This window comes from Microbispora sitophila, from assembly GCF_014892245.1.
In the GTDB taxonomy this organism is placed as follows: Bacteria; Actinomycetota; Actinomycetes; order Streptosporangiales; family Streptosporangiaceae; genus Microbispora; species Microbispora siamensis.
In genome coordinates this window covers 282,454-392,970 of the sequence record NZ_JADBGC010000007.1, presented here as the reverse complement: position 1 = coordinate 392,970, position 110,517 = coordinate 282,454, and the positions used below count along the sequence as shown (strand labels likewise).

Annotated in this window: 101 protein-coding genes and 1 tRNA gene (1 of these 102 only partly in view); 42 read left to right on the top strand and 60 right to left on the bottom strand. The window is 70.9% G+C overall.

What is annotated here, in order from left to right; all coding sequences use genetic code 11:
* Positions 1–698, top strand: a 698-nt coding sequence (locus tag IL992_RS15890; protein ID WP_226872977.1) for a lectin, incomplete at its 5' end; no start/stop codon positions are given.
* Between the two features lie 317 nt (positions 699–1,015).
* Here IL992_RS15890 and IL992_RS48370 read toward each other — a convergent pair.
* A complete protein-coding gene (locus IL992_RS48370) occupies positions 1,016–3,184 on the bottom strand; it encodes a helicase-associated domain-containing protein (protein ID WP_193204093.1) in 2,169 nt (722 codons plus the stop codon).
* A gap of 470 nt (positions 3,185–3,654) precedes the next feature.
* Between IL992_RS48370 and IL992_RS15880 the strand changes: the two genes are divergently transcribed.
* Both IL992_RS15880 and IL992_RS15875 read left to right on the top strand, forming a co-directional pair.
* Entirely contained in the window at positions 3,655–4,398 is a 744-nt protein-coding gene (locus IL992_RS15880) for an SMP-30/gluconolactonase/LRE family protein (protein WP_193204092.1), read from the top strand.
* A gap of 286 nt (positions 4,399–4,684) precedes the next feature.
* Entirely contained in the window at positions 4,685–5,152 is a 468-nt protein-coding gene (locus IL992_RS15875; protein WP_193204091.1) for a hypothetical protein, read from the top strand.
* Between the two features lie 12 nt (positions 5,153–5,164).
* On the opposite strand, the gene IL992_RS15870 is transcribed toward IL992_RS15875, so the two are convergent.
* From IL992_RS15870 to topA, 7 genes are all read right to left on the bottom strand, one after another.
* On the bottom strand, positions 5,165–6,016 hold the full coding sequence (locus tag IL992_RS15870) for a PSP1 domain-containing protein (RefSeq protein WP_193204138.1): 852 nt from the start codon (positions 6,014–6,016) through the stop codon (positions 5,165–5,167).
* A 179-nt stretch (positions 6,017–6,195) separates the two neighbouring features.
* Entirely contained in the window at positions 6,196–7,758 is a 1,563-nt protein-coding gene (locus IL992_RS15865) for a hypothetical protein (RefSeq protein ID WP_193204090.1), read from the bottom strand.
* A complete protein-coding gene (locus IL992_RS15860) occupies positions 7,755–8,267 on the bottom strand; it encodes a SigE family RNA polymerase sigma factor (protein ID WP_319018578.1) in 513 nt (170 codons plus the stop codon). The genes IL992_RS15865 and IL992_RS15860 overlap by 4 nt, the downstream gene beginning before the upstream one ends.
* Positions 8,268–8,352: 85 nt before the next feature.
* The gene (locus IL992_RS15855) at positions 8,353–9,525 is read right to left on the bottom strand and encodes a DNA polymerase III subunit delta' (RefSeq protein WP_193204088.1); all 1,173 of its coding nucleotides are present in this window, start codon (positions 9,523–9,525) and stop codon (positions 8,353–8,355) included.
* A gap of 6 nt (positions 9,526–9,531) precedes the next feature.
* Positions 9,532–11,595 carry a dTMP kinase gene (gene tmk / locus IL992_RS15850; RefSeq protein ID WP_193204087.1) on the bottom strand — a complete coding sequence of 688 codons (2,064 nt, stop codon included), beginning with the start codon at positions 11,593–11,595 and terminating at the stop codon, positions 9,532–9,534.
* Positions 11,596–11,751: 156 nt separating this feature from the next.
* Complete coding sequence (locus IL992_RS47635) at positions 11,752–13,074, bottom strand: metallophosphoesterase (RefSeq protein ID WP_319018577.1); 1,323 nt, start codon at positions 13,072–13,074, stop codon at positions 11,752–11,754.
* Positions 13,075–13,231: 157 nt separating this feature from the next.
* Positions 13,232–15,910 carry a type I DNA topoisomerase gene (gene topA, locus IL992_RS15840; RefSeq protein ID WP_319018576.1) on the bottom strand — a complete coding sequence of 893 codons (2,679 nt, stop codon included), beginning with the start codon at positions 15,908–15,910 and terminating at the stop codon, positions 13,232–13,234.
* A 263-nt stretch (positions 15,911–16,173) separates the two neighbouring features.
* Between topA and IL992_RS15835 the strand changes: the two genes are divergently transcribed.
* Entirely contained in the window at positions 16,174–16,365 is a 192-nt protein-coding gene (locus IL992_RS15835) for a DUF5703 family protein (RefSeq protein WP_220499497.1), read from the top strand.
* A gap of 337 nt (positions 16,366–16,702) precedes the next feature.
* Here the strand turns inward: IL992_RS15835 and IL992_RS47630 are convergent, their stop codons facing one another.
* The 3 genes from IL992_RS47630 to IL992_RS15820 form a co-directional block, all read right to left on the bottom strand.
* Positions 16,703–18,817, bottom strand: coding sequence for a chaplin family protein (locus IL992_RS47630; protein WP_193204085.1), 2,115 nt, complete (start codon positions 18,815–18,817; stop codon positions 16,703–16,705).
* 203 nt (positions 18,818–19,020) lie between these two features.
* A complete protein-coding gene (locus IL992_RS15825) occupies positions 19,021–19,647 on the bottom strand; it encodes a hypothetical protein (protein ID WP_193204084.1) in 627 nt (208 codons plus the stop codon).
* Between the two features lie 110 nt (positions 19,648–19,757).
* On the bottom strand, positions 19,758–21,053 hold the full coding sequence (locus IL992_RS15820; RefSeq protein ID WP_193204083.1) for a M20/M25/M40 family metallo-hydrolase: 1,296 nt from the start codon (positions 21,051–21,053) through the stop codon (positions 19,758–19,760).
* A gap of 209 nt (positions 21,054–21,262) precedes the next feature.
* Between IL992_RS15820 and IL992_RS15815 the strand changes: the two genes are divergently transcribed.
* Positions 21,263–21,348, top strand: a tRNA-Leu gene (locus tag IL992_RS15815).
* Positions 21,349–21,628: 280 nt separating this feature from the next.
* On the opposite strand, the gene IL992_RS15810 is transcribed toward IL992_RS15815, so the two are convergent.
* From IL992_RS15810 to IL992_RS15795, 4 genes are read right to left on the bottom strand one after another with little or no spacing between them, the layout of a single operon-like run.
* Positions 21,629–22,897, bottom strand: coding sequence for a Gfo/Idh/MocA family protein (locus IL992_RS15810; RefSeq protein WP_193204082.1), 1,269 nt, complete (start codon positions 22,895–22,897; stop codon positions 21,629–21,631).
* An 11-nt stretch (positions 22,898–22,908) separates the two neighbouring features.
* Entirely contained in the window at positions 22,909–23,715 is an 807-nt protein-coding gene (locus IL992_RS15805; protein ID WP_193204081.1) for a carbohydrate ABC transporter permease, read from the bottom strand.
* A gap of 1 nt (position 23,716) precedes the next feature.
* A complete protein-coding gene (locus IL992_RS15800; RefSeq protein ID WP_193204080.1) occupies positions 23,717–24,640 on the bottom strand; it encodes a carbohydrate ABC transporter permease in 924 nt (307 codons plus the stop codon).
* Positions 24,633–25,829: an extracellular solute-binding protein gene (locus IL992_RS15795; protein WP_193204079.1), complete on the bottom strand. Its 1,197-nt coding sequence runs from the start codon at positions 25,827–25,829 to the stop codon at positions 24,633–24,635. Before IL992_RS15795 ends, IL992_RS15800 begins: the two co-directional genes overlap by 8 nt.
* Positions 25,830–26,066: 237 nt before the next feature.
* Between IL992_RS15795 and IL992_RS15790 the strand changes: the two genes are divergently transcribed.
* A complete protein-coding gene (locus IL992_RS15790; protein ID WP_193204078.1) occupies positions 26,067–27,218 on the top strand; it encodes an ROK family transcriptional regulator in 1,152 nt (383 codons plus the stop codon).
* 96 nt (positions 27,219–27,314) lie between these two features.
* Here IL992_RS15790 and IL992_RS15785 read toward each other — a convergent pair whose 3' ends face one another.
* Entirely contained in the window at positions 27,315–30,131 is a 2,817-nt protein-coding gene (locus tag IL992_RS15785; protein ID WP_193204077.1) for a discoidin domain-containing protein, read from the bottom strand.
* A gap of 238 nt (positions 30,132–30,369) precedes the next feature.
* Between IL992_RS15785 and IL992_RS15780 the strand changes: the two genes are divergently transcribed.
* Positions 30,370–31,527, top strand: a complete 1,158-nt coding sequence (locus tag IL992_RS15780; RefSeq protein WP_319018575.1) for an ROK family transcriptional regulator — start codon at positions 30,370–30,372, stop codon at positions 31,525–31,527.
* Positions 31,528–31,561: 34 nt separating this feature from the next.
* Here IL992_RS15780 and IL992_RS15775 read toward each other — a convergent pair whose 3' ends face one another.
* Complete coding sequence (locus tag IL992_RS15775; RefSeq protein WP_319018574.1) at positions 31,562–32,254, bottom strand: cysteate racemase; 693 nt, start codon at positions 32,252–32,254, stop codon at positions 31,562–31,564.
* Positions 32,255–32,449: 195 nt separating this feature from the next.
* On the opposite strand from IL992_RS15775, the gene IL992_RS15770 reads away from it, so the two are divergent.
* Positions 32,450–33,490 (top strand): Lrp/AsnC family transcriptional regulator, encoded by a 1,041-nt coding sequence (locus IL992_RS15770; RefSeq protein WP_319018573.1) that lies wholly within the window; start codon positions 32,450–32,452, stop codon positions 33,488–33,490.
* A gap of 4 nt (positions 33,491–33,494) precedes the next feature.
* On the opposite strand, the gene IL992_RS15765 is transcribed toward IL992_RS15770, so the two are convergent.
* Positions 33,495–34,718 (bottom strand): amidase, encoded by a 1,224-nt coding sequence (locus tag IL992_RS15765; protein ID WP_193204076.1) that lies wholly within the window; start codon positions 34,716–34,718, stop codon positions 33,495–33,497.
* A 197-nt stretch (positions 34,719–34,915) separates the two neighbouring features.
* Positions 34,916–35,791 carry a LysR family transcriptional regulator gene (locus IL992_RS15760; RefSeq protein WP_193204075.1) on the bottom strand — a complete coding sequence of 292 codons (876 nt, stop codon included), beginning with the start codon at positions 35,789–35,791 and terminating at the stop codon, positions 34,916–34,918.
* A gap of 111 nt (positions 35,792–35,902) precedes the next feature.
* On the opposite strand from IL992_RS15760, the gene IL992_RS15755 reads away from it, so the two are divergent.
* From IL992_RS15755 to IL992_RS15740, 4 genes are read left to right on the top strand one after another with little or no spacing between them, the layout of a single operon-like run.
* Positions 35,903–37,471 (top strand): amidohydrolase, encoded by a 1,569-nt coding sequence (locus IL992_RS15755; RefSeq protein WP_193204074.1) that lies wholly within the window; start codon positions 35,903–35,905, stop codon positions 37,469–37,471.
* A 14-nt stretch (positions 37,472–37,485) separates the two neighbouring features.
* A complete protein-coding gene (locus IL992_RS15750; RefSeq protein WP_193204073.1) occupies positions 37,486–38,448 on the top strand; it encodes an ABC transporter substrate-binding protein in 963 nt (320 codons plus the stop codon).
* Position 38,449: 1 nt separating this feature from the next.
* Positions 38,450–39,358 (top strand): amino acid ABC transporter permease, encoded by a 909-nt coding sequence (locus IL992_RS15745; RefSeq protein WP_319018572.1) that lies wholly within the window; start codon positions 38,450–38,452, stop codon positions 39,356–39,358.
* Between the two features lie 8 nt (positions 39,359–39,366).
* Positions 39,367–40,155 carry an amino acid ABC transporter ATP-binding protein gene (locus IL992_RS15740; RefSeq protein WP_193204133.1) on the top strand — a complete coding sequence of 263 codons (789 nt, stop codon included), beginning with the start codon at positions 39,367–39,369 and terminating at the stop codon, positions 40,153–40,155.
* Between the two features lie 59 nt (positions 40,156–40,214).
* Here the strand turns inward: IL992_RS15740 and IL992_RS15735 are convergent, their stop codons facing one another.
* Complete coding sequence (locus tag IL992_RS15735) at positions 40,215–40,673, bottom strand: Lrp/AsnC family transcriptional regulator (RefSeq protein WP_193204072.1); 459 nt, start codon at positions 40,671–40,673, stop codon at positions 40,215–40,217.
* A 102-nt stretch (positions 40,674–40,775) separates the two neighbouring features.
* Here IL992_RS15735 and IL992_RS15730 point away from each other — a divergent pair, with 102 nt between their 5' ends.
* Both IL992_RS15730 and IL992_RS15725 read left to right on the top strand, forming a co-directional pair.
* On the top strand, positions 40,776–41,327 hold the full coding sequence (locus IL992_RS15730; RefSeq protein ID WP_193204071.1) for an RBBP9/YdeN family alpha/beta hydrolase: 552 nt from the start codon (positions 40,776–40,778) through the stop codon (positions 41,325–41,327).
* Between the two features lie 130 nt (positions 41,328–41,457).
* Positions 41,458–42,468, top strand: coding sequence for a lysylphosphatidylglycerol synthase transmembrane domain-containing protein (locus IL992_RS15725; protein WP_193204070.1), 1,011 nt, complete (start codon positions 41,458–41,460; stop codon positions 42,466–42,468).
* Between the two features lie 3 nt (positions 42,469–42,471).
* On the opposite strand, the gene IL992_RS15720 is transcribed toward IL992_RS15725, so the two are convergent.
* Positions 42,472–43,122 (bottom strand): TetR/AcrR family transcriptional regulator, encoded by a 651-nt coding sequence (locus IL992_RS15720; protein WP_404804756.1) that lies wholly within the window; start codon positions 43,120–43,122, stop codon positions 42,472–42,474.
* Positions 43,123–43,145: 23 nt separating this feature from the next.
* Positions 43,146–43,640 carry a DUF1707 domain-containing protein gene (locus IL992_RS15715; RefSeq protein ID WP_226872975.1) on the bottom strand — a complete coding sequence of 165 codons (495 nt, stop codon included), beginning with the start codon at positions 43,638–43,640 and terminating at the stop codon, positions 43,146–43,148.
* 167 nt (positions 43,641–43,807) lie between these two features.
* Here IL992_RS15715 and IL992_RS15710 point away from each other — a divergent pair, with 167 nt between their 5' ends.
* Together IL992_RS15710 and IL992_RS15705 are read left to right on the top strand one after the other, a co-directional pair.
* The gene (locus IL992_RS15710) at positions 43,808–44,497 is read left to right on the top strand and encodes a TetR/AcrR family transcriptional regulator (protein ID WP_193204069.1); all 690 of its coding nucleotides are present in this window, start codon (positions 43,808–43,810) and stop codon (positions 44,495–44,497) included.
* 32 nt (positions 44,498–44,529) lie between these two features.
* The gene (locus tag IL992_RS15705) at positions 44,530–44,946 is read left to right on the top strand and encodes a hypothetical protein (protein WP_193204068.1); all 417 of its coding nucleotides are present in this window, start codon (positions 44,530–44,532) and stop codon (positions 44,944–44,946) included.
* A gap of 132 nt (positions 44,947–45,078) precedes the next feature.
* Here IL992_RS15705 and IL992_RS15700 read toward each other — a convergent pair whose 3' ends face one another.
* A complete protein-coding gene (locus IL992_RS15700) occupies positions 45,079–45,444 on the bottom strand; it encodes a VOC family protein (protein ID WP_193204067.1) in 366 nt (121 codons plus the stop codon).
* Positions 45,445–45,499: 55 nt separating this feature from the next.
* Between IL992_RS15700 and IL992_RS15695 the strand changes: the two genes are divergently transcribed.
* From IL992_RS15695 to IL992_RS15680, 4 genes are all read left to right on the top strand, one after another.
* Complete coding sequence (locus tag IL992_RS15695; RefSeq protein WP_193204066.1) at positions 45,500–45,976, top strand: MarR family winged helix-turn-helix transcriptional regulator; 477 nt, start codon at positions 45,500–45,502, stop codon at positions 45,974–45,976.
* 190 nt (positions 45,977–46,166) lie between these two features.
* Positions 46,167–46,394 carry a hypothetical protein gene (locus tag IL992_RS15690; RefSeq protein WP_193204065.1) on the top strand — a complete coding sequence of 76 codons (228 nt, stop codon included), beginning with the start codon at positions 46,167–46,169 and terminating at the stop codon, positions 46,392–46,394.
* Between the two features lie 391 nt (positions 46,395–46,785).
* Positions 46,786–47,184: a MerR family transcriptional regulator gene (locus tag IL992_RS15685; RefSeq protein ID WP_193204064.1), complete on the top strand. Its 399-nt coding sequence runs from the start codon at positions 46,786–46,788 to the stop codon at positions 47,182–47,184.
* A 150-nt stretch (positions 47,185–47,334) separates the two neighbouring features.
* Positions 47,335–48,345 carry a hemerythrin gene (locus IL992_RS15680; RefSeq protein WP_193204063.1) on the top strand — a complete coding sequence of 337 codons (1,011 nt, stop codon included), beginning with the start codon at positions 47,335–47,337 and terminating at the stop codon, positions 48,343–48,345.
* On the opposite strand, the gene IL992_RS15675 is transcribed toward IL992_RS15680, so the two are convergent.
* The gene (locus IL992_RS15675; RefSeq protein ID WP_193204062.1) at positions 48,346–51,627 is read right to left on the bottom strand and encodes a BTAD domain-containing putative transcriptional regulator; all 3,282 of its coding nucleotides are present in this window, start codon (positions 51,625–51,627) and stop codon (positions 48,346–48,348) included.
* 100 nt (positions 51,628–51,727) lie between these two features.
* Here IL992_RS15675 and IL992_RS15670 point away from each other — a divergent pair, with 100 nt between their 5' ends.
* From IL992_RS15670 to IL992_RS15660, 3 genes are all read left to right on the top strand, one after another.
* Complete coding sequence (locus IL992_RS15670) at positions 51,728–51,961, top strand: hypothetical protein (RefSeq protein WP_193204061.1); 234 nt, start codon at positions 51,728–51,730, stop codon at positions 51,959–51,961.
* A gap of 51 nt (positions 51,962–52,012) precedes the next feature.
* Positions 52,013–52,615 (top strand): hypothetical protein, encoded by a 603-nt coding sequence (locus IL992_RS15665; RefSeq protein ID WP_193204060.1) that lies wholly within the window; start codon positions 52,013–52,015, stop codon positions 52,613–52,615.
* Positions 52,616–52,787: 172 nt separating this feature from the next.
* Entirely contained in the window at positions 52,788–53,228 is a 441-nt protein-coding gene (locus tag IL992_RS15660; RefSeq protein WP_226872973.1) for an ATP-binding protein, read from the top strand.
* Positions 53,229–53,250: 22 nt separating this feature from the next.
* Here the strand turns inward: IL992_RS15660 and IL992_RS15655 are convergent, their stop codons facing one another.
* The 4 genes from IL992_RS15655 to IL992_RS15640 form a co-directional block, all read right to left on the bottom strand.
* Positions 53,251–54,231: an AraC family transcriptional regulator gene (locus IL992_RS15655; protein WP_193204059.1), complete on the bottom strand. Its 981-nt coding sequence runs from the start codon at positions 54,229–54,231 to the stop codon at positions 53,251–53,253.
* A 113-nt stretch (positions 54,232–54,344) separates the two neighbouring features.
* Positions 54,345–54,662, bottom strand: a complete 318-nt coding sequence (locus tag IL992_RS15650; protein ID WP_193204058.1) for a hypothetical protein — start codon at positions 54,660–54,662, stop codon at positions 54,345–54,347.
* A gap of 109 nt (positions 54,663–54,771) precedes the next feature.
* Positions 54,772–55,794 (bottom strand): LacI family DNA-binding transcriptional regulator, encoded by a 1,023-nt coding sequence (locus IL992_RS15645; RefSeq protein ID WP_193204057.1) that lies wholly within the window; start codon positions 55,792–55,794, stop codon positions 54,772–54,774.
* Positions 55,778–58,213 carry a beta-xylosidase/alpha-l-arabinosidase gene (locus tag IL992_RS15640; protein ID WP_193204056.1) on the bottom strand — a complete coding sequence of 812 codons (2,436 nt, stop codon included), beginning with the start codon at positions 58,211–58,213 and terminating at the stop codon, positions 55,778–55,780. The genes IL992_RS15645 and IL992_RS15640 overlap by 17 nt, the downstream gene beginning before the upstream one ends.
* A gap of 338 nt (positions 58,214–58,551) precedes the next feature.
* Here IL992_RS15640 and IL992_RS15635 point away from each other — a divergent pair, with 338 nt between their 5' ends.
* The 3 genes from IL992_RS15635 to IL992_RS15625 are packed head-to-tail and all read left to right on the top strand — an operon-like array spanning position 58,552 to position 61,747.
* The gene (locus tag IL992_RS15635) at positions 58,552–59,916 is read left to right on the top strand and encodes an extracellular solute-binding protein (RefSeq protein ID WP_319018569.1); all 1,365 of its coding nucleotides are present in this window, start codon (positions 58,552–58,554) and stop codon (positions 59,914–59,916) included.
* 2 nt (positions 59,917–59,918) lie between these two features.
* On the top strand, positions 59,919–60,839 hold the full coding sequence (locus IL992_RS15630; RefSeq protein ID WP_193204055.1) for a carbohydrate ABC transporter permease: 921 nt from the start codon (positions 59,919–59,921) through the stop codon (positions 60,837–60,839).
* Positions 60,840–60,841: 2 nt separating this feature from the next.
* Positions 60,842–61,747, top strand: a complete 906-nt coding sequence (locus IL992_RS15625) for a carbohydrate ABC transporter permease (protein WP_404804754.1) — start codon at positions 60,842–60,844, stop codon at positions 61,745–61,747.
* Here IL992_RS15625 and IL992_RS15620 read toward each other — a convergent pair.
* Entirely contained in the window at positions 61,716–62,396 is a 681-nt protein-coding gene (locus IL992_RS15620) for a hypothetical protein (RefSeq protein WP_193204054.1), read from the bottom strand. The two genes, IL992_RS15625 and IL992_RS15620, sit on opposite strands and share 32 nt — an antisense overlap.
* A gap of 234 nt (positions 62,397–62,630) precedes the next feature.
* Between IL992_RS15620 and IL992_RS15615 the strand changes: the two genes are divergently transcribed.
* The 3 genes from IL992_RS15615 to IL992_RS15605 all read left to right on the top strand — a co-directional run bounded on the left by IL992_RS15615 (position 62,631) and on the right by IL992_RS15605 (position 66,339).
* Positions 62,631–63,782: a histidine kinase gene (locus tag IL992_RS15615; protein ID WP_193204053.1), complete on the top strand. Its 1,152-nt coding sequence runs from the start codon at positions 62,631–62,633 to the stop codon at positions 63,780–63,782.
* A gap of 13 nt (positions 63,783–63,795) precedes the next feature.
* Positions 63,796–64,473 (top strand): response regulator, encoded by a 678-nt coding sequence (locus tag IL992_RS15610; protein ID WP_193204052.1) that lies wholly within the window; start codon positions 63,796–63,798, stop codon positions 64,471–64,473.
* A 153-nt stretch (positions 64,474–64,626) separates the two neighbouring features.
* Positions 64,627–66,339: a fibronectin type III domain-containing protein gene (locus IL992_RS15605; protein ID WP_226872972.1), complete on the top strand. Its 1,713-nt coding sequence runs from the start codon at positions 64,627–64,629 to the stop codon at positions 66,337–66,339.
* Positions 66,340–66,387: 48 nt separating this feature from the next.
* On the opposite strand, the gene IL992_RS15600 is transcribed toward IL992_RS15605, so the two are convergent.
* The 8 genes from IL992_RS15600 to IL992_RS15565 form a co-directional block, all read right to left on the bottom strand.
* Positions 66,388–66,606 (bottom strand): hypothetical protein, encoded by a 219-nt coding sequence (locus tag IL992_RS15600; protein WP_142565376.1) that lies wholly within the window; start codon positions 66,604–66,606, stop codon positions 66,388–66,390.
* A 145-nt stretch (positions 66,607–66,751) separates the two neighbouring features.
* Entirely contained in the window at positions 66,752–67,669 is a 918-nt protein-coding gene (locus IL992_RS15595) for a formylglycine-generating enzyme family protein (RefSeq protein ID WP_193204051.1), read from the bottom strand.
* 2 nt (positions 67,670–67,671) lie between these two features.
* Complete coding sequence (locus IL992_RS15590; protein WP_319018568.1) at positions 67,672–69,090, bottom strand: sulfatase family protein; 1,419 nt, start codon at positions 69,088–69,090, stop codon at positions 67,672–67,674.
* Entirely contained in the window at positions 69,087–70,556 is a 1,470-nt protein-coding gene (locus IL992_RS15585; protein ID WP_319018567.1) for a sulfatase-like hydrolase/transferase, read from the bottom strand. The genes IL992_RS15590 and IL992_RS15585 overlap by 4 nt, the downstream gene beginning before the upstream one ends.
* Positions 70,553–71,551 carry an aliphatic sulfonate ABC transporter substrate-binding protein gene (locus IL992_RS15580; protein ID WP_193204050.1) on the bottom strand — a complete coding sequence of 333 codons (999 nt, stop codon included), beginning with the start codon at positions 71,549–71,551 and terminating at the stop codon, positions 70,553–70,555. Before IL992_RS15580 ends, IL992_RS15585 begins: the two co-directional genes overlap by 4 nt.
* Positions 71,548–72,333: an ABC transporter ATP-binding protein gene (locus IL992_RS15575; RefSeq protein ID WP_193204049.1), complete on the bottom strand. Its 786-nt coding sequence runs from the start codon at positions 72,331–72,333 to the stop codon at positions 71,548–71,550. The genes IL992_RS15580 and IL992_RS15575 overlap by 4 nt, the downstream gene beginning before the upstream one ends.
* Complete coding sequence (locus IL992_RS15570; RefSeq protein WP_319018566.1) at positions 72,330–73,130, bottom strand: ABC transporter permease; 801 nt, start codon at positions 73,128–73,130, stop codon at positions 72,330–72,332. The genes IL992_RS15575 and IL992_RS15570 overlap by 4 nt, the downstream gene beginning before the upstream one ends.
* Positions 73,130–74,305, bottom strand: coding sequence for an ROK family transcriptional regulator (locus tag IL992_RS15565; RefSeq protein WP_319018565.1), 1,176 nt, complete (start codon positions 74,303–74,305; stop codon positions 73,130–73,132). Before IL992_RS15565 ends, IL992_RS15570 begins: the two co-directional genes overlap by 1 nt.
* A gap of 221 nt (positions 74,306–74,526) precedes the next feature.
* On the opposite strand from IL992_RS15565, the gene IL992_RS15560 reads away from it, so the two are divergent.
* The 3 genes from IL992_RS15560 (at position 74,527) to IL992_RS15550 (ending at position 77,697) form a co-directional block, all read left to right on the top strand.
* Positions 74,527–76,803, top strand: a complete 2,277-nt coding sequence (locus IL992_RS15560) for a family 43 glycosylhydrolase (protein ID WP_319018564.1) — start codon at positions 74,527–74,529, stop codon at positions 76,801–76,803.
* A 116-nt stretch (positions 76,804–76,919) separates the two neighbouring features.
* Complete coding sequence (locus IL992_RS15555; protein WP_193204048.1) at positions 76,920–77,276, top strand: hypothetical protein; 357 nt, start codon at positions 76,920–76,922, stop codon at positions 77,274–77,276.
* A 7-nt stretch (positions 77,277–77,283) separates the two neighbouring features.
* A complete protein-coding gene (locus IL992_RS15550) occupies positions 77,284–77,697 on the top strand; it encodes a hypothetical protein (protein WP_193204047.1) in 414 nt (137 codons plus the stop codon).
* Here IL992_RS15550 and IL992_RS15545 read toward each other — a convergent pair.
* The 7 genes from IL992_RS15545 to IL992_RS15515 form a co-directional block, all read right to left on the bottom strand.
* On the bottom strand, positions 77,669–78,145 hold the full coding sequence (locus IL992_RS15545; protein WP_193204046.1) for an SMP-30/gluconolactonase/LRE family protein: 477 nt from the start codon (positions 78,143–78,145) through the stop codon (positions 77,669–77,671). The two genes, IL992_RS15550 and IL992_RS15545, sit on opposite strands and share 29 nt — an antisense overlap.
* 146 nt (positions 78,146–78,291) lie before the next feature.
* Entirely contained in the window at positions 78,292–79,629 is a 1,338-nt protein-coding gene (locus tag IL992_RS15540) for a DUF3103 family protein (RefSeq protein WP_193204045.1), read from the bottom strand.
* Between the two features lie 648 nt (positions 79,630–80,277).
* A complete protein-coding gene (locus tag IL992_RS15535; protein ID WP_193204044.1) occupies positions 80,278–81,510 on the bottom strand; it encodes a DUF418 domain-containing protein in 1,233 nt (410 codons plus the stop codon).
* Positions 81,511–82,000: 490 nt separating this feature from the next.
* Positions 82,001–83,089, bottom strand: coding sequence for a sensor histidine kinase (locus IL992_RS15530; protein WP_319018581.1), 1,089 nt, complete (start codon positions 83,087–83,089; stop codon positions 82,001–82,003).
* 29 nt (positions 83,090–83,118) lie between these two features.
* The gene (locus tag IL992_RS15525) at positions 83,119–83,811 is read right to left on the bottom strand and encodes a response regulator (protein WP_193204043.1); all 693 of its coding nucleotides are present in this window, start codon (positions 83,809–83,811) and stop codon (positions 83,119–83,121) included.
* A complete protein-coding gene (locus tag IL992_RS15520; protein WP_193204042.1) occupies positions 83,784–84,173 on the bottom strand; it encodes an SMP-30/gluconolactonase/LRE family protein in 390 nt (129 codons plus the stop codon). Before IL992_RS15520 ends, IL992_RS15525 begins: the two co-directional genes overlap by 28 nt.
* Positions 84,170–84,358, bottom strand: a complete 189-nt coding sequence (locus IL992_RS15515) for a hypothetical protein (RefSeq protein ID WP_193204041.1) — start codon at positions 84,356–84,358, stop codon at positions 84,170–84,172. The genes IL992_RS15520 and IL992_RS15515 overlap by 4 nt, the downstream gene beginning before the upstream one ends.
* Before the next feature lie 228 nt (positions 84,359–84,586).
* Here IL992_RS15515 and IL992_RS15510 point away from each other — a divergent pair, with 228 nt between their 5' ends.
* Entirely contained in the window at positions 84,587–84,985 is a 399-nt protein-coding gene (locus tag IL992_RS15510; RefSeq protein ID WP_193204040.1) for a hypothetical protein, read from the top strand.
* 115 nt (positions 84,986–85,100) lie between these two features.
* Positions 85,101–85,427, top strand: a complete 327-nt coding sequence (locus IL992_RS15505; protein WP_193204039.1) for a hypothetical protein — start codon at positions 85,101–85,103, stop codon at positions 85,425–85,427.
* 6 nt (positions 85,428–85,433) lie between these two features.
* On the opposite strand, the gene IL992_RS15500 is transcribed toward IL992_RS15505, so the two are convergent.
* The 3 genes from IL992_RS15500 to IL992_RS15490 form a co-directional block, all read right to left on the bottom strand.
* A complete protein-coding gene (locus tag IL992_RS15500; protein WP_319018563.1) occupies positions 85,434–85,808 on the bottom strand; it encodes an STAS domain-containing protein in 375 nt (124 codons plus the stop codon).
* On the bottom strand, positions 85,798–87,096 hold the full coding sequence (locus IL992_RS15495; protein ID WP_193204038.1) for a PP2C family protein-serine/threonine phosphatase: 1,299 nt from the start codon (positions 87,094–87,096) through the stop codon (positions 85,798–85,800). The genes IL992_RS15500 and IL992_RS15495 overlap by 11 nt, the downstream gene beginning before the upstream one ends.
* Before the next feature lie 192 nt (positions 87,097–87,288).
* The gene (locus IL992_RS15490; protein ID WP_319018562.1) at positions 87,289–87,993 is read right to left on the bottom strand and encodes an SDR family NAD(P)-dependent oxidoreductase; all 705 of its coding nucleotides are present in this window, start codon (positions 87,991–87,993) and stop codon (positions 87,289–87,291) included.
* 82 nt (positions 87,994–88,075) lie between these two features.
* Between IL992_RS15490 and IL992_RS15485 the strand changes: the two genes are divergently transcribed.
* Entirely contained in the window at positions 88,076–88,534 is a 459-nt protein-coding gene (locus tag IL992_RS15485; RefSeq protein ID WP_193204036.1) for a MerR family transcriptional regulator, read from the top strand.
* Here IL992_RS15485 and IL992_RS15480 read toward each other — a convergent pair.
* Positions 88,477–89,475 carry a small ribosomal subunit Rsm22 family protein gene (locus IL992_RS15480; protein WP_319018561.1) on the bottom strand — a complete coding sequence of 333 codons (999 nt, stop codon included), beginning with the start codon at positions 89,473–89,475 and terminating at the stop codon, positions 88,477–88,479. The two genes, IL992_RS15485 and IL992_RS15480, sit on opposite strands and share 58 nt — an antisense overlap.
* A gap of 24 nt (positions 89,476–89,499) precedes the next feature.
* Positions 89,500–91,779 (bottom strand): polysaccharide lyase 8 family protein, encoded by a 2,280-nt coding sequence (locus IL992_RS15475; protein ID WP_319018560.1) that lies wholly within the window; start codon positions 91,777–91,779, stop codon positions 89,500–89,502.
* 116 nt (positions 91,780–91,895) lie between these two features.
* Here IL992_RS15475 and IL992_RS15470 point away from each other — a divergent pair, with 116 nt between their 5' ends.
* Positions 91,896–92,684: a hypothetical protein gene (locus IL992_RS15470; protein WP_193204033.1), complete on the top strand. Its 789-nt coding sequence runs from the start codon at positions 91,896–91,898 to the stop codon at positions 92,682–92,684.
* A 4-nt stretch (positions 92,685–92,688) separates the two neighbouring features.
* On the opposite strand, the gene IL992_RS15465 is transcribed toward IL992_RS15470, so the two are convergent.
* The 9 genes from IL992_RS15465 to IL992_RS15425 all read right to left on the bottom strand — a co-directional run bounded on the left by IL992_RS15465 (position 92,689) and on the right by IL992_RS15425 (position 101,103).
* Positions 92,689–93,693 (bottom strand): glycosyltransferase family 2 protein, encoded by a 1,005-nt coding sequence (locus IL992_RS15465; protein WP_193204032.1) that lies wholly within the window; start codon positions 93,691–93,693, stop codon positions 92,689–92,691.
* Positions 93,690–94,946: a glycosyltransferase family 4 protein gene (locus IL992_RS48365; RefSeq protein ID WP_193204031.1), complete on the bottom strand. Its 1,257-nt coding sequence runs from the start codon at positions 94,944–94,946 to the stop codon at positions 93,690–93,692. Before IL992_RS48365 ends, IL992_RS15465 begins: the two co-directional genes overlap by 4 nt.
* On the bottom strand, positions 94,943–96,211 hold the full coding sequence (locus tag IL992_RS15455) for a lipopolysaccharide biosynthesis protein (RefSeq protein ID WP_193204030.1): 1,269 nt from the start codon (positions 96,209–96,211) through the stop codon (positions 94,943–94,945). The genes IL992_RS48365 and IL992_RS15455 overlap by 4 nt, the downstream gene beginning before the upstream one ends.
* The gene (locus IL992_RS15450; protein WP_319018559.1) at positions 96,199–96,954 is read right to left on the bottom strand and encodes a nucleotidyltransferase family protein; all 756 of its coding nucleotides are present in this window, start codon (positions 96,952–96,954) and stop codon (positions 96,199–96,201) included. Before IL992_RS15450 ends, IL992_RS15455 begins: the two co-directional genes overlap by 13 nt.
* The gene (locus tag IL992_RS15445) at positions 96,944–97,606 is read right to left on the bottom strand and encodes an HAD family hydrolase (protein WP_193204029.1); all 663 of its coding nucleotides are present in this window, start codon (positions 97,604–97,606) and stop codon (positions 96,944–96,946) included. The genes IL992_RS15450 and IL992_RS15445 overlap by 11 nt, the downstream gene beginning before the upstream one ends.
* Positions 97,603–98,829, bottom strand: coding sequence for a 2-phospho-L-lactate transferase CofD family protein (locus tag IL992_RS15440; protein ID WP_193204028.1), 1,227 nt, complete (start codon positions 98,827–98,829; stop codon positions 97,603–97,605). The genes IL992_RS15445 and IL992_RS15440 overlap by 4 nt, the downstream gene beginning before the upstream one ends.
* A complete protein-coding gene (locus IL992_RS15435; RefSeq protein ID WP_193204027.1) occupies positions 98,826–99,584 on the bottom strand; it encodes a glycosyltransferase family 2 protein in 759 nt (252 codons plus the stop codon). Before IL992_RS15435 ends, IL992_RS15440 begins: the two co-directional genes overlap by 4 nt.
* Positions 99,581–100,291: a hypothetical protein gene (locus IL992_RS15430; RefSeq protein WP_226872970.1), complete on the bottom strand. Its 711-nt coding sequence runs from the start codon at positions 100,289–100,291 to the stop codon at positions 99,581–99,583. Before IL992_RS15430 ends, IL992_RS15435 begins: the two co-directional genes overlap by 4 nt.
* 320 nt (positions 100,292–100,611) lie before the next feature.
* Positions 100,612–101,103, bottom strand: a complete 492-nt coding sequence (locus tag IL992_RS15425; protein WP_319018558.1) for an NUDIX hydrolase — start codon at positions 101,101–101,103, stop codon at positions 100,612–100,614.
* A 216-nt stretch (positions 101,104–101,319) separates the two neighbouring features.
* Here IL992_RS15425 and IL992_RS15420 point away from each other — a divergent pair, with 216 nt between their 5' ends.
* From IL992_RS15420 to IL992_RS15405, 4 genes are all read left to right on the top strand, one after another.
* A complete protein-coding gene (locus IL992_RS15420) occupies positions 101,320–102,984 on the top strand; it encodes an extracellular solute-binding protein (RefSeq protein WP_193204026.1) in 1,665 nt (554 codons plus the stop codon).
* Positions 102,981–103,976, top strand: coding sequence for an ABC transporter permease (locus tag IL992_RS15415; protein ID WP_404804753.1), 996 nt, complete (start codon positions 102,981–102,983; stop codon positions 103,974–103,976). The genes IL992_RS15420 and IL992_RS15415 overlap by 4 nt, the downstream gene beginning before the upstream one ends.
* The gene (locus IL992_RS15410; protein WP_193204025.1) at positions 103,973–104,884 is read left to right on the top strand and encodes a carbohydrate ABC transporter permease; all 912 of its coding nucleotides are present in this window, start codon (positions 103,973–103,975) and stop codon (positions 104,882–104,884) included. Before IL992_RS15415 ends, IL992_RS15410 begins: the two co-directional genes overlap by 4 nt.
* A gap of 71 nt (positions 104,885–104,955) precedes the next feature.
* On the top strand, positions 104,956–106,857 hold the full coding sequence (locus IL992_RS15405) for a beta-galactosidase (RefSeq protein WP_193204024.1): 1,902 nt from the start codon (positions 104,956–104,958) through the stop codon (positions 106,855–106,857).
* 26 nt (positions 106,858–106,883) lie between these two features.
* Here IL992_RS15405 and IL992_RS15400 read toward each other — a convergent pair whose 3' ends face one another.
* Positions 106,884–107,216, bottom strand: coding sequence for a hypothetical protein (locus IL992_RS15400; RefSeq protein ID WP_193204023.1), 333 nt, complete (start codon positions 107,214–107,216; stop codon positions 106,884–106,886).
* Between the two features lie 529 nt (positions 107,217–107,745).
* On the opposite strand from IL992_RS15400, the gene IL992_RS15395 reads away from it, so the two are divergent.
* Positions 107,746–108,144, top strand: a complete 399-nt coding sequence (locus IL992_RS15395) for an STAS domain-containing protein (protein WP_226872969.1) — start codon at positions 107,746–107,748, stop codon at positions 108,142–108,144.
* A gap of 154 nt (positions 108,145–108,298) precedes the next feature.
* Positions 108,299–109,747: an aminotransferase class I/II-fold pyridoxal phosphate-dependent enzyme gene (locus IL992_RS15390; protein WP_193204022.1), complete on the top strand. Its 1,449-nt coding sequence runs from the start codon at positions 108,299–108,301 to the stop codon at positions 109,745–109,747.
* Between the two features lie 39 nt (positions 109,748–109,786).
* Here the strand turns inward: IL992_RS15390 and IL992_RS15385 are convergent, their stop codons facing one another.
* A protein-coding gene (locus IL992_RS15385; RefSeq protein WP_193204021.1) for a carboxylate-amine ligase crosses the window boundary here: on the bottom strand, positions 109,787–110,517 show its 3' portion. Its footprint extends 457 nt past the window's final position; only the last 731 of its 1,188 coding nucleotides appear in the window; its start codon lies beyond the right edge, outside the window — the gene reads right to left on this strand; the stop codon is at positions 109,787–109,789.

Here is a 110,517-nt window from a genome sequence, read left to right as displayed (position 1 = left end):
TCTCCGCACGGGTCGCCTCCGGCGCCGCCGGCGGCAGGATCGAGCTTCGCCGCGACAGCGTCACCGGCACCCTCATGGGCACCTGCGACGTCCCCGGCACCGGCGGCTGGCAGACCTGGACCACCGTCTCCTGCCCCGTCACCGGCGCGACCGGCACCCACGACCTCTACCTCAGGTTCACCGGCGGCAGCGGCAGCCTGTTCAACATGAACTGGTGGCAGTTCACCGGCAACGACGGGCCCACCGCCAGCCCCACGCCCTCACCCCCGGCGTCCCCCTCGCCGTCTCCCTCGCCGACGGGCACTCCGCAGGCGACGAACGCGATCCGGGGTACGGGCTCGGGCCGGTGCCTGGATGTCACCGGCGCCTCGCAGGCCAACGGCGCGCAAGCGCAGATCTGGGACTGCAACGGCCAGGCCAACCAGCAGTGGACCTCCACCAGCGCCGGTGAGCTGCGCGTCTACGGCAACAAGTGCCTGGACGTCAACGGCGGCGCCACGGCCGACGGCACCAGCGTGATCATCTGGGACTGCAACGGCCAGAACAACCAGAAGTGGCGCCTCAACACCGACGGGAGCATCACCGCCGTCGGCGCGAACAAGTGCCTCGACGTGTACAACAACGGCACCGCCAACGGCAGCAAGGTCATCATCTGGACCTGCAACGGCCAGAGCAACCAGAAGTGGACCCGCATCTGACTCCGTCCCCAGCCACCCCGGCTGCCGGAGGATCGGCCGGATCAGGGGCGACGCGCTGAGCACCGTCCCTCGTGCGCGGGCGACGGCACCACCCTGAAGGATGAGCGGCGAACCCACGGAACCCGAGCGAGCGCCGGGCGCCGCGGGACGAGTGGGTTCGCCGCCTTCGCCGTCCACAGGGCTGTCCGCAGGGCCGTACGCAGAAGAGCCTTCCGCAGGGCCGGCCGTCCGAGGACGCGCACGCCACGGACCGGCAATTCGTGGCCGAGGGGACGACGCCAACCCGCGCACCCGGCTCTCGGACCAGCGGCCGCACGTCACGCCCGTCGGCGAGCGGCTCGCTCGATGACCGTCGCCCCGGTCTCGGACTCCAGGGCAGGGGTGTAGCCGGCGGCGCGCAACCGGGCCAGGGTCTCCTCCTCGCCCACCGCACTGATCAGCACGGTCGGGGCGATCTTGCGCAGGCCCAGCGTGCGCAGCGCCTGAGAGCGGGCGAGTTCCTCGACGAGCGCTTCGTCGTCGGAACGGAGGCAGCACCCGGAGCGCACCACCCGGACGCGCCCGTGCGTACGGGCGGTGTCCTTGATCAGATATTCCAGCGGTTGCGGCAAGGGCGCCCCGGCCACCTCGGTGAGCCGCGCGAGCAGGGCACCGGCCTCGTGCCCTCGATCGAAGGCCCGGCGCACGGTCGAGCCGGAGAAGCGCCAGACCACCGCGTGCCCCTCCGACTCGCGGTCGGCGACGTCGTCGAGCAGCTCGGCGAGCTCCGGGCCGGGCATCCCGCGGACCACGGCCGTCAGGTCGGCCTGGAAGAAGGCGCAAGCCTGTGCGGGCGGGAGCATGGCCGCCAGGGCGACGGTCAGCGCGGGCTTCGGCGACGTCCAGGCCTCCCCACTGACCAGCAGATCGCGTACGACACGGCCGGCGCCGGTGAGGGTGCCCCGGGCGACCAGGCCGAGCGACTCGGCCTCATGCACGACGGCGCCGACCAGATCGTCGCCCGCCCCCGACTCGGCGAAGTGGTGCGGGCGGTGCCAGGCCGCCCGTTCCGTCACGTACGGCAGGCCATCGGCGGAGACGCCCTTGCCCGGGGGCAGCGCGGCGAGCGCCTCGAGGACGGCGTACCTGATGCCGACCGCGTTCGGATCGTCGGGCTCGGTGAGGGCGACCGGCGTCCCAGCCTCCTCCGGCCAGAACGTGTAGACGGCCGGTATGGTCGCCCAGGTGGCGATGATCGTCACCAGCCGCTCGACGGGAGACCGCTTCAGCCAGTCGTCGTACTCCGTCTTGGGCAGCAGGCTCACGACCGGCTCAGGCAGCTTGCCGCGATGGCCCTTCGGCCGCCGCACCGGCTCGGCATGCAGGCCGAGCAGTCCGGCCTGCGTGGCCAGGTCGAGCCAGAGCCGGGTGGCGTCCTCGGCCACGCCGGCCGCTTTGGCGATCCGCTTGGTGTCGCGGACCGCCAGACCGCCGGCCTTGCGCAGGAGGGGAGGCTGGTCGGCGCACGCGGCGAGCACGCGCTCGATCTGGGACAGCGCGGCGGTGGCTGCCGCCTGGGCGGAACCGTCGGCCCCGGCGGCGTCGGGCAGGCCGGCCGGTGGCCGCGGCGGCTCCGGGGCGAACGGAACGCGCAGCTCGCCGAGGGCGGCCACGGCGACCTCGATCGGCACCTCCGCCGTGTCGTAGGGCCCGGCGGGCAGGAGGAGCCCGCGCGCGGCCAGCCAGTCGGTGTTCGGGTCGCCGGAACCTCCGGGGCGGAAGGCATACTTCGGCGCCTGCTGGTAGAAGCCGCCGCGCGCCTGATAGGCGTGGGTGAGCACCTGCGATCCGTGCGCGATGATGTCGAGCAGCCACTCCCGGGCGTCCGCGGGAGCCTGCGCGAGCAGGGCCCGCACCCGCTCCTGGTCGGTGAGCAGGCCGAGCACGTTCCGCTCCGCGCCCTCCCGCGCCCTGGCTTTCGGGAATCCCAGGGTCTCGGCGATCGCGTGGACCTCCGGAGCGTTGAAGTGGAGCCCGATGAGCTCGGCCGCCGGGCGGCCCAGCCCCGCTGCTTCGGCGAGGTGCGCGTGGACGCCTACGGACACGATCACCTGGTCGTCGTGCGGCGGAAGCACCAACGCCATGTCGGCGAGCGCGTCCAGAGTGGCGGCGGCACGCGCCCGCAGGGCGGGATCGCTCCCGGCCAGCAGGTCGAGCACATCGGCGCGGGGCACGGCCCTTGTGGCCGGGTCTGCGTCATGCCAGAGGTTGAGCAGCGGCCCGTGCCGCTGCGCCGCCAGCCACGCGACGGCCGACAGTGCCTGGTGCTGAGGAAGGGTGCAGAAACGGGCAAGCGAGAGCGCCGCACGCGGCTGGAGCAGCAGCCGGGCGAGGTCCTGCGGGGGTATGTCGTCATCGGAGGTGAACCCGGCTCGGGCGAGGATCGGCCGCCGCTCCTCTGGCGACTTCGTCTCCAGCCATGTCGCGAGGAAACGCTGGGTGCTCACCACGGCAGCCTACTTACAACGAAGTGCACCGATCTCCTCGTCCATACCGCGAACGGCCGGCCGGACCAGTCGCCGGTTCAGACCGATGCAAGCTGCCGAGTGCCGTACCGGGCGAAGTACGGATCTGCTATATCGGTTGCCATGAGCACACCGGCTGACGCTTCTCCGCAATATGGACTGCTGGACCTATCCGTCGACCTGTCGGTCCCCGAGGTGTACTCAGGAACGGAGTTCACCGTCTATCTACACGTGAAGAACCCGTTTCCTGAGCGTCTCTGGATTCGCTCCGTAGAACTGAGCCTGCCCACCCAGCTGAGTTGGCGGCCGGCAACGGACGGATGGCAAGCGGACGCGAGGGCCAGGGAGGCCGCCGCATTAGCGACAAGGATCAGCGAGCGTGCAGCCGAGATCGCAGAATTAAAAAAGAGCTCGACAGCCTTACGGACCCAGAAAGCAATCAACATCGCAAGTTGTCCGATTCGATCGCCAAGCTCACAGCAGAAAACAACAGAGATCTTGCTCGGCAGGCGCGTACCGACGGTGCCCTGACGATAACAGCCCGCGACGGATCAAAAATATACCTGACAGATACAACGAGCGGAAGCATCCACCTCTCGGCATATGAAGGGTCGGATGTTCACCTGTCCAATGTGAAAGTATTCGGAGACGGACCCGATCGAGTCCCTCTGACCGGGTCTCTACCTGACGGGGCCGCGCTGGAACCAGGATGCACAGATGTGTGGACAATCCGGCTTGGAAGCAGTCGAAGCCCTTTCTTCACTCCGGCCAGGTATCGCCTGCAGCTTACTGTGATCTACTGCCTTGACGCCCCGGAGCAGGAACCGGAGACGCTCCGTGTACCACCGAACAATCGGACCTACTCGAACACCGTCGCGGTCACTGTTCCCATCAAGACAGCACTGTGGAGTGTGATACTGGGCGGAGTGCTCGGAGGAGCGACGGGAAGCATCGGCCGATCACTTCAGGAAGCAAAGACCATCGACGCGCTCCTCGTCGGAAATCTCGGCGCCTGCATCGGCAGCCTCCTGCTGGCGATAATCCTGAGCGGCGCAGGAATCATATTTGCCGCCCGCAAGTCCGAGGCCCAGTCATTCGTCACAGTCGAGGATTTCTGGGGCGGCTTACTGGTCGGATTCCTCATAGGATATTCCGGTACCGCCGCGTTCGCTAAAATAAGTGGCATTGAGGGTTGATTCGGAACCCGCCGCACCCGCCGCCTTGCGCGGCGAAACGTACGCTTGCCCTTCAGCGGCGCTCACGGCGAGAGCCGAGATGCGGCGCTTGCTTCGTCCCAGAGGCGCGAAAGCGGAAAACGGCTGTACAACCCTCTGGGCAGGGAGCCTGAAACAGTTCGCCGACCCATCGGACGGACAGGGGCGACGAGGGCAACCCGACGTCTCGGATATGACCAGGTCAAGCCGCGCCCAGCAGGATCAAAAGCAGGATTCCCCATCTTGCTCCTGCCCATAGATTCCGCACATGACGACGACAGGCAATAAAACAGCCCCGCGCCCGCAGAAGGCCAAAGGGGCGACCGTTCTCGCTAGGGGTGCCAAGAAATCCGGCGCGTCTGCAGAGACCGGACAGAAGGAACCGGCAGAGCCGACGAATACCAAGATCCTATCCGGGGATGAGCTCTGCGAATGGCAGAACTACAAGACCATGTACCTCGCCCTCTACCTGCTGGATGCGTTCGAAAAGAACCCGGTAGACGAGGGAACCAAGATCTGGGACAAGCACTGGCAGCAACTGAACGAGACAGAAGCTGAACTTGTGGCGTGGTCGGCCATGCTCGTGGCCCAGCAGCTACTCAGACGTCTCGGTGGGGATCATCAGGCAGTCCTTCGCGAGGTGGGATCCGGCTGGCTTCTTCCCCCAGAGCTGTGGAAAGCTTCCAAACCAGCGGTGGCCCCAGTCGCGTCAAACCCGGCGAGCGCGGCAAGCTAGGGATTCTGTCCGCTACTCCGTGGGATCGCTCACGGCCACTGCCTGCGCGTCGCCGTACATCGCGTCATGCTGCTTGCGCGGGGCGCAGACGCTGGCCTTGGAGCAGGCGCAGCGGCGGCCGCCCTCGTTGAGGCGGACGATGACGGAGTCGGACGGCACGTTGTGCCCCACCACGGTGCCCGGGCCCTGCGGAGTGTCCACCGCGAGGCCCGTGCGCGGCGCCGACGCCCGGAACTCCTGGTAGAGCGGGTGCTCGTACTTCAGGCAGCACATCAACCGGCCGCAGGCGCCCGCGATCCTGAGCGGGTTGACCGGGAGGTCCTGGTCCTTGGCCATCCGCACCGAGACGGGCTCGAAGTCCTTGAGGAACGTCGCGCAGCACAGGTCGCGTCCGCAGGGGCCGATGCCGCCCTGGAGCCTGGCCTCGTCACGCGGGCCGATCTGCCGCAACTCGACCCGGGCCCGCAGGTTGCGGGCCAGGTCGCGCACGAGCGCGCGAAAGTCGACCCGGTGGGGCGCGGAGAAGTACACGGTGTAGACGTTGTCGGCGTCCAGATAGTCGACGCCGACCACCTTCATCGGAAGCTCGTGCCGCTTGATCAGGCGCTTGGACACGCTGCGGGCCTCCGCCCTGCGGCGGCGGTTGGTCTCGTCACGGGCCAGGTGCTCCTCGGCCGCGATGCCCTGGCAGACGGGCAGGCCCTCGACGTCCTCGCTCACGTACTGCGGCGCCCACACGCATTCGGCGACCTCCGGGCCCGAGTCCGTCGGCACGAGGACCTTGTCGCCCACCTTGGGAGAGTGGCCGCCCGGATCGAGGTAGTAGAGCCGTCCGTAGCGAGTGAAGCTCACCGCCATCATCATGCCCACGCGCCGGCCCTCCTCGATCCCGTACGGCTGTCGCGCCCCAAACGCCTCAGTCGCTCGAACCCACCATACGTGCCGTACGGCACCGGCAGTCATCGCCTGTGGACAACCTCCGGCGGACCGGGAGACCCGACCCGCCGGAGGACGCCGCCTACCCGGCCGTCCTACCGCGCCTCCTACCAGGCCGCCGTCCGTGCGACGCCACCGTCGTCCGTGAACAGCGTGCGATACCCGGATTCCGTCACCTGTCCCGTCTCATCCGGCCCGACCACCAGCACGAACCGCCCGGTGCCGTCCACGTCGACGCGCTGGAAGGGGGGCCGCCTGTCCTCACCCCGATAGAGGGTCTGCACGGCCCGTCCGGTGCCGACGTCGTAGGCCACGACCTCGTCGACGGCCCCCGCGAGCTTGGACACACCCTGCACCTGCGCCAGCTTGCTCCAGCCCACCACCGCCAGGACGCGTCCGCCGTCAGGGGTGAGGGTGATGTCGTTGACCCCGCTCGTCGTCGGAACGGACGATCCCCCCAGCGTGATCGCACGCACGTCGTCGAGACCACCGGAGGTTCCGGTGTCGAGCACCCACACCGTTCGGGACATCGAGCACTCCCAGGCGACCGTCGTCGCGGGTCCGCCTGCGGGAGGCGTCGTGCCCGAGGCCGGATTCTCCGCCGGGACCTGCATCGTCCTGGTCGGCAACACGCATGTCCACCCCCTGGGCAGCGGCGGAGCGGAGGGCTCGGCCGGCGCCGCCACGGACCGCTCTCGTGGTGCCGGGGCCGCATCCGGAGCCGTCGAAGCAGCCGGGAACGGCGCCGCCCCCGGTTCTCCCAGGGGCACCCGCGACTCCGCCAGGACGCCGCCGTCGTCCTGCGGGAGAGCCGATTCCACGGCGGCGGGCTCCCGGGGCGCCTCCGGCGTTACTACCGGCTTCGCGGTGGCTTCCGGCGTCGCGCCCGGCGGGACCGACGGCTCCGTGATCGCCTCCGGCGTGGCCTCCGTCGACGTCCCCCAGACCACGCCCGCCCGGCGGAACACGAGGGTGCGCCCGTCGTCGCTCATCGAGACGTCCTCGACGGCGGACGTGTGTGCGGATGTCCAGGTGCGGCTGTCGCCGGTCGCCGTGTCCGTGACGACCAGGGACGCGCCCTGTCCGTCCGGCGTACAGGGAGACAGCCCGTAGGCCAGCGTGGAACCGTCTCCGTTCACCGCGAGTGAGGTGACCCTGCCCTCCACAGGCGTGAACGGAAGCTCGCCGATGGAGCCGACCTCCCCGCTGTCGCCGAGGCTGAACCGGTAGAAGCGGGACCGGCACGTGTCCTGCTCGGCCACCGCGTAGAAGAGCCGGTTGTCCCGGACGGCCTGCACCTGGGTGAACCGCTCGCCCTCCGGCCCCGGCACCGTGGCCGTCACGTGGCCGTCGGCGACGCTCCTGACCGCCATGTCCCCGGAGCGGATCTGCACGAGGAAGGACGGCTCGGCGGCCGGGCCCGCCGTCGTGCCGGCGGCCGTGTCCATGGCCCCGCCGCCGTGGCGCGCGATGGCCACCCCGCCCGCGACCGCGACCGTCACGGCGGCCGCCGCCGCGACCGGAACCACCCAGGTCCTGCCCCGGACGGCGCCCACGCGCGTACGGCGGCGGGCGGGAACGGCGGCGGAGTCGAACGGCGGGACGGCCTCGACCGTGTCCCCCACGGCGCGGGTGGCGTCCTGCAACCGGCGGATGACGTCGTCGTTCATCGGGTCTCTCCCAGGAGGCGGCCGAGCGCGTCGAGCGCCCGGGAGGTGGTGGACTTCACGGTGCCCCGGCTGATCTTCATGACCCGGGCCGTCTCCTCTTCGGACAGCTCGGCGTAGTAGCGCAGGACCAGGGCCTCCCGCTGGCGCCGGGGCAGGCGGTGGAGGGCCTCCATGACCTCCCGACGCTCCGCGCCGAGGATCGCGGCCGACTCGGCCGACCAGACCGGCGGGTCGTACGTACCGGCGAACCAGGACGGCATCCGCCGCCTGCGCAGCACGGAGCGGGCGTTGTTCAGCACCGCGGCGCGCACGTAGACGAGCGCCTTGTCCCGGTCGCGCAGACCGTCGAAGCGCCGGTGCAGGCCGAGGAACGCCTCCTGCACCACGTCCTCGGCGCTCTCCCGGTCACCGACCATGATCAGGGCCAGCCGGGTGAGGCCGAGGGCATGCTCGGCGTAGAGCCCGCTGATCGTGTCGTCGGCGCCCGCCGACAGGGGCGGGACACTCACGGGCCCCCCGGATTGCTCATCGAGATCGAGCGTTTCGGCCTTCATGTACCAGAGACGCCGTACGCCCGCCGGGGTTGCTTGCGTCCTATGCGGGCGAGCGGAGAGCGAGGGTCATGGCCTCGACCGCGATCTGCGGGTTCACGTTGGCCGCCAGCCGTTCCCGGCACTTCATGATCGCATCCGTACGGCGGAGCGTCTGCTCGGGAGTGGACGCGCGCGCGACGGCCTCCACCTCGTGCCTGCGGTCCTCGTTGGCCAGCTCGACCGAGGCCCCGAACTGCACGGCCAGCACATCGCGGTAGAACGCCACGAGTTCGAGCAGCGCGAGGTCGAGGGAGTCGCGCTTGATGCGGGTCGCCCGCGACTTCTGCATGGTCTCGAGTTCCTTGAGCGCACCCGCGCCGCCCCGCACGAGGCCCTTGTTGAGCCCCTTGCCGGAGGAGCCCTCGCCGTAAACCTTGCGCAGTTCGGCGGTCTCGACCTCGTTCAGCGCGGTCGTGGCCGCGTCGGCGTCCTCGGTGGAGGTCTTCACCAGCCGCTCGGCGGCGGTGATGCACTCCGCCACACCGGTCAGCGACCGGGGGATCGACAGCACGTCGTCGCGCCGGCGCCGCGCCTCCTCGTCCATTGCGAGCCGCCGCGCCCGGCCGATGTCCCCCTGGGCCGCCCGCGCGGCGTCGAGCGCCACGTCGTGAGGCACCCCGTCTCGGGTCACCAGCACGTTCGCGACCGCCTCGGTGGACGGCGTGCCCAGCGTCACGACCCGGCAGCGCGAGCGGATCGTGATGATCATGTCATCCGGGGAGGGCGCGCACAGCAGCCACACGGTCCGCGGCGGCGGCTCCTCGATGGCCTTGAGCAGCGCGTTGGCCGCCGCCTCGGTCACCCGGTCGGCGTCCTCGAACAGCACGATCCGCCAGCGCCCGAGCGTGGGTGCCCCCGCCGACTTGAGCACGAGTTCGCGCGTCTGCCGCACGCTGTACGACAGGCCCTCGGGCCGGACGAACGTGACGTCCGGGTGCGAGCCGACCTCGACCTGGTGGCAGGCGTCGCAGTGGCCGCACCCCTGGTCGGGGCAGAGCAGCGAGGCCGCGAACGCCGTGGCGGCCGCGGACCGCAGGGCCGGCCCGGTGAACAGCCAGGCGTGGGTCATGCCCGCGCCGCGGCCTCCGGCGACGACCTCCGCGGCGGCGGAAGCGGCCCGCCGCAGCACGTCGATCGCCCGGTCCTGCCCGATCAGATCCCCGAAAACGGTCATGTGCGGCTATCCGAAGTCGCGGATGGCGGGCATGGTGCCGGTGGCCTCCTCGGCCTCCTGTGGCACCGGGTCGGGCAGGATCTCACGCACCCGGTCCTGGATCAGGCGCGTCACCTCCCGCTGGTCCAGCGTGCCGTCCACCATGAGGTAGCGGTCGGGGTCGGCCGCCGCCAGCGCCCGGAACTCCCGCCGCACCCGCTCGTGGAACTCCAGCGGCTCGGCCTCGATGCGGTCGGCGGGCGAGGCCATCCGTCGTAGCCCGACCGCGGGCGGCACGTCGATGAGCACGGTCAGGTCGGGGACGAGCCCGCCCGTCGCCCACCTGTTGATCCTCGCGACGTCCTCCGGGTCGAGCGACCGCCCGGCGCCCTGGTAGGCCAGCGACGAGTCCACGTACCTGTCGGAGATCACCGTCGAGCCGCGATGCAGCGCGGGCCTGATGACCTTCTCCACGTGCTCGGCCCGGTCGGCGGCGTACAGCATCGCCTCGGCCCGCGGCGACAGGCCCTGGTGGGCGGCGTCGAGCAGGATCGCCCGCAACCGCATGCCGACCTTGGTCGAGCCCGGCTCGCGGGTCTGCACGACGTCGAAGCCCTGGTCGCGCAGCCAGATCGCGAGCAGCCGCGACTGGGTGGTCTTGCCCGAGCCCTCGCCGCCCTCGAAGGCGATGAACAGTCCGCGCTCGGGATCCGCCTCCTCCGGCACGAACCGCCGGCCGCGCAGGGCGGCCAGCAGGTCGACCGCGATGGGAACCCCCGGCCGGTCGTCCATGTGCCGCAGCGCGACCACCCCGACGGCGATCGCCAGCAGCGCGCCCAGGAGCAGCACGAGGTTCGTGCCGTCGAAGCGGTAGCTGATCCCGGCGATCCGGAGGGCGTGCGTGCCGAACAGCGCTGCCAGCGTGGAGGCCACCGCCACGACCAGCAGCAGCATCACCCGGGCCAGCGACTGCAGGAAGGAGAACGTGCGGCCGCGCAGCCCGTCCTCCACCTCCAGGCCGATCACCGTGTAGCCGATGATCCAGGCGATGCCGGCGCAGGCGCCCAGCACCACGGTCAGCACGACCACGACGACCAGGTTCTGGATGAGCGAGACGGCGGCCAGCGTCAGCCCCGCGAGCACGATCGACAGTCCGAACAGCCGCCGCCTGGACAGGCCCTTCAGCAGCCGCAGGCCGAAGAACATGCCGAACGCCATGCCGAGGAAGACGGCGCAGAACACGGTGCCGTATCCCGCGTCACCGCCGCCCAGGGCCTGCACGTACGCCTTGGCCACTCCGATGACGGCACCCCCGGCGGCGAACGCCCCGAGCATGCCGATGATCAGGCCGCGCACGACGCGGTTGCCGCCGACGAACCGCCAGCCCTCGGTGATCTGCCGGAGCACCGAGGGCGCGGACACGTGCCTGATGTGGTTCTTCGGAATGGCCCGCAGCGTGAAGACCATCACGGCGGAGGCGAGGTAGGCCAGCGCGTTGACGTACAGCGCCACGCTGGTGGCCGCGACGTCGAACGACGGGGCGGCCGCCGAGATCGTCGTGACCACGCCCGACACGATCGCGAACAGCGCCGCTGCCACGGGGGCGGTGCCGTACGTGACGAGGAGGTTGAGCTGGTTGGCCTCCTCGAGCCGCTCCTTGGGCACGAGGTTGGGCACGGTGGCGTCCTTGGCGGGCACCCAGAAGAGGTTCACGCACTCGACCAGGAACGTGGCGATGATCACCCACTGGTAGACGCCGACCAGCGGGATCGACAGCACCACGGCGAACCTGGCGAGGTCGGCGACGACCATCGTCAGCCTGCGGTCGAACCGGTCGGCCACCGCTCCCGCGAGCGGGCCGAGCAGGATCGCGGGCAGCATCTTGGCGACGAAGACGCCGCCGATGGCGAGGCTCTGCGCCTGGAAACCGGACCCCGCGGTCAGGTTACCGGCCAGGGCCGTCAGCGCGATGATGTTGAGCCAGTCGCCGAGACTGCACGTCGCCATCGCCGTCCACAGTCTGCGGAACGGCGCGTTCGCCAGCACGTGCGGCTGCTTGCGTCGCGCGGCGGCCCGGCCAGGGGTGCTCATGATGTCAGCGTATCCAGGTGCTCGCTGGGCTTGGGAGACGGACGAGCGGGCCGCTGGGGCCTGCCCGTCGCCTGAGGGTATTACGTCCGCCTCGTCCTCGCTGTCGAGATGGCGCCAATGTTCTGCCCGGTTCCGCTCCCGCGGACCGGGCGGTGGTCAGGTGCGCAGCTCGACGAGGGTGATCTCGGGCGGCGCGCCCACGCGCACCGGCGGCCCCCAGAAGCCCGCACCTCGTGTCACGTAGACCTGGGTGTCGCCACCGCCCGTGCGCGGCACGCTCGCCAGCCCCGCCACCACGGGCTGCTGCAGCGGCACGAGCAGGTTGAACGGCGCCATCTGCCCGCCGTGGGTGTGCCCGGACAGCTGGAGGTCGACGCCGTGCGCGGCGGCCTGCGTCACCTGGACGGGCTGGTGCGCCATGAGCACGACGGGCCGGTTCGCGTCGCGGCCCCCGAGCGCCTTGTCGAAGTCCGGGCCGTCGCCCGACGGCACGCCGTTGAGGTCGTTGACGCCCGCGAGGTCAAGCACGGCTCCCGCGTGCCGGATCTCGACCCGCTCGTTGCGCAGCGGCCGGATGCCCAGCGAGCGCAACTCCTCGATCCATTCCTGGGGGCCCGCGGCCGTGTAGTACTCGTGGTTGCCGGTCACGAAATACGCGCCATAACGGGACTCGAGGGACCTGAGCGGCGCGGCGAGACGACCGAGCTCGGCGACCGTGCCGTCCACCAGGTCGCCCACGATCGTCACCGCGTCGGCCTGCAGGCCGTTGATCATCCGGACGATCCTCTCGGTGTGCCCCCGGCCGCTCAGCGGGCCGAGGTGGATGTCGCTGACGACCGCGATGCGCAGCCCGTTCATCCGGGGGTCGAGCCGGGGCAGGCGGATCGGCACCCGCTCGATCACGGGATCGCCGAGGGCCCGGCTCACGCCGTACCCCACGGTCGCGAGCGCTCCCGCGGCCACGACCGCGGAGGCCGTACGGGAGATGAACAGCCGGCGGTCGACCGCCGGGGCGTCCGCCGCGGCCCCCTCCGCCACCGGCCTGCCGGTCGTGGCCGTGCCGTGAGCGGTGGAGCCTCCCCCGGCCGCCGCTCCGGCGAGGACCACCTCGTCCACCGGCGCCGCCTCCCCCTCGGCCCGCTCCGCCGGGGCCGCGGTCTCGGCCGTACGGCGGCGTCCGGAGACGACGAACGTCGCGATCGCCCGGGGCACCTCCATGACCAGGCCGAACACGAACAGGTAGAACATCACGGCCAGCCACAGATAGCCGGGCCAGGCCACGACCCGCTCGACGTCCATGCCGAGGCCGAGCCGGCTCCCGGCGAAGGTCACCACCATCACGACGGCCAGGATCACGAGCGCCCACGTCAGCACCCGGCGCGGACGCGATCCCGGCGTCGTCGACGCCCTGACCAGCCGCCGCCACAAGTAGAGGTGCACGACGACCACGGCCGTCAGAATCATGCCGACGAACCCCACGACAACTCCCCTCGACCGGCTGGCGATCAAGGGCCGGCTGACGACGATGCTACGAGCTCACGCCGACAGCCGCGTCCGTTGTCCACAGCCGGGCCCGGCTGTGGACAACGTGCGAGACCGCGCCCGCACCCACCCCGCCGTCCGCGGGGACCGGGGGTCAGGACTTGCCGGCGGGCTTCTTCGTGGCGGTCCTGGTCCGGGTCGTCGTGCGCTTGGCTGCGGGCGCCCGCTCCCGCCGCTCGGCCAGCAGCTCCGCCGCCCGCTCCAGCGTGATGTCCTCGACCGTGTCGCCCTTGCGCAACGACGCGTTGGTCTCGCCGTCGGTGACGTACGGACCGAAGCGGCCCTCCTTCACCACGACCGGCTTCTTGGAGTTCGGGTCCTCGCCCAGCTCACGAAGGGGCGGCGCGGCGGCGGCGCGGCCGCGTCCACGGGCCTTCGGCTGCGCGAACAGCTCCTTGGCCTGCTCGATGGTGATCGTGAGCAGGTCCTCCTCGGAGGCCAGCGAGCGCGAGTCGGTGCCCTTCTTGATGTACGGCCCGAACTTGCCGTTCTGCGCCGTCACCTCCTCGCCGTCGATCTCGCCGACGACCCTGGGCAGCTGGAGCAGCTTCAGCGCCTGCTCCAGCGTGATCGTGTCGAGGGTCATCGTCTTGAACAGCGAGCTGGTCCGCGGCTTGGGCGCGTCGGCCTTCTTCGTCCGCTTCTTGCCGTCGGCAGGCGCCGGCTCCTCGGGCAGGATCTCCGTGACGTACGGGCCGAAACGGCCGTCCTTGGCCACGATCCTCCGGCCGGTCGCGGGGTCGACACCCAGCTCGCGGTCGCCGCTCGGGCGCGAGAACAGCTCCTCGGCCTTCTCGGCGGTCAGCTCGTCGGGCGCCATGTCCTCGGGGATGTTCACCCGGGCGCCGTCACGGTCGAGGTACGGGCCGTAGCGGCCGACCCTGATCACGATGTCCGTACCCTTGATCGGGAACGAGCTGATCTCCTTGGCGTCGATCTCGCCGAGGTCGGTGACCATCTCCTTCAGGCCCTCGTCGCCGTCCCCACCGCCGAAGTAGAACCGGCGCAGCTCGGGCACCCGCTCGGCGCGGTCGTTGGCGATGTCGTCGAGGACCTTCTCCATCTCGGCCGTGAAGTCGTAGTCGACCAGGTTGCCGAAGTGCTGTTCGAGCAGGTTGACCACGGCGAACGCGAGGAACGACGGCACCAGGGCGGTGCCCTTCTTGAACACGTAGCCCCGGTCGAGGATCGTTCCGATGATCGACGCGTACGTCGACGGCCGCCCGATCTCCCGGTCCTCCAGCTCCTTGACCAGCGACGCCTCGGTGTACCGGGCGGGCGGCTTGGTCGAGTGCCCGAGCGCGGTCAGCTCGGCCGCCGTGAGCCGGTCGCCCTCGGCCAGCGTGGGCAGGCGCTTCTCCGAGTCGTCCCGGTCGGTCGAGGGGTCGTCCGCACCCTCCACGTACGCCTTGAGGAAGCCGTGGAAGGTGATCGTCCGGCCGGTGGCGCTGAACTCGACGTTCTCGCCGGCGCTGGACGTGCCGCCGACCTTGACCGACACCGACTCTCCGACCGCGTCCTTCATCTGGGAGGCGACCGTGCGCTGCCAGATCAGCTCGTACAGCCGGAACATGTCCCCGGACAGGCCGGTCTCGCCCGGCGTGCGGAACTCCTCACCGGACGGCCGGATCGCCTCGTGCGCCTCCTGGGCGTTCTTCACCTTGCTGGTGTAGACGCGCGGCTTGTCCGGCACGTACGCCGAGCCGTACAGCTTGATCGCCTGGCTGCGGGCGGCGGCGACGGCGGTCTCCGACAGCGTGATGCTGTCGGTACGCATGTAGGTGATGTAGCCGTTCTCGTACAGCCGCTGGGCCACCTGCATCGTGTACTTGGCGGAGAAGCCCAGCTTGCGGCTCGCCTCCTGCTGCAGCGTCGTCGTCCGGAACGGCGCGTACGGCTTGCGCGTGTACGGCTTGCGCTCGACCGAGCGCACCGCGTAGGCCACGCCCTCCAGGCGGCCGGCGAGGGCCGTCGCGGCGGCCTCGTCGAGGTGGAGGACGTCGGAGCCCTTCAGCCTGCCGGTTGAGGCGAAGTCGCGGCCCTGGGCCACGCGCCTGCCGTCCACACCGGTCAGCGTGGCGGAGAACGTCCGGGGGTCGTCGCCCGCCCGGCCGGTGTCGAACAGCGCCTGCAGGTCCCAGTAGTTGGCGGCGGTGAACGCCATGCGCTCCCGCTCGCGCTCCACCACGAGCCTGGTGGCGACCGACTGGACACGACCGGCGGAAAGCCGCGGCTTGACCTTCTTCCACAGGACCGGGCTGACCTCGTAGCCGTACAGGCGGTCGAGGATGCGCCGGGTCTCCTGGGCGTCGACCAGGCGGAGGTTGAGGTCACGCGGATTGGAGACCGCGTCCCTGATCGCGTGCGGGGTGATCTCGTGGAACACCATGCGGTGCACCGGGATCTTGGGCTTGAGCACCTCGCGCAGGTGCCAGGCAATGGCCTCGCCCTCCCGGTCCTCGTCGGTGGCGAGGTAGAGCTCGTCGGCTTCCTTGAGAAGCTGCTTGAGCTTGGACACCTGCGACTTCTTGTCCGGGTTCACGACATAGAGCGGCTCGAACTCGTGATCGACGTTCACCCCGAGGCGGGCCCAGGCCTCGCTCTTGTACTTCTCCGGGATGTCATCGGCCTTCTCCGGAAGATCGCGGATGTGGCCGATGCTCGACTCGACGATGTAGCCGCGCCCGAGGTACCCGGCGATCGTCTTCGCCTTCGCGGGCGATTCCACGATCACCAGGCGGGTTCCGCCGGCGTTGCCGTTGTTGGCTGGCACGCTGCTTCCTACCTCGCTGTCCGCTGTCATTCCCCGTGCTGCCGGGCCTTCGTACTCCCGGCTCATGACACCCTCGTCGTCCGGGCCGGGGGCACTTACCCCCGTGGGGCGCCGACGAGGCGCCGCTTTGACGGTACCTGCCGCCGCACGTTCCTCCCCCTCGGGCTACCCGGTTATGTCCGGGAATGTAACCCGCCTGGCGCTGTTATCCACGGAGACGCAGAATAGAGCCCATCGAGTTCCCTAGCACGCCCCGGAGACCAATGGCTGTGCTCGACTACTCCTATCTGGACCTGTATCTCCCTCGGGGCACCCCTCGTGAGGTGGCGAGGCAGATGCTCACGGAGCATGCCGAGCACGGAGACTGGGAGCTGGAGCGGCTACGCCTTTATCCCGACGGCAGCAGGCGCGTGCGGCTGCGTCGGAAGATCATACGGGCCGCCCGGACCATGTGAGCCCCGGGGGCGCGGACGCCACGGTCAAAAGGGCTTTGCCCATCCGCAATGCCGTCGGTGCCATGACCGTAAGTGCTCCAATCCGTCCAGAAACAGTACCGGACAAAAGGGCTTTGCCCGCCCCGGGCCGCGCCCCCGGAACGGGCAAAGCGTTCGTGCCTCCCTCCACTGGCGGTGGGGGGGCGTCCTGGTCGCCCGCGCCGGGCAGCATCTGTCGGATACTCCCTGGCGCGGGCGAGTGATATCCCTCGCCTCCGTCAGCCGCGCGCCGCCGGGTCACTTCCGTACGGCCGTCGCCGCCGGAGGTGCTCCCGCGCCGTCACGCGCGGCCGTACGACTACTTGCGGCCGAACCGGAAGCGGCGGGTGACGGCGAACAGGCTCGCCGAGGCGGCGAACATGGCGCCGAGGGCCAGGGCGAGGAACGACGCCGGGTTCATCCCGGTCAGGCCGACGGGCTGCTCGGCGCTCATCAGCTTGAGACCGCTCAGCTTGCCCAGCGGCAGCACGTCGGCGCTCTTCCCGAGGTCGCCGGTCGGGAGGTTGCGCGCCGTGTCGGCGACGGGCAGCGAGGCGGTCGCGTCCTCCAGCGTCTGGTTGGTGGGCAGCGAGCGAGTCGCGTCGTCGAGCGTGCCGCCGGCCTTGGAGACTGCCGCGGGGGTGCCGGCGCCCTTCTTGCCCTTCGCGGCGGGAACGGCGGGCAGGCTCGGGGTCTCCGGCAGGCCGAGCATGTTCGGCAGGTCGCCGACGACCGGAGCGGAGGGAGCGGCGGCGGCGCTCATCTGCTGCACCGTGTGCTTGCCCGACAGCACCGACGCACCCGGCATGGCGGGCATGACCGCGCCGCGGGCGCTCTTGTGCTGGACCCAGTAGCCGTGGTGCTTCCAGCCGCCGCCCACCTGGGCGCCGCCCAGGCACCCCGCGGCGGCGTCGCCGAGCACGGCCACCGAGTTGCCGCAGACGTTGATCGGCGCGGTGATCGGGGCGACGATCTGGTTGCCCGCGAGGATCCCGTGCCTGCCCGAGGTGATGTTGCCGCCCGCGCCTGCACCGCCGCCGAGGACCGAGGCGCCGCCACGGCAACCCGCGTGGGACCGACCGATGACGCTCACCGCGTTGCCGCAGACGTTGATCGGGGCCGTGATGGGGGCGACCACCTGGTTGCCCCCGAGGATCGAGCCGCGACCGGACGTGACGTTCCCGCCGGCGCCCCAGCGGCCCCCGTGCTTGCTCCAGCCGCCGATCACGGTCGCGCCGCCGCGGCAGCCCGCGAAGGCGTCGCCGACGATCGCGATGGCGTTGCCGCAGACGTTGATCGGCGCGGTGATCGGCGCGACCACCTGGTTGCCGCCGCCGACGCTGTGCACCCCGCTGGTGCGGTTGCCGCCCGCGCCGCCACCGGACCAGCCGCCTGACCAGCCGCCGTGCCCACCGTGTCCGCCGTGGCCGGAGTGCCCGCCGTGGCCGGAGTGCCCTCCGTGACCGGGCGTGGAGCCGCCGTGGCAGCTGCCGGAACCGTTGCCGCACACGTCGGCCGGCGTGGTGATCGGCGCGACCACCTGGGTGCCGCTGCCGACCGAGTAGCGGCCGTCGGTGTCGTGGCCGGCCGAGCCGGGACGGTGCCAGTGACCGCCTCCGTGGTGACCGCCGTATCCGCCGTGACCGCCGTGACCGCCGTGACCGCCGTGACCGTGGCCGCCGTGACCCCCGTGGCCGCCGGAGCCGCCCACTGACGAACCGCCGCGGCAGCCCGAGAACGCCTCGCCGAGGACCGCGACGGAGTTGCCGCAGACGTTGATGGGCGCCGTGATCGGCGCGACCACCTGGTTGCCGCCCAGAATCGAGCCACGGCCGCTGGTGCGGTTGCCGCCGGCGCGGACGCCGTCACGGCCGCCGCCGACGAAGGCGCCGCCACGGCACCCCGCGGTGGCGTCGCCGAAGACGGCGATCGAGTTGCCGCACAGGTTGATCGGCGCGGTGATCGGTGCGACGACCTGGTTGCCGCCCCCGATGCTGTGCACCCCGCTGGTGCGGTTGCCGCCCGCGTTCCCGCGCCGTCCCGAGCCCTTGACCGCCGCGCCGCCCCGGCAGCCCGCGTCGGACCGTCCGATGACGGACACCGCGTTGCCGCAGGCGTTGATCGGGGCGTTGATCGGGGCGACCACCTGGTTGCCGCCGAGGATGCTGCCCTCGCCGGAGGTCCTGTTCTGCCCGGCGCCCACGCCCGCGCCCTGCGCGGTCGCGCCGCCCAGGGAGGAGGCCCGGGAGTCGCCGACGACCGCCACCGCGTTGCCGCTGATGTCGATCGGCAGGGTCACCGGGATGTCGACCTGGTTGCCGCCGAGCACCGAGTGACTGCCGTCGGTGTCGGCGAAAGCCGTACCGCTGCCAAGGGCCATGACGCCGGCGGCCAGAAACGCCGCGGAGGCCGAGCCCTTCGCCCACGTTCGCATGATGAATGCTCCTAGTGGTTCTTCTAGGGGGTTACCTGACAGCTCGCGACGCGTGTCCAGGCCGCATGAGCACAGCGGAGCCGTGGACGTCACGAGGATGGGAAATTCCGCGTCACCCGCGGGAGCCTGCCGCCCGGGCACCACGAGCGAGGGCAGGCGCCGGCACCGGTCGCCGTACGACGGGGACCGGCACGAAGGCGGGATCAGTCAGGAGAGAAAGACGGGTCGTCCGCCGCTGTGCGGACCACCGGGGGAACAACCGCCGCCAGTGGGGCGGGCAGCTTGGTGAAGCGCGGTTCGAACACATCCCGCGCGACATCCCCGAACAGGATGTTTCCACCGCTCGACTGCGGAACCAGGCCCTGGTCTGCGGGCGCGTGGTCCGCGGTGGAGGGCGGAGGGAGCAGAGGCTTCGACTGGCTGGTGAGCCCGTCGACCGTGCGTCCCGCCATCGCCTCGGCGTTCACCGAGACGTCGTCCGCCGCCGTGGGGAAACCGTCGGTGCTCTTCCCGTGGGACTCGACCGCGCCCGGCGAGGGCGGCAGACCGAGGTCCGGACCTGAGAAACGATCGGGAAGAACCGACCCGGCGACGTCATGTGAGGGTGCGGCCCCGGCCACGGACGTCGCCGTGCCGAAGACACCGAAGATCACGCCGAGCAGCCATCCGGCGGCGATCAGCCCGCCGATGACCAGCAGGCGGCCCAGACGGAAGCCGGCCGCGAACCGCGCCATCCGGCTCCGCTCCGCAGAGCCGGGAGACGTGACGCGCACGCCGGGAACGGCGGCGGGCGAACTCGCCCTCCGCTGCTCCTGCGACGTGCGCGTCACGCGACCTCCCCAAACCGCTGAGTCAACAGTCCGCTGGGTCCACCCGGTGCGGATCCAACCCCCAACGGAGAGTTACTGTAGCGGCACGGCACGTGATCGCAAGGGCTTTCTCAGCAGTATCCGAGGAAACGGTCAAGGACCCGGACGCCAAACCGGAGCGAATCAACCGGAACTCGCTCGTCGACGCCATGGAACATCCCGGAGAAGTCCAAGTCTTCGGGAAGCCGGAGCGGCGCGAAGCCGTACCCGCTGATGCCGAGCCGGCTGAACGCCTTGAGGTCGGTGCCGCCGCTGAGCGTGTACGGGACGGCCCGGGAGCCGGGGTCCTCCTCCTGCAGCGCGTCGGCCATCGCCTTGACAAGCGGGCCCTTGAAGGGGGTCTCGACCGCCACGTCGTGGTAGACGAACTCCCTGATCACGTTCGGCCCCAGCAGCTCGTCCACGGTCTGGAAGAACTCGTCCTCGTACCCCGGCAGGAACCTGCCGTCCACGTGCGCGGTCGCGATCTGGGGGATGACGTTCGCCTTGTAACCGGCCTGGAGCATGGTCGGGTTGGTCGTGTTGCGGAGAGTGGCGCCGATCATCCGGGCGAGCGGCCCGAGGGTGGCCACCGCCGCCTCCGCGTCCTCCGCCTTGACCTCCGTGCCGAAGACCTCCTCGAAGAACGCCTGCACGGTGGGGGTGAGCCGCACCGGCCACTTGTGGCGGCCGAGCCGGCCGACCGCCTCGGCGAGCTCGGTCACGGCGTTGTCGTCGTTGAGCATCGAGCCGTGCCCGGCCCTGCCCTTGGCGGTCAGGCGCATCCAGGCGATGCCCTTCTCCGCCGCCTCGATGAGGTACAGCCGGCCCTGCTCGGTGGTCACGCTGAAGCCGCCGACCTCGCCGATGGCCTCCGTGCAGCCCTCGAAGACCTCCGGATGCCGCTCGGCCAGCCACTGGGCGCCGTAGTGGCCCCCGGCCTCCTCGTCCGCGGTGAAGACGAGGACCACGTCCCTGGGCGGCCTGCGCCCCTCGCTCAGACGCCGCCGCACGACGGCGAGGATCATCGCGTCCATGTCCTTCATGTCGACCGCCCCGCGGCCCCAGACGCAGCCGTCGGCGATCTCGCCGCTCAGCGGGTGGTGGGTCCAGTCGGCGGCGTCGAACGGCACCACGTCCAGATGACCGTGGAGGACCAGGGCGTCCCTGCTCGGGTCGGCGCCCTCGACCCGGGCGACCACGTTCGCCCGTCCGGGGTCGGACTCGAGGATCCTCGGCTCCAGGCCGACCTCCGACAGCTTTTCGGCCACGTACTCCGCGGCCTCGCGTTCCCCGGGCCCCGCGTTGTCCCCAGCGTTGACCGAGTCGATGCGGATCAGGTCGCGGCACAGCTCGGCGACCTCGTCCTCCCCGTAGCGTGGGGTCATTACGCCTCCTCCTGCCGGGCGGGCCCGTCAGCGGCCCTCGCCCTCTACGTCGTACGGCTCGCGCCTCCATCCTGCCGCCGTACAGGCGTGACGTTCACCCCCGGGCTGCCGTGAGCCGCGCGCGGGCCGATTCCCGGTATGAAGCAGGGCCGAGAGAGTGCTAACCTGTATCAGCCGACGCGGGATGACGATCCCGCGTGAGGCACCACGTCCGGGTGGCGGAATAGGCAGACGCGCTAGCTTGAGGTGCTAGTGCCCAGTGATGGGCATGGGGGTTCAAGTCCCCCCTCGGACACAAACCTTTCGCACTTTGTGGAGGCTGGGGATGACCCCAAGCCTCCACAAGTCGTTTCCGGGGCCGATACGTATCTTCCGTGGGCCTTCGCGAGATGGGTCTCGGCGGTTCCATTGGGTGACCAGCACCGGGCAGCACCCACCTCAAGCGCTGCCCGCTGCTGGGCGGGCGCGCGACGCCCGCCCCGGTCTCCGGCGGGGCGAGGACGTTTATTGCGGCTGTTCACAGCATGGGGCGACAGGTCGGCCAGAACGGTCTCGATGAGAGACACGACAGAGTGTTATCGCCCCTCTCGCGAAGTGGGGCGAATCTCGACTACTGCGCCCGTGTGCCTGGCGTGTTCGGCGGCCCACACGATTCGGTGGGAGCTGATGGACTCCTCCGGCCCTGAGGTCACCAGGCTGTGATCACCGGTGGCGACGGCCGCGAGGAAGGCACGGATCAGTTCGGTGTCGGCGCCCCCGTGACCGTCGGCGGCCGAGGCGTCCCCCTGGGGATCGAGGTCGATTGTTTCGATGGTGTCGGTGAGGAAGTCGTGGACGACGAGTCTGCGGCCGTCCCCGTCGATGCTGCCGAGCGTGCCGAACAGGCGTGTCTTGCGGAAGTCGAGCGCGCTGAAGGCGGTCATGGTGAAGGATGCCGTGACGCCGCCGGCGTACTCGAGATTGACGACCTGGTGGTCCACGACGTCGTTGCGGCCCGAGTACACGCACGTGCCGTACGGACCGTGCCGAAGGGCCTCGCGCAATCCTTCGGGAGAGACCTCGTGGGTGAGGACGCCGAGTGGCCATTGCTCGTACACCGGATGGCCGAGGAAACGTTCGTAGATCCGTACGGCGGAGTAGACGCAGGATCGTTCGACTGGGCAGTCGACGCACCTGTGGGCGGCACCGGCAGGCTTGTTCTCCGGGCGGAAGTGGTATAGACCTCCGAAGGAGGAGACCCGGGTTGCGGGGCGGCCGATGATGTGGCCGAGCCAGTCGATGTCGTGGCAGGACTTGGCCAGGAGCATCGAAGAGGACTCGGCTTCCACGGCCCACTGTCCCCGTACATACGAGTGCGCCTGGTGCCACCAGCCGACGGGTTCGAGGTGCTCGACGCTGACGATGTCGCCGATCCGGCCCGAGTCGACGATCTCCTTGAGTCGCCGGGAGTAGGGCGTGTAGCGCAGGACGTGGCATACGGCGAGGAGCACGTCGTTGCGGACGGCGGCGGCCACGATGCGTTCGGCCTCCTCCTCCGTCGGCGCCATCGGCTTCTCCAGCAGCAGGGCATAGCCGCGGTCGGCGAGTGCGCAGGCCGGATCGGCGTGCAATCGGTCAGGAGTGGCGATGATCACCGCGTCCGCCAGGCGGGGGCAGGCGGCGAGCTCTGTCCAGTCGGCGAAGACGCGAGCGGGCGGAATGGCGAACTCGGCGGCGAGCGCCAGGCGGCGCTCCGGATCGGGGTCGGCGACGGCGACGACGGTGGCGGTGCCTTCGGCGGCGGCGATGCGCGCGTAGGCAGCCCCTCGCGCTCCGGCGCCCACGATCGCCAGAGTGACGGTCACGACGAAGTCTCCTATTTCACGGCACCCTGGAGGATGCCTTTGATGAAGTGGCGCTGGAAGAACAGGTAGAGCAGGACGATCGGGGTGATGATGATGATCGTTCCGGCGGAGAGCAGCGGGATGTTCTTCCCGAACTGCTGGACGAACTTGCCCAGTCCCGCCGGTGCGGTCCGCATCGCCGGATCCTGGATGAGGATCAGCGCGAGCAGGAACTGGTTCCAGGCCCACATGAAGTAGAGCAGCCCGAGCGTGGTCAGCGCGGACCGGGCGGTGGGCAGCAGCACGCGCGTCAGGACGCGCCAGCTGGAGGCGCCGTCCATCTGCGCGGCCTCGGCCAGTTCCCGGGGCAGCGACTCGAAATGGGTGCGCATCCAGAAGACGCCGAAGGGCATGAACGCGCCTGTCAGCGGCAGGATGACCGACCAGTAGCTGTTGATTAGGCCGACCGAGCGCAGGTCGTAGTAGAGCGGGATGACGATCGCCTCGTACGGCAGGGCCAGGCCGAGCATGAGCAGCGCGAACAGCGGTCCCTTGACGCGCAGCTCCATCGTGGCCATGCCGTACCCGGCCAGGGTCGCCAGCACCAGCGAGACGGGCACCACGCCGAGCGCGATGATCGCGCTGGACTTCATCAGTGAGGCGAAGCCCGCTGTGGTCCAGGCGGTCGCGAAGTTCTCCCAGTGCGGTTCCGCCGGCCATTCCAGCCCGGGCGAGAGGTCGGACTCCGGCTGCAGGGCCGCCGACAGGATGGCCAGGAACGGGAAGACGACGGACATCGCGGCCACGATGAGCGCGAGCCGGGTCAGGTGCTTGGTCATGTCACCGCTCCCTGGTGAGCCGGTTGAGGCCGTACATGACCGCGCAGGTCAGCATGCTCAAGACGGTGCCCAGGGCGCAGGCGGTGCCGACCCGGCCGGCGGTGAAGACCAGCTGGTAGACCTGGACGCCGGGAACCATGGTCGTGTAGCCGGGTCCGCCGCCGGTCATCACGTAGACGATGTCGAAGCTGGCCAGCGCTGCGATGATGGTGACGGTCGCGGCGACGGTGATCTCCTTGCGCAGTCCCGGCACCGTCACGTGCCAGAACTCGCGGATCGGGCCGCAGCCCTCGACCTTCGCCGCCTCGTACAGCGAAGGGTCGATCTTCCCCACACCCGACAGCAGCAACAGGAAGCACAGTCCCGTGCTCACCCAGGTGCCGATCAGACCGACGGCGGGGAAGGCCCAGGTGAAGTCCCCCAGCCAGGCACGGGCGAGGCGGCCGAGGCCGATCGCGGTCAGCACGCCGTTGAGCGGGCCGTCGTCGCTGTAGATCCACTTCCACACCACGCCGACGGCGACGAGCGGCAAGATCTGCGGCAGGAACAGGATCGTACGGATCACCGGCATGGCCCGCCAGGGCGTGGCCGCGACCAGCGCGGCCAGCACCAGCCCCAGGGCGATCGGGATGACCGTGTAGAAGACGATGAAGCCGAACGCGTGCAACAGCGCCCCCTGCAGGGCGGGCTCGGTGAAGACCTCGACGTAGTTGCGCATGCCCGCCCATTCGGCGACGCCGATGCCGTTCCACTCCCACAGGGAGATCCACAGGCTGTGCACCCAGGGCACGATGACGAACGCCGCGTAGCAGACCAGCGCCGGCAGGACGTACAGCAGGGGGACGAACCTCCCACGCCGCCGTCGCGGGACGGCGACGGCGGCGCGTACGGCGTCCTGCGGCGGCAGCAGTGCCGTGTCAGCCATGCGTCTTGGCCCACTCGCTCTGGATCGCGTCGATGAAGCCGGTCACGTCGGTCTTGCCACCGATCAGCTCCTGGGTGGCGGCGGTCAGCCGGTCGTTCATGGTCGCGGTGGCGTTGTTGTTGAAGCCGACCAGGCCGTTGTCGGCGTTGACCCTGGCCCAGGCGGCGACGATGCCGGCCATCACGGTGTCGGTATCCGCCTTGGCGGCCGACGGGTCGGCGGGCATGAAGCCGACCTTGAACTCCTCCGCCGAGGCCTGCGGACCATGCAGGAAGTCCAGGAACGCCGCCGCGGCATCCGGGTGCGCGGATTTGGCGGAGATGGCGTAGGCGACCGAGGTGCCGATCGCGGTTGCCTTGGCGCCCGGGAAGGCGAAGAATCCGGCATCCTCCTTCAGCCGGTCACCGATCTTGCCTGCGTCCCAGTTGCCGTCGATGAAGAACACGCCCTCGCCCTTGGTGAACTTGTCCACCGCGCCCTGCAGGTCCACGCCGTTGGCGTCTTTGGGGAGGTAGCCCTTCTTGGCCCAGTCGAGCAGCTTCTCCGCGCCGGAACGGTTGCCTGGCGTGTCGAAGCTCGTACCCTGCCGGCCGAAGGTCCACTTGGCGGCGTTCTCCGCGCCGTCCTGCGACTGGCCGATCAGCTGGACGGCGAAGGAGGCGTGGCCCTGGGCGTTGCCGAGCTGCAGCGGAACCTCGCCGGCGGCCTTGGCCTTGGCGAGCGCGGATTCGAAGTCCGCCAGTGTCGCGGGAGGCGCGGTGATGCCGAGCTTGGTGGCCTTGGCCTTGTTGTAGTAGACGCCGACGATGGAAAAGCCCGCCGGTGCCGCGTACAGGTCGCCGCTGCCGAGTGTGCTGCCGTCGGCGCCGACCCGCCACTGGGCCAGCTGCGTGCTGGGATAGACCTTGTCCCAGCCGTAGGCCTGCTCATAGGGAGTGAGGCTGCGGACCAGTCCGTCCTTGACCGTGGTGCCGACCGAGTTCAGCAGGGCGATATCAGGTGCCTGCCCCGAGGCGAGCGAGAGGTTCAGGCTCTTGTTGTAGTCGTCGTAGTTGGTGTCCTGATAATTGATCGTGATATTGGGGTGCTCGGCCTGGAAGGCCGCAATGATCGCTTTGATCGCCGCACCGGATTCCGGGGTGGAGACCAAGGACAGGGCCACCTTCTCGGTGGGGGCTCCGGTCTTCACCGGTCCGCTCGTCTCGGGGGCGGGAGCGTTCGAGCTTCCGGGTGCGCACGCAGTGGCGAGCAGGGCTACGGCCGTCCCGGCGAGGAACGTGCTGATCTTCATGGGGGATCTCTCCGAATTGCGTAAACAGTGCACGGCCGGCTGCTGCCTTCTCGCCGGACACCGCGAGCAGGGTTTCGAAAGAAACTTTCGTTCGATATGGTGGGGGCACCCCAGGCCGCTCGTCAAGAGGTGGCGATGACGATCAAAGAGACCCTTCCCGGCGGCGACCAGAGCGCGTTGCGGCATCTGAACACCCGCCGAGTGCTGCAGACCCTCTACGACGGGCCGCCACTGACGACCAGCGGAGTCGCCCGGGCCACCGGCCTGTCCAGGCCCACCGTCCAGGGCATCCTCACGGCCCTGGTCGATACGGGCCTGCTCAAACCCGACGGTCACGACATCGTCAGGACCGGCGGCAGGCCGGCGCAGCGCTACCGGTTCAACGTCGACGCCGGATACCTGGCAGGCGTCGACATCGGCGCCCATGCCGTGTCGGTGCGGGTCGCCAACCTCAACGGCACGCCGTTCGCGGGCGCGCGCCGCGCGGTCGAAGCGGCGACCGGAGCCGCGGAGCGGATCGAGGCGGCCGCACAACTGCTGCGGCAGACGCTGCCCGCGGACCGGGGCAGGCTATGGGCGATCGGCGTGGGCACCCCGGGCATCGTCGACGCCGCGGGGGTCGTCCGGCTGAGTGTGGCCCTTCCCGGCTGGACCGGAATCCGGCTGCCGGAGGAGATCGGCGAGCGGTTCGGATGCCCCGTGACAGCGATGAAGGACACCAATCTGGCCGCCCTGGCCGAGCATCGAGTCGGTGCGGCTCAAGACAGCTCGGACGTCCTCTACGTCCACGTAGGACATCGTCTCGGCGTGGGCCTGCTGGTCGGCGGCAGGCCTTTCACCGGGGGAACCGGTGGCGCGGGGGAGATCGGCCGGCATCCCGTCCTGGGGTGGGAACAGGCCCCGGCCCGGCTGCTCGCGGACGCAGGACTCGCCGCCACTGTCGACGAGAACGCCAGCGAATGGGTGTTCACACGGGCCAGGAGGGGCGACGAGGGCGCGGTGAAGGCCGTGGACGCATTCGCGCGCACACTCGCCGACGGAATCGGGGCGATGGTGCTGGCGGTCGCTCCTCAGATGATTGTCATCGGCGGCGGTGTGGCCAGGGCGGGCACGGTGGTGCTCGACCCGATCCGCCGCCACCTCGCCGAAGTCTGCTATGAGGTTCCTCCGCTGGCCGTGTCGGCCTTGGGCGAGGACGCGGTGAACATCGGCGCCGTGGAGGCCGCGCGCGATCACGTACGGGAGCAGTTGTTCTCGGCGATGCCCGAGGAGAGCGGTCACTCGTGACACCTGTTTCGAAGGAAATCTTCTTTCGAATCGTGGTGCCGAGCGATCGTCGCCCGGGGGTGTTCACCTCACCGGGCAACGACCGCTGTGGGCGTTCTAGCCGAGGGTGACCTCGGCCAAGGCGTACTGGCCCGGTGACTTGTCGACGATCAGATAGAAGGTCGTCGCGGTGGTCCTGGGCAGCGCGACGGTCGCCGTATCGCCGTTCCAGGTCAGATCGGTCGCGGGCAGGACCTGACGCCATACTCCGCCGGCCCGGGCCTCGACTCTGATCCGGGTCGGCCGGTACCCCTCCGGGGAAGTCAGCGTGATCGATGAGACGGTCTGCGGCGCGCCGGGGTCGATCTGCAGGCCGGTTCCCGCCACTTCAGCGCCGATCCAGACGGTGGCGGGGTCGCCGTCCACCGCTTGCTGTGCGTCCGGCAGCTTGTCGGTGCCGCTGTCTTCCCTGACGGGCGATCCGCCGGACATCGCGGTGAACTCGTAGACGGCCAGGTGTCCCCAGATGAGGTTGGCCTTCTTCACGACGAGCCTGATGCCGTAGGCGGCGACGGGAGCCGGGAAGGCGATGATCGGCGATTCCGGCGTGGTGCTGTTGAGCTTCCAGGTCAGGGTCTGGTCGGCCGCTCGGGTGGTCCAGGTGCCGTCGGCGTTCTTGGTCTGCACATCGACCAGCGTCGGCCCTTGGCCCTGGCCCCAGGCGACGGTCACCTGGACGGCGTCGATCGTGTGCGGCGTGCTCCAGTTGACGCTGAGGGTGCCGGGCAGCTTGGGGTTGTCCGCGGAGGCCCAGGAGGTCGCGGCGTTCCCGTCGTCGATCGCCTGGATGTCGCCGATCGAGGTGCCGAGCGTGGTCTGGGCGCTGCCGCCGGGGGTGGCGGTGGCAGCCGCGACCGTGCCCAGTGTGCCGCGGACCTCGTTGAGGGTGACCCGCCCGGTCGCGGCCTTGACGATCACGCGGACCTCGGTGGCCGCGATGGGCGCGGGGAAGGGAACCCGCAGCCATTCGCTTCCGCCGCTCCAGCTCAGCGCACGATCGCGCACCTGCGTGACCCACTCGCCGTCGGCGTTGCGGGCCGTGACGTCGACAAGGGTCGGTCCGGAGCTGGCGGCGAGCAGGTGGATGCCGTCGAGGGTGCGCGGCTCACCATATTTGATCATGATTTTGCCGGTCGCCTTGGTGGCGGTCCACGAGGTGGCAGGGTCGCCGTCGACCAGAGCCTCGGCGTGCGGGCCGAAGTCGGTGGCGGCATGGGTCTCCACCGGGTGCTGGATCGCGCCGAGGTCGGCGGGACCTGCCGGTACGGCGGTGCCGAGGATGTCGGCGCCCGGGCCGATGGAGACCCCGGCATCGATCGCGGGCGAGTCCGGTGCGGGCGTGTAGGCGCGCAGCACCTTCAGCAGGTCGGCTCGGCTGATCTTGCCCTCGTCGGGAAGTTCCGTGCCGGGCGCGGCCAGCTTGGGATCACCGATGATCGGCTTGGAGTCGGTCCTGGGGACTACGGGCGAACCGGACTCGTCCCAGTAAAGGTTGTGACCGTAGTTCATCGGGATGTCGTTGCCGTTGAAGGAGCAGGTGCTGCGGCAGTCGAACGTGGCCCGGGCGGGGTTGTAGAAGATGTTGTTGAACAGCAGGTTCCCCGAGGGGCTCTGGTTCCGGACGAATGCTTCGACGGGCTGCTCGTACTTGGTGCCGTCCGCCCGGTTACGCGGCACGGTGTCCGCGGTCCCCCAGATCGTGTTGTTGTAGCCGCGGAAGTTCCAGCATCCACTCCAGAGGGAGAACGGCCGGAAATAGTCGCGACGGCTGACGTTGTAGCGCAGCGTGACGTTGTTCGCGGAGATCAGGCAGAGAAAGAAGCCGCCGGCGTTGGAATCGGAGTAGTTGTACTGGACCAGGGAGCCGCTCGTCCCCATGTCGGCGTCGAATCCCTGCATGTCGGTCGGGTCCTGGTTGAGGGAGTTGAACCCGGTCCTGCGGGAGACGTTGTACTGCACCGTGATCCGGTTGGTGCCCTGCCACCAGATCCCGACGTTGCCGCCACCCGGGACGAGGCGGTGCGCGGCGGCCCGGTCGACGGTGTTCCACTCGACCAGCGCGTCATCGCTGTACTGCGGCGTGATGCCGCCGCCCGCGACGTCGTGGACGTAGTTGTCGCGGAAAACCGGCCGGGCGAACGCCTTGCGGGTCTTGCTGACCTCGGAGGCGGGCACGCCGGTCTCCGGCGAGTAGATCTCGCAGCCCGCGCACCAGGTGGTGAACGTGGAGATGCCGTAGCCGTTGGAGTCGCTGACCTCGTTGCCCTCGATCAGCAGATCGGAGTACCAGGTCGGTGTGGTGTTGCCGCGCACGCCCACGACGATTCCGCCCCGGCCGATGCGCGAGGTGCCCTTGCCGTCGATGTCGTGGACGTAGTTGTCCTTGACGACCACACCGGCCACCTCGCCGATGTCCTTGGCGATCGCGAAGATGCCGCGGTAGTCGATGGACTTGGAAGCCGACAGATCTGTGCTGTTGGTGACCTCCAGGCCCGAGACCACGACGTCGTGGGCGTTGGCGATGGTGACGGCCGCGTCCACGAGGGTGTCGCCCGCGATCAGGGGACGCCCCTGACCGTAGGAAGTGATCGTGATCGGGGCGCCTGGTGTGCCGGAGGAGGTGATGACCAGGCCGCCGTGCCAGGTGTCACCGCCCTGGAACCGGACGGTGTCGCCGGGGTGAAGGCCGGCCGAGTTGACCTTCTCCAACGATTTCCAGGCGGTCTCCGGGCTGGTGCCCGCCGCGGAGTCATCGCCCTGGGCATCGACGTAGTAGGTGACGGGGCCGGTATCGGCGGCTGCGGCGGAAGTGGTGGCAAGCGGAGTCGCCGCGAGCGCGAGCGCTGTGACGATGCCTAGTGTCAGGCGTCTCATAGGCCTTCCTTGAAGGGTGTCCGGGGTCGGCGGAGGAACCTCGGCGGCGAAGCCGCAAAGGAGAGCCCCGGGTCCCGGTCGTCGACCAGGGGGCTGCCGACATCCGTACTTATGAAGAGGTTTTTCATAAGTGCTACAGGCCAGGAGAATAGGGATGCCCATGTACACGGTCAATGGGGAGCGACAAGATACGCAGATCTTTTTCTAAACCCCATGGCGATCTTCTAGAGTGAGGCTCGTGTCTGATGTGCATGCCACTTCCCTCGTGCGCCGGATGACCTCCCTGGTCACACTCAGGACCCTGCGGGAGAGCGGCGCCATGACCGTGACGCAGCTGGCCCACGCGACCGGCCTGTCACGGCCGACGGTCACCTCCCAGCTCGACGAGTTGACCGCGCAGGGCTGGGTCGAGGAGCACTCACCGGCCGGCGGCATGGGCCGTCCTGCGCGCCGGTTCCAGTTCAGGGCCAGGGCAGGATTCGTCGTCGGGCTGGACATCGGAGCGCACACGATCCGGGCCACGCTCAGCGACCTGATAGGCGAGACCGTCGCCACCGAGCGGCGAGCCGTACCGGAAGAGGCGGGCGCGGCGGAGCGGCTGGCCGTTGCCAGGCAGGTCCTCACTGCCGTCCTGACCGAGGTGCCCAGGTCTCAGCTCTTCGCCGCAGCGGTGGGCACCCCCGGCGTGATCGACGGCACCGGCCGTGTCGCGATCTCGGTGCTGCCCGAGTGGTCAGGCGTGGATCTGGCCAGCCGGCTGGGCAGGTCGATGCCGTTCCCGCTGCTCGTGGAGAACGACGCCAACCTGGCCGCACTCGCCGAACACTGGCGAGGCGCGGCAAGGGAAGCCGACAACATCGTCCACGTGCTCGCGGGGCGGCGCAACGGCGCCGGGCTGATCATCAACGGTCGTCTACACCGTGGACGCGCCGGAATCGCCGGGGAAATCGGAGCCCTGAACCTGATCGGCTGGGACGAGGCACCGGCCGAGCTGATCAAGGCCGCTCCTGGAATCGCCCCCGACCACGCCGCCGAACACGTCTTCGCCGCCGCGAAGGCAGGCGAGGCGACGGCCCAGGCGGCGGTCGAACGCTTCGCACTGATGCTGGCGCAAGGCGTGGCGGCGATGGTGCTCACCATCGACCCCGACATGGTGGTGATCGGCGGCGGCCTCTCGCTGGCCAGCAGCACTCTGCTGGCACCGCTGACCCGCCACCTCGACGAGCTCTGCTTGAGCACCCCTCCCGTACGGATGTCGGAGCTCGGCGACGAGGCCGTCGTCCTCGGTGCGGTACGACTCGCGCTCGACGACGTCGAACGACGGCTCTTCTCCGTCGAGACCTTGCTGCCTGTCGAGCAGGTGAACCTCGTAGGGCCCTCTGGAGGTTGCGGCTGAGGACAACGGGGAGAGCCGCACGTCTTGCGCGGCCTCAGCCGAGTGCCAGTTCTGCGACCCGGCGAGCCAGCAGGCGGGCGGGATCGACGACGGGGACGGGGACGCGGGAGCCGTCCAAGGCCAGGACGATCTCGGTGCACGCGGCGACGACCCGCTCGGCGCCGCGGTCCGCGAGGGAGCGGGAGACCTCCTCGAGCACGTGCCGGTGGGCCGCGCCCGCGACGCCGCTCTTGACCGCGCCGATGGCCGCCATGACCCGCCGCTGGTCGGGCTCGTCCGGCTCGATCACCGCGACGCCGCGACGCCGCAGCGCCTCCGCGTACAGGCCCGCGCGCAGGGTGCCCGACGTCGCGAGCACGCCCGCCGCGCGTACGCCGTCGGCGGCGAGGGCGTCGGCGGTGACCTCGATGATGCTCGCCAGTTCCAGCCCGGCCTCGTCCGCGAGGCGAGGGACGAACGCGTGGGCGGTGTTGCACGGCACGGCGAGCACCTGACACCCGGCCCGTTTCAGGCCCTCGATGCCGCGTCGCAGGTATGGGGTCGGGTCCTCGCCGTCGCCGACCAGGCTCAGGGAGCGGTCGGGGACGCGGGGGTCGCCCCAGATGACGACGGGCACGTGCCCCTGGTCGCAGGTCGCCGGCGTCTCCTCCACGAGCTTGCCGTAGAAGTCGACCGTGGCCGCCGGTCCCATGCCGCCCAGGACGCCGACCAGACGGGCTCCACTCACCGGCCGCCTCCGGCCGGGCCGCGGACCCGCCGGGTGCCGCAGAACCGAGTCATCGAGATTCGTCCTCTCCCCGAGTGCCACGGGTTCCCCGCACGGCCATGGGTGTGGCGAGCCGGGACGGCTGCCCGCACAAGGATCGATCTATAAGGTGATTTCGGCGTATGAACGCAGCAAACAGCCATTGAAGGGGTGATTGTGCAGGATTCCGGCACAGAGCCGCCTCGGTTGCTGTCGGAGGCCGACCTCGAACTGATCGACGCGCTCCAGATCAACCCGCGCGCGAGCTGGGTGGACATCGGGGCGGCGATCGGCGCCGATCCGGTGACGGCCGCGCGGCGCTGGCAGCGGCTGAACGCCTCGGGCGAGGCGTGGACCACCGTCGCCCTCGGGCAGCGCCAGATGCACGCGATGAGCATGGCGTTCCTGGAGATCGACTGCGGGGCCGGAGCCGCGGTCGAGGTGGCGGACCGGCTCGCCACGGCCGGCCACCTCATCACCGTGCAGCACGTCGCCGGAGGCCACGACCTGTTCGTGATCGCCGTGGCCGCGTCGATGCCGGCGCTGGCGGACTACCTGCTCACGGACCTGCCGCGGGTGCCGGGCGTGGCGAAGGTGCGCACCCACGTCGCGACGCGCGTCTTCGAGGCCTCGTGCCGCTGGCGGCTGCGGGTGCTGCCCCCTCGTGCGGCGGCCGCGCTGGCGCGGCGGCCCGGCCCGCCGGAGTCGACGAGGCGGATGGACGCGCTCGATCGCCTGCTGTTCAAGGCACTGCTCGCGGACGGCCGGGCCGGTTACTCCGAGCTGGCCCGGACCGTCGGCGTATCCGAGCGCACAGTGCAGCGCAGGCTGTCCCGGCTGGTCGCGACGGGCGACATCGACTTCCGCTGCGATCTCGCGCGCCCGCAGGCGGGCTGGCACTCCTCGGCGATCCTGTGGCTGCGGATGCCGGACGGCCGGCTGGAGGAGACGGGGCGGGCCCTGCTCGGCTGGCCGGAGACGCGCACCTGCGCCGCACTCGCGGGCACCCGCAACATGCTCCTCACCGTGGGGCTGCACGGGGTCTCGGACCTGCACCCGCTGGTGGTCCGCCTGGAGGAGCGGTTTCCCTACATCAGCGTCACCGACCGGCAGATCGTGCTGCGGCAGACCAAGCTGTACGGCCGGGTCCTCGACCGGCTCGGCCGCTGCACGGCCGTCGTCCCGGTGGACCCGTGGACCCTGCCGCCGTACGCCTGAAGGGTCAGCGGGGCTCGGGGACGCCGCCGCCCCGCGCCTCCCGGCAGAGCCCGGCGCGCAGGACGTCCGCCTCGTGGCGTCCCACCATCTGCAGGTCGCCGACCGCCAGCGCGGGCAGGCCGAGCGCGGACACGACGGCGGTGAGGCGGCCGACCTCGCCGCGTACGGCGGCCTCGTCGCACCCGAAGCGGGGCGCGGGGCCGCCGAGCGTCGGCATGATCAGGAGATCGACCCCGGACATCTGCGCGGAGAATCGGGCCCGGACCGCGGCGAGTTCCTCGATCGCCCGGCGATACTCCCGGTGGCCGATCCCCGCGGCGCCGTCCAGCTTCCGCCGCACCCCCTCGCTGTAGCTCCCGGCCGCCCTCGGATAGGTGGCCTCGTGCGTACGGCGGGCCTGCGCGCCCACGATCGTCCAGTACGGCGGCAGGATGTCGTAGGGCAGGGCGATCTCGCGGACCTCGGCGCCGAGGTCGGCGAACTCCCCGGCCTGCGCGCACCCCTCGGCGACGCCGACGACCAGCCCCTGCAGCGAGTCCGGCGGCTCGACCGCCTCGCCGGAGAGCACCCGCCACACGCGGGCGCAGTCGGCGACCGAGGTGGTCATGGGCCCGACGACGTCGAACATGGGAGCGAGCGGCGCTACGCCTTCGGACGGGACGGCGCCGGCCCCGGGGCGCAGGCCGACCACGCCGCAACAGGCCGCCGGGATCCGCACGGAACCGCCGGTGTCGGTGCCGAGGCCGAACCGGGCGATGCCCGCGGCGAGCGCGGCCGCCGTGCCGCCGCTCGATCCGCCGGGAGACAGGTGGGCGTGGCGCGGGTTGCGCACGTCGCCCCAGTGCGGATTCTCGCTGGTGACGCCCCAGGCGAACTCGTGCTGGTTCGCCTTGCCCACCAGCAGTGCCCCCGCGCGTTCCAGCGCCTCGACGCAGGGGGCGGTGGTCAGCGCCTCCTCGCTCCCGTACAGGGCGGAGCCGCGGGTCGTGGGAAGCCCGGCGACGTCGATCATGTCCTTGACGACGAACGTCCAGGCCCACAGCTCCGGCGGGACGTCGGGGGCGGTGTGATCCTGGCCGGCGAGCCGCTCGATGACCGGCTCGGCACCGGCCTCGATGAGGATGGCGTGCCCGCTGTGCAGGCGGATCGCCTCGGCGGACCGGGCGATCGCCGCCTCGCGTGCCGCGACCGCCTCCGCGGATCCGGTGATCGCCGCCTCGCGTCCCATGGCCGGGGACCTCCTCACGCCTGCTCCGACGGCGGGGGCCGTCCGGTGGGACGGCGCGGCGAGTCCTCACCGGCCGCGCCCATGATCCGGCAAATGGTGACATATCCCCCGTTCCGCGTCGAGCCCCGCAGGAGAGGTCGAGCCCCGCGAGGACGGTCGAGCCCGGCGGGGGCGCCGGAGCGGCGCGCGCCGTACGGTCAGACCGCGAGCGCGTCCAGCAGGGACAGCAGGCGGGCGGTCTCCCGCTCGGGGCGGGCGAGGGCGAAGATGCTGCGGCTGGTGTTCAGCCAGGGCACGTCGGCGACCACGACGCCCGGGCCGTGTCCGTGCAGCGCAAGGTCGGGGATGAGCGCGGCGCCCATCCCCGCCTCGATCATCGCCATCGTGATCTTGAAGTCGTCGGAGTAGCCGGCCACCCGGGGGTGCAGGCTCCAGCGGGCGAACACGCCCTCGAAGAAGGAGGCGTCACTGCTGCCCGGGTGGTGCATGATCCACGGCAGGTCGACGAGCTGCTCGGCCCGGTACGGCGCCAGGTCGCCCCACCGGGCGGGAAGGACGACCTTGTAGCGGTCCTCGGCGATCCAGCGGCGGCCCAGCGCCGACGGCCACGAGAGGCCGGAGTTCCCCACCTGGTAGACGATCGCCGCGTCCATCTCGCCTCCGGCGCCGAGACGCGGGATGAGCTGGGAGGACTCACCGATGGTGACCCTGACGCCGGCCCGGTCCCTGTCCTCCATCCGTCCGAGCACGCCGGTCAGCATGCCGGCGAAGCTGGGGAAGATCCCCAGGTGGATCCGCCGCTCGCTGTTGCGGTGCACGGCCTGCACGGTGGCGATCATGCGTTCCATGTCGCCGAGCACGGTCGCCGCGTGTCTGGCCAGCACCTCGGCGGCGCTGGTGGGCAGCACGCTGTGCGCGGACCGCTCGAACAGCCGCACGCCGATCTGCCGTTCCAGCGCGGCCATCTGCTGGGAGACGGCCGACGAGGTGTACCCCAGCCGGTTCGCGGCGGCGGCGAAGGAGCCGAGCTGGACCACCTCGCGCAGAGTACGGAGGTGTTCCGGCTTGAGCATCAGCGTTCCTTGCTCTCAGGGTTGCTAAATGTCGTGTTTATAGCGCTTCCGCCTTTTTTTCGCCACTCCTACAGTGATGGACCACCGTTCCCCGAACCCCTTGAGAGTCACATGAGCATCCGCGTGTACCGCAACGCCGCCATCCACACGGGAGCCGGTGGCACGCCACCCGCCCAGGCCATGGCCGTGGACGGCGAGACGCTGCTCGCCGTCGGCACGGAGGCGGAGGTGCGCGAGGCCGCGGGCCCGGGTGCGGAGCTGATCGACCTGGACGGCGCCGCGGTGCTCCCCGGCTTCTACGACGCGCACATCCACACCGCGCAGTACGCCCAGAGCCTCGGCGCGGTGGACCTGCGCGACGTGCGGTCCCTGGACGAGGCCCTCGCCATGGTGGCCGCGCACGCGGCGCGGCTGCGGCCGGGCGCCTGGCTGTTCGGCGGGCGGTGGAACAGCAACACCTGGGATCCGCCCGCCCAGCCGGACCGGTACGCCCTCGACTCGGTCTGCCCGGACCTGCCGGTCGCGCTGCCCAGCGTGGACGGCCACACCGTGTGGGCCAACTCGGCCGCGCTGCGGCTGGCCGGCATCGACGCGGGCACGCCGGACCCCGTGGGCGGCGAGATCGTCAGGGACGCGAGCGGGGAGCCCACCGGCATCCTGCGCGAGGCGGCCTCCTACCCGCTGCGCGACCTCATGGTCTCCCCCGACCTGCGCGACCTGCTCCGCGCGGCGCAGGAGGAGCTGCTCGCGCTCGGCCTGACCAGCGTGCACGACATCGACGGCGAGGACTGCCGGGCCGCCTACCTGGAGCTGCGCGACGCGGGCGAGCTGAAGCTGCGCGTCCACAAGGCGATCCCGATGGTCCACCTGGAGGCGGCGATCGCCGAGGGCCGCCGCACCGGGCAGGGCGACGACTGGTTCCGCACCGGCCCCGTGAAGATCTTCAGCGACGGGGCGCTGGGCTCGCACACCTGCCACATGAGCGAGTCCTTCGCCGGCGAGTACGGCAACACCGGCATCGCGGTCACGCCGTACGAGGAGCTGGTCGCGTTGTTCTCCCGGGCGGCGGGAGCCGGCATCGCCGTGGCGACGCACGCGATCGGCGACCGGGCCAACCACCTGGTCATCAACGCGTACGAGGCGGTCGGCCCCACGCCGGGGCTGCGGCACCGCATCGAGCACGCCCAGCACCTGCGGCCCGGCGACCTGGCGCGCATGGCCCGGCTGGGCATCGTCGCCTCGATGCAGCCCGTGCACTGCACCAGCGACATCGACCTGGTGGACCACCTGCTGGCCGGCCACGAGCTGGCCTCCTACGCCTGGCGGGGGATGCTGAACGTCGGCGTGGCGCTGGCCTTCGGCTCCGACGCACCCGTCGAGCACCCCAACCCCTTCGCCGCGCTGTACGCCGCGGTGACCCGCACCCGGACCGACGGCACCCCCGCCGGCGGGTGGCAGCCGGAGCAGCGGCTGAGCATGGCCGAGGCCGTCACCGCCCACACCCTGGGCGCGGCCTACGCCGCGGGCGAGGAGGAACGCAAGGGCGTCCTCGCGCCCGGCAGACTCGCCGATTTCATCGCGGTGGACACCGACCCCTACCTGGAGTCGCCCGAGGCGGTGCTGCGCACCAAGGTTCTGACCACCGTCGTCGGCGGCGAGGTCCGCCGGCGGCGAATCTGAAGGAGCACCCCCCTTTGAACACCCGGATCCTCACCATGCTCGCCGTCGGCGGGCTGCTCACCGCGACCGCCGCCTGCGGCGCCCAGTCCCTGGACGCCGGCGACTCCGGCGACTCCGGCGCGGCGGCCTCGGCGCCGGCCGTCGTCCTCGACCAGGCCCCCGCCGAGGAGAAGGCGGCCGACGTCATCAACGCCATCACCCCCGACCAGGAGCTCGCGGCCAAGGCGCCGGCGAGCCTGAAGTCCGGCGGCCTCAAGGTCGTCTCCTCGATCGGCTACCCGCCCATGGAGCTGTACGCGAGCGACGGCAAGACGCCGATCGGTTTCGACCCCGCCCTGGCACGCGCCATCGCGAGGAAGCTCGGCGTCAAGGTGACCATCACCGACGAGGAGTTCAACTCGCAGATACCCGGCGTGCTCACCGGCCGCTACGACTTCGTCATCTCCTCGATGAGCGACACGCCGGAACGGCAGGGCCAGGTCACGTTCGTCGACTACGTGCAGGCCGGTGCCGCGCTGCTGGTCAAGAAGGGCAACCCGGCGGGCATCACCGGGCCCGGGGACGTGTGCGGCAAGACGGTCTCCGTCGTCGACAACGGCTCCTCGATGGAGCTGGCCGAGAGCTATGACGCCGCCTGCAAGAAGGACGGCAAGCCCGCCGTGGACATCCTGAAGTTCCCCGGCGACACGGAAGCCATGCTCCAGGTGAGCAACGGCCGCGCGCAGACGAGCGTCACCGACTATGTGGTCGCCGCGTACAAGGCGGCCGACCCCAAGCTCGAAATGGAGGCGATCAGCCTCGACGGGACCGCGAGCCCCTGGGGGATCGGGATGAAGCCGGACAACAAGCAGCTCATCGACTCCGTCAAGGGCGCGCTCGACTCCCTCATCAAGAGCGGAGAGTACGGCAGGCTGCTCAAGGCGTGGAACCTGGACGCGCTGGCCGTCGAGTCGGCCGTGGTCAACGGCGGTAAGTGACGTGCGCACCGAACCGATCGCCGACGGGTCCGGCACGCCGATGCCCGTCGCGCGCACCTGGCACTGGGGCCGCTGGCTCGCCGGGGCCGTCGCGCTCGTGGTCGCCGGCTGGCTGGCCTACCTGGTGGTGGTCAACCCGCGCCTGGACTGGGGCAAGGTCGCCGAGTATCTGTTCAACGAGCGGATCCTGTCCGGGGTCTGGGTCACCGTCGAGATCTCCGTACTGGCGACGGCCCTCGGGCTGGTGCTCGGCGTCCTGGTCGCGGTCATGCGCCTCGCGCACAACCCGGTGCTGAGCGGGCTGGCCACGTTCTACATCTGGTTCTTCCGCGGCACCCCGGTGCTGGTGCAGCTCATCTTCTGGTACAACCTGGCGTTCCTCTTCCCCGAACTGGTGCTCAAGATCCCGTTCACGATGATCGGCCTCAAGTGGGACACCAACCAGGTGATGACCGGCTTCACCTCGGCCATGCTGGGGCTGGGGTTGAACCTGGCGGCGTACTTCGCCGAGACCGTGCGCGCCGGGATCCAGGCGGTGGACCGGGGCCAGACCGAGGCGGCGTACGCGCTGGGCATGACGCCGGCCAGGCGGATGCGGGTCATCGTGCTGCCGCAGGCGCTGCGCATCATCATCCCGCCGACCGGCAACGAGTTCATCTCCATGCTGAAGACCACCTCCCTGGTGTACGTCGTCGCCGGGCACGACCTGATGACCAACGCCAGTCAGATCTACAAGGCGAACAACCGGATCATGGAGCTGCTGATCGTGGCGAGCGTCTGGTACATGGTCATGACCGCCGTGGCGACCTTCCTGCAGGGGCGGCTGGAGCGCCGCTTCGGCTCCGACGCCGTACGGCTGGTGCGGGGCGGCGGGGTCGCGGCCCGGGTGCTGCCGAAGGTGGCCGCGTGAACGCCGGGATGGCCCCCGTGGTGGTGGCAACGGGCGTGCGGATGGGCTACGGCGGCGTGCAGGTGCTCAACGGCGTGGACTTCACTGTGGCCTCCGGCGAGGTGAGCTGCGTCATCGGGCCGTCGGGCTCGGGCAAGTCCACGTTCCTGCGGTGCCTCAACGGCCTGGAGCCGGTGCTGGGCGGCAGCCTGCGCGTGCTCGGGGAGGAGGTCGGCCACACGCTGCGGGACGGCAGATACCACCCCTGGACGCCCAAGCAGTTCGCCGCCTTCCGCAGGAACATCGGCATGGTGTTCCAGCGATTCAACCTGTTCGCCCACCAGAGCGCGCTGGAGAACGTCGCCTGCGGCCCCGTCCACGTGCTGGGCACGCCGCCGGATCAGGCGCGTACGTTGGCGATGGAGCACCTGGATCGCGTGGGCCTGGCCGACCACGCGCACAAGAGGCCCCACCAGCTGTCGGGCGGCCAGCAGCAGCGGGTGGCCATCGCCCGGGCGCTGGCGATGAACCCGGCGCTGATGCTGTTCGACGAGCCGACCTCCGCCCTCGACCCCGAGCTGGTGGACGAGGTGCTGGAGGTCATGAAGGGCCTGGCCGCCGAGGGGATGACGATGATCGTGGTGACCCACGAGATCGCCTTCGCCCGCGAGGTCGGCGACCGGCTGGCCTTCTTCGCCGACGGCGTGGTCGTCGAGGAGGGCCGCCCCCGCGAGCTTCTCGCCGCGCCGGAGCACGAGCGCACCCGCGCGTTCCTGTCCAGCGTCCTCGGCGCCCAGGAGGGCCCGTTCGAGAAGTGAGCGCCGGGCCGGGGCGTTCAAGAGCCGGAGGTCCGACCTGGGTCGGCGCACCTTCTGGGTCAAGACGGCGGGAGTATCGCCTTGGTTTCGTAGTCGTGGAGCACCAATGCCGTGGTGACCGGCCCGAAGCGGGCGATGCCGTCGACGACGACTTCCAGGCGCGCGGCACTGGGGGCGTGAACCTCGATGAGGAAGCAGTCCTCGCCTGTCAGCCGCTTGACGTGGGTGACCTCCGGCAGCCGCGCGAAGTGGTCGAGGCAGGCGGAGATGCGGGCGTGCGTGGTACGCAGTCGAATCACCGCATGAATGGTGAGGCCGAGGCGGGCAGGGTCGACCACCGCCCGATAACCGGTGATGATCCCCGACTGCTCCAGGCGCTTGATGCGCGCGGACACGGCCGGCTGCGAGAGATTGATCCGCCGGCCGATCTCCGTGACGCCCAGGCGTCCCTCGGTCTGAAGGATGGCCAGGATCTCGTGATCGACCGCGTCCAATGAAACCGACGTCTCGCCCGCCATCGACCTTCCATCCATCGCCAGGCGGCGACTCTACTCGATCGTCCGCACATACTGGCGCCTGGGGCGACGACTCGCGTCACCAGCGACGAAGGGTGAGAAGAAATGCGTTTTGTGATCGTTCCGGGGATCGACGGTTCCGACGAGGACCACTGGCAGACGATCTGGCAGGCCGAGTGGGGGGCCGCGGCCACCCGCATCTCGCCCTCCTCCTGGGACGAGCCGGATCTTGACGACTGGCGCCAGGCGATCGACCGCGCTGTCGCGGACGGCTCCTCGCCCGAGGTGGTGCTGGTCGCGCACAGCCTGGGTTGCCTTGCCGCCACCCACTGGGCGAGCACACGACAGCAGGCCGTTCGCGGGCTGTTCCTGGTGGCTCCCCCCGACGCCTCCGGTCCGAACTTTCCGGCCACGGCGGCGCCCACCTTCACCACGTTGAGCGCGACGCCGCTCGAGGTGCCCGGCCTCGTCGTCACCAGCGACGACGACCCCTACTGCGGTACGAACGCCGCGGCACGACTGGCCGCCGCGTGGAAGACCGAGCGGCTCAGCATCGGCCTCGCCGGACACATCAACTCCGCCAGCGGACTCGGCCGCTGGGCCTTCGGACGCGCGCTCCTGACGGCGTTCACCGCGGGCGCCCGCCGACACCCCTGAGGCGTGCGTCGCGAAGGTCGTCCGGTTGCCGGAGGATCCTCTTCTGGCCGGGGAAAACCGCGATGCTAACCTAAGTCAGTCGCTTGATTTAAACGCGCACGCACCCCGACCGCGCAACGGAGACCCGCGCATGTCCCCTCCCTCCGTCGCTCACGCGGCGCGCCGGCTCAGGAGCGCCGCCGCCGTCGGCGTGGCCGGAGTGGCGCTGTTCACCCTCAGGGACAGGATCCCCGACCCGGACGCGGTCTGGGCTTCGGTTCGGAGGGTGAACCCCGGCTGGCTGGCCGTCGCCGTGCTCGCCGAGGGCCTCTCGATGAGACTCTTCGCGGGGCTGCTGCGCCGCCTGCTCATGAGCGGCGGCATCAGGCTCACCCGGCCGCGCTCGATGGCCGTCACGTACGCGCGCAACGCCGTGTCCAGCTCATTGCCCGCCGGACCGGTGCTCTCGGTCGCCTTCACCATTCGTGAGCTCGGACGGCTCGGCGCGTCCAAACCGCTGTCGGTCGCGACGCTCGTGCTCAGTGCGGTGTACTCGACCGCCACCTTCGCCGTGCTGGGGCTGGTCGCGCTGCTGAGCGGCGACGCGACCCGGGTTCCCGCGCTGATCGCGCTGGTCGCCGTCGTGGCGGCCGTCCTCGCGCTGGTGCGCCTGTGCCGGCGGCCCGGCGGACGTCGTTCCGGCGCCTCCCGCCGGATCCTCGCGGCCAGGGACGCGATCAGGCCGACCGGCAGGGACCGGCTCGTCCTCGCCGTCCTGGCGCTGGCCAACTGGCTTCTCGACGTGGCCTGCCTGGCCGCCGTGTGCGCGGCGGCGGGAGTCGGGCTGGGGCCGCACACCGTGCTGCTCGGCTACGTGGCGGGCAAGATCGCGGCGACGATCGCGGTCATCCCCGGCGGGCTCGGCGTCACCGAGCTCGGCATGGCCGCCACCTTCGTCGGAGCGGGTGTCACCGGCAGCGTGGCGGCGGCCGTCGTCGCACTCTACCGGCTGATCTCCTACTGGGCCGTGCTCGCCGTCGGCTGGGTCGCCTGGCTGCTGCTCCGCGACGGGGTCCAGGCCCGGCTGGCCGCGGCCGGGCGGTGGCTGCTCGGCGTCCTCGGCCGCGGTGAGGACGAGGCGGACGTGCGTCCGGCAGGCTGAAGCTCACGAGTCGTTGGAGACGGGTGCCAGCCACAGCCCGACGAGCGCGTCGATCAGCCCGGTCGCCGTGTCGTGCCAGCTGGATCTGGGCGTGGGGGCGCCTTCGGCGAGGGCGCGCTCGCGTTCCGCGCACACGTGCGTGATCAACTGCCGGGCCATGTCGCTGCGCTCCGCCCGGACTTCGGAGGGCAGTTCGGGCAGACAACGGATGAAACCGTCCATCGCCTGTCGCAGCGAGGCGTGTGTCTCCTCGGCGATGACCGCACGCAGCGAGGGATCGGTCACCACCTGGGCGATGAAGCGGGCGTACCAGGTCGGGTTGCCCTGGGCGGCCAGGTGCTCGGTGACCGGGCGGACCAGGCAGGCCACCCAGTCGCGTACGTCGGCGGAGTCGCCGATGTCGGCCAGCATCTGCTCGCGTATCCGATCGACCCGCTCGGCGTGCCTGCGGGCGATCGCGCGTACGAGATCCGCCTTGGTGCCGAAGTGGTAGCCGACCGCGGCGTTGTTGCCCTGCCCCGCGGCCTCGCTGACCTGGCGGTTGGACACGGCGAACACCCCGTGCTCGGCGAACAGCCGCTCCGCCGCCGAGAGAATCCGCTCGCGGGTCACGCTGACCCGGTCGGCTCGTAACTTACCGGTCACCCTCACCACCGCACCGGAATCGATGCGGTAAGTCAAGCAATTGAATTAAACGTCTTCCGGCTCTCGCGGGCGCGGGTCGCCAGGGTCACGGGTATGGCGTGGCCCAGCACTCCGACACCCCAGCCCAGGATCGGCCAGATGGGCCACGGATACCAGAAGTCCGTCGCCCGTCCGACGACGAGCCAGACGGCCACCATGAGAAGCGATGCGCCGGCATAGACGCCGGCGTGGATGCGCACTCCGAGCCTGGCCGCCCTGGCCTTACGCGCCCGGCGCCGCGCCCGGTCCCTCGACGTACGCAGCGTGGGCGGCAGGTCGGCGAGGAGGGGGTCGAGCTCGGCGCGGTGCCGCGCTCGCGTGGCGACGTCGAGGCGCTCGTCGAACTCCTCTTTGGTCAGATAGCCGGCGCCGAACGCGTCGCCGAGCATCTCGACGGCACGGTCGCGCTCGGCGGCGCCGACCCGGGGCGCGGCGGCCGGGGCGCCGGCGGGCCTGGAGCGGAGCGCTGTGCCGGAGTCGATGTCCAAGGGAGGCCTCCAGAGGTCGAGCGGCGATAACCGCGAACGTAGATAACTCGAGAATCGCACGAACTCGGTCGCTAACGCAATACGCTACAGTTAACATGCGTCAACTGAAGAGGGGAGACAGACCGATGGAGGGGTCCTCGACGACCAGTCCTTCACGACGCCAGAGGGTGCGTGACGCCACGCTGCGTGAGCTGATCTCGGTGAGCCGCGAGATCCTGACGACCCAGGGCGTCGAAGCGCTGACGATCCGGGCGGTCGCCCGGGAGATGGGGATGACCCCGCCCGGGGTCTACCGCTACTTCGACAGCCACCGCGCCCTCCTCGACGCGGTCATCGTGGCGATCCTGGACGAGCTCACCGAGTTCGTCGCCACCAGGGTCGGCGAGGTGGACGAGGCGGACACGGCGGGCAGGCTCGTCGTCGCCAGCAGGGCGTTGCGGCGCTGGGGGGTCGACCACCCCCGGGAGTTCCACCTCTCCCTGGTCGTGGCGCCGCCGGAGGAGGAGAACCAGGCGGTCGTCCGTGCGCGAGGCCAGGTGGGCAAGCTGTTCGGGGACATCTTCGCCGGAGCCTGGCGGGACCACGGCGGCGCCTCCCCCTCTCCCTGGCCCCGCGAACCGCGGATCGAGCCGCTGGCCGAGCGGCTCGTCCAGATCCTGGAGATCACCATGCCCTCCACCGCCGCCGCGACCGCCTTCACCCGCTGCTGGACGCGGCTCTACGGAATGGTCTGCCTGGAGTCGCTCGGCCTGCCGCGGATCATCGGCGACGAGGCGGGCGATCTGTTCGAGGCGGAGCTGGCCGACCTCGCGCGGGCACTCGGCCTTCCCGAGGCCGCCCTGAACACCGGTCGCTGACGTCCCCCACCACCGTCCTCACAGGAGTGCCAATGACCCCCCTGCAGCTCAGTCAGCCGACCCAGGTGATCGCCGGAGCCGTCCTGCTGACCGTCGTGACCATCGAGTTCGGCGGGTGGTTCCTCACCCGGATCGTCCGTGGCGCGGTGCCGATGACGCCCTTCCAGCAGACGTTCGCCCGCGCCGGGCACGCGCACGCGGGGGTGCTGGTCACCCTCGGGCTGGTGTGCCTCCTTTTCGTCGACGCCACCGGCCTCGACGGCGTCGCCCTGTGGACCGCGCGGCTCGGCGTGCCGGCCGCCGCCGCGCTGATGTCCGCCGGGTTCTTCCTGTCGTCCCTCGGACGGGACGTGACCCGGCCGAACCGGCTGATCATCCTGCTCTGGCTCGGCGCGCTCTGCCTGGCGGCGGGCGTGCTGACCCTCGGCGTCGGCCTGCTGACGAGCTGACCGCAGCGACCCGGCATGAGAGCCGTGCATGAGACCGGATTCCAGGGGTAAGCGAGAGCGGGAGAGTGCGCTACGGGGCCCGTGCGGGACGGCGGCGGACAGGTCATCCGTCACGTCCCGCACGGGCCTCGCTCACCTGTCGTGGACGGTCACCACGTATCCGTCGGGATCGCTGAAGGAGAACGTCCGGCCGAACGGCCCGTCCACCGGCTCGGACAGGATCGGCACCCCCGCCGCGGCGAGTTCGTCGTGGAGCCGCTGGGCGTCGTCGGCCTTGAACCACAGCGCCACCCCGAGGCCCGGACGCGGGGCCGCCTCCAGATCGACACCGGGCAGCGGCTCGCGCACCGCGAACGGAATGGGCGCGGTGGCGAACACCACTGCGTGCGGCGGCCCGGCCGGGTCCCGCCGCAGCCCGAGACGCTTCTCGTAGAACGCGGCCGCCGCCTCCAGGTCGCGCACCTGCAACGCCACGAAATCCAGTCCGGTCACAGTCACGACCGCCTCCTATGTCAGGGATTTGACATTGTAGACGATATGTCAGACTGTTGACATGAGGCAAGTGAGCAATGGCGCGGACCTCGGCCGCCTGGTGGGCTACCAGCTGAAGAGGGTCCAGGCGGCCCTGCGCTCGGCCATGGACGCCGCGTTGCGCCGCCACGACCTGACCACTCCGCAGTACGCCTGCCTGGAACTGCTCGACCAGCGGCCGGGGCTGTCCAACGCCGAACTGGCCAGGGGCGCCTTCGTCACCCGCCAATCGATGAACGTGTTGCTCCGCAATCTGGAGGACGCCGGGCTGGTCGAGCGACCGGCGTCCGCGCCCCAGGGCAGAGCCCTGCCCACCACGCTGACGGCGGAGGGCAGGGCCCGGCTCGTCGCCGCGCGCGGCGACGTGCTCGAGATCGAACAGCGGATGACCGCCCACCTGGACGCGGAGCAGGCCGACCTCCTGCTCGGCCACCTGGAGCGGATGACGAACGCCTTGGAGGCCCGCCCTCGGGATTTGCCTACTCTGACGTCAGAGTAGGGTGATTCCGGTCACGTGGTTCTCCCGGCCGACGCGCAGCCGTCCCGCGACATCCCCGCGCCCCGCGTCGCGACCGCCGGGAGGCCAGGGATCCGGGCGGCCCCGCCGCCCGCGAGAGCCGTCGCGCCCGGCGGATTCCTCCGCGGCGGGTCCGGCCACACGAAAGACCGCACGTGGAAGAGGGAGGACGATGTCCATCTACCGCGTCAGGATGTACAGCGGGTTTCAGCGCACCCTCACCGCCGACCGCGTCGTCGTCAACGGCGACAACATCTGTTTCGAGCGGAGCAGGAACGGATCCTGGGTGGCGGCGCTGCAACTGCCGACCCAACTGGTCACCCGGGTCCGCCGGCGGTGCGTCCAGCCGGACGGCACGGTGACGTGGAACGTCGAGAGACCGGGGCCCAGCACCTACTGACCGCGAGCGCTCGCTCCCCGACCGCCATTGGTTATTGCTCTATAACCTTCCGTGAGAGTAGAGTCTGCCCCGCTTGCGGTGGGACTCCGCTTCGCCGCGTGCTCGCCCATCGCAGGCGCAAACGCCACCGCACGGCCCGCCTGGCCCTTCCCCCTCGCCGGGCGCGCCGTCGCGGTGGGAGCCACCGCTGCCGCCTGGCTCCGCCAGGGCGAGCCCTGGGCCTTATGCTTGTCCTCCCCTCCAGCCGGACTCCCGGACGAGAGGTATCGTCGCCGAAGAGTTCCAGGGAGCTGTTCTGCGAAACCCTGCCCTTACGTGAGGGTAGGCCGTGAGTGGCGACGGTACCCGCACGGGGAGCGGGGACCACGGGGCAGGAAAGGTGAGCGGAGCGATGCCTGAAGGTCTGGTGCAGATCGGCGAGGTCGCCGAGCGGCTCGGGCTGTCCCTGCGCACCATCCGCCATTACGAGGAGGTCGGCCTGGTCGTGCCCGCCCGCACGCAGGGGGGTTTCCGGCTCTACAGCGAGGAGGACGTGCAGCGCCTGGCGCTGATCAGGCGGATGAAGCCGCTGGGGTTCACGCTGGAGGAGATGCGCGACCTGCTGGAGATCAACGACCGGCTCGCCCGCGGTGACGACGACCCCGGCCTGCTCACCCGGCTGCAGCTGTTCGAGAGGGCGGTCGCCGAACGCGCCGACAGACTGCGCGAGCAACTCGCGATGGCGAGGGAGTTCGCCGAGCAGCTCCGCCGCCAGCGGATGAACGTCCCGAAGGCCGCGTCCGCCCGCTGATCTGTGTCTCCTCCATGCCTAAGTCGTCTCCCCCGTGCCTAAGTCCATCCCAAGTGCCGCCTAAGCCCTGCCGCCTAAGTTCACCGGCGTAAGGAATTCCGCGGAGCCGTCCGCGGAATTCTCCGGCTTTCCGCAGCGAGGGAGCATGGGATGTCCCTGTCGCCCGCGTCCGGCACGGCCGGGCGCACGCACTGGCCCGCCGAGATCCTGCCGGTGCTCGAGAACGCGCTGACGTGCGAGTACGCCTCGCTCACCCGCGCCGGCACGCCGATCACCTGGCCGGTTGGGCCCTACGTCGCCGAGGGCGGCCGTACGGTCGACGTCTCGACGGGCCTGACCTATCCGTCCAAGGCAGAGCGGGCCAGGCGCGACCCGCGGGTCGCCCTGCTGTTCTCCGACCCCACGGGGTCGCCCGTCTCCGGCCCTGCCGTCGTGCTCGTCCAGGGCCTGGCCACCGTGCGGGACGCGGATCTGCAGGCCAACACCGATCTCTATCTGCGGCGGACGCTGGCGAAGTATCCGCAGGCCGTCGCCCGGCAGCCGTGGTTCCTCGTGCGACGCCAGGCCTGGTACTGGGCGAGGATATGGATCGAGGTCACTCCGCTGCGCATGCTGTGGTGGCCACACGGGCGGCTCGACGCGCCTCCCCTGCGGTGGGAGGCGGCGCCGGAGGTGACCGCGCCGCCGTCGGACCCCGCCCCCACGGGAGCCGGCGCTCCGGGATGGCTGGAGCCGCCCGCCGACTGGCGCCCCCGCGCCGACCACGCCGTCCGCCTCGGCGATCCCGTGCTGACCGTGATCGGCGAGGACGGCTGGCCCCTGCCGCTGCGTACGCTGGGCGCGACCCGCGTCGACGACGGCTTCCTCGTACGGACCGGCCCGCCCGGCGTCCTGGCGCGTGGACGGGCCTGCCTGACCTTCCACACCCACGGCGCCGACATGAGCGGCCAGGAGAACGTCGTGCTGGTCGGCGAGGCAACGCCCCTGCGCGACGGCGTCCACGTGCGGGTCGAGCGCGCGCTGGCCGACTTCAGCCTCAGCGGGAGCCGTTTCGGGCAGGTGCGGAAGATGGTGCGGACCGCTCGCGCCCTGGCACCGCGACTCGAACGGGAGGCCGCACGGCGCGGGCAGCCCGTTCCCGTGCCCCGGCGTCCTCGCTGATCACAGGCGCGCGAGCGCGTCACGGGCGGCCTTCTCCCAGTGGGGAGAGCCGACCTGCCCGGCGACCTCCACCGCCCGGGCGTAGTGCCCGGCCGCGGCCTCGTACCTGCCGAGGAACACCGCGAGGTCGCCGAGCGTGTGGGCGATCGGCCCGAGCGTGACCGAGGCGCTGTTGAGCCCGGCCATCTCCCCCTCCGTGGGAAGGAGCAGGCGGTAGCACTCCCCGGCCGCCTCGCGGTCCGCCAACGCGATCGCGGTCGCCGACCGTGCCGCCATCATGAACAGCCAGGAGTAGTCACGGCGCGGAAGGGCCGCCGGCCACACGGCCCTGGCCTCCTCCGTACGCCCGGACAGCGCGAGGGCGACGGCGTACGCCTCTCCGGCGTCCTGTGGGATCAGCTCCCACAGCGGGGTGATCGCCTCCAGGCACTCGTCGAAGCGTCCCGCCGTCAGACGGACGGCGAAGCGCCCCACTGCGCCCATGAGGGCCGAAATCGAGGCTCCCGTCTCCATCATCCGCTCGCCCAGCGTCGTGTACGCCCTCTCGGCCTCGTCGAACTCGCCCCGTACGAGCAGGTGCAGGGCGTCGAGGAACGCGAGGATGCCGAGGGCGTGACCGAGCTGGCCACTCGTCGAGTGCTCCGCCGCCTGATCGGCGTGACGCCGGGCGGCGGCCCAGTCGTTGCGGCCCAGCGCGACCATGCAGAGCGCCGCGTGCCCGAGCGTCTGGTAGCCGAGCAGTCCGGCCGCCGTGGAGACCCGCAGCAGCTCGTGCCCCAGTCCTTCCAGCTCCTCGCGCCTGTCCGGGGCGTGACAGGCCCAGTATCGGGCGTTCAGCGCCATGCACAGCAGGTGCGGGTCGCCGATGCCGCGGGCGATGGCCACCGCCTCCGTGCTCGCCGTCTCCACCCGGGCGGCGTCGTGTCCCTCGACGGCGTGGCACAGCGTGACCAGCAGAAGGCAGCGCAGCTCGCCCGTCTCCCGGGGGAGCGCGTCCTCGATGACGTGCACCAGATCGCGATCGAGCCTCCGCTCCGGCTGGATGGTCCAGATGACGGGCGCGTCGAAGGCCACCGCGGCCCGGGCGACGGCCTTCGGATCGGCGGTTCTCCGGGCGACGGTCAGCGCCTTCCCCCGGGCGTCGAGCGCCCTCTCCACTTCACCGGCGTGCGCCAGCGCGGACACCAGGCGGCACATCAGGTCGAGTCGCAGCGCCTCGGGCGGGTCGGATGCCAGATCGAGCGCGCTCAGCGCGCCCTCCAGGAAGGCCGCCGCGTCCCGGTGGGCGTACAGCGCGGACACCTGGGCCGCCGCCCGCGACGCGTACTCCGCCGCGGCCGGCGCGGTGGCGGTGGTCGCGGCGGCGAGGGCGTGGTGCCCCAGGGCTCCGACGTCCCCGGGCCGCACGGTCTCCAGGGCCGTCACGACCTTGCGGTGCATCCGGGCGCGCCGCAGCCGGGGAATGTCCTCGTAGAGGGTCTCGCGGACCAGCACGTGGGCGAAGCGGACCCGGCCCGGCCGGGGCTCCTCGAGCAGCCCGGCCAGCACCCCCGCCTCCAGCCCGTCGAGCACGGTCTCCTCGTCGCCTCCCGGCATCGCGATGAGCACGTCGGCGTCGACCTCCCTGCCGAGCACCGCGGCGTTGCGCAACGTCACCTGGACCGCGCCGGGGAGGCGGGCGACCCGCCGCCGGATCAGGTCCCGCACCCCGGGCGGCAGCACGTTCACCGCGGAGGGGCCGTCGATCGCGAGCAGCCGCGCCGTCTCGCTCACGAACAACGGGTTGCCGCCGGTGCGCTCGCTGACCTTCCGCGCGGTCGCCCGGTCCACGTCCATGCCGGACCGCTCGGTGAGCAGCCTGGCGACCTCGTCCGGTGCGAGACCACTGAGCTCCAGGTTCTCCACGGTCTGGACGGCGAGGGCGGCAGCAGTCGCCATCAGGTCGGCGCTCGACTCTCCTGGCCGGTGCGTGAGCAGGACGAGGGCGGGTGTCGCGGCCAGCCGTACGGCCAGATGGCGCAGCAGCTGCAGGGTCTCCTCGTCGGCCCTGTGGACGTCCTCCAGCACGATCAGCAGCGGCCCCGGCACACCGTCCACATAGTCGCCCACGGCTCTGGCCAGCCAGAACTGGCCGACCGGCGCGGCGTCGTCGGTCAACAGCGGCGCCAGTCGCGCGGCGGTCTCCGGCGGGGGCGGCGTGGTCGCCGCGAGATCGCGCAGCACCTCGCTCCACGCCCACGCGGGCGGCACCCCGCCCGTCGTCTCCGGGCACCGGCCGACGACGGTCCGCCAGCCCCGCGACGACAGGTGCCCCACCAGGGCGTCGGCCAGGGTGCTCTTGCCCAGCCCGGCCTCCCCGCCGAGCCACGCGACCCGGAACCCGTCCCCGGCCTGCTCGGCGGCGGCGACCAGGCGGGACAGCTCCCTCGTACGGCCGACCATCCTGCCGGGGGACGGCGGCCGCGGCCGGTCGGGCGGCACGACCAGCGGCGCGGGCGCGGGCTCCTGGACGATCAGGTCGAGGGAGGGGGCCTGGGCGAGGATGTCCGCCTCCAGGCTCCGCAGCGCCGGCCCGGGATCCACGCCGAGCTCATCCGCCAGCAGGGCCCGGGTGCGGCGCAGGACCGCCAGGGCGTCTCCCTGACGGCCGGCGCGGTAGTACGAGAGCGCGAGCAATCGGACCGCGTTCTCCCGCAGCGGCTGGGCGGCGACGTGCCGTTCCAGCTCGGGGACCAGTTCGGCGTGGCGGCCGAGTGCCAGGCCCGCCTCGGCGCGGTATTCGACCGCGACCGCCCGCAGCTCGAGCAGGTGGCCCACCTCGGGCACGGCCCACTCCTGGTCGGCGAACTCCGCGTACGCCTGCCCCGTCCACAGCGACAGCGCCTCACTGATCGTGTCGAAGGCGTCGGCGGGTGCGCGCCGGGCGAGGAGGCCGGCCGCGGCGTCGACCAGCTTGGGGAAGCGCCAAGCGTCCACGTCCTCGGTGTCGAGTGCGAGGCGGTATCCGGGCGGCGCGCTCACCAGGACGCGGGCGGCGGCCCGCGGCGCGCGATCGGGCTCCAGGACGCGGCGCAGGTTCGAGACGTACACCTGCAGGGCGCCGAGCGCCTTCGGCGGCGGCTGGCCCTTCCACAGGTCGTCGATGAACCGGTCGGTGGACACGATGTGCCCCTGCGCGCAGACCAGCCGGGCCAGCACGGCCCGATGGAGTGACGTGCCGAGCTCGACAGGGCGGCCCGCCACCTCCGCGCCGATGTGGCCCAATACCAGAACTCGCACCATAGCGGGTAAAGCATAGGTCTGTTTCCTTTTATGGTGACGGCTCGTTAGGGTGAGCGCTCGATTCCCGCTTGATTTCCTGCTCGAGTTCCCGGGTGCGTCCGTGCGTCATTATCGGTGGAGTGTTCTCGCCCTTGTCGCCGCCGTCGGATATGGCGCGGTGGTCGCAGTCGCCGCTGCGGTCGCGACGGCCCGCGGCGACATCGGACTCCTCTGGCGGGTGACCCTCCTCTCCGATGTCACCGAGGACGTCACGGTGCGGGACCTGTTCGCGAACGTGGACGTCACGGCCGTGCGGCCGAACGCGCTCGTCCTCCTCGCGGCGGGCGGCCTGTAGGGCTGGACGCTGTGGCAGGGCCTGCGAGGCCCGGTCGCGGGGTGCCCGCCGGTGACGGACCGCGGTGCGCTGCGGCTGCGTGTGGCGTTGTACGCCGCGGCGGGGTCCTCGCTGGTCCACGCGGTCGCACCGACCTGGCCGTGGTGGGCGGTGGTGATCGACTCGCTGATCATGTCGGTGCTCGTGGTGCTGTTCCACCCGGTGCTGCGCCGCGCTGTGGGGTTCGCCGGTCTCGCCCTGACCGCGGGCCTGCTGACCAACACGAGCACTGCCGCCGTCGAGGTGTTCGACGTGCTCGACTGGCGCGAGGCGCGGCGCGTGGCCGACATGCCCGATCTCAGCGCCGTGGCGGGTCTGATCTGGACGGCCCTGGTCTTCCTGACGCAGTGGCGGGACGGCCGCTGGCGGCGGGCGACCGTGGGGTACGGCATCGCCTCCCTGGTGGTGCCGATCGCGCTCCTGCTGACGGCCGCCCCTCTGGAGATCGCCGGGATCTCCGGGGGCGTCTACGGCGCCGCGATCACGGCCGCCGACGCCCTGTCGGTGATCTGGCTCGCCCGTTCGGCCCACGAACTCACCGACCCATGCGCCCCACTCGCCCAGGTCGCCCCGGTCGCCCCGCCAGGACCGCCGCCCGCCCAGGCGTCCGGGTAATGGTTCGTTATGCGGATGCCCGCCCTCGCCTTGGGGATAGCGAGCCTTCGTATGACCTGCCTAATCTGCGATAAGTGACGCTCTTTCCGACCGTATGACGCGCCGCGTACGGAGCGTCGGGGCGCTTCTCCACAAGAGTCCCCGCCCGCTGGTGACCAAGGAGCACGACACGATGAACTCGCAGACCATGGATCGCGCCGACGTCTGCACGGCCGAGGCGGTCGTTTCCGAATACACGTGTCCGGTGCCGCACACTCCTCAGGCGGTCAGCGGCATACGACGCCGTGCGCTCGGCGTGCTGGCGGCGTGGGGAACGCCCGGGGACGCCGCGCAGGAGGCCGTGCTGGTGATCTCCGAGATGGTGACCAACGCCGTACTCCACGCCCTGCCGCCGGCCGAGCTCCGGCTCCTCCTCTGCTCGGAGGACGATCACCACGTCATCCGGGTCGAGGTAACCGACGCCGGAGAAGCCCCCGTGTGGCCGGGGACCGGGACGTCCCCGGACGAGAGCGGGCGGGGCGCCGTCGTCGTCGACGCCCTCGCCCTCCGGCACGGCTCCCTGAGCCGTCCCTGCGGGACCACCACGTGGTGGGCGGACCTGCCGGCCCGCTGAGCCGGCCGTACGCCCGCGGAACTCAGCGGCGCAGGGTCTCCGACGGCGCCTCCCCGAAACGCCGGCGGTAGGCGAGGGCGAACCGCCCGAGGTGGACGAACCCCCAGCGGTAGGCGACGTCGGTGACCGTGGTGGCGCCCGGATCATGGACCGTGAGTTCGGCACGCACCCGATCGAGGCGCACCTCGCGCAGGTAGCTCATGGGCGTCGTCTCCATCTGACGCCGGAACCCCTCCTGCAGCGCCCGCGCGCCGACGCCCACCGCCTCGGCGATCTCCTCCACGGTGAGCGGTTCCGCCGCCCGCGCCTCAATCAGGTCCACGGCCCGTTCCACCGCCGTCGGCGCGACACGGGGCTGCCCGCCCGACAGCGCCTCGCTGTAGTTGCTGGGCTGGGCCAGCAGCAACTGCGTCATCAGCAGCCCCTCCAGCTGCCTGAGCGCGACGGGCTGCTCCAGCATGGCGCCGCCGGTCTCCGCCTCCCGCCTGAGCAGGTCGACGACCGACAGCCACGATCGGACGGGGGGCCGGGTCAGGTCCATGCCGAGGGAGAAGGTGAGCGGCCTGCGCGGCGTGCGCCCCATGAGCTTGGCGAGGTGGGCTTCGAGCGCGGCGCGGTCGAAACGGGCGATCAACGACTCGTGTCCGGGGGACCACCGCATGCACATGGGCCGGGTCAGCGACAGTACGGCGGCGAGCTCCGGCGTCGCCGTTATCCGTTCCCGTCCGTGGGACACCTCCGCGACGCCGGTCAGCGGGATCTCGACGAGCAGGTAGCTGTCCAGCGGCTGCGGCGTGATCAGCACCTCCGTGCCGTAGCCGAGGGAGTACAGCCCGATGCCGTCGAGCGTCATCCCGTTCATGCGGACGTCGAGCCGGCTCTCCGGATTCACCGGGCGCAGCCCGTGGTCGCCGAGGTCGTTCCCGACCCTCCTACGGGCCTCGTCGACGTCGTGCGTGTGCAGCCGCTGATGCGCGGCGAATGGTAGTGAGTGTTCGGCCATTTTCGCCTCCCCAAGCGGGCAGGCCCCCCGTTCCCGCAGCTGGCGGGCGTGACACAAGCCTATGCGCGCGACCCTCCCCGGCGGCACCCGCCGCGTGGGACCGGACCGGACGATCAGATCAGGCGGCGGGAGACGATTCCGGTGCCGACATCGTGGCCGCACCAGAGGCGGAACCGTTCCCCGGGGCGCAGATACTCGACCGCGTCGTCGTCGGTGGTCGCGATGGTCACCACGTGCAGCCAGTCTCCGGGGGTCAGCGGCTCCTCGTCGTCCGCGGTGATCGCCACCTGGAACGGCCGGCTGAGCCGTCTGCCGTGCTCCCCCGTGCAGGCGCAGACCACCAGCGACTGCGTGCGGAAGGGAAGTTCGTGCGGCAGGCCGCCCTGGTCGGAGGGCAGGAGCGTGATCAGTGCCTTTGCTTTGACGGTCATCGAGACCACCGACTTCCACGCGACTATTGCACTGCGTCCATTGCACTGTCTATTGCACTGCGTCTATTGCAGTGTGCAACGTTCGTCCCGGCCGATTGCTTCCCCAGGCTCACCCTCCAGTGTGCGCCGGTGCGGTCGAGCCGCGCACCACCAGCTCCGTCGCGAGTTCGACGTGATGCGACTCGACCTGCTCCCCGGCCGCCAGGCGCAGCGCCGTACGCACCGCGACGGCGCCCATCTCCCGCAGCGGCTGCCGCACGGTGGTCAGGGGCGGCGAGGCCATCCGGGCGACCTGCGTGTCGTCGAAGCCCACGACGCTGAGGTCCTCGGGAACGCGCAGCCCCCGCGCCCTGGCCGCCTCCAGCACCCCGAGCGCGATGTCGTCGCAGCCCGCGAAGATCGCCGTCGGCGCCTCGGGCAGGTCGAGCAGGGCCGCCCCGCCCGCCACGCCGTCGTGGTAGTGGAAGTGCCCGGTCCGCACATACCCGGGCAGGACGGGAGCCTCGCCCGTCTCCATGGCGGCCCGGTAGCCGTGCAGCCGGGCCTGGTTGCAGGCCGCGGTGGCCGGGCCGCCGAGGTAGGCGACGCGCCGGTGGCCGAGCGCGAGCAGGTGCTGCGTCGCGGCCATGCCACCGGCGAAGTTCGTCGAGCCGACGCTGGTCACCCGGGCCCGCGGCAGGTTCAGCGGGTCGATCACGACCAGGGGCAGCCGCGCCCGGGCCAGGGCGGTGAGCTGCCCGGAGGTCAGTTCGCCGGTGACGGCGACCAACGCCCGCCGCCCGGCCGCGACCAGTTCGCGCGCCCATCCTCCCGTGCGGTCGGCGTTGCGCCGGATGCTCACCACGACGGCCACGTCGAGATCGGCGCCGGCCTGCACCGCGCCCTGGACGATCTCGGTGGAGTACGCGTTGAGGTCCGCGTCGAACTCCACCTCGATCGTGTCGGGCGCCGCCTCGCCCCGGCGCTGCGGCGGCGCGACGTAGTCGTGCTGCTCCAGCAGCGACAGCACCAGGGAACGGGTCTCCGGCGCGACGTCGCTGCGGCCGTTGAGCACCTTCGACACGGTCGCGACCGACACCCCCGCCGAGGCCGCGACCGTGGCGAGAGTGGCCCGCCTACGACTGGGCGGCATCTGTTCCTCCCTGATCGGGGCCCGCGGCCGGTCGCACTTCCACGGGGGTGACCAGCCGCCGGCCGCGGCCGACGTGGCGCAGCGATCCGGTCAGCCGTACGCGGCCCCGGCACGGCAGGTCCGACGCGGAGGTGCCGACGTAAACGTCGATGTCCCCGGGCTCGACGATCCGCCGCAGGTCGCGGCCGGTGAAGGCGGTCCTGTCCGCGTGCACGGTGAAGGTCGCCCGCGCGCTCTCACCGGGCTCGAGCCGCACCCGGGCGAACCCGGCGAGCTGCCGCATCGGCCTGGTCACCTGCGCCAGCACGTCGTGCAGGTAGAGCTGGACGACCTCCTCGCCCGCCCGGCCCCCGGTGTTGCGCACGCGCACCGACACGGTGAACTCCCCGTCGGTGGGCACCTCCGCGTCACTGATCTCCAGGTCGCCGACCTCGAAGGTGGTGTAGGAGGAGCCGTAGCCGAACGGGAACAGCGGGGTCGGGTCGAGGTTGCTGATGCCGTGGCTGTCGGAGCCCAGCGGCGGCTGCAGGTAGGTGCCGGGCTGCCCGCCCGGGGTCCGCGGGATCTGCACCGGCAGCTTCCCGCTGGGCTGCACCCGGCCGGACAGGACGCCGGCGATGGCCGCCCCGCCCTCCTCGCCCGGCATGAACGCCTGGACGAGCGCGGCGGCCCGGTCGCGCACCCGCCCCAGCGCGTACGGCCGGCCCGACACCACGACCACCACGACCGGCGTGTCCGTGGCGGTCAGCGCGACCAGCAGGTCCTCCTGCGCCCCCGGCAGGCGAAGGTCCTCGGCGTCGCAGCCCTCGCCCGAGGTGCCCTGCCCGAACAGCCCGGCGAGGTCGCCGACGACCGCCACGCACAGGTCGGACTCGCGGGCGGCCGTGAGCGCGGCGGCGAAGCCGGACCGGTCCTCGTCCCGCCAGTCGCAACCCCGCTCGTGGACGATCTCGGCGTCCGGCAGCTCGGCCCGCAGCGCGTCGAGCAGGCTGGGCGCCTCCACGCCGAGCCCGAGATTCGGGTGGCGGGGCAGCACGTGGTTGGGGAAGGCGTAGCAGCCCATGAACGTGCGCGGGTCGTCGGCGCAGGGCCCCACCAGGGCCACCCGGCGCGGCCCCGGACGCCCCTCCCCGAGCAGCGGCAGCGCGTCGCCCGCGTCGAGCAGCACGATGGACCGCTCGGCCAGCTCCCGGGCCAGCGCCCGGTTGGCCGGCGAGTCGAGGTCCACGGTGTCCGCGCCGGCCACCGACCCCTCCGGCGTCCAGTCCGGGTCGAGCAGCCCGAGCTGCACCTTCTGGGTGAGCAGGCGGCGCGCGGCCCGGTCCACCAGCTCCTCGGGCAGCTCGCCCCGCCGCACCCGCTCGGCCAGGTGCAGGCCGAAGCCGAGCGTGTCGGGCAGCTCGACATCGAGGCCGGCGGTCAGCGCGAGCACCCCGGCCTCCTCGTGGTCCGCGGCGACCTGGTGCATCTTCGCGAGGAACGCGATCGCCCAGTAGTCCGACACGACCGTGCCGGTGAACCCCCACTCGTCGCGCAGCACCTCGGTCAGCAGCCACGGGTCGGCGGCGGCGGGCACGCCGTCCACGTCCGAGTAGGAGTTCATGACCGAGCGCGCGCCGCCCTCGGCGATGGCGGTCTCGAACGTCGGCAGGATCATGTCCATCAACTCGCGCCTGCCCATCGGGACCGGGCCGTGGTTGCGGGCCGCCCGCGACGCGGAGTAACCGGCGAAGTGCTTGAGCGTGGCGATGACGCCGGCGTTCTCCAGGCCGCGCACGTAGGCCGCGCCGAGCGTCGCGACGAGGTACGGATCCTCGCCCATGGTCTCCTCGACCCGGCCCCAGCGGTAGTCGCGCACCACGTCCAGCACCGGCGACAGGCCCTGGTGGGCGCCCACGGCGCGCATGTCCCTGCCGATGGCGGCGGCCATCCGCTCCACCAGTTCGGGGTCGAAGGTCGCGCCCCAGGCGATGGCCGCCGGGTAGACGGTCGCGCCGTAGGTGGTGAAACCGGTCAGGCACTCCTCGTGGACCAGCGCGGGGATGCCGAGCCGGGAGTGCTTCACCACCTCGCGCTGCAGCCGCACCACCTCCGCCGCGCCCTCCACCGCCGTCACCGGAGCGCTGCCGAACACCCGCGTCAGGTGACCGAGCCCGTGGCGTACGGCCTCCTCGATGGGCACCGTTCCCGAGGCGGCGAAGACGTCCTGCATGGGGGCCACGTTGTGCGCGTTGTCGGGCTCCACCTCCTCCGGGGACTGCATGTCGTTGCCGATCCACCGGCTCCCGAGCTGGCCGACCTTCTCTTCAAGGGTCATCTCCGCGAGGAGGGCCTCGACCCGGTCGGCCACGGGGAGTGCCGGGTCCTGCCACGCCCGGAGCGTCCCGTCCGCCGCGTGCGTCCGATCTGGGGCCGTCATCTGCTCTCCTCAAAAAGGTTTCGAAACATTTCGGCGTCGCGGGCGGTTCTGTCGGCTTTCTTTCGGCCGACCATGATCACCAGGCGAGACGCCTGTTCGTCGGTACTTTACACACGCATCACGTTGAGCTGGAGAGGTCGTGAGAGCGCTCTTGACAGTCAGGTATCGCAAATCTAGATTGGCGTGCCACGCGGCTTGTGTCGAAATGTTTCGAACGAGCTGACTTCAAGAAGGAGTGGACAGTGGCACTGGGGTGCCGATCCACGTCGCCCCCGCCGCGTCCGAGAATTTTTCAACGAGCCGCGGCCAGCCTCGGCATTCGACGTACGGAGATCAGCGTGGAGTCCAGGACATCATCCCGCCGCACCTTCCTCACCCTCTCCATGGGCCTCCCCCTCGGTGCCGCGTTGGCGGCCTGCGGCACGTCCGGCCCCGCCCCTTCCGGCGGAGGTGCCGGCGGCGGCGCCACGGGCGGCAGCGGCGGCGGAGGGGCCAAGGCCACCTACTGGTTCCTGCAGGGCCCGCCCGGAGAGGCCCCCCGCACCGCGGCCGTCGAGCGGTTCAACAAGGCCAACCCCAACGGCCAGATCCAGCTGACGACCATCCAGAACGACGCGTACAAGACGAAGATCAAGACCGCGATCGGGGCCAACCAGGCGCCCACCATCATCTGGGGCTGGGGCGGCGGCGGTCTGCGCAGCTACGTGCAGGCCGGCCAGGTCGAGGACCTCACCTCGTGGTTCGAGCAGAACTCCGCCGTGAAGGACCGGCTGTTCCCCGGCGCCTTCGGCGCCGCGACGATCGACGGCAAGATCTACGCGATGCCGTGCGAGACCGTGCAGCCGATCGTGCTGTTCTACAACAAGAAGGTCTTCGAGAAGGTCGGGGCGCAGCCGCCGCAGTCGTACGGCGACATCCTCGACCTGGTGAAGAAGTTCAACGCGGCGGGGATCGCGCCGTTCTCCCTGGCCGGCCAGTCGCGCTGGACGAACATGATGTGGCTGGAGTTCCTCTTCGACCGCATCGGCGGCCCCGAGGTGTTCCAGGCCGTCTTCGACGGCGAGAAGGATGCCTGGAACAACCCCGCCTCCATCGAGGCCCTGACCAAGATGCAGGAGCTCATCAAGGCCAACGCGTTCATCAAGGGCTTCTCCTCCATCACCGCCGACTCCAACGCCGACCAGGCGCTGCTGTACACCGGCAAGGCCGCGATGATGCTGCACGGCAGCTGGTCGTACGGCATCCAGCAGGCGCAGGGCGGCGACATCGTCCCCAGCGGCGGCCTCGGCTGGATGAACTTCCCGCCGGTCGACGGCGGCAAGGGCGACCCGAGCGACACCGTCGGCAACCCCGGCCAGTACCTGTCGATCTCCTCCAAGGCGACGCCCGAGCAGAAGGAGATCGCCAAGAAGTTCTTCGCCACCGGGGTCCTCGACGACCAGGAGCAGAAGGACTGGGTCGGCACCGGTGGCGTGCCGATCGTCAAGGGCTCCGACAAGCTGTTCACCGGCTCCAAGGACGCCGAGTTCCTGAACTTCATCTACGGCGTCTCCAGCAATGCCAAGGTGTTCGCCCAGTCCTGGGACCAGGCGCTCAGCCCCACCGCGGCCGAGGTGCTGCTGGACAACATCGCCAAGCTGTTCCAGCTGTCGATCTCGCCGCAGCAGTTCGCGACGAACATGAACGCGGTTATCGGTAAGTAAGCATGTCCGCTATCCCTGCTCGAAGGACGTCGTCCGCCGTCGCGCCGAAGGCGCGCGGCGGCGCCGTCCTGCCGTGGCTGGCCACGCCGGCCCTGGTGGCCTTCGTGGCCTTCGCGCTGATTCCGCTGCTCGGGGTCCTGCTGCTCAGCTTCACGTCCTGGGACACGCTGGGCGAGATCAAGCTGACCGGGCTCGATAGCTGGCGGTCGGTGCTCACCGACCCCGGCCTGCCGCACGCGCTGTGGGTGACGTTCCTGATCACGGCACTCTCCTGGGCGGTCCAGACACCGGCCAGCATCCTGATCGGGGTGTTCCTGGCGGGCCGTCAGCGCTACCGCGAACTGCTCGCGGTGCTGTACTTCATCCCGCTGCTCCTCAGCTCGGCGGCCATCGCGATCACCTTCAAGGCGCTGCTCGACCCGAACTTCGGGCTCGGCGCGGGGCTGCACCTCGACCTGCTCAACCAGGACTGGCTCGGCGAGCCCGGTCTCGCCATGGGCGTCGTGATCTTCATCGTGTCCTGGCAGTTCATCCCGTTCCACGCGCTGCTCTACCAGGGCGGCGTGCGGCAGATCCCGCGTTCGCTCTACGAGGCCGCGGAGCTGGACGGCGCGGGGCGGGTCCGCATGTTCTTCAACATCACCCTGCCCCAGCTCAAGTACACCGCCATCACCTCCTCCACGCTGATGGTCGTCGGCTCCCTGACCTTCTTCGACCTGATCTTCGTGCTGACCGAGGGCGGTCCCGGCGACGCCACCCGCGCGCTCGCCCTGGACATGTACAAGCGCGGTTTCCAGGCGAACCTCATGGGAGCGGCCTGTGTGATCGGTGTCATCCTCGTTATCGTGGGTCTCGCTCTGGCGCTGCTGCTGCGCCGGCTGGGCGGCCGCAACCCCAATGCCAGCCAGCTGGAAGGGGCCTGACCGTGACCGCGACCCACACCTCGAGGGCAGCCCAGCGCACCGCGGCGCCAGGGGCGCACGGACGCCGCCGGCCGAAATCGACCTCCCAGCGCCCCAACTGGCTCGCCGGGCTGATGGGCTGGCTGTGGCTGGCCGTGGTGATCGTCCCGATCTACTGGATCGTGATCACCAGCTTCAAGACGCAGTCCAACTACTACATCACCAACCCGCTGCTGCCGCCCAGCGATCCGACCCTGGACAACTACCGGCTCGTGCTCGACCTGGACTTCCCGCTGTACTTCCTGAACAGCCTCCTCGTCGCCATCGGCACGGTCATCCCGTCGGTCCTGTTCGCGTTCATGGCGGCGTACGCGATCGTCCGGAGCGGCGGCGTCAGCCGCTTCCTCCGCGGGGTGAACTCGCTGTTCCTCATGGGCCTGGCCATCCCGCTGCAGGCGACGGTCATCCCGGTCTACCTGCTGATCATCAAGCTGCACCTCTACGACTCGCTGACGGCGCTGATCCTGCCGTCGGTCGCCTTCGCCATCCCGCTGTCGGTGCTGGTGCTGGCCAACTTCATCAGGGACGTGCCCAAGGAACTGTTCGAGTCGATGCGGATGGACGGCGCGACCGAGTGGAAGACGCTGTGGGGCCTGGCCTTCCCGCTCACCCGGCCGGCCGTGGTGACGGTGTCGATCTACAACGCGTTGCAGGTCTGGAACGGGTTCCTGCTGCCGCTGATCCTCACCCAGAGCCCCGACAAGCGCACGCTGCCGCTGGCGCTGGCGGCCTTTCAGGGCGGGCCGTACGGCGTGAACGTGCCCGCCGTGCTGGCCTCCGTGGTGCTGACCATCCTGCCGATGCTGATCCTCTACACGATCGGCCGCCGTCAGCTGCTCAGCGGCCTGACCGCCGGTTTCGGCAAATGAGCACACCGGCGACCGCGAGTGGGAGGAACAGGACGGCGAACACGACACCCGCGAGGTAGGTCAGGTCGACCGGGATGACCGTCATCCCGGCGAACGCGCCGACGAAGACGACGGTGAGCCACCAGCCGGCGACGCCGGCCCGGGCGAGCCCGATGCTCAGCGCGAGCAGTCCAAGAAAGGCGAGCATCTCGGTCCCGCTCCACAGGGGCATGAACGACGAGCCGCTCACGGTGTCGAAGACGCGGAGCGCGACCTCCTTCGGAAGCTGCTGCCCGGTGACCATCACCCACCAGTCGTCACGTACGGCTCCGGACACGTTCAGCATTCCGAGCGCGCTGGCCGGTGCGCCGAGCAGCACCGGCCAGCGCCCCCTGCGGCCACGCACCAGCCCGGGCACGGCGAGGGCGCCCAGCGCGCCCGCGATCAGGCCGTAGTGGAGCAGGATCGCCGACAATTGCGTGACGAAGCCGTCCCGGGCCAGCGACGCGACGTAGTCGGCCGCCGCGTCGGAGTTCTGGGGTGGGCTGGTCAGCATCCCGGCGAGCAGCAGCAGAGGGCCGGCGATCAGGGCGACGCCCGCCGCGCGCCACAGGGGGCGGCCGGCGGGCGTGCCGGCATCGGTGATCGTGTCAGGTGCGAGGGAGGTCATCTCCTGGCTCCATGTCGTTGTCGGCTGCTCCCACAGGTCCGGGGAGCGATCGGTCGCCCGGAAGTCTCGCGCTGCGGCACCCTCCACGACGTCCGCCATCGCGTATCGTCACGGCTCCCCGATTCGGCGTACGCGGCACGCGGCCCGAGTCCGCTTCGCAGGGGATCTGCACACGGCGAAGGTCCGTCGTTCAGCGGATGTCCGCGGCGTCTCTTCTGCTTACGATGAATCACCATGACGACCACGCGGCTGAGGGACGTGCGCCTCGTTCCGCTGCTCTTCGGGCCGCTGATCGGCGCCATGGCCGTTCTGGAGACCTGGCTCGACGACTTCTTCGGCGCCGATGCCACGATCATCTGGATCTCCGGGGTGATGCTGGGCCTGGGCGTGCTGATCGCCGCCTGGCATCCGCTGGCCGGCGCGGTCGTCGCGGCCGCCTGCCTGCCGCTGCCCCTGGTGGTGTTCGGAGTGCCGAGCATCGGCGGTGCCGCGCTGATCGGGCTGATCGCCGTGGTCGCCTGGGCCGGCTGGCGCGAGCCGCCGCGGCGTTCCGCCGTGGCCTTGTGCGTCGCGGGGCTGTCCTTCGCGGGCACTTCGCTGGCGGGCGGCCAGACGCCATGGGAGTTGTTCTTCGTCGCGGCGATCCTGCTGCCGGGCTGGTTCATGGGAGTGCTGGCCCGGCGCAGCGGCGAACGGGCGGTCGAGCTCGCCGCGCTGGCCGCAGCCCTCGACGCGGAACGCGAGGCGAACGCCCAGACCGCGGTGGCCCAGGAGCGCACGCGGATCGCCCGCGAGGTGCACGACGCTGTCGCCCACTCGGTCAGCGTGATGACCCTGCAGCTCGGGGGCCTGCGCCGGTTGCTCGCCGACCGGCCGGTCGAGCAGGAGGTCGTGGCCGGGCTCGAACGTCTCGGCCGGCAGACGGTGGAGGAGATGCGCGGCCTGGTCGGCCTCCTGCGCGAGCGCGTCGACGGCGAGCGGCCCGCGCCGGCGCCCTCGCTGGCCCGGGTCGGTGAGCTGATCGCCGATGTCCGCGCCGCGGGTCTGGAGGTCACCGTGGACGCCCCCGCCGAGATGCCGAAGCTCCCGCCGATCCTGGACCTCACCGCCTACCGGGTGCTCCAGGAGGCCCTGACCAACGTCCTGCGGCACGCCGGCAAGGTGCCGGCCGCGGTCGTCATCGACTGCACCGAGCACGCGCTCACCCTGGACGTACGCAACGGGAAGCCGGCGGGGCGGCCCGCGGTCCCGGCCGTCCGGCGCGGCGGCCACGGGCTGGTCGGCATGCGGGAACGGCTGGCGATGGTGCGCGGCAGCCTGCAGGCCGGTCCCGAGCCGGACGGCGGGTTCGCGGTCCGCGCCCGGTTCCCCATCCCCCGCACATGACAGGAAGAGTGGCGTGACGATCTCGGTGGCCTTGGCGGACGACGAGGCGATGGTCAGGACGGGCCTGCGGCTGGTGCTCAGCGCCGAGCCGGACATCTCGGTCGTCGGCGAGGCGTCCGACGGCGCCGGGGCCCTCGACCTGGTCGCCCGCACCCGGCCGGACGTCGTGCTGATCGACGTGCGCATGCCGAAGATGGACGGACTGGAGGCGTCGCGGCAGCTGGTGCGCGACCACCCGGAGACCAAGGTGATAGTCCTGACCACGTTCGACGAGGACGAGCACGTCGCCGCCGCTCTGCGCGCCGGGGTCAGCGGGTTCCTCCTCAAGATCGCTCCGCCGGAGCGGCTCATCGAGGCGGTGCGGACGGTCGCCGCGGGAGGTGGGCTGCTCGATCCGGCGGTGACCCTGCGGGTGATCGCCTCGTTCGCCGCCCAGCCGGATCTCACGAGCACGAGGAGCCGGACCGCCGAGCTGGCCTCACTCACCGGCCGGGAGACCGATGTGCTGAGGATGCTCGCCCAGGGTCTGACCAACACGCAGATCGCGGCGCGGCTTCACCTGGCGGAGGCGACGGTCAAGACCCACCTGTCCCGGGTCCTTATGAAGCTCGGTATGACCACCCGCGTCCAGGCGGTCGTCTTCGCCTACGAGAGCGGGCTCGTCCGCCCCGGAGAACACGACCGCGGGTGAGCTTTGGGTCTTGTACGGCCGTCCTTCCGGGGCTACGCTCGCGCCAAAACTAATAGGAAACTTTCCTAAGAAAGGGAAGGCCACGCGATCGGCCGTCGTGTCACCCGACGCCTCCTCGCGGACGCCGCTCGGCACCCCGGAAGGACGGCATTGATGAAGAAACGGCTGCTCAGCGCGCTGTTGGTCGCGTTGGGCCTCTGTCTCGCAGGAGTCGGGGCGGGTCCCGCCCCCGCGTCGGCGGCGTCCAGTGCGATGCTCGCGTACGCCGCCTGGGCCCCCAACACCTATTACGCCACGGGGACGCGGGTGACCTACAACGGCATCGACTACGAGTGCATCCAGGCGCACACGTCGCTGACGGGGTGGGAGCCGCCCAACGTCCCGGCGCTGTGGAAGGCGCTCGGGAGCGGGGGCGGCGACACGACGGCCCCGTCCGTCCCGGCCGGCCTGCGGGTGACGGGCACCACGTCGAGCAGTGTGTCGCTCGCGTGGAACGCCTCCACCGACGACGTCGGCGTGACCGGCTACCAGGTCTACCGAGGTTCACAGCTCGTCACCACCGTGACGGGGACGACGTACACCGACGGCGGCCTGGCCTCGGGCACGACGTACAGCTACACGGTCAGGGCGCGGGACGCGGCGGGCAACGTGTCGGCGGCGAGCGCCGCCATCTCGGCCACGACCGCCACCGGTACGGGTGCGCCCGGGCAGCCCGGCGCTCCCACGGTGACAGGCAGCACCGGCACATCGATCTCGCTGTCGTGGACCGCCTCCAGCGGCACCGTGACCGGCTACCGCGTCTACGAGGGCACGACCCAGCGCGCCCAGGTCACGGGCACCACCGCGACGATCGGCTCGCTCGGCGCCTGCACCACCCACACCTACACCGTCAGGGCGTACAACGCCGCGGGCGAGTCGGCGGCGAGCGCGGCCGTCACCGGCACGACCACCGGGTGCTCCTCGGGCGGGGCGCTGCCCAAGCACATCCTCACCGGCTACTGGCACAACTTCGTCAACCCCGCCGTCGAGCTCAGGCTGTCGCAGGTGCCGCAGGACTACGACGTGGTCGCGATCGCGTTCGGAGAGGCGACCAGCACGCCGGGCCAGGTGACGTTCGCCCTCGACTCCGGCCTGTCCACCGCACTCGGCGGATACACCGAGGCCCAGTTCAAGGCCGACGTGCAGGCGCTCAGGCAGCGCGGCCAGAAGGTCATCCTGAGCGTCGGCGGCGAGGCGGGGCACGTGCAGGTGGCGAGTTCCGGGGCGGCCACGGCGTTCGCGAACTCGGTCTACTCGATCATGCAGACCTACGGGTTCGACGGCGTCGACATCGACCTGGAGAACGGCCTCAACGCCACCTACATGGCCCAGGCGCTGCGCGAGCTGCGGGCGAAGGCGGGCTCGGGGCTGATCATCATGATGGCCCCGCAGACCATCGACATGCAGTCGACCGGCATGGAGTATTTCACGCTCGCGCTGAGCATCAAGGACATCCTCACCGTCGTCAACATGCAGTACTACAACTCCGGGGCGATGCTCGGCTGCGACCAGAAGGTCTACAGCCAGGGGACGGTGGACTTCATGACCGCGCTGGCCTGCATCCAGCTGCAGAACGGCCTGCGCCCCGACCAGGTCGCGCTCGGCCTGCCGGCCGGTCCCGGCGCGGCCGGCGGCGGCGTCGTCTCCCCCGGCACGGTCACCAACGCCTTGAACTGCCTGGCTCGGCGCACCAACTGCGGGGCGTTCGTTCCCCCGCAGGCCTACCCCGACATCCGGGGCGCGATGACCTGGTCGATCAACTGGGACGCCGCGAACAACTGGAGCTTCTCCAAGACCGTCAAGCCGTTCCTCACCACCCTCCCCTGAGCCACTGGACGCCCCGCACTCGGGGGTGCGGGGCGTCCAGTCGAAGCGTCAGGCGTAGAGGAACCAGAAGTTGCCGCCGCCGGTTCCCCACTCGCAGCGGAAGGAGGTCCACCACCCCCACTGGATGCCGAGGTTGCCGCCGTTGTAGCAGTCCGACTGGTAGTAGTAGGCGTACCGGATGCTGTCCGCGTGTGCCGGCGCCGTGGCGACGGACACCAGGCCGGCGGCCAGGACGGCGGAGACGAGTAGAGCCCGTACCGTACGCATGCGATCCTCCCGGGATAGACGCCCACAGGGCGAGCGGCACCCGCACTATCGCATCGGAGATCACCGGCGGCCAGAGCCGCAGGACAGCACCGGTCCCGACCTGCCCGGCCGCCGGGGCGGCGCTGAAAAATTCACGAACCCCTGATCACAGGGCGACGGTGCGGAATCCGGCGTTGGCCATGGAGGAGTCGGGGGTGTTCGACGACCGCGCCGAGTTGCGGTAGCGGTTGCAGTAGGAGTCGTGGCACAGGAACGAGCCGCCGCGCAGCACCCGGGCCCTGCCGCGCAGGGGACCGCGCGGGTTGTCCGAGGGCGAGTAGACGTAGTAGTCGGGCCCGTACCAGTCCGCGCACCACTCCCAGACGTTCCCCACCGTCTGCCACAGCCCGTACGCGTTGGGCGCGAACGTACGAACCGGGGCGGTCGTGAGATAGCCGTCGTCCAGGGTGTTCTCCGTGGGGAACACGCCCTGCCAGATGTTCACCCGCCACTCGTCCTGAGGCAGGTCGTCTCCCCACGGGTAGCGGGCGCCGTCGAGGCCGCCCCGGGAGGCGTACTCCCACTCGGCCTCGGTGGGCAGCCGCCGGCCCGCCCACGAGCAGTACGCCATCGCGTCGTTCCAGCTCACGTGGACCACCGGGTGGTCGGGCTCGGCCTCCGAGAGCCGCCCGGCGGGGTGACGCCAGTCGGCGCCGCGCACACCCACCCACCAGGGGGTGCCGGGCACCGGCCCCATCACGTCGTCGGGGTGGGCGCGCATCGCCAGGTGGAAGACGGCGGAGAAGCCGTACTCCTCCGCCTCGGTGCGGTAGCCGGTCCCGTCGGCGAAGGCGGCGAAGTCCGCGACCGTCACGGTCGTGGCGTCGATCGAGAACGGCGCCACCGTGACGGCGTGGACCGGCGTCTCGCCGTCCCCCGGGTTGCCGTCGCCGGTGGCGTCGCCCATCCGGAACTCCCCGCCGGGCAGGCGCACCTGCTCGATCCCGTGCCGGCCCTCCGCCGTGAAGCGGACCGGCTCACGGGGCCGTCCCGGCGTGGCGGGCGTGCAGCAGCTCCCCGACATGGTCAGATTCCTTCCGGCACCGGCTGGCTCGGGTGCGGCTCGTCGCCGAGGGCCGCCTGCGCGTGCCACATGCGGACCTTCATCTCCTCGCGGACCTCGCGGTAGGCCGGGGCGTCGTAGACGTTGCGCAGCTCCTCCGGGTCGGCCTCCAGGTCGTACAGCTCCCACTCCCCCGGGTAGGTGAACGCGCCCGTGCCGGGGATGCCCATGCCGTCGTTGTAGAAATAGATGATCTTGTACCGGGACGTCCGGTAGCCGTAGTGGGCCGGCGCCTTGTGGAAGACGTCGTCGTGCTCCCAGTAGCGGTAGTACATGCCCTCCGCGGGAGGCGGGCCCGGCTCGCCGGTCAGGTCGGCCAGGAAGCTGCGGCCCTGCATCCGGGGGTGATGCGCCGCCCCGGCCGCGTCCAGCACGGTCTGCGCGAAGTCGACGTTCGTGACGATCCCGGTGTGCACCTGGCCGGCCGGGACGCGCCGCGGATAGCTCAGCACGAGCGGCATCCGCAGCGACTCCTCGTACATGAACCGCTTGTCGAACCACCCGTGGTCGCCCAGGAAGAAGCCCTGATCGGAGCAGTACATCAGCAGCGTGTCGTCGAAGTCGCCGCGCTCGCGCAGCCAGTCGACCACCCGGCCGACGTTGTCGTCCACCGACGCGACGACGGCCAGGTAGTCCTCCATGTAGCGCTGGTATTTCCACAGCGCCAGTTCCTCGTACGTCAGCCCCTCGGGCGGGTCCTGCTTGAGGTCCTCGGCGTTGAGGTGCTCGGCGATCCGCATGGCGGCCCGCCGGGCCGACGACGAGCGCGTCGCGTAGTCGTCGTCGAACGTCGAGGGCACCGGAATGGGGCCGGTGTACATCCCCGCGTGCTTGTCGTCCGGCTCCCACGGGCGGTGCGGCGCCTTGTGGTAGATCAGCAGGCAGTACGGATCGTCGCCGTCGAGCGAGTCGGCCCAGCTCAGCGCCATGTCCGTGATGAGGTCGGTGGCGTAGCCGGGGACGGTGCGCAGACCGTCCTCCGACAGGAACGCGGGGTCGAAGTACTCCCCCTGCTCGATCAGCACGTCCCAGTAGTCGAACCCCTGAGGGTTGTGCCCAGGGCCGTCCCCCATGTGCCACTTGCCGACGATCGCGGTGCGATATCCGGCCGCCTTCAACTGGCTCACGAACGTCGGCTGCGCCGCGTCGATCGGCGTGACCAGCGTCGAGACGCCGTTCACGTGCGAGTACGTGCCGGTCAGGATGCTGGCCCGGCTCGGCGAGCACAACGCGTTGGTCGCGAAGCAGTTGTCGAACCGGACGCCGAGGTCCGCGATCTCGTCGATCCGCGGCGTCCGGTTGACGACCGAGCCGTACGCACTGACCGCGTGCGACGCGTGGTCGTCGGTCAGGATCATGACGATGTTCGGACGCCTGCTCACCGGTAGGTCGCCTCGTCCAGCCCGCTCAGCGTCGGGTCGTACGACACCTCACCGACGTCGTACATCGAGGTCATCCAGTGGTAGAAGTTGTCGCCCCGGTCGCGCAGCACCTGGTAGAGCCGCCGCATCAGCCGTCCGCGCACCTCCGCCATCTCGGGGTGGTCGTAGACGTTGAGCAGTTCGTCCGGATCGGTGAACAGGTCGTACAGCTCGTTGGTCGAGTCGGGGTTGACGACCAGCTTGTAGCGGTCGGTCCTGATCATCCGCTGCGGGTAGGGGAAGTGGTGCCCGTGGAACTCGCAGACGATGTCCTGCTCCCACGGCACCTCGTGGGTGGACGCGAGCGGCACGAGGCTGCGCGAGTCGACCGCGGGGGCGGGGTCGATCCCGGCCAGCTCCAGGATGGTCGCCGTGCAGTCCAGCAGGCTGACGAACTCCGTACGGACGACCCCGGGCTCCTGGCCGGGGATCCGCAGCAGGCCGGGCGTGCGGTAGATGTCCTCGTACATCGCCGGGCCCTTGTCGTGTAGCCGGTGGGCGCCGGTGAACTCGCCGTGGTCGCAGGTGAAGAACACGGCCGTGTCGTCGTTCAGGCCGAGGCGCCGCATGGCGTCCATGACCCGGCCGATCTCCATGTCGATGAGCGCGACGTAGCCCCAGTAGACCGCGATGAGCTTGCGCGTCACCTCCAGCGGCATGGTGTCGAACGTCCAGTGCGCGCTGTAGTTGGCCTGCACCGGCGGCTTGCCGGCGAAGGTCTCGGCGATCGACTTGGGCAGCTCGACCAGCTCGGGGTCGAACATGTCGAAATACTCGTCCGGCACGATGTACGGCAGGTGCGGGCCGAAGAAGTTGAGCTGCAGGAAGAACGGCTTCGGCTCGGCGGCGTACCGCTCCAGCATCTCGATGGCCCGGGTGGCCAGGTAGTGCTCGAACGTCGCCTCGACCGGCTGGCGCAGCCGCGCGGCGAGCAGGTTGCCCGGCCCGCCGTTCGGCAGCGTCCCGCGGATACGGTCGTGGATCTCGTAGGGCGGCAGGTCGTTCGCCTTGAGATAGTCCAGGTAGTCGGGGTGGTCCACGGGGTTGTGCCACCCCGGCAGGTCCGGCCCCTCGAACCCGAAGTCGGCCGCCCGCCGGTGGTGCCCGACGTGCCACTTGCCGATGAGCCCGCAGTTGTACCCGGCGTCCCGCAGGGCCGTGGAGAAGGCCCACTGGTCGTCGGGCAGGTCCTCGATGTAGCCGACGTTCCTCTCGTGGTTGGCGAGCAGCTTGTGCCGGAACGGCGCCTGCCCGGTGAGCAGGCTCGCCCGCGCCGGCGTGCAGATCGCGGTGGGGGTGTACCAGCGGTCGAACCTGGTCCCGGTCCGGGCCAGCTCGTCCAGCACCGGGGTGGCCGCGAGGCGGTTGCCGTACGCGCCCAGGGTGTCGGCCCGGTGCTGGTCGGTCATCAGGAACAGAACGTTCACTTGGCGGCGCCCGTGAACAGATCGCCGGTGTAGTACGTCTTCGGGTCCACGGCCGAGGTCAGCTTGCCCGCGCCCACGAAGTAGTCGTTCATCCCGCTCAGCCACTTGTCGATGGTCCCGTCCTTGCTGTAGCCGTCCAGGTCGGAGAGCGACAGCACCTTGGAGTTGGCGGCGTCGGCCTTGACCTGGTCGGCCGGCAGCTTGAGCATCTCGGCGGTCGCGGCCACGGTCTCGTCGAGGTGCTCGCTGCGGTACTGGATGGCGTCGCGCAGCACGCCGATGACCTTCTCGGTCTTGTCCTTCTCCTTGGCGACGACGTCGTTGCCGGCGACGAACGCGGTCGGGAACGACACGGTGTCGGCGAAGTCCTCGTTCTTGGCCAGCTCGACCAGGTCGGGGACGGTCTTCTTGATCGTGGCGATGGCCGGATACCAGAAGCCGGCCGCGTCGACCTGCTTGGAGGTGAACGCCGACACGATCGTGGACGCGTCCATCGGGACGATCTTCACGTCGTCCTTGGTCAGCCCGGCCTTCTTCAGCGCGAGGGTGAGGATCATGTCGCCGGAGGTGCCCTCGGGCACGCCGATCGTCTTGCCCTTCAGCTGGTCCAGGGACGTGATGCCGGCCTGGGCGATGACGCGGTCGGCGTTGCCGAGCGTGTTCAGCGCGACGACCTTGGCCTTGCCGGAGGCGGGCAGCCACATGGCGCCGGGGCCGATGTAGCCGAAGTCGAGGTCGCCGGTGCCCAGCGCCTGGATCTGCAGCGGGCCGTTGGTGAACACGCTGACCTTGGCGTCGAGGCCGTGCTTCTTCCACAGGCCCTGCTTGTCGGCCACGGCGAGCAGGCTCGCGCCGTTGAAGTCGGCGATGTAGCCGAAGTTCACGTGGGTCGTGCCGCCGCCCGAGCCGCCCGGCCCGGCGGAGTCGTCCGACCCACAGGCCGCCGCCGACAGTGCCACGACGACCGCCGCGGCGGCCAGGAGTGTCTTCTTCATTTCGCGGGCTCCTTGATCTGCCGCTGGTGGTACACCGCGTGCCAGACGCGGTTGCGCAGGGCCCCGAACTCGGGGCTCAGTCTCATGTCCTCGTCGCGCGGGTAGGGGAGGTCGACGTCGATGATCTCGGCGATGCGGCCCGGCCTGGCGGCCATGACGACCACCCGGTTGGCGAGGAACACCGCCTCGTCGACGTCGTGGGTGATGAACATGACCGTCCGCCGGTCCTTGCTCCAGGTGTCCAGAAGCTGCTCCTGGAGCCGCACCCGGGTCAGCGCGTCGAGGGCGCCGAAGGGCTCGTCCATGAGCAGGATCGACGGGTTCACCGCGTACGCGCGGGCGATCGCGCACCGCTGCTTCATGCCGCCCGATAGCGTCTTGGGCAGCGCGTCGGCGAACTGCTCGAGGCCGACCAGGCGGATGAAGTGCTCGGCCCGCTCCCGCCGCTCCGCCTTGGGGACCTTCGCGGTGCGCATGCCGAACTCGACGTTCTCGCGGACGGTCAGCCACGGAAACAGCGCGTACTGCTGGAAGATGACGCCGCGCTCGGGGCCGGGGCCGGTGACCGGCTTCCCGTCCACCAGCGCGGTGCCGCCGGTGGGCTGCTCCAGCCCGGCGAGGATGTTGAGCAGCGTGCTCTTGCCGCAGCCGGAGGGGCCGACCACGGTCACGAACTCGTTGTCGGCGATGTCCAGCGAGACGCCGCCCAGCGCGACGAACGGGTCCTTCCCGACCGGGAAGACCTTCTGGACGTCGCGTACGGAGATCTTGGGAGTGCTCATCGGTTCTCCTGCCAGGCCGTCAGCTTGTTGCCGGCGATCATGAGCAGCCGGTCCATGATCAGGCCGAGGACCCCGATCGCGATGATGCCGACGAAGATCGTCGGCAGGTCGTAGTAGAGCTGCGCGCTCTGCATCCGGTGACCGAGCCCGGCCTGCGCGGCCAGGAGTTCGGCGGCCACCAGCGTGCCCCAGGCCGAGCCGAGCCCGACCCGCATGCCCACGAGGATGAACGGCGTCGATGCCGGCACCACGACACGGCCGAAGATGGTCCCGTCGCCCGCGCCGAGCACCCGCGCGGCGTTGATGAGCGTCCTGTCCACGTTCACCACGCCCTGGTAGGTGGAGATGACGCAGGACAGGAACGCCGCCAGGAAGATGACGAAGATCTTCGGGCTCTCCCCGATGCCCATGAGGACGAGCACCAGGGGCAGCATCGCCAGCGGCGGAATGGTGCGGAAGAACTGGATCCACGGCTCGAACAGGCCGCGGGCCACCGTGTACCACCCCATGACGAAGCCGACGATCACCGCCGCGATCGAGCCGAGGGCGAACCCGGCCAGCACGCGCCCGAGTGAGGCGCCGACGTCGGTGGCCAGCGTGCCGTCCTGGATCATCTTCCAGGCGGCCGAGACGACCTCGACCGGAGTGGGGAACTGGAGCCCGGCCAGGGACAGCCCCCACCAGATCGCGATTCCGGCCACGATCGAGATGATGTTGAGGACCAGGAAGGTCCTGTTCTTGCGCGGCCGGGCGGGGGCGTTGTCTGCCCTCGTGGCGCCCGCACTGGTCACGGCCACTAGCGGCCTCCGTCCGTCGTGACGTTCGCTTCGTATCCGGCGAGCAGGGGGGACTCGTGGAACAGGGCCGCGATGGCTCCGCGCGCGCCACCGTCGTCCGAGAGCAGGGCGGGGCGGATCACGGGCGCCGCGTCGGTCCACCACGACAGCTCGTAGGTGACCGTGTCCACGACCTGCCGCAGCAGGGCCGGAGCGATCTGAATGATCTCGCCGCCGAGCACGATCTCGTCCGGGTTGAGTGTCATGGCCGCCGTGCCGAGCACCCGGCCCACCACCGTCCCCGCCTCGCGGAGCACGCGGTCCACGGCCGGGTGGGCGATCTCCACCGCGGCCTTCAGGTCGTCCAGCGTGTCCGCGGTCACGCCGAGCTCCCGGCACCGCCCGAGGATCGCCGGGACCGACGCGATGGTCTCGACGCAGCCGCGCTTGCCGCAGCGGCACCGCGAGCCGCCGGGGACGGCGGTCACGTGCCCCAGCTCGCCCGCGTACCCCTTCGAGCCCCGCGCGAGCTGGCCGCCCACCACCAGCCCGCCGCCGACTCCGTCGGACAAGCGCAGATAGATGAGGTCGCGTACGGTGTCCGACTGGGCGTGCAGCGCCTCGGCCAGCCCGGCGAAGCGCACATTGTTGTCCACGATCACCGCGGCGTGGAAACGCTGGGCGAACACCTCCGCGACGCCGTCGGCCCGTGAGCGGTCGCCCCACCCCGGCACGCCGATCCCGATCGCCTGAAGTGCGCCGTAGTGGACGCCGGTCTCCGCGCTCAGCCGGTCGATCAGCGCGAGCCCGGCGTCGAGACGCTCGGGCCACTGCGCCGACTCCTCGTAGCGGGCGGTCCCGGACGCGATGATGTCGTGCGCGGCGTCGGCCACCAGGACGTTCACGCGGCGATGGCCGAAGTCGACGCCCATGTACTGCCCGGAGGCGGGGTCGAGCGCGAGCCGCTCGGCCGGCCGGCCGCTGCCCACGCGCTCCACGGCGTCGGTGTCGACGACGCGGATGGCGCCGCGGCCGAGGAGATCGCTGGTGATCTCGGAGACCGTGGTGCGTGACAGGCCGACCCGGGCCGCGATCTCGTTACGGCTCTGCGCGCCGTTCTGGCGGAGCACGCGCAGCACCCGCTCCTCATGGGAGCGGCGCACGAGGGCGTGCACGCCGTTGGGGGTCGTTGACACGCTGGAAACCTAAGGTTCGTCTGTTTTTTACGTCAACCATCCGACAAAAAGAATCCGGAAATCTGTTCAGGATCTTGACGAATACCTCTGACCAGCGCGGACACCTCCCCGACAAGCTCCATGGCATCCTGCCGCACCCGCCGGGGGCCTCTGGGGCGGCTGGGACACGGGATTCTGACGGCGTCTCGACGGAAAAATTTCCCCTGTCTACGGTGCTCGCCGTGAGACAACTGGTGATCGGAACCTTACTCCTCGCGTCCTCCCTGGTCCCGGCGACGCTTCCCGCCGAAGCAGCAACAGTGCAGGCGGCGACCGGGCCCACCTACACCAACCCCGTGAGCGCCGGGGCGGTGCAGACCTTCCCCGACCCGACGATGATCCGCGGCAAAGACGGCCTCTGGTACGCCTACGGCACCACGAACCCGATCGACGGGAAGAACGAGCACATCCTGCCGATGCTCACGTCCCCCGACATGGTGCACTGGACGTACGCGGGGGACGTCTACACGGGAGACAACCACCCCTCGTGGTGGCCGAACGGCACGCGTCCCTGGGCGCCGGACATCCGGTACGTGAACGGGACCTACCACCTGACGTACGCGCTCTCCACCGGCGGCGTGGCGCTCGCGACCAGCCCGCACCCGACCGGGCCCTGGACCGATCACGGGCGGATCGTCCCGGCGGGCGGCAGTGGCTGTCCGACCGGCAACATCGACCAGGCCATGTACACCGACGTGAACGGGGACAACTACCTCTACTGGGGCAGCTACGACACGATCTGCGGCGCGAAGATGAACGCCGAGGCGACCGCGGTCGCCGGCCCGGTCACGCAGATCGCCCGCGGGCGCCGCATGGAGGGCGGCTTCGTCGTCCGGCGCGACGACAAGTACTACCTGTTCTACTCCGACGCCGGGTGCTGTGACGGCGCGTTCAGCGGCTACACCGTCAAGGTCGGCCGCTCCGACAGCCCGCTCGGGCCGTTCACCACCCCGACCGGCGTCAACCTGATGGACCTGACCAGCAAGGACGGCATCGTCCTCGCGGCCAACGGCAACGGCTGGGTCGGCCCGGGCCACAACGCCATCCAGACCGACCTCAGCGGACAGGACTGGCTGGTCTACCACGCGATCCCCTCGTCGGCCCCCGAGTTCGGGCAGGCCACGACGACCTGGGGCACGACGATCAGCAACCTGGCCCGCCGGCCGCTGATGATCGACCGGCTCGACTGGATCGACGGCTGGCCGGTCGTACGGGCCGGGGCCGGGCCGTCCACGGGCGAGCAGCCGGCGCCGGTCACCACATGGACCGTGGGCGGCACGTTCAACGAGGGCGAGGACGGGTGGACCGGGCCGTGGAAGCTCGCCTCCGACCCCGACTCGCTCGGCTACCTCACCGGCAAGGGCTCGACCAGCGAGCTCAGCGACGACCGGGTGCAGGGCGACGTGCGGGTTGAGGCCGACCTGCGGCTGGGCGAGGACGGCACCGCCGCCGGGCTCTTCGTGACCCGCGAGAACGGCGCGAGGAACATCACCGCGTGGCTCGACCGGGAGCAGGGCGCGCTCGTGGTGACGACCAAGGTGAACGGGAAGACGACGACGGTCTCCAGCCCGCTGCCGTCCTCGTTCGACTACGGCTCCTGGCACAACGTGGCCGCCGAGCGGCGCGGGAACGCGCTGGTCGTGTCGGTGTCGGCCGACCGGCTCGGGGACCCGGTGGCGACGGTCGCCACGACGCTGCCCGACGGGGCGCCCACCTCGGGCGCCATCGGCGTGACGACCCGGGGAGCGGCCGACGCCGACAACGTGGGAGCCGCTCCGCTGTACCAGCCGGTGACCGAGCGGGTGCCCGACCCCGTCCTGGGCAAGCAGCTTCCCGCGTACTCCGACGAGTTCGACGGCACCGGCTCGCCCACCGGCTGGACCAAGGTCCGCAACCCGTCGGCCACCCTGTCGAACGGCTCCCTGGTCTGGCCGACCCAGAACGCCGAGCTGTACCTGGGCAACAACACCGCGTCGATCCTGCTCCGCGACGCGCCGCAGGGTGACTTCACCGTGGAGACGAAGCTCACCTTCAACGGCACGAAGGGCAACCAGCAGGCCGGTCTGCTGCTGTACGAGAACGACGACCGGTGGCTGAAGCTGACCCACTCGATCCTGCCGCTGAACAACGGGGGCGGCGCGGTGCTGCACCAGACCGAGTTCGGCAAGGAGGGGCCGCGCCCCGGCACCACCCCGCCCACCGCGGTCGCCAACGCGCCGATGTTCGGCGGCCCGGCCGCGGAGACCACCTGGCTGCGGCTGCTCTACCACTACGACGAGGAGAACGGCGAACACGACGTCCGGATGGCGTCGAGCACCGACGGCACCCACTGGATCTGGGGCGGCACCTGGTCGCTCCCGCGCACCGGGCCGGTGAAGATCGGCCTGATCTCGATGAACACGGCGGGCGCCACGGCGACGTTCGACTATCTGCGGACGTACGAGGTGACCAGCCGATAACCGGCGACCGGCCGCCCCTTCACCCAAGGGGCGGCCGGTCAATGCGCGGGGAATGATCCGCTGCGGTTTCCGCCGGGGCCGGGGCGCGGGCCCACGGGCAGGGTAGAGGCACTTCGATGCCGATCATCCACACCCTCACGGGAGCCCGTGACTCCCTTCCGCGACGGCCCGCGACGGCGGCGGTGACGCTCGCCCTCGCGCTGGCCCTGACCCTGGCGGCGCCCGTGACCGCGGGCGCGGCGGCGGCCGGTGACGGCAACGGGAACCGCTCCGCCGTACGCGTGGGCAACGGCTCGGCCAACCGCAACCTGGTGGCGATGGGCAGCACGCGCCTGCGCGGCGACCTGCACCAGTTCTCGGCGGGAGTGGGCGGGCTCAGCAGCGTGCAGGGCGGCCTGTGCAGGCCGCACGGCCGGCTCTGCGCGCTGTCGCAGGACATCCGCGCCACCACAGCCAGGGCCGGCCGGCGGTGACCGGCTGATGCGCGGCGGTCTCGCCCTGGCGGCGGCCACGATCGCGACGGCGGCGCTCGCCGCGTTGCCTCTTGCCGCCGCCGGGTACGCGGCGGTCACCCGGACGGCCGGGAACGGCGACCGCAACGGCAACAGCACCACCGTCCGCCTGGGCAACGGAATACGCAACGTCAGCCAACTGACGGTGGGCAGCGCGCGGAACGGGACCGGAATCCAGCAGAGGACGGTCGGCGTCGGCGGTCTGGCGAACGCGCAGAGCGGCGTCTGCCGCCGGTGGTCCCGCTTCTGCCGTCTGACGCAGCGGATGCACGCGTCAGACCGGCAGAACGACATGGTCGGCCTTCCGGAGGCGCCAACCCGGCGAGGCACCGAGCAGGCCGGGCGCCGGACTTCTACGGCCAGCCCGCGCCGGGCACCGTGACCTGGGCCGAGAGCACTTGCCCCGTTCCGGGTGGCACCATCTCGGGCATGCGCCACTCGGACGCCACGATGAACAGCGTCTTCCCGTCCCGGCCCCCGAGCGTGCAGGCGAAGCATCCCCGGTCGGCCTCGGTCTGAAGGACCTCACCGCCCTCCCGGATCCGGACGCAGTGCTTGTTGCCGACGTCGGCGTACCAGACGGCGCCCTCGGCATCGATACAGATGCCGTCGGGGTGGTCCTCGCCCGTGTCGGCCCAAACCCGGCGATTGGACAGACCGCCGTCCGCCTCGATGTCGAAGGCGATGAGCCTGTTGCCGTACGATTCGGCGACGATCAGCGTCGCGTTGTCCTGCGTCACGGCCATGCCGTTGGGAAAGGCGATGTCGTCCGCCACCTGGCGTACCGCGCCGTCGGGGCCGACGTGCCGTGGAAGCCGTCGGGATGGCACGGCGGCTCGATGATCCGCAGCTCTTGATGCGGATACTCAACGCACGGTACCTGTCGCTCCCGAGCAGCATCTACACGGAGCAGGCCATGGAGATCGCCGAGGAGATCGGAGAGCTCGCACGGCGGACGCAGACTCCCGAGTTCGAACTACTCGCGGAGATGATGCTCACCTACCGCCGGATGGAGCTGTTCGACCTGCCGGGAGCCGACAAGGCGGCCGCCCGATGCGACCGGATTCTCAACCGGATGCCCCTGCCGTGGCCGCGCTTCCAGCACACGGTGTGGCGCGCGGGGCGTCTGGCCGTCTCCGGACGGTTCACCGAGGCCGAGGCCATGTACGCGGACGCCGAGCGGCAAGCCGAGCGCATCGGCATGTGGTACGCCGGCTCGATAGTGACCGCCGGCCGCATCCTTCTCCATTACCAGCTCGACCCAGTCATCGGTGTCTTTAGTCCAGTCGGAGGGCAGCGCTGCGATGATCTTGTCGGCTACCGGGACATACTGACTATTGCCGCTGATGACGAGCGCTCCTTCCACGACCGCACGGGCCAGTGCCGACAGGTCGGCGCTGTCATCGTGCTCCATGAAGACGACGTCCAGAGAGGTCCAACTGAAGTTGGACCACTCGATCAGGTTCTGCCGCGGCTGGTAGAACACGCCCTCCTGTTGGATGTACGGCATCTCCACTTGGTCGACGCGGGCCTTCCCATCGGTACCGGCGCCGGCGACCCAGGCGTAGATCTCCGGTCCACCCTTGTACCAGGGCTCATGGTCGTTTCTGTTGACGATGCTCAAGATGTGGGTAACGGGTCGCGTCGTCCCCAGAGCCTTGGTCTGTTGCGAATCGTCCTCAGCCGGTCGATCGGTTCCGGCGACGCCGGCCTCGGTCAGGCGCTGCCGGACGAAGCGCTGCGCCAGCTTGGCCGACTTCTGCTCGTCGAGGCCGACGATCAGCACCGGACGCTTGGGCGCCTTGAAGGCGTCGAGCTCCTGGCTGTGGCCCTTGGAGTCGAAGGCGACGACAGTGCGAACCGCCTTCTCGTCACCCGACGGGGTGGCCATCACCAGGGTCTGACCCGCCGAGATGCGCTTGACTTGCTTCGGGTCGATCCGGATCTGCAGCAGCGACTCCTCGGCCTGAAGGCCCTTGAGCTTGAGGATGTCACTGTTGGCGTTGCGGGCGTAGTCGGCCAGGTCCCGGGCGCCCGGCACCGAGCCGAGCAGCGCGGCCAGGTCGGCCTCGCCGTCGTCGGCCAGCTCCCGGGTGAGCGCGTCCCGGAACTGCCGCTCGCCCAGCCGGCGGGCCACCTCCTCGGCGAGGTGGCGCTTGAAACCGTCCATGGTGGCGGCCCTGGCGTTGGCGGCGGAGGCGTCCGCCGTCTTCTGGGCGGGGGTCGGTGCGGCCGTTGCGGCGGGTGAGGCGGAGAGGCTGCCGGCGACGGTGGCGGCCAGGGCGAGTGCGGCTAATGTCGCGACTTTCTTCACGTGAAAGTTCCTCACGTACGAGGGAATGGTCTCCCGAGCAGCGGCGGCGGGTGCGCGGGACGACCTCGTGGTGAACACCTGATCGTCCCTTGAACGGGAACCCGCGCCGGGGGGCTCGGACAACGTCGGCACCGGCACGACCACGTGAACGATGTCCAGACGTGCACACGGCGCGGCGGCCTCGTTGCCGGACCAGTGTTTCGGGAGGCCCTTGTGAGCCACTTATGCGCGTGCCGGATTCGTTGACTGCTGCCGGAGGTGACGAAAGGGCTGGCCACCGGCCCTCGTCCGGCTCCTGACATGGCACTCGCGGTCACCACCCCGGAGGTGCTCAACAGAACCAGCGAGCTCTTTTGAGACCTAAAAGAGGGCTTCACAGGAAGTACCGGCCGCGGCGTTAGCACTTCACTAGGGTGCGTATCGAGTTGTGATCAATTCAGGATTCGCCCTTGTTGTGGGTTCTGATCCGGTAGGTCGTCGTGGGTGACGCGTGCCCAAACTGACGTACGAGAAGTGGGAGTTTATTGAACCCCATGTGCCGATCGACGGGTTCGGCTCGTACCCCGAGCGGCTGCGGCAGCAGTTCGAGGGCGTGATCTGGCGTCCAGGCCGGGGTGGAGCGTGGAGGCGGGCCACCCCGGCCGGGTCTCATCGGATGTACTTCGCCGGCTTGGTGGCGGCGTTGAGCAGGTACTCCAGGGGGCCGCGGCGGAAGAAGCGGGACCAGATCGCGGCGAACAGGGTGGCCCCCAGGATGAACAGGAGCAGCGGCACCCATGACTGCTGGGTGCCGGTCCCGGCGGGCACGGACAGCGCGGACTGCGCGAGGAAGTGGCCGACGTAGGCGGTCAGGGACATGGTGCCCACGGCGATGACCGGTTTCGCCAGGCGGCGCAGTCGCGGCAGGCGGTCCATTGCCACCGTCGCACCGACGATCACGAGGATCGCGACTCCGACGCTGCCGATGATGTCGAACGTGGTGCCGCTGTGCGGCCCGGCCGTCAGGAGCGACGAGGCCGACAAATCAGGCTCGAAGGACCCGCTGTCGAGGGGCACCGACCCGGAGCCGCTGGACGACGACCCGTCTTCCGCGAGGCTCCTCAACGCGTCCTTGCCGGCCAGCAGCAAGGACATGCCGTACGCGGTCACGGTGAGGGCGGCACCGAGCGCGGCCAGGCGCCGCTGGACAGTGCCGGAGGACAGGTCGAGGCGGCCCAGCGCCATACCGGCGATCACGAACGGCATCCACGTGAGCGCCGGGTAGAAGCCGGTGAGCAGCAGATCGAGCACTCCCACGTCGCTGAGGCGGTGGAGCGGGTCGTAGGCGCTGATGCTCTGCTGGACCGACTCGCTCAGCAGCGAGTTCAGGGCGAAGGCCAGCTGCGGTGTGACGAGGGCGAGTGCGGCTGCGGTGATCGCGAGTGTCCTGGCCGACAGGCGTACCAGGGGCAGGGCGAGGAGGAAGTAGACGCCGTAGAAGCCGAGGATGATCACTCCTCCGAACTCCATCGCCATCGCGGTGCCCAGCGCCAGCAGGATCACGGCGCGGATCGCGATTCGGGCCTTCGCCTGCCGGCCGGCCAGGCCGGTCTTCGGCTCCCTGCGGCCGGCGATCAGCATCAGGGAGAACCCGGCGAGGGTGGCGAACAGGACCGACGAGTGCCCGTCCGCCAGGTAGCGGATCCAGCTGGCGACGCCCTGCGTGGCCGACAGCGGGGGGCCGATGTGCACGACGTACATGCCGAACACCGCCAGCGCGCGGGCCAGGTCCACCCCGACGAGGCGTCCCATCGAGGGACGGGGCGAGGCCGGCACGGCGGGCTCGGGCGGGGTTCGGGGCTGCGGAGCCGGTGTCTCCCGCGGCGGCTGTGTCTGTGTCATACGGGGAATCTCGTGTGGACGTCAGGGGGCGGACCATCCGGCAGTCTTCGGTAATGGCCCCGCCGATCGGCGGGTACCGCCCTGCCGACCGGCGGAGTCTCGTCCCGATCGGTCCGGCGCGACCGGACGGCGGTCTTCTTCAGCCACTCGGCGGGGGTGGACCCGACAGTTGCCGGGTGGGCGTGGGGCGGACGGGCTTCCAGGCTGGAGGCATGACAGACCGTACGCGACACAACGAGCCGCGAGGGCTTCCTCGGATCATCGGCCGACGTACCGGGCCGTGACGCCGTCCTGGCAGGGGCGAGTTTCTGGAATTCCTCGCTCTGACGCCGGCGGCGGGCGCCTTCGTTCGTTGCAGACGTGTGGTGTGGGACTGGCTGGCTCGGCCGACCGCGCTGTTCGGCGGCGCCAGCGCCCTTTCTCGTTGCCGGCCGCGAACCACGAGTGGGTTTCGTGAGCCGCAAGCCGACGGAACAGCATGAGGGGTAGGTCAGTCCGCGCTGAGGGGAATCCGCAGCCGCACCCGGTAGCCGCCCTCCACGGTCGGGCCCGCATCCAGGGTGCCATGCAGGATCTCGGCCCGTTCCCGCAGACCGACCAAGCCCTGCTGCGAACCGGGGAGGGAGAGGGAGGGACGCGTGGGCGGAGTGTTGGTGACGGTCACTCCGATGCCGTCGCCTTCCTGCCACAGCTCGACGCAAGCGGTGGCGCCGGGGGCGTGCTTGCGGACGTTGGTCAGCGCCTCCTGGACCGTGCGGTAGATGGCCCGTTGCGCGGGTGTGCCCACGGTGGGCGGCAGCTCGCCCGTCAGCTCCGCGTGAGTGCCGCTTGATTCCACCAATTGATGCAGGTCGGCCAGGGTGGGCTGAGGAGTCAGCTCGGTGGCGTGGCCGCCGGAGGCGCGCAGCAGCGCGACCATGGTGCGCAGTTCGTCGAGCGTGGTGACGCTCAGCGAACGGATCGTTCGGGCAGCCTCTTTGGCGTCCGCGTCCTTGGTAGCGACCTGCAGGGCTCCGGCCTGCACCGCGATCAGGCTCACCTGGTGGGAGACCACGTCGTGCATCTCCCGAGACAGTTGGGCACGTTCCCTGGCGACCACGGCCTGAGCGTGCAGGGCACGTTCGTGTTCCCTGGCCTCCTCAATCTCCTCCAGCCGCCGGGCCAGGTCCCGTCGCGCCTGGACGAGCTGACCGAACAGGACCGGGGCGACGGCGATCGCCAGGTTGTAGACGAAGAAGAGCAGCGTAAAGGTCTGGCCGACTTCGGAGAGGTCGGACGGAGGCCACGGAATGCTGCCCGCGATGGCGGTCAAGGCGACGCATACCGCGAGAAAGCGGCGGTTGCGGGAGCGTTCGGCCACGGTGAACAGCGCCACGAGCGGAGCGACGGCCACCTCGGTCGTGACCATGATGGGCAGGGTGAGCAGGAAGACGGGGAACGGGAATCTGCGCCGGAAGACCAGCGCGCCGCAGCCGAGCACGGCGAACACGACGCCGAGGCGGGTTTCCTCCCAGGTGTTCACCCACACGTCCAGGGCCGCCACCGTCACCAGGGCGAGGTCGACGACCCGCGCGGGCACGCGCCCCAACAGGGCGCCTGCGCGGCTCATCATCCCGCCTGCGACTGCTTGCGTTCGTCGAGCAGCCCGGCCCGCTGTGCCAGCAGTGCGGCCTGTACCCGGCTCGTCACCCGCAGCTTCGTGAGGATCGCGCTGACATGGTCTTTGACCGTGCCGGCGCCCAGGTGGATACGCGCCCCGATGTCGGCGTTCGACAACCCCTCCGACACCAGGACCAGGACGTCACGCTCGCGGGGGGTGAGCAGCCGGACGCGAGCCGCCTCCTCGTCGACAGCCGCCTCGGTGCCGGGGTGACTGTGCAGCAGGGCCCGGGACGCCTTGGGCGACAGCACCACGCCGCCCGCTGCGAGGGTGCGCACCAGGTGGGCGAGCTGGTCGGGTTCGGTGTCCTTGAGCAGGAAACCGGCCGCGCCGGAGTGCAGCGCGGTCAGAACGTACTCATCGGTGTCGAACGTCGTCAGCATCGCCACCACGGGTGCGTTCGGCATCATCCGCAGCTGGTGCAGGACGGTGAGTCCGTCGACGTCCGGCATCCGGATGTCCAGCAGCACCACGTCGGGCTGCTCCCGGCGGATGGTCTCGACGGCGTCGCCCCCGCTCGCGGTCGCGACGACCTCGATGTCGTCGGCCGCACCGAGGATGAGGCTGAATCCCGACCGCACCAGAGCCTCGTCGTCCACCACCACTACCCGGATCACGTGCTCCGCCTCGCTCTCGCCCACTCTGGCCAGCCTTGCTTGCCGATCTTAAAACTCCGATTGGTTGCAGTGCCTGGAGCGCTGCGCCATGCCTCAAGATTGGCGACGTATCCGGGGGCGAAGGCCTCGCCGGTGAGCATGTCGAAGCCGATGCGATTGACGTAGACGTTGCCGCGGCCGTCGATGACGATGTCGTTCCAGCCGCGCCCGGGACCGGTGAGGTCGGCCAGGGTCGCAAGCGAGCCGTCGGGTTCCGATCGCACCAGCAGCCCCCGCGCGGAGTCGACGATCACCAGCCGTCCGTCGGCCTGCCAGGCCGTGCAGAGCGGGAGCGAGTCCACCCGCGCCACCACCTCGTGCTTGCCGTCCAGGTCGAGCGCGATCACCTCGTCCCGTCCGCCTCGACCGCCCACCAGCCGAACCCGCGCTCGTCGAAACCGGCCTCGATGCGCTCGACCAGCGCGTCGCTCTCCTCCCGCGCTGTCCAGTCGGAGAAGTACAGGCGGCCGTCGTGCCAGCGTGGCGACTCGACCAACCCGAGACCCGTCAGCCACGTGCGCACTTCCGACATCGAAGACTCCCTTCGCCACGTCGAATGGACAGTACGCCGCCGCTACGACAGTTTCCGGGTGCTTCCCGGCCGCTACCGCGAGGGATCGGAGCACAACGGAGATCGTTCCGCTGGGAGGTCCTAATCCTCGTTCAGCGGCCGTGACCGGCGCGTCCCTCCGGGGTAGATGCCCGGCAGGTCCGTGCGAGCGGATCTCCTTGACGGACGACGGGGAAGGCGCAGGGGAACATGGCTCGTCACAGGGCTCACAACAGGGGGCGGCACGCGCTCACCGGCCCGGCGGCGCGACTGCTGGCGCTGACCGCGCTGACGCTCACGAGCGCGGGCGTCGCGCTCGCCCCCGTGAGCGCGGACGCGGCGACGGGCCGAGGATGGGGCAGTGGCGACGGAAACGGCGCCAACTCCAGGTACGTGATCAACAACGGTCAGAACAACCTGAACTCCTTGCTCGTCGGCAGCCAGCGGAACATGACGGGCGCTCAGCAGGTCATCACGGGAGTGGACGCGTCGGTGAACACCCAGGCCGCCAACTGCCGGCGCCGCCCCGGCTGCAGGGGCTCCCAGAACCTCTGGGGCCGCAACCAGAGCTCCCCCAGGACGAGCGGCACCGTGATCAACGGACGCTGACGCGCGGCGAAACGGCCGAGAACATGGCGGGACACGCACGTCGGAAAACATCGGCCGGACCCCGGCGGAGGCTACGGTGTGAGCAGAATGTCGGCGGGCGGATGGGCGGTGGCGGATGCTTCATTCATGCGGCGCGTGTCGGCGTGTCCCGCTGTTCGCCGTCGTCCTCGTCGCGGCCGCCGCCGCGCAGGTCCTCCTCACCGCTCCCGCGAACGCCCGGGCCGGGCGGGGGGACGGTGACGGCCCGGTCTCCGTCGGCAACGGCGCCCGCAACCGGACCATCGTCTATCTGGACAGCCCCACGCGCAATCGCGGCCACCAGCACACGGCGGCCAGCACCGCGGGCGGGGCGACCAGTGTGGCGGACGGTTTCTGCCGCCGGGCCAGGAACTGCGACATCCGGCAGAACATCACGGTCGCCGTCGCCGCCGCGCCCCTCTGAGAGGGGTCACCGGCCCCCTGCTCGTTCACTCAGCGCGCGTACGGCCTCTTCCGGGCTGTCGTAGAAGGAAAGCAGCTGGTCGAGACCCATGATCTGGAAGACACGGGCGATGTCGGAGTCCAGCCCGGCGAGGAGCAGGGCGGCGCCCGCGTCGGCGGCGCGCTGGTGGGCCGCGACCAGTGTGGCGATGCCGGTGGAGTCGCAGAAGGTCAGGCCGGACAGGTCGATCACCAGGCCGGCGTCGGGGCCGAACTCGACCTCCTCCAGGGCCGCCCGCAGGCGTGGAGTGGTGTGATGATCCAGGTCACCGGCCACGACCAGCAGGCGCGGCCCGGAGGTGTGCGACTGGAGGCTGACGGTCAGACCGTTGTCATGCTGCACCGAGACTCCCGGAGGACGGCGTTCGAGTGGCGGGCGGTACGGAGAGGGCGAGGACCGCGGTGTCGTCGGACACCCCCTTGCCCAGGGCCATGATCAGGTCGTGCACGGTGGTCAGGAGGGCGTCTGCGCTCGTGGGCCCGGCGGCGGCGAGATACGCGGTCAGCCCGTCCTCGTCGAGCATCGAGCCGGACGGCGTCCGCGCCTCGGTGAGGCCGTCGGTGTAGAGCAGCAGCGCGTCACCGGCGTTCAGGCGGGCGCTCACCTGGGCGAAGTGGGGATTGCGGAGGATGCCGATCAGCTGCCCGCCGACCGGATGGATGGGCTCGACGGCGCCGTTCGACCGCACCGCCAGCGCCGGGGGATGGCCCCCGGTGGCGAGCGTGACGCCGAAACCGTCGCCGTCGGGCTGCAGGACGCCGAAGACCGCCGTGCAGTACGGCGCCGGGGCCTCGCCGCCCGCGTGCTCCTGTTGCAGGACCGCGTCGAGGTTGGCCAGCACCGCGTGCGGGTCGGCGTCGTAGACGGCCGCGGCGCGCAGGGTGTAGCGGACCAGCGACGTCAGCGCGGCGGCATCGGCGCCCTTGCCGCAGACGTCGCCCAGGAAGAACCCCCACCGGTCGCCGTCGAGGGGGAACAGGTCGTAGAAGTCGCCGCCCACCTCGTCGGCCGAGACGGGGTGGTAGGCGGCGGCCGCGCACAGGCCGGGCACCCGGGGCAGCGCCGGAGGAAGCAGGGTGCGCTGCAGGGTGCGGGCCAGCCGCTCGGCGCCCGCGCGGAGCTCCCTTTCGACCTCGACCGTGCGGTGCGTGGCCAGCCGCACCTCCAGTTCGTCCATGACGAGGCCGGCCAGGTCACGCAGGCAGGCCAGCTCCTCATCGCCGGCCTCACGAGGCTGGACGTCCATGACGTTGACGCTGCCCAAAGCCTCGCCGTCGGGCGTCGTGATCAGCGCGGCGGCGTAGAAACGGATGCCCGGCTCGCCGCGCACCGCCGGGTCCCCGGCCGCTCGCGGGTCCAGCAGCGTGTCGCGGACGACGTACGGGCCGCCGTGCCGGACGGCCGAGGCGCACAGGCTCTCGACGAGCCCGCGGCACGGTGGCAGCCCGTGCGCGGCGATGACGCGGACCGTGTCGTCGCCGACGATCGTCACGGTGGCGAAGGGAGCGCGGAAGATCCGCGCGGCCAGCGCGGCCACCCGGTCGAACGCCGCGCCGGAGGCGGTCTCCAGTGCGGCGTAGCGGCGCACGGCCGCGAGACGGCTCGCCTCCGCGGTGGAGGCGAGCGGCATCGGTCTGCCGGGCGCTTCGTCGACGGTGCTGACCGCGGGCTCCTTCCGTCACACCGGGCCGGGGCCTCGGAGATCCGCTTGGCCGGTGAATGATTTGCCCTATCCTACGAAACCGTTGAACTGTTCCTTCCCTGACCTGCCGGACTCGCGTGGAGGGCCAGGCCCACGACGCGGTCCGGCGGCGACGCCCTCCTAGGGAATCGGCCTGGTCCCGCCGACGGCATCCGCGTTGGCCGAGTCGGTCGTACGGCCGGTGTGCAGCACCTCGCGCTCCCAGCGTCCGCGTGGCTGTGTGTGCAGGCGCCAGTAGCGCTCGGCGATGTCGTCCGGGTCGAAGTCCGTCCCGGGGGCGACCGGGCCGGCCACGGTGACGCTCGCCACGTGTACCCCGGAGGGACCGTACCGCTGGTCCAGCAGCGTCACCAGGGTGCGGACCCCGGCCTTGCCCAGGGACAGGCTCACGTACTGCGGCTTGGGCTCGGGCATGCCCCCAGTGATGAGGAAGGAGCCGCTGCCGCGAGCCGCCATGGCGGGGGCGACGTGTGCGGCGGCGGTCAGCGCGCCGACCACGTTGACCGCCCAGGCGTCCAGATGACCGCGCAGCGGTAGATCTCCCGGCCCGTCGGCTTGGATGATCGCCGCGTTGTACACCACCACCTCCGGCAGGCCGTGCCGGTCGGCGGCCTCGTCGAGCGCGCTCCGCAGCGCGTGCTCGTCGGTGCTGTCGGCCGCCAGAGCGAGCACGGGGACGTCGCTGCGCGCGACGGCCTCCGCACCGGCGCGCAACGTCGAGTCACTCCGCGCGATCAACGTGATCGCGAACCCCTCCCGGGCGAACCGGCGGGCCACCGCCTGACCGATCCCCGGCCCCGCCCCAATGATCACTGCTCCAGGCACCGCGTCCCCCTTCTCCTGTGTCGATGACAATGGGCGACGGTAGGGGGTCACATTCATGTGATGGTCAAGCGGAGGGAGTCGCATGCGCATCGGCGAACTGGCCCGGGAGACCGGAGTGAACCGCCGGCTGCTGCGCTACTACGAGGAGCAGGGCCTGCTCACGCCATCGCGGCTGGCCAACGGTTATCGGGAGTACGCCGAGACGGACGTCGTGGCGGTGCGCCACATCCGCATGCTGCTCGCCGCCGGGCTGCCGACGGCGGTCATCGCCCGGCTGCTGCACTGCATCCACGACGAGGGCGACGTGGCGACGCCGTCCGGCTGCCCGGCACTCGTCGACAGCCTGCGACGCGAGCGTGCTCGCATCACCAAGACGATCGACGAGCTGCGGAACTCCCAGGAGGCGCTGGACGCCATGCTGCACATGGCGCTGCACCAGGCCGCGAACGCGGCGCAGGGCGAGGCCCGGCGCCGGTCACAGCACTATTCGGCGGGCGGCGGCCAGGCGTCGCCCCAGACGACGTCGCGCGCCTCGCGGTAAATCTCGCCCTGCCGCTTGGAGACCGCGCGGTCGGCCAGCCCGTCCTCGGCCGTGCACAGGCGCAGCGTCACCAGCCCCTTGCGCTTGAGGGGATGGCGCAGGATCCGGCTCTCGGCCCGGAGCCACGGCCGGGCCGACGCCGCGACATAGGAGAACTTCTCGTCCTCGAAGCTCAGCGTGCCGTCCTTGACCCGCCGATGCAGGGCGGTGCGGTTGAGGCGCACCGCGAAGTGACACCAGTCCTGGTCCGGGCGGATCGGGCACTCGCCGTCGTGCGGGCAGGGCGCGACCACGTGCAGGCCCGACTCCGCCAGCAGCCGCCGGGCCGCCGCGATCCGGGCGTACCCGGCGGGTGTGCCCGGCTCGACGATCACCAGCATGGCCGCGTCCCGGGCCGCTCCACGTGCCAGGGACCCGACCACGTCATCCCGCACGGCGGGCGACAGCTCGCCGAGCACGTAGGACATCGTGACCAGGTCGGCCGCGGGCGCGGGCACGCTCCGGTCGACGACCGCCTGCTGCCAGCGCGCCTCGCGTACGGCCGCCGCTGGGGCGCGACCGGCCAGCCGCCGCCCGAAGGCGATGGCGGAGGGCGACTGCTCCAGGACGGTGACCGTGCGCAGCATCGGCCAGACCGCGCTCGCGGCCCACAGCGCGCTGCCCGTGCCGCCGCCCACGTCCACCTGGGTCTGCGGCGCGAAACCGGGAGCCAGCAGGGCGACCTGGCGCAGCGCCGCGCGCACGGCGCTGTAGGTCGCCGGCATGCGATATCCGGCGTACGCCGCGACCGCGACCTCCGAGTTCAGCGCGGGCACGCTCCGGTCGAAGCCCTCCCGATACTGCCGGATGAGCGTCTGCACGCTTCGCGTCAGCTCGGCCAACGGGAAGCGTCCGAGCGACGCTTCCAGCGCGTCGTCGAGGTCGTCAGGCAGGGTGGACACGGCGTTCATGATGCCCGGCCCCGCTCAGGCTGTCGAAGCGCCGAGCCGTACAGCCACCGTGCAGGAGGCGCCCTCGTGACCGGCCAGCCCGCCGAACGTGAGCGTGAGCCGGGCGCCGGTCTCCGCGTGGTCCAGGAGCCGGTGGCCGCGCGTGAGCCCGGCCACCGGGCGGTCCCACGTCACCGTCAGCCCGTCGAGGGCGCGCCGGGGGTCGGCCACCGTCACCGTGGCCGTGCCGTCGCCGAGGTCGCGTACGAGGATCGCGCACGGATCGGAGGCCGTCAGGCCGCCCGCGCGTCCATCCGTCCAGAAGTTCACCGCGGTGACGCCCCGCGACGGGACCTCGATCCCCTGCTGCGCGGAGGTGTTGGCGAGCACCCGGGCCCAGCCGGGGTCGGCGGCGCGGGCCGCGGTCTCGGCCGGGCCCGCCCCCGGCATGAGGTGGTAGACGTAACCGGCCGCGTCCGGGTCCACGCCGTGGTCGAGCCACAGTGTCGCGTAGGCCCGGGTGACCCCCGCGGCCGTGCGGTTCTCGCGCAGCGTGCGCAGCGGTTGCCCGGCGGGCACGACGTAACCGCCGTGGCCGTCCAGATGAGCCCATCCGGTGTCCACGGTGAGCCGGGCCCCGGTCCTGCGGTTGTCCACGACGGTCTCGACCGGCACGCCGTCGCGGCAGGTGATGCCGGCGCCGAGACAGACCACGGCGTCGTCGAGGAAGAACCACGACGTGAACGCCTCCAGCGTGCTCTCCAGGCCGTACAGGTGCTGGCCCACCGCGGCGTACACGCCGTCGGTCGCGCCGCCCACCCACTCGGCGGGCGTGCGGGTGTCGCCCCACTCGCCGCCCGCGCCGTCCGGCAGCCGCCGGGTGGAGACCGTCGTGCCCGGCAGCCGGTAGGGATCCACGGTGGGCCAGAAGGCGTCGGAGTACTGGTCCCCCCGGCCGGTGGTCCACCAATAGAGCATCCCCGAGCCGGTGTGCCAGCCGCGCAGGTTCTCGCCGTTGCCGTACTCGTAGTGCGCGACGCGGGAGGAGGCCATGCTGACCGCCGCGCACCAGCCGGGCCTGCGGTGCACGGCGCGGGCGCTCATGGGGAACAGGCGGTGCCCGGTGGGCTCGGCGGCGGCCGGGACGGTCGCGTCGCCCAGCACGGCCGACAGGCGCGCGTGGAACGCCAGGTCGCTTCCCTCGGCCGCCCTCTCAGCCACACCGAGCATCCGCTTCGCGGTGTCGCGCACGGCCCAGCCCTTGACCATGGCCCGCCAGCGGGCCCGCTCGGCGTCGGGGGCGGTCTCGGCCAGCAGCAGGACCGCCGCGGCGATCTCCCTGCCCCTCCTGTGGTCGCCGTACGGCCGCCTGTCGATGCCCCGTCCGCGTACGAGGTCCATGCACGCGCCGTCGTGGACGAAGGGCGCGAACGACCGGTCCACGGCGTCGAGGACGGTGCGCGCCGCGGGGTCGGTGATCTCCCACGGCGTGCCGCGCAGCACCGCGAACAGCGTCGCGAGGCCGGTCAGCAGCACCGCGCCGTACCCGCCCTGGTAGGGGACGGAACCATGCTGGATGAACGAGCCGTCGCGGTAGAAGCCGTCGCCCTCGGTGACGTAGGGGAACACCGGGGAGAGCGCGGAGGCCGCGAGCGCGGCACGGGCGGGGTCGGCGCCGGCGATCGCCCGCAGCAGCGTCACCGTGCATAGATCGACCCGGTTCGCCCCGGTGCTGTTGCCCGCGTAGTCGTCCAGACGGCTTTCCGGGACGAAGGTGTCCACCGCCGCGCACAGCGCCGCGACCTGGGTGTCCGTCAGGTGCGGAGCCGCCAGCACGGCCGCGTCGAGCAGCGCCCTGGGCGTCCCGATCTGCCAGTCCCACCAGTTGCCGGTCTGCTCGGCGTCCGCGGCGTACACGTGCCGCACGTAGTGCTCGATGCCCTCGGCCACGGCCGTGCCGAGGCCCGGCTCGGCGGTCAGCCCGGTGCCCGGCAGCGCGTACGCCCGGGCCATCGCCCGCAGCCGGGCCGGCGTGGCGTCGAGCGAGGGGAAGGGCAGGTCGGGCCAGAGCGACCGGCGCGTGGGCGTCATCGCGTCGCGGTGCCGGGCGGCCTCCGCGCCCAGCCACGCCAGCCGGGCCCGGTACGGCTCCCGCTCCGGGTCGAACGTCCCCGGGTAGCCGAGCGTGACCTCCCGCCATCGGCGGCGCAGCAGGGTGAAGGCTCCGGCGTCGGTTCTCTCGCCGGGAGCACAGGCCGCGGTCAGTACGGCGAGGCCGCCGAGCTGGAGAAATAATCGCCGGGAAGGTCCCTTCACGCGTAGATTATCCGCGCGATCCCTGCCTTTCATCGATCTTCCACGCACCATCTATGGGAGCGCTCCCAAATGTCGTACCTTACTTCTGCCCTTGTCACCGGGAAAAGGAGCGCGTCGTGCGACGACTGTTACCCGTGGTGTCGTCCTGTCTGGCCCTGCTGCTGCCGCTGACGGCGACGTCGGCCGCCTCCGCATCCGAGCCCGCCTCGCACGGGCCGGGGACCTGCGCGAAGGGCGGCACGCTGTTCTGCGAGGACTTCCAGTCCCTTCCGGTCGGCGGCGCGGCGAGCCTCGACTGGGGCGTCGACACCAAGCACGGCACGCTCACGGTGGAGCGCGGCGACCGCGGCCAGAAGATGCTGCACGTCCACACCGAGGGCAACGGCCGGGCGTTCCTCAAGGTGGACGACTTCGCCCCGCCCGGCAACGGCTTCTACGGCCGCCTGCGGCTGCGCGTCAAGGCGTTCCCCACCTCTCCCGACTGGGCCCACTACACGCTGGTCGAGGCCACCGGCGCGGGTCCGGAGATCGTCCGGCCGCTCGGGGGCCAGTACGTCCCCACGCTGGGCAAAGACCTGTGGGGCGTCGGCGCGGACGGCGGCCCGACCGGCGACTGGACCAACTGGCGTGAGTCGGCCCCGTCGCGGGCGGACGTGTGGCAGTGCGTCGAGTGGCGGATGGACCCGGCCGACAACACGATCTCGCTCTGGTTCGACGGCGTCGCCAAGCCCGACCTCACCGTGTCCACCCGCGGCCACGGGGGCAACGACGTCGACTTCGTCTTCCCCCGCTTCGACACCGTGAAGATCGGCTGGCAGCTCTACCAGCCGAACCCCTCCCCTGCGGCGTACGACCTGTGGGTGGACGACATCGCCCTGAGCACCCGGCGGGTCGGCTGCGCGTGACGTCTCACGCGGCCTCGGCCCGGCTGTCCCGCGGGCCGGTCAGCAGGCGCAGCGAGCCGACCGCCAGACCGGTGACGAGCACCACGTGGACGACCAGGTGGACGGCCATGAAGTAGGCGGCGAAGACCGGCCCCCGCTGCCGGCGGACGAACCCGACCAGCTCGGGATCGGCGAGGACGAACCCGGCCACAAACACGGCGGGGACGGCGAGCAGAAGGGGGTGGAACAGCCCGAACGGCAGGCTCAGCAGCACCAGCCCCAGCCCGGCCAGGGCGAGCCCGCAGGACAGGATGCCCGCCGGGCTGTTGGCGTGCTCCGGCTTGGCCGCGCCGCGCCGGGTGGTGGTCAGCGCGAGCGGGATCAGCGGCAGGGCCCGCCGCCACTGCTCGCTCAGGATCGGCAGCAGGCGGCTGCCGTCGTCGTGACGGCCCACGACCGTGTCGGTCAGCACGATCCGGCTGCGTACGGCGAGCCTGCTGCTGTATTCGACGTCCTCGCAGTCGCGCAGCCGCTCGTCGAGCCTGCCCACGGCGAGCAGCACGTCGCGGCGGACGGCGGCGAGGGCGAACACGACGCTGTTGACCTCCCCCAGGTGGCGGCGGCGCCAGTGCACCGCGTGGAGGATGCGATACCACTCGACCGGCCCGTCGTCGATGAGCGGCACGGTGTCGTAGACCCCGTGGACGCAGCCGACCTCGGGATCGTGCTCCAGGATCTCCATCGCGTTCGCGACGGCGTCGGGCCGCAACGCCACGTCGGAGTCGAGGAAGAAGATCACGTCGCCCGTGGTGGCGTCGATCCCGGCGTTCCTGGCCGCGGACACACCCCGGTTCTCCGACAGGCGCACGACCCGGCAGCCCAGCTCCTCGGCGATCTGCGCCGAGCCGTCGGTGCTCGCGTCGTCGACCACGACGACCTCGCCGGGCACGCGGGTCTGCGCCAGCACCGACTCCAGGCACAGCCGCAGCGTCCTGGCCGCGTTGTAACACGGCACGACCAGCGAGATCATCGCCTCGTCCCCTCCGCAGAGAGCACCCGCGCGTAGACGCCGAGCGTCTCCTCGGCGGCGCGGCTCCAGCTCAGCGTCTCCCGCACCAGCCGCTCGCCCCGCTCGGCCAGGGCGCGGCGCAGCCCGGGATCGGTCATGACCTCGATCACCCCGTCGGCGATGTCGCGGGGATCGGCCGCCCGCACGAACCGTACGGCGGGCCGCGCGGGGTCGCCGAGGAAGATCCGGGAGAAGCCGTCACCCAGGACGACCGGCCGGGCCAGGGCCATCGCCTCGGTCGCCACCAGCCCGAACGGCTCGAAGAGCGAAGGGAAGACGCAGGCGTCGGCCATCGCGTAGTACTCCAGCAGCGCCTGCCCGTCCACGAAACCGCCGGAGGTCAGCACCCTGCCGTCGAGCCCCGTCTCGGCGACGATCCGCGCGACGCCCGCCTCGTCGCCCTCCCCCACGAGGACCAGACGCAACCCCGGCACGGCGGGCGCGATGTCGCGCATGGCATCGAGCAGCGGGTAGATCCCCTTCTGCCGTTCGAGACGGCCGACGAACAGCAGCACCGGGTCCTCCTCGGCGATGCCGAGCCGGGCGCGCAGGTCCGCCGCGCCGAGGCGCAGCTTGTCGCGGTCGAACGCGGGGTCGGCGACCACCCGCTCGTATGTGCCGCCGAGGCGGACGACGTCGATCGGCGGGCGGTCCCAGCCCGCCTCCAGCAGTTGCTCGCGCACCTCCGGCGTGGCGACCACGACCCGCCGGGAGATCCGCGCCAGCCACCGCTCCAGCGCGGCGAACAGGTTGAGCGGGTCGGTGATGCTGCGCTGGGGGGCGACGCCGTACTCGGTGGTGTGGACGTGGAACACCACCGGGAGCCGCAGCACGTAGTGGCACAGCAGGCCGCACAGGAAGTTCGTCGAGTCGTGCACGGCGACGAGGTCGGGCCGCCGGCCGGGACGCAGCCGCCGCAGGAGCAGGAAGTAACGCCAGTTGCTCACCACGACGGTCAGCGCGAGCAGGAGGAACTCCACGCCGCGCGTGCGGTTGAGCCGCCTGCGGCGGGCGACGGCGCCGAGGAGGCGCCCGCGCGGCCGGTGGACGGTCACGCCCTTCGAACGCTCCCACACCGGCAGGCGGCCGTCGTTCAGCGTGAAGACCGCCATCTCGTGGTCGCGTGCCAGATGCGGCGCGATCAGCTCGGCATACCGGCCGAGCCCGGCCGTGATGTTGGGCGGGAACTGGTTGATGACGTGGGCGATCCTCACCCGCGCACCTCCAATGGGCCGGCCGGCCGGTAGAGCCGGGCGGAGACGGCCGTCACGACGGCCACGAGGACGAGATTGCTCAGGGCGAAGGCCACCAGCCCGCCGGTCAGCCCCTGCCAGGCGATGAGCGCCGCCTGGCAGGCGAGCGCGAGCGGCGTCCCGGCCAGCAGGCAGCCGATGAGCACCTTCGCCCCCCGCACTCCGTCCATGGTCAGGGCGACTTGCTGGAGGTTGAAGACCGTGTGCGCGCCGATCCCCAGCGCCGACAGCGCCATCAGGCCGAGCGAGTACGGATACTCGCCCCCCATGAGCAGGAAGAACACCGTGCTCGCCGCGAACGCGAACACAACGGTCGCCGCGAACACCACCGGGGCGAGCCTGGCGATCCGCCGCATCACGGCGGGCTTGTCCGACGTCGCCAGCGTGGGCAGCAGCACCAGGCCGACGCCGTCGGTGAACACCACGCCGAGCAGCCGTTTGGGGAAGCCGTTGTAGACGGAGTAGACGCCGACGTCGGCCCGGGGCGCCCAGTGGTTGAGGAAGATGACGTCCACCCCGAACACCACCGCCGTGAGTGCGGCGATCGCGGTGACGTACGCGCCGTGCCGGTACAGCGAGCGGGCCAGCGTCCACGACCAGGACCGGGGCACGACCTCGAACCCGGCGACGGAGACCAGGGCGAAGGCCAGGTTGGTGCCGATCAGCGCGACCAGGTAGGGCTCGGCGTCGCGCACGCCGAAGACCAGCAGGCAGCACGCGGCGGCGCCCAGGTAGACGACGGCCACGGCGAGCTTCAGCCCCGCGACGAGGCGGAACCTCTTCAGCCCGCGCAGGAAGCTCTCGGTGAGCTGGTTGAGCGTCATCGACAGCGCCAGCGTCAGCGCGAAGGCGAGCGTGCGGGTGTCCACACCGAGCGCGGCGGTCAGCAGCGGAGCCGCCGTCAGACCGGCGGCGAACACCGCCGCGCCCAGCACGAGCGTGGCCAGCAGCGCCGTCGTCACCAGGGCGGGCCGCGCACCCGGCTCGGCCCGCGGCAACTCCTGGAACATGACGTAGTTGAGGCTCGTCAGCATGCCGACGGTGACGATCAGCGCGATCGACAGGACGACGGTGAAGTGGCCGAACGCGGCGGCGCCGGTGCCCCTGGCGATGACGAGCGTGGTCGCGGCGGCCGTGCCGCTGGCCACGGTGCTCACCAGCGTGGGCCCCGCGGCCCAGCGGTGGGCGGCCAGGAGCCCGGCCGCCCGGTCCGTCAGCGCGCCCACCGCAGGTGCGCCCGCCGGGCGAACTCGAGGTCGTCGGCCGTGTTGACGCCGCGCGCCTCGTCGGGGTCGGTCACCGGCACCACCGTCACCCGCCAGTTCCGCTCAGCCGACAGACTGGGCAGGAACGGCAGGAAGTTCACCTCTCCGGTGCGGGCGCCCAGAGCCGCCTCGTCCAGGTAGCGCGTCCACTCCTCACGCAGCCCTTCGGTGCTCAGGCAGAAGACGCCCACGTCGCTGAGCCCGCCGGGACGGCACTCGTCGCCCTCCCGCGACTGGCGCACCCGCACCAGCGTCCCGTCGTCGTCCAGTTCGTACTCCACGTACGGGTCGGGCATCGGCACCAGCGGGAGCGTGAGGCCCTTCTGGTGCGCCCGGACGACGCGATCGACCGTCACCGGGGACAGGCCCGCCTGGTCGCCCCAGACCACGAGGATCGTGTCGTAGGTCTCCCAGTGCGGCGCGGCGCCGAAGATCGCGCCGCCCATGCCGGTCGGCTCGTCCTGCACGCTCACCGAGACCTCGCCGCCCGCGATCCGTTCCGCCGCCAGCGCGCGGAAGGGCCCCTCTCCCTCCGGGGACATCACGACGTGGACGTGCTCGACGTACGGCCGCAGCCGCTGGTGGAGCACGTGCCACACGGTGACGCCGTCGGCGATCTCCACCATGATCTTGGGGATGCCCAGGCCCAGGCGGGTTCCCCGCCCGGCCGCCGGGATCACCGCGCACAACCGTTCAGCCGGCACCGCCCACCTCCGTGAACAGGAGAGACACGATCTGTTCCAGGTCGCGTACGGCCACCGCCCCGGGAGCGGGCACGTCGGCGTGGACGTGCAGGGTCGCCAGGCCCGCGCCGACCGCCGACGCCACTCCGTGCGCGGAGTCCTCCAGCACCACGGCCGCGCCGGGGTCGAGCCCCCAGTGCTCGCACGCGTACACGTAGAAGGCCGGGTCGGGCTTGCTCGCCGGGACGTCGTCGCTGGTGAGCACGCCCCGGAAGTACGCGCCCAGGGAGCAGACCGCCAGCACCCGCGCGACCGACGCCCGGCTGCCGCTGGTGACGAGGTAGGCGTCGCGCCCCCCGGCGACCAGACGGCCGAGCAGCCGCCGCGCGCCGGGGAACACGGCCACCGCACCGGCCCGCTCGCGATACAGCCGCTGCTTCAGCCGGGCCAGCCGGTCCGCCTCCCCGGTGTCGCCCAGCAGGCGCACCGCCACCTCGTGGGTGCTCGCGCCCGCGTGGTCGGCGTAGCGGAAGGACGCGAGCCGATCGGGCGCGACCTCGGCGATGGCCTGCCGGAAGGCCGCCTCGTGGGCCGGGCAGGAGTCCACGAGCGTGCCGTCGAGGTCGAAGAGCCAGACGCGGCGGGCACACGCCTCCGCCAGAAGCGCCGTCATCGAGCCCGCACCAAGGCCGCCTCGTCCCTGATGGCGAGCAGGGCCTCGGCCGTGCGCTCCGGGTGGTGCACGCCAAGGCAGCCAGGGCGTTCCAGGTCGGCGGTGATCCACCGGGCCCCCGCCCACTCGCCCCGGTCGAGCACGCCGTACGGCACCGCCGGGGCGTCCGGCGCGGACACCGAACCTGCACGTGCGGGCCGATGGCTCAGCACGTGGGTCACCAGCCGCCGCGCGTTGCGGGGGTCGCCGAGGTAGGCCAGCGTGCGGTCCACCAGGTCGGGCGCGCTCAGCCCCCGGATGTCGTGGTCGCCCCGGATGTTGACGACGAACACCTTGGCCGCCGCCCGGCTCCGCGCGATCGCGTCCGCCACGCCGGGCGTGAGATAGCTGGGCAGGAGCGAGGAGTGCGGGGTGCCGGGGCCGTAGACGATGAGGTCGGCGTCGCGGATCGCCTCCAGCGTCCGCGGGTTCGGCGTCACCTCGGCGCGCTCGCGGCCCAGGACCTCCCTGGTCCACGCGGGCGGCAGCGCCTCCAGTTCGGCCCGCCGCCGCGCGCCGAGCGGCTCACGCAGCAGGAACAGGTCGGTGATCACTCCGGGGCCCTGCGGCGCGACGATGTCGGCCTCGTCGGCCAGCAGGCTGCCGTCCCGCCTGAGCGCGGTCAGGAAGGCGTTCTCCCCGTTGGTCACGTTGAGCAGCCGTACGGGCGAGCCGAACGTGCGGGCGCAGGCATCGACGGCGGCGTTGAAGTCCCGGCCGAGCCGCAGGTAGGCCCCGGCGAACACGAGGTTGCCGAGCGCGCAGTCGGCGAGGTCGAGCCCGTGCGGGTACGCGGCGAGCCGCCGGGCGAACACGCGCAGGTCCGCCGTGACGACCTCGCGGGCCGCCTCCGGCAGCGCGGCGAACGTGCCGCACCGCGTGGCGATCGCTTCGACGACGGCGGCGAGCCCGGCGGGCGTCGTCCCACCCGGCAGACGGTGTTCGAGTACGGTCACCAGCGCGGCCCGCGCCGGATCGGCGGGGTCGAGGTGGAGCAGAAGGTTCTTGCGGAAGTCCGACGGCCCGAGCATCCCGGGCAGATAGCGCCGCAGCGCGCCGGTGGACAGGCCGTTGTCGTAGCCGTTGACGACCAGCGACAGGGCGACGCCCGGGGTGCCCAGCATGCCCCTCGCGATGCCGGCCGCCCCGCGCCCGCCGCTGAACATCGTCACCGCGACGTTCATCGGATCTCCTCACGAGCGGCCGGCCGGCGCAGGACGCCCCGCCGCAGCAGCCAGTGGCGGTAGCCGAGATAGGCGACGAACAGGGCCCGGTCGCGGGCGCCGCGCCAGTAGCGCCAGCCGCGCCTGCCGCCGCCGCGCTCCCGGTGCTCGATCGGGACCTCCACCCACGCGTGGCCCATCTCGGCGACCCGCGCGGTGATCTCGGTCGAGCAGTTCATCCCGCCCGACTCCAGCGGCAACGACCGGAAGAGCGGACCGTGCACCACCTTGAAGATCGAGTTGAAGTCGCGGTAGCGCGTGCGGTGGAGCAGGTTGCTGACCGCGCCACTGGCCGCCGACCCCCACCGGTACGCCACGCCGTCGGCCTTCCTGATCCGGGCGCCGGAGAACGCCAGGGCCTCCCCCGCCTGGACGCGTGGCAGGACGCGGTCGAGGTTGGCGATCGGGAACTGGCCGTCCGAATCGAGCAGCACCACCCAGTCGAGCCGGGTATGGGCGATCGCGGCGGCGATGGCCGCGCCCGCGCCGCGGTTGCGTTCGAAGGTGACGACCACGAGCCGCGGGCACCGGGCGCGCAGGCCGGCCAGGATCTCGCCGGTCGCATCAGCGCTCCCGTCGTCGCAGACGACGATCTCCCAGTCACCCACGGCCGGGGTGTTCTCCAGGTAGTCCTGCCATTCGCCCACCACCGCCGCGATGGTGTCCGCCTCGTTGTACGCGGGCGCGGCCACGGAGATGTTCACGGCGACGCTCACGGGTCACCCGCCCCCAGCAGGCGGCCGATCCAGCGGTCGAGGGGAAGCAGGTTGACCCCGGCGATGATCGGGACGTGCGCGAGCGCGAACACGATCGTCGCGCCGAACGAGATCGGCCCCCCGGTGAACAGGTTGATGTGCGGCGCGTCGATGACCTCGGGGATCTCGACCGGGTTGACGACGAACCACATGAGGTCGAGGAAGCCGGAGAACACGATGAGGACCCCACTCATCATGATCTTCAGGCAGCGGCCCGGGGTGCCCCCGCCGATGCGGTAGGCGGCCGCGACTGTGAGCACGATGCCCGGATAGAGCAGCAGATAGAGGTGCGTGTAGAAGCTGTCGCCCTGGGCCCGCGCGCCGTCGCCATAGTAGAACCAGCTGATCCGCGGGATGAGATAACCGGTGAAGAAGACGAACGGGACGTAGAGCAGCCAGTTCAGCCGCGGCGACACCCAGGGGAAGACCGCGATCGCCACGCACAGGCAGGCGAACGCGACCAGCTTGGCCACCAGTTCCCAGGGCGAGCCGATCTCCCTGGCGTGCGGCGTGGCGAGCCACACGAAGACGAAGCCGAGCGCCCCGACGGCCAGGGCCATCCACCACAGATGGGGCGCCCAGGGGCGGGAACCGGCGCGGACGACGTCCGCCGGAACATTTCCGTCGAGATGCGGCCGGGACGGAGGACTTTTGCCGAATGCCGTCATGAAGACGCGGCACCTTCCTTCCAACGTGCCCTTCGGGCAGGCGTGCCGGATGGCGCTGCGGAGAATGCAGCCGGAGGCGCGGGAGCGCTCCCACGCATTATGTCACTCCCATTCGGAAATGCGTCCGCAATATCAAATATTGGGCATCAGATACCGCCATTTACGGCATACGCCCTGATGAGAGGTGGCGTGGGACGAAAAAATTATACTGGCAGGTAGTTGAATTCCACGCTATCGCCGCCGATTCATTGCATTACGGACAATGTCAATCGCGTTTACGGGCTCATGTCAATTTTGGACCGGTCCTATTCCGCCCGGCTTCAGTCAGAAATCGTTTCCCGAGCCAGCCGGCCCAGGGGGAGGTCGAGGTTCTGCACCCGGCCCGGCAGCGGGGTCGTGCCGTCCCACCAGCCGATCGCGGCGATCTCGGCGTTGGGCACGAACCCGCCGTGCGGTCCGGGGACGCGGAGGGCGTACACGGCGGCGTACTCCACCCGCCGCTCGGCCCCCAGCACGAACCGGGCGTACCCGGCGAAGGTGAGGTCTTCCGTTGACAGCCCGGACTCCTCGCGCAGTTCCCGTACGGCCGCCCGGCGGGGCGTCTCCCCGGGATCGATCAGGCCGCCCGGCAGTTCCCAGCAGTCACGGAAGCGGTTGAAGACGAGGAGCAGCCGGTCCAGGTGCGCGTACCGGTGCCAGACCGCGACCAGCGCGAGCGGCGTCGGGGCGTCGGGGAACATCGCCTGCTCCGCCACCTGGTGGAACGCGGTCAGCTCGTTGCCCGCCTCGTCCACCGCCATCGCGTCGGTCACGGCCACACCTCACGTCCGGAAGACGTCGCCTCAGGAGCTTATAGGAGGCGAAGGCGGCCGGCCCGATGGTTCGCAGCGTGGTCGGCGGATCGGCCGTACGAGTGATCTCGCGACCGCCTGAACGTTTCATGGAATCTTGTCGCCGCCGCGCTCACGGGTTAATTTGTTTGGTCAATTGACGAACTAAATGCACTCGTTTCCGGAAGGATCGCACCAATGAGTCAACCTCCCGGCGGCCCCCTGACCAGCCGCCGCGGATTCCTCGGGATCGTCGGGGCAGGCGCGCTCGCCGCCGCCGGCCTCACCGGCTGCGCGGCCAAGAAGGAACTGTCCAAGGGCACCGCCGTCGCCGCCGACAAGCTCAAGGGCCTCGTACCCACCCGCGTGCCGTTTCAGGTGGCCGGCCTGTCGCCCGACCTGCCGGGCAGCGAATTCGTCGAACCCGGCTTCCTGACCAGGCCGGGCACGATGGTCCAGGCCGTCACCGCCAAGCCGATCACCAGCGGCACGGAGGTGAAGGTGATGACCCCGCTGTGGGGCACCGTCCCTCCCGGCCTCGGCGAGAACTCCTACTACGACGCCGTCAACGAGCGGCTCGGCGGGGTCGTCCGGTTCAACATCTCCGACGGCAACACGTACGTGGACAAGCTGAACACGATCCTCGCCAGTGGCGACGTGCCCGACATGATCCAGATTCCGGGCTGGAACCTGATCACCATCGCCCACTTCACCGAGGCGGCCAACAAGCTCTTCGCCGACCTGTCGCCCTACCTCGCGGGCGACAAGGCCAAGGAGTTCCCGCTGCTGGCCAACTACGACACCGCCGCCTGGGAGTACGGCGTGTTCGGCGGCGTGCTCCAGGGCATCCCGTGGCAGAACGTGCCCTACCCGTTCGCCACGATCGTCCGCCAGGACATCCTCGACGAGTTCGGCCTGTCCCATCCCAAGAGCGCCGACGACCTGCTCACGCTGGGCAAGGAGCTGACCGACCCGAAGAAGAAGCGCTGGGCCTTCGGCGGCATGGACCAGGAGGTCCAGCGGGCGTTCGGCGCCCCGCGCGAGTGGCGCAAGCAGCCCGACGGCACGCTGATCTACAAGTACGAGACACCGGAATGGCAGCAGTCCATCGAGCTCATAACGAAGCTGTTCGAAGCGGGATACGTCCACCCGGACGTCGTGGCCAACCAGTTCGCCGACCACAAGGAGCCCTTCGGCAGCGGGCAGCTCGTCATGTACAAGGACGGGATCGGCGCGATCCACGAGCTGTTCGGCCGGTTCCTGCCCAGCAACCCGAAGTTCAACGTGCGGGCGGCGGATCCGTACCCGGCCCATCCGGGCGGCAAGGTCATCGTGTGGCGCAACGAGCCCGCCGGCATGTTCTGCTTCATCAAGAAGGGCCTCGGCGACGCCCGCACCCGCGAGCTGCTCGGCATCGCCAACTGGTGCTCCGCGCCGTACGGCACGCAGGAGTACGACCTGGTGAACAACGGCGTCGAGGGCAAGCACTTCACGGTCAAGGACGGGCAGGTCCAGCAGACCGCGCTCGGCCGCAAGGAGGTCGCCCCGACGTACCTGTTCCTGTCCGGACGGCCCGGCGCGATCACCGAGAACCAGTATCCCGGCTACGTCGAGGCGTACCACGGCTGGGAGAAGACGGCCTCGCAATACCTGGAGAACGACCCGTTCGTCGGCATCCGGGTCGAGGTGCCGTCCAAGATGGCCGCTCTGGTCAAGCCGACCGAGGACAAGATGAACGAGATCTTCCGCGGCAAGCGGCCGGTCTCGGAGTGGGCCACGATCCTCAAGGACTGGCAGGAGCAGGGCGGCAACGAGGCCCGCGAGTTCTACATGAAGGTCGCCAGGGAGAACGGGCGGCTGTGAGTGCCGACGCGGACACGAGGAGCGTGACGGAGGTCCGGCCCGGGGCGACCCAGGCCGGACCGGCCGTCGGCCGGCGGCAGGACACCTTCGCCACGCGGCTGCGCCGGGACTGGCCGCTGCTGGTCATGGCCACGCCGATGCTGGTGCTGGTCACCGCCTTCTGGTGGATCCCTGCGCTGGGAAACGTCATCGCCTTCCAGGACTACAACCCGTTCACCGGCGGCATCCTGGGCAGCCCGATCATCGGTTTCACCAACTTCGCCCAGCTGTTCGGCGACCCGCAGTTCATCCGGGCGGTGGTGAACACACTGGGCATCACCGCGTTCCAGCTCGTCTTCTACTTCCCGGTGCCGATCGCGCTCGCGCTGCTGCTCAACAGCGTGGTCTCCGGGCGGCTGCGTGCCTTCATCCAGGGCGTCGTCTACCTGCCCCACTTCTTCTCGTGGGTGCTGGTGGTCGCGATCTTCCAGCAGATGTTCGGCGGCGCCGGCCTCATCGCGCAGATCCTGCGCGACCACGGGCACTCGGGCATCGACTGGATGACGAACTCCGACACGTTCATCCTGCTGGTCACCGCCGAAACGGTCTGGAAGGACGCCGGCTGGGGCACGATCGTGTTCCTCGCCGCGCTCAGCACGATCGACCCCAACCTGTACGAGGCCGCGGCCGTCGACGGGGCCCGCCGGTGGCGCCGGATGTGGCACATCACGCTGCCCGGGCTGCGGCCGGTCATCGTGCTGCTGCTGATCCTGCGGCTCGGCGACGCGCTCAACGTCGGTTTCGAGCAGTTCATGCTGCAGCGCGGCGCGGTCGGCAGCAAGGTGTCGGAGGTCTTCGACACCTTCGTCTACTGGTCCGGCCTGCGCACCGGCGACTTCGGGTACGGCGCGGCGGCCGGCCTGTTCAAGGGCCTGGTCGGGCTCGCGCTCATCCTGGTGGCCAACCGGGTGGCGCACGCCCTGGGCGAGCGGGGGGTGTATTCGCGATCATGAGCAAGTCGAAGGTGTCCGGGCTCGCGCCCTGGGAGGAGCCGGGATCGTTCGCCGGGCGCGTCGGCAAGGGCGGCGCGCTGGCGATCATCGTGCTCGCCGTGCTGCTGCCGCTCTACACGATCGTGCTGACCAGCCTGTCGTCGGCCGAGACGGTGAACCGGGTCGGCGGCCTGGTGCTGGTGCCGGACGGCATCACGTTCGACGCGTACCGCCAGATCTTCTCCGACAGCGTGGTCAGCCGCGCCGTGCTGGTGAGCACCGGCGTCACCGTCGCGGGCACCGCGGTCAGCCTCGGCGTGAGCGTCCTCGGGGCGTACGCGCTGTCGCGGCCGGGGACGCTGTTCCACCGGCCGATCCTGTTCTGCGTGCTGCTGATGTTCGTGTTCTTCCCCGGTCTGATCCCGACCTACCTGATGGTGGCCTCGCTCGGGCTGAAGGACACGTACTGGTCGCTGATCCTGCCGTCGGCCGTGTCGGCGTTCAACGTCGTCGTGCTGCGCGCGTTCTTCATGAACATCCCGCGCGAACTGCTCGACAGCGCACGCATCGACGGCGCCGGGGAGTTCCGCATCCTGTGGCGGATCGTGCTCCCTCTGTCGAAGGCGGTCACGGCGGTCATCGGCCTGTTCTACGCGGTCGGCTACTGGAACGCCTGGTTCAACGCCACGCTGTTCATCGACGACACCCGCAAGTGGCCGCTCGCGCTGATCCTGCGGCAGTACGTCGTGGACTCCAACCCCCTGCCCACCGCCACCGTGGGCGTGAGCGGCTTCGGCCACGTCGCGCCGCCGACCCTGGCGATCAAGATGGCCATCGTCGCCATCGCCGTGCTGCCCGCCCTGGTCATCTACCCGTTCGTGCAGCGTCACTTCACCAAGGGCGTCATCATCGGCGCCGTCAAGGGCTGAGGCCCTTCCCCCAGACCGACGCCCCGCCGCACCTCCCACCGGCGGGGCGTCGCCAAAAGAAGGGCACGTGTATGCCGCTCTGGTACGGCGGGGACTACAACCCGGAGCAGTGGCCCGAGGAGGTCTGGGCCGAGGACGTCGCGCTCATGCGCCGGGCCGGAGTCAACCTCGTCACCGTCGGTGTCTTCTCCTGGTCGCGGCTGGAGCCGTCCGAGGGCGGCTACACCTTCGGCTGGCTCGACCGGGTGCTCGACCTGCTCGCCGACGGCGGGATCCGGGTGGACCTGGCCGTCCCGACCGCCTCTCCCCCGCCGTGGTTCTCCCTGGCGCACACCGACGCCCTCACCGTCACCCGGGACGGCGTACGGCTCACGCACGGCAGCCGCGACACCTACTGCGTGAGCGCCCCGGCGTACCGCGAGGCGTCGCTGCGAATCGCCCGCGCCCTCGGCGAGCGCTACCGCGACCACCCCGCGCTGGCCATGTGGCACGTGCACAACGAGTACGGCACGCCCTGCCACTGCGACCATGCCGCCGCGGCGTTCCGGGCCTGGCTGCGGGAGCGGTACGGCGGCCTCGACGCGCTCAACGAGGCCTGGACGACCGCGTTCTGGGGCCAGCACTACTCGGACTGGGCGCAGATCACCCCGCCCCGGGCGACGCAGTATCTCCCCAACCCGGCGCAGGCGCTCGACTTCCGCCGGTTCGTCTCCGACGAGATGCTCGCCCACTTCCGGGAGCAGCGCGGCCTGCTGCGCGAACTGACCCCCGAGGTGCCCGTCACCACCAACTACGTGCTGGCCGGCTGGGCCTGCGTCGACCACTGGAAGTGGTCGCGTGAGGTGGACCTGGTCGCTATCGACGACTATCCCGCGGGGCGGGGCATGGCGGCGGCCGAGCAGACCGCCTTCGCCGCCGACCTGGCCCGGTCGTGGGCGGGCGGGCGGCCCTGGCTGCTGATGGAGCAGGCCACGGGGTATGTCCTGGGTCCGCGCACGTCACCCAAGGAGCCCGGCGAGATCGCCAGGCACAGCCTCCAACACGTCGCCCGGGGCTCGAAGGGCGCGATGTTCTTCCAGTGGCGGGCCTCCCGCGGCGGCGCCGAGCAGTGGCATCCCGGCATGCTCCCGCACACCGGCCCGGACTCCCGCGTCTTCCGTGAGGTCTGCGCCCTGGGCGAGGCGCTGGAGCGGATCCCGGCCCCGCCCGACGGAGCGGTCGTTGAGGCCGATGTCGCGATCCTGTGGGACGAGGAGGCGTGGTGGGCCGTCCAGGGGCCCGGCCTGCCGTCCGCCGAGATCGACTACCTCGCGGCCGTCGAGCAGGCCCACCGGGTGCTGTGGCGGCAGGGCGTCGCCGCCTGCTTCGCCCATCCGTCGCACGATCTGTCGGCGTACCGGGCCGTCCTCGTGCCGAGCCTCTATCTGATCTCCGACGAGGCCGCCCGGAACCTCGGGGCGTACGTGGAGGGCGGCGGCACGCTCGTCGTGTCGTTCTTCAGCGGGATCGCCGACGAGCACACCCGGATCAGGCTGGGCGGCTACCCCGGGGCTCTGCGCGAGATCCTCGGCATCAGCGTGGAGGAGTTCCACCCGCTCACCGACCCGATAGAGCTGCCGGAATTCGGCCGCGCGACGGTGTGGAGCGAGGTCGTCCACCTTCACGGGGCCGAGGCGGTGGCCCGCTACCCCGGCGGCGAGCCCGCCGTCACCCGCCACCACCACGGCGGCGGCACGGCGTGGTATGTCTCGACGCGGCTCGACGACCCCGGCTACGCCCGCGTCCTCGCCCGCGCCGGCCTGGCCGGGAGCGGCATCCCCGGCGTCGAGGTCGTACGGCAGCGGGACCGGGTCTTCGCCGTCAACCACACGGAAGACGAGCAGCCCGTGCCGCTCGACGGCATCGACCTGATCACCGGCAAGCCCGTCGACGGCAGGCTCGGCCTCGGGGGCTACGTGGTCGTGCCCCTATAGATACCGATGAATACCGAGCTCCGCGATCAGTGCCGTACGGGGATCCGGGGCGCCTCGGCCTCGGGGGCCGGGTGGCGGTGGCGGGGGATCTCCGTGGACGGCTGCTGCGCCCTGTCCGGCTGTCCGGGCTGCGGCTTCTCCTGCGCCTGTTCCCGCGCGGGGCGGCCCTCCGCCTGCCGGATCTCGTTTTCCAGGTCGTCCGCCGTCGGCGCCTCCAGGATGCGTGGCACGATCGCGGTCCCGGCCCGGGGCACGGCCCAGAAGCTTCCGGTGCGCTCCCCGTACCAGACCATCCAGCCGGGCGTCCTGGCCGCCAGTGCCCGCGCCGCGTTCCTGCCCGCGGTGATCTCGTCCGCCATGCCGATCCTCCCGTTCGACGTACTTCCGGGAACCGGCCCTCTACCCGGGTGCGGACGGGTCAAGCGCCGATCCCTGGCGATCCCGTGACCTTCCGGATGGACCGGTCAGGTTTGAGCCATGGACGCGGCATGGTCGGTCATACGTTCATAAAGAAGGAATGGGGAGAGTAAGCATTTTTGGAGAAAGGCGGGATATGCCTCGTTTGTCTGGCTAGCTGGTATGTTTGAAGAGCTCCAGTCTCCACCTCCGCGAGACGGGCCGGCCGGCACCGGTCGCCGCGCCCGGACACCCGCCTCCGGCGATCATCCGCAGGCCGTGAGCCCCTGCCGGACAGGGGTTTCCGGGATCCCGGGACGTTCGGGACACATCACCAAAGATCGCTGCTAAGCCCATCTTCTTTACCTATTTGCCACATTCTGGCGTACAGGTGGGATTGCCGGACGGACTCGCATACCATCGACCGTCGCGCATTACCGGGACCTGACACTCCGCCGGGTAGCGTCGTTCAAGACAGTACGCCCGAAAAATATGGATGAAGGCGCGTATATGACAACGCAGCAGCTCGAGATTACTGTGAGCGATCACCAGCCGGCCGTCGTGGTCGCGCTGCGAGGTGAACTCGACATCGCCAGCGGAGACACGCTCCGGAGGGCGATCAGGAATCTTGTCCGCCAGGGTCGCATCAAGATCGTGGTGGATGCGTCCGGTCTGCGGTTCTGCGACTCCTGCGGCCTGGAAGCGCTGCTGGACGCCCGGGACGACATCGAGAAGGCCGCCGGTTCGATGCGGCTCACCGGAGTTCACGGCATCTTGAAGATCGTCCTCGAGGCGACCCGGCTGCGCGACACGTTCATCATCGACGGCACGCCCGTCGAGGCCGTCGCCGCCATGGTGGTGACAGCCTCACACCACGTGTCCATGGTCTGAATGTTCGTGGTCTGACCGTTTGACCTCCGGCCCCCGCCCTCTCATCGAGGGTGGGGGCCTCTGACCGCCCGCCGCGGTCGTTTGTGCCGGTCGGGTCCGGGTACGCGCGGACGAGGGGGAACGGCCCCACGTCGTTCAGGGGAGGAACACGGACATGGATCAGTCCCGCGCACCCGTGCTGGAGGCGCTCACCGCCTATCGCCGACGGGGAGACATCAGCTTCACGCCTCCTGGCCACAAGCAGGGGCGAGGGGTGGATCCGCGGGTCCTGGAGGTCCTGGGCGAGGACCTTTTCAGGGACGACGTAATGATCATGAATGGCCTGGACGACCGGTTGCAGAGCAACGGCGTGCTCGAAGAGGCGCAGCAGCTCATGGCGGAGGCGGTCAACGCCGAGCAGGCCTTCTTCTCCACCTGTGGCAGCTCCCTGTCGGTCAAGAGCGCGATGCTCTCCGTGGCCGGTCCCGGGGAGAAGCTGCTGGTCGCCCGCAACGCCCACAAGTCGGTCATCTCGGCACTGATCCTGAGCGGCGTCGAGCCCGTCTGGGTGCACGGGGACTGGGACGGCGATCTGCACATGTCGTATCCGCCCACGCCCGAGGCGGTGGAGGGGGCGTTCGAGGCGGCCCCCGACGCCAAGGGCATCATCGTCGCCAGCCCGGTGGACTACGGCACCTGCGGCGACCTGGAGGGCATCAACGAGGTGTGCCGCAGGTATGACCGGACGTTCATCGTGGACGAGGCCTGGGGCGCCCACCTGCCGTTCCACGAGGACCTGCCCACGTGGGGCATGAACGCCGGGGCCGACCTGTGCGTGACGAGCGTCCACAAGATGGGCAACGGGCTGGAGCAGAGTTCGGTGTTCCACCTGCAGGGCAACCGGGTGGACCCGGCGGTGCTCAAGGCCCGCGAGGACCTGCTCGGCACGACCAGCCCCTCGACTCTGATCTACGCGGCGCTCGACGGCTGGCGAAGGCAGATGGTGGAGCACGGCAAGGACCTGCTCGACCGCGCGCTGGAGCTCGCGGAGTCGGTCCGCAGGGAGATCGACAAGATGCACGGCCTGTGGGTGCTGAGCAAGGAGAACACCCGCGCCTTCGACATGGACCCACTGAAGATCGTGGTCGACGTGTCGGGGCTCGGCGTCGACGGCTACCACGCGGCCGACTGGGTGCGCGAGCGCTGCCACGTCAACCTTTCGCTGAGCGACCACCGCCGGATCAGCGCCGAGATCACCGTCGCCGACAGCGAGGAGACGGTCGGCATGCTGCTCGGCGCGCTGCGCGCCCTGTCGTCGGCCCGCGACCTGCCGCCCGCGGCGACGATCGACGTGCCCGAGCCCGGCGAGCTGGAGCTGGACGTCGCCATGCTGCCCAGGGACGCGTTCTTCGGGCGGGTCGAGATCGTGCCCACCGGCCAGGCGGTGGGCCGGATCGTGGCCGAGATGGTCACGCCGTACCCGCCGGGCGCGCCCGCCCTGTGCCCGGGCGAGCGCGTCACCGAGCCGGTCCTGAGCTACCTGACCACCGGGCTCGAAGGCGGCATGAACATCCCTGACGTCAGCGACCCCAGCCTGAAGACGCTGCGCGTGGTCGCCGAGTGACGGGAGCGTGACGGGAGCGCCGGATCAGGACCAGCCCGGTCAGGCCCAGCAGGAGACGGCGGTCTGCGCCATGAGCAGCTCGGCCACGTCACGCAGCCGGCCGCGCCGCGCGTACGCCGCCCGCTGACGCGCCGCCCCCGATCCGCTGTGCCGTACGCGGTCGAGCTGGAGGATCAGCGGCTCCCAGTCGCCGTTCTCCTCCAGCACCGGCCGCACGTGATCGAGCAGGCGGTCCACCAGGCGCCACGCGGGAATCCGCGCGCCGCCCCCGCTCAGCAGGTCGAGCGCCTCGCCGTCCACACCGTCGCGGGCGGCCCGCCAGTAGGCCGCCCGCAGCAGGGTGTCCTCGACGTCGGGGGCGGGCACGCCGGCCCGCACGTCGCGCAGCGCCGTCTCGGCCAGCCCCCGCACCAGTCCGGCCAGCAGCACGGTCTCCCCGGCCGTCGGGCACACGTCGGCCGCGCGGATCTCCAGCGTCGGCACGTGGTCGGACGGGCGGACCAGCCAGTAGATCATCTTCCGGTCGAGGATCGTCCCCCCGGCCAGCATGCCGGCGACGAGACTCTCGTAGTGCTCGACGGAGCGGAAGAACGGCGGCGGCTCCGCGCTCGGCCACCTGCCCATCATCAGCGCCCGCCAGCTCGCGTAGCCGGTGTCCCGGCCGTCCGCGATCGGCGAGTTCGCCGCGAGCGCCTGCAGGACCGGGAGCCAGGGCCGCAGGTGGTTGCTGACTCGCACCGATTCCTCACGGTCCGGGATGCCGACGTGGA

What these genes read in the sequence shown, in the direction of transcription:
- IL992_RS15875 (WP_193204091.1), top strand. Translation starts at nt 4,685, where the DNA reads ATGACGACGACAGGCAATAAAACAGCCCCGCGCCCGCAGAAGGCCAAA.
- IL992_RS15870 (WP_193204138.1), bottom strand. Translation starts at nt 6,016, where the DNA reads ATGATGATGGCGGTGAGCTTCACTCGCTACGGACGGCTCTACTACCTC.
- IL992_RS15865 (WP_193204090.1), bottom strand. Translation starts at nt 7,758, where the DNA reads ATGAACGACGACGTCATCCGCCGGTTGCAGGACGCCACCCGCGCCGTG.
- IL992_RS15855 (WP_193204088.1), bottom strand. Translation starts at nt 9,525, where the DNA reads ATGACCGTTTTCGGGGATCTGATCGGGCAGGACCGGGCGATCGACGTG.
- tmk (WP_193204087.1), bottom strand. Translation starts at nt 11,595, where the DNA reads ATGAGCACCCCTGGCCGGGCCGCCGCGCGACGCAAGCAGCCGCACGTG.
- IL992_RS15835 (WP_220499497.1), top strand. Translation starts at nt 16,174, where the DNA reads ATGGCTGTGCTCGACTACTCCTATCTGGACCTGTATCTCCCTCGGGGC.
- IL992_RS47630 (WP_193204085.1), bottom strand. Translation starts at nt 18,817, where the DNA reads ATGCGAACGTGGGCGAAGGGCTCGGCCTCCGCGGCGTTTCTGGCCGCC.
- IL992_RS15820 (WP_193204083.1), bottom strand. Translation starts at nt 21,053, where the DNA reads ATGACCCCACGCTACGGGGAGGACGAGGTCGCCGAGCTGTGCCGCGAC.
- IL992_RS15805 (WP_193204081.1), bottom strand. Translation starts at nt 23,715, where the DNA reads ATGACCAAGCACCTGACCCGGCTCGCGCTCATCGTGGCCGCGATGTCC.
- IL992_RS15800 (WP_193204080.1), bottom strand. Translation starts at nt 24,640, where the DNA reads ATGGCTGACACGGCACTGCTGCCGCCGCAGGACGCCGTACGCGCCGCC.
- IL992_RS15790 (WP_193204078.1), top strand. Translation starts at nt 26,067, where the DNA reads ATGACGATCAAAGAGACCCTTCCCGGCGGCGACCAGAGCGCGTTGCGG.
- IL992_RS15785 (WP_193204077.1), bottom strand. Translation starts at nt 30,131, where the DNA reads ATGAGACGCCTGACACTAGGCATCGTCACAGCGCTCGCGCTCGCGGCG.
- IL992_RS15765 (WP_193204076.1), bottom strand. Translation starts at nt 34,718, where the DNA reads ATGGGACGCGAGGCGGCGATCACCGGATCCGCGGAGGCGGTCGCGGCA.
- IL992_RS15760 (WP_193204075.1), bottom strand. Translation starts at nt 35,791, where the DNA reads ATGCTCAAGCCGGAACACCTCCGTACTCTGCGCGAGGTGGTCCAGCTC.
- IL992_RS15755 (WP_193204074.1), top strand. Translation starts at nt 35,903, where the DNA reads ATGAGCATCCGCGTGTACCGCAACGCCGCCATCCACACGGGAGCCGGT.
- IL992_RS15740 (WP_193204133.1), top strand. Translation starts at nt 39,367, where the DNA reads ATGGCCCCCGTGGTGGTGGCAACGGGCGTGCGGATGGGCTACGGCGGC.
- IL992_RS15735 (WP_193204072.1), bottom strand. Translation starts at nt 40,673, where the DNA reads ATGGCGGGCGAGACGTCGGTTTCATTGGACGCGGTCGATCACGAGATC.
- IL992_RS15730 (WP_193204071.1), top strand. Translation starts at nt 40,776, where the DNA reads ATGCGTTTTGTGATCGTTCCGGGGATCGACGGTTCCGACGAGGACCAC.
- IL992_RS15725 (WP_193204070.1), top strand. Translation starts at nt 41,458, where the DNA reads ATGTCCCCTCCCTCCGTCGCTCACGCGGCGCGCCGGCTCAGGAGCGCC.
- IL992_RS15705 (WP_193204068.1), top strand. Translation starts at nt 44,530, where the DNA reads ATGACCCCCCTGCAGCTCAGTCAGCCGACCCAGGTGATCGCCGGAGCC.
- IL992_RS15695 (WP_193204066.1), top strand. Translation starts at nt 45,500, where the DNA reads ATGAGGCAAGTGAGCAATGGCGCGGACCTCGGCCGCCTGGTGGGCTAC.
- IL992_RS15690 (WP_193204065.1), top strand. Translation starts at nt 46,167, where the DNA reads ATGTCCATCTACCGCGTCAGGATGTACAGCGGGTTTCAGCGCACCCTC.
- IL992_RS15685 (WP_193204064.1), top strand. Translation starts at nt 46,786, where the DNA reads ATGCCTGAAGGTCTGGTGCAGATCGGCGAGGTCGCCGAGCGGCTCGGG.
- IL992_RS15680 (WP_193204063.1), top strand. Translation starts at nt 47,335, where the DNA reads ATGTCCCTGTCGCCCGCGTCCGGCACGGCCGGGCGCACGCACTGGCCC.
- IL992_RS15675 (WP_193204062.1), bottom strand. Translation starts at nt 51,627, where the DNA reads ATGGTGCGAGTTCTGGTATTGGGCCACATCGGCGCGGAGGTGGCGGGC.
- IL992_RS15660 (WP_226872973.1), top strand. Translation starts at nt 52,788, where the DNA reads ATGAACTCGCAGACCATGGATCGCGCCGACGTCTGCACGGCCGAGGCG.
- IL992_RS15655 (WP_193204059.1), bottom strand. Translation starts at nt 54,231, where the DNA reads ATGGCCGAACACTCACTACCATTCGCCGCGCATCAGCGGCTGCACACG.
- IL992_RS15650 (WP_193204058.1), bottom strand. Translation starts at nt 54,662, where the DNA reads ATGACCGTCAAAGCAAAGGCACTGATCACGCTCCTGCCCTCCGACCAG.
- IL992_RS15645 (WP_193204057.1), bottom strand. Translation starts at nt 55,794, where the DNA reads ATGCCGCCCAGTCGTAGGCGGGCCACTCTCGCCACGGTCGCGGCCTCG.
- IL992_RS15640 (WP_193204056.1), bottom strand. Translation starts at nt 58,213, where the DNA reads ATGACGGCCCCAGATCGGACGCACGCGGCGGACGGGACGCTCCGGGCG.
- IL992_RS15630 (WP_193204055.1), top strand. Translation starts at nt 59,919, where the DNA reads ATGTCCGCTATCCCTGCTCGAAGGACGTCGTCCGCCGTCGCGCCGAAG.
- IL992_RS15620 (WP_193204054.1), bottom strand. Translation starts at nt 62,396, where the DNA reads ATGACCTCCCTCGCACCTGACACGATCACCGATGCCGGCACGCCCGCC.
- IL992_RS15615 (WP_193204053.1), top strand. Translation starts at nt 62,631, where the DNA reads ATGACGACCACGCGGCTGAGGGACGTGCGCCTCGTTCCGCTGCTCTTC.
- IL992_RS15605 (WP_226872972.1), top strand. Translation starts at nt 64,627, where the DNA reads ATGAAGAAACGGCTGCTCAGCGCGCTGTTGGTCGCGTTGGGCCTCTGT.
- IL992_RS15600 (WP_142565376.1), bottom strand. Translation starts at nt 66,606, where the DNA reads ATGCGTACGGTACGGGCTCTACTCGTCTCCGCCGTCCTGGCCGCCGGC.
- IL992_RS15595 (WP_193204051.1), bottom strand. Translation starts at nt 67,669, where the DNA reads ATGTCGGGGAGCTGCTGCACGCCCGCCACGCCGGGACGGCCCCGTGAG.
- IL992_RS15580 (WP_193204050.1), bottom strand. Translation starts at nt 71,551, where the DNA reads ATGAAGAAGACACTCCTGGCCGCCGCGGCGGTCGTCGTGGCACTGTCG.
- IL992_RS15575 (WP_193204049.1), bottom strand. Translation starts at nt 72,333, where the DNA reads ATGAGCACTCCCAAGATCTCCGTACGCGACGTCCAGAAGGTCTTCCCG.
- IL992_RS15555 (WP_193204048.1), top strand. Translation starts at nt 76,920, where the DNA reads ATGCCGATCATCCACACCCTCACGGGAGCCCGTGACTCCCTTCCGCGA.
- IL992_RS15550 (WP_193204047.1), top strand. Translation starts at nt 77,284, where the DNA reads ATGCGCGGCGGTCTCGCCCTGGCGGCGGCCACGATCGCGACGGCGGCG.
- IL992_RS15535 (WP_193204044.1), bottom strand. Translation starts at nt 81,510, where the DNA reads ATGACACAGACACAGCCGCCGCGGGAGACACCGGCTCCGCAGCCCCGA.
- IL992_RS15515 (WP_193204041.1), bottom strand. Translation starts at nt 84,358, where the DNA reads ATGTCGGAAGTGCGCACGTGGCTGACGGGTCTCGGGTTGGTCGAGTCG.
- IL992_RS15510 (WP_193204040.1), top strand. Translation starts at nt 84,587, where the DNA reads ATGGCTCGTCACAGGGCTCACAACAGGGGGCGGCACGCGCTCACCGGC.
- IL992_RS15505 (WP_193204039.1), top strand. Translation starts at nt 85,101, where the DNA reads ATGCTTCATTCATGCGGCGCGTGTCGGCGTGTCCCGCTGTTCGCCGTC.
- IL992_RS15495 (WP_193204038.1), bottom strand. Translation starts at nt 87,096, where the DNA reads ATGCCGCTCGCCTCCACCGCGGAGGCGAGCCGTCTCGCGGCCGTGCGC.
- IL992_RS15485 (WP_193204036.1), top strand. Translation starts at nt 88,076, where the DNA reads ATGCGCATCGGCGAACTGGCCCGGGAGACCGGAGTGAACCGCCGGCTG.
- IL992_RS15465 (WP_193204032.1), bottom strand. Translation starts at nt 93,693, where the DNA reads ATGATCTCGCTGGTCGTGCCGTGTTACAACGCGGCCAGGACGCTGCGG.
- IL992_RS15445 (WP_193204029.1), bottom strand. Translation starts at nt 97,606, where the DNA reads ATGACGGCGCTTCTGGCGGAGGCGTGTGCCCGCCGCGTCTGGCTCTTC.
- IL992_RS15440 (WP_193204028.1), bottom strand. Translation starts at nt 98,829, where the DNA reads ATGAACGTCGCGGTGACGATGTTCAGCGGCGGGCGCGGGGCGGCCGGC.
- IL992_RS15430 (WP_226872970.1), bottom strand. Translation starts at nt 100,291, where the DNA reads ATGACGGCATTCGGCAAAAGTCCTCCGTCCCGGCCGCATCTCGACGGA.
- IL992_RS15420 (WP_193204026.1), top strand. Translation starts at nt 101,320, where the DNA reads ATGAGTCAACCTCCCGGCGGCCCCCTGACCAGCCGCCGCGGATTCCTC.
- IL992_RS15410 (WP_193204025.1), top strand. Translation starts at nt 103,973, where the DNA reads ATGAGCAAGTCGAAGGTGTCCGGGCTCGCGCCCTGGGAGGAGCCGGGA.
- IL992_RS15405 (WP_193204024.1), top strand. Translation starts at nt 104,956, where the DNA reads ATGCCGCTCTGGTACGGCGGGGACTACAACCCGGAGCAGTGGCCCGAG.
- IL992_RS15400 (WP_193204023.1), bottom strand. Translation starts at nt 107,216, where the DNA reads ATGGCGGACGAGATCACCGCGGGCAGGAACGCGGCGCGGGCACTGGCG.
- IL992_RS15395 (WP_226872969.1), top strand. Translation starts at nt 107,746, where the DNA reads ATGGATGAAGGCGCGTATATGACAACGCAGCAGCTCGAGATTACTGTG.
- IL992_RS15390 (WP_193204022.1), top strand. Translation starts at nt 108,299, where the DNA reads ATGGATCAGTCCCGCGCACCCGTGCTGGAGGCGCTCACCGCCTATCGC.